The 115343-nt window shown below is 61.5% G+C and carries 96 protein-coding genes and 1 other annotated feature (1 of these 97 running past the window's edge); of the genes, 46 read left to right on the forward strand and 50 right to left on the reverse strand.

Translation table 11 applies throughout. The features are described 5' to 3' along the window. Positions 1-187: hypothetical protein (locus NE584_RS03325; protein WP_256181776.1), on the reverse strand; the 187-nt coding region annotated here is incomplete at its 3' end. A 164-nt stretch (positions 188-351) separates the two neighbouring features. Here NE584_RS03325 and NE584_RS03330 point away from each other — a divergent pair. From NE584_RS03330 to NE584_RS03345, 4 genes are all read left to right on the forward strand, one after another. Continuing rightward, positions 352-1311 (forward strand): MoxR family ATPase, encoded by a 960-nt coding sequence (locus NE584_RS03330; protein ID WP_256181777.1) that lies wholly within the window; start codon positions 352-354, stop codon positions 1309-1311. Then, positions 1301-2581 carry a DUF58 domain-containing protein gene (locus NE584_RS03335; RefSeq protein ID WP_256181778.1) on the forward strand — a complete coding sequence of 427 codons (1281 nt, stop codon included), beginning with the start codon at positions 1301-1303 and terminating at the stop codon, positions 2579-2581. Before NE584_RS03330 ends, NE584_RS03335 begins: the two co-directional genes overlap by 11 nt. A 1577-nt stretch (positions 2582-4158) precedes the next feature. Then, positions 4159-5760: an ABC-F family ATP-binding cassette domain-containing protein gene (locus NE584_RS03340; protein ID WP_256181860.1), complete on the forward strand. Its 1602-nt coding sequence runs from the start codon at positions 4159-4161 to the stop codon at positions 5758-5760. Between the two features lie 42 nt (positions 5761-5802). Next, positions 5803-7410 (forward strand): peptide chain release factor 3, encoded by a 1608-nt coding sequence (locus NE584_RS03345; protein WP_256181779.1) that lies wholly within the window; start codon positions 5803-5805, stop codon positions 7408-7410. A gap of 54 nt (positions 7411-7464) precedes the next feature. On the opposite strand, the gene NE584_RS19655 is transcribed toward NE584_RS03345, so the two are convergent. From NE584_RS19655 to NE584_RS03370, 5 genes are all read right to left on the reverse strand, one after another. Further along, complete coding sequence (locus NE584_RS19655; RefSeq protein WP_277102643.1) at positions 7465-9324, reverse strand: ABC transporter permease; 1860 nt, start codon at positions 9322-9324, stop codon at positions 7465-7467. After that, a complete protein-coding gene (locus NE584_RS03355; protein WP_256181780.1) occupies positions 9314-10081 on the reverse strand; it encodes an ABC transporter ATP-binding protein in 768 nt (255 codons plus the stop codon). Before NE584_RS03355 ends, NE584_RS19655 begins: the two co-directional genes overlap by 11 nt. A gap of 212 nt (positions 10082-10293) precedes the next feature. Next, complete coding sequence (asnB, locus tag NE584_RS03360; protein ID WP_256181781.1) at positions 10294-12141, reverse strand: asparagine synthase (glutamine-hydrolyzing); 1848 nt, start codon at positions 12139-12141, stop codon at positions 10294-10296. A 97-nt stretch (positions 12142-12238) separates the two neighbouring features. Continuing rightward, a complete protein-coding gene (locus tag NE584_RS03365; RefSeq protein ID WP_050622990.1) occupies positions 12239-12514 on the reverse strand; it encodes a hypothetical protein in 276 nt (91 codons plus the stop codon). A 327-nt stretch (positions 12515-12841) separates the two neighbouring features. Next, positions 12842-15175, reverse strand: coding sequence for a SpoIIE family protein phosphatase (locus NE584_RS03370; protein WP_108980061.1), 2334 nt, complete (start codon positions 15173-15175; stop codon positions 12842-12844). A 245-nt stretch (positions 15176-15420) separates the two neighbouring features. On the opposite strand from NE584_RS03370, the gene NE584_RS03375 reads away from it, so the two are divergent. Next, the gene (locus NE584_RS03375) at positions 15421-15867 is read left to right on the forward strand and encodes a GNAT family N-acetyltransferase (protein WP_050622992.1); all 447 of its coding nucleotides are present in this window, start codon (positions 15421-15423) and stop codon (positions 15865-15867) included. 133 nt (positions 15868-16000) lie between these two features. After that, positions 16001-16759, forward strand: a complete 759-nt coding sequence (locus NE584_RS03380; RefSeq protein ID WP_108980063.1) for a M23 family metallopeptidase — start codon at positions 16001-16003, stop codon at positions 16757-16759. Positions 16760-16868: 109 nt separating this feature from the next. Here NE584_RS03380 and NE584_RS03385 read toward each other — a convergent pair whose 3' ends face one another. From NE584_RS03385 to NE584_RS03400, 4 genes are all read right to left on the reverse strand, one after another. After that, entirely contained in the window at positions 16869-17933 is a 1065-nt protein-coding gene (locus NE584_RS03385; RefSeq protein WP_256181784.1) for an NAD(P)H-dependent oxidoreductase, read from the reverse strand. Positions 17934-17978: 45 nt separating this feature from the next. Continuing rightward, positions 17979-18383: a hypothetical protein gene (locus NE584_RS03390; RefSeq protein ID WP_256181785.1), complete on the reverse strand. Its 405-nt coding sequence runs from the start codon at positions 18381-18383 to the stop codon at positions 17979-17981. A gap of 83 nt (positions 18384-18466) precedes the next feature. Continuing rightward, a complete protein-coding gene (locus NE584_RS03395; RefSeq protein ID WP_256181786.1) occupies positions 18467-19705 on the reverse strand; it encodes a lactate dehydrogenase in 1239 nt (412 codons plus the stop codon). Positions 19706-19759: 54 nt separating this feature from the next. Continuing rightward, positions 19760-24559, reverse strand: a complete 4800-nt coding sequence (locus NE584_RS03400; protein ID WP_256181787.1) for a cytidyltransferase-related domain protein — start codon at positions 24557-24559, stop codon at positions 19760-19762. Positions 24560-24803: 244 nt separating this feature from the next. Between NE584_RS03400 and NE584_RS03405 the strand changes: the two genes are divergently transcribed. After that, positions 24804-25460 carry an NAD(P)H-dependent oxidoreductase gene (locus NE584_RS03405; RefSeq protein WP_256181788.1) on the forward strand — a complete coding sequence of 219 codons (657 nt, stop codon included), beginning with the start codon at positions 24804-24806 and terminating at the stop codon, positions 25458-25460. Between the two features lie 89 nt (positions 25461-25549). On the opposite strand, the gene NE584_RS03410 is transcribed toward NE584_RS03405, so the two are convergent. The 4 genes from NE584_RS03410 to NE584_RS03425 all read right to left on the reverse strand — a co-directional run bounded on the left by NE584_RS03410 (position 25550) and on the right by NE584_RS03425 (position 29869). Then, on the reverse strand, positions 25550-27238 hold the full coding sequence (locus tag NE584_RS03410) for a DAK2 domain-containing protein (RefSeq protein ID WP_256181789.1): 1689 nt from the start codon (positions 27236-27238) through the stop codon (positions 25550-25552). Between the two features lie 27 nt (positions 27239-27265). Further along, a complete protein-coding gene (locus NE584_RS03415) occupies positions 27266-27613 on the reverse strand; it encodes an Asp23/Gls24 family envelope stress response protein (protein ID WP_050623000.1) in 348 nt (115 codons plus the stop codon). A gap of 242 nt (positions 27614-27855) precedes the next feature. Further along, positions 27856-29052: a VWA domain-containing protein gene (locus tag NE584_RS03420; protein ID WP_050623001.1), complete on the reverse strand. Its 1197-nt coding sequence runs from the start codon at positions 29050-29052 to the stop codon at positions 27856-27858. A 4-nt stretch (positions 29053-29056) separates the two neighbouring features. Beyond that, on the reverse strand, positions 29057-29869 hold the full coding sequence (locus NE584_RS03425; protein ID WP_050623002.1) for a MoxR family ATPase: 813 nt from the start codon (positions 29867-29869) through the stop codon (positions 29057-29059). Positions 29870-30151: 282 nt separating this feature from the next. Between NE584_RS03425 and NE584_RS03430 the strand changes: the two genes are divergently transcribed. From NE584_RS03430 to NE584_RS03450, 5 genes are all read left to right on the forward strand, one after another. After that, a complete protein-coding gene (locus NE584_RS03430) occupies positions 30152-31165 on the forward strand; it encodes a C45 family peptidase (protein WP_256181790.1) in 1014 nt (337 codons plus the stop codon). Between the two features lie 147 nt (positions 31166-31312). Continuing rightward, positions 31313-31624: a DUF6442 family protein gene (locus NE584_RS03435; protein WP_050622476.1), complete on the forward strand. Its 312-nt coding sequence runs from the start codon at positions 31313-31315 to the stop codon at positions 31622-31624. Continuing rightward, positions 31621-31752 (forward strand): hypothetical protein, encoded by a 132-nt coding sequence (locus NE584_RS03440; RefSeq protein WP_256181791.1) that lies wholly within the window; start codon positions 31621-31623, stop codon positions 31750-31752. The genes NE584_RS03435 and NE584_RS03440 overlap by 4 nt, the downstream gene beginning before the upstream one ends. Before the next feature lie 21 nt (positions 31753-31773). Continuing rightward, on the forward strand, positions 31774-32088 hold the full coding sequence (locus tag NE584_RS03445; RefSeq protein ID WP_108980073.1) for a DUF6442 family protein: 315 nt from the start codon (positions 31774-31776) through the stop codon (positions 32086-32088). 4 nt (positions 32089-32092) lie between these two features. Beyond that, positions 32093-32299 (forward strand): helix-turn-helix transcriptional regulator, encoded by a 207-nt coding sequence (locus NE584_RS03450; protein ID WP_050622479.1) that lies wholly within the window; start codon positions 32093-32095, stop codon positions 32297-32299. Positions 32300-32492: 193 nt separating this feature from the next. On the opposite strand, the gene NE584_RS03455 is transcribed toward NE584_RS03450, so the two are convergent. After that, entirely contained in the window at positions 32493-33395 is a 903-nt protein-coding gene (locus tag NE584_RS03455) for an MBL fold metallo-hydrolase (RefSeq protein ID WP_108980074.1), read from the reverse strand. Positions 33396-33412: 17 nt separating this feature from the next. Continuing rightward, complete coding sequence (gene mnmG, locus NE584_RS03460) at positions 33413-35278, reverse strand: tRNA uridine-5-carboxymethylaminomethyl(34) synthesis enzyme MnmG (protein WP_050622481.1); 1866 nt, start codon at positions 35276-35278, stop codon at positions 33413-33415. Between the two features lie 313 nt (positions 35279-35591). On the opposite strand from mnmG, the gene proS reads away from it, so the two are divergent. Beyond that, complete coding sequence (gene proS / locus NE584_RS03465) at positions 35592-37034, forward strand: proline--tRNA ligase (protein WP_256181793.1); 1443 nt, start codon at positions 35592-35594, stop codon at positions 37032-37034. A gap of 307 nt (positions 37035-37341) precedes the next feature. On the opposite strand, the gene spoIID is transcribed toward proS, so the two are convergent. Together spoIID and NE584_RS03475 are read right to left on the reverse strand one after the other, a co-directional pair. Further along, positions 37342-38409: a stage II sporulation protein D gene (spoIID, locus tag NE584_RS03470; protein ID WP_256181795.1), complete on the reverse strand. Its 1068-nt coding sequence runs from the start codon at positions 38407-38409 to the stop codon at positions 37342-37344. Between the two features lie 129 nt (positions 38410-38538). Then, entirely contained in the window at positions 38539-39081 is a 543-nt protein-coding gene (locus tag NE584_RS03475; RefSeq protein WP_256181796.1) for a QueT transporter family protein, read from the reverse strand. Positions 39082-39433: 352 nt separating this feature from the next. Between NE584_RS03475 and NE584_RS03480 the strand changes: the two genes are divergently transcribed. The 4 genes from NE584_RS03480 (at position 39434) to NE584_RS03495 (ending at position 44279) form a co-directional block, all read left to right on the forward strand. Then, positions 39434-40477 (forward strand): acyltransferase, encoded by a 1044-nt coding sequence (locus NE584_RS03480; protein ID WP_256181797.1) that lies wholly within the window; start codon positions 39434-39436, stop codon positions 40475-40477. Next, positions 40464-41285: an amidohydrolase family protein gene (locus tag NE584_RS03485; RefSeq protein ID WP_256181798.1), complete on the forward strand. Its 822-nt coding sequence runs from the start codon at positions 40464-40466 to the stop codon at positions 41283-41285. Before NE584_RS03480 ends, NE584_RS03485 begins: the two co-directional genes overlap by 14 nt. A gap of 85 nt (positions 41286-41370) precedes the next feature. Further along, positions 41371-42693 (forward strand): MATE family efflux transporter, encoded by a 1323-nt coding sequence (locus NE584_RS03490; protein ID WP_256181861.1) that lies wholly within the window; start codon positions 41371-41373, stop codon positions 42691-42693. Positions 42694-42884: 191 nt separating this feature from the next. Continuing rightward, entirely contained in the window at positions 42885-44279 is a 1395-nt protein-coding gene (locus NE584_RS03495; RefSeq protein WP_050622487.1) for an MATE family efflux transporter, read from the forward strand. A gap of 92 nt (positions 44280-44371) precedes the next feature. On the opposite strand, the gene NE584_RS03500 is transcribed toward NE584_RS03495, so the two are convergent. Continuing rightward, positions 44372-46666, reverse strand: a complete 2295-nt coding sequence (locus NE584_RS03500) for a sensor histidine kinase KdpD (RefSeq protein ID WP_256181799.1) — start codon at positions 46664-46666, stop codon at positions 44372-44374. After that, positions 46638-47345: a response regulator transcription factor gene (locus tag NE584_RS03505; protein ID WP_108980081.1), complete on the reverse strand. Its 708-nt coding sequence runs from the start codon at positions 47343-47345 to the stop codon at positions 46638-46640. The genes NE584_RS03500 and NE584_RS03505 overlap by 29 nt, the downstream gene beginning before the upstream one ends. A gap of 384 nt (positions 47346-47729) precedes the next feature. On the opposite strand from NE584_RS03505, the gene NE584_RS03510 reads away from it, so the two are divergent. Together NE584_RS03510 and NE584_RS03515 are read left to right on the forward strand one after the other, a co-directional pair. Next, the gene (locus NE584_RS03510; protein WP_050622490.1) at positions 47730-48194 is read left to right on the forward strand and encodes an RNA polymerase sigma factor; all 465 of its coding nucleotides are present in this window, start codon (positions 47730-47732) and stop codon (positions 48192-48194) included. Between the two features lies 1 nt (position 48195). After that, positions 48196-49596, forward strand: a complete 1401-nt coding sequence (locus NE584_RS03515; protein ID WP_256181801.1) for a stalk domain-containing protein — start codon at positions 48196-48198, stop codon at positions 49594-49596. Between the two features lie 453 nt (positions 49597-50049). Here NE584_RS03515 and gdhA read toward each other — a convergent pair whose 3' ends face one another. The 6 genes from gdhA to NE584_RS03545 all read right to left on the reverse strand — a co-directional run bounded on the left by gdhA (position 50050) and on the right by NE584_RS03545 (position 57471). After that, positions 50050-51396, reverse strand: coding sequence for an NADP-specific glutamate dehydrogenase (gdhA, locus tag NE584_RS03520; RefSeq protein WP_050622492.1), 1347 nt, complete (start codon positions 51394-51396; stop codon positions 50050-50052). 523 nt (positions 51397-51919) lie between these two features. Then, positions 51920-53044 carry an ABC transporter ATP-binding protein gene (locus NE584_RS03525; protein WP_050622493.1) on the reverse strand — a complete coding sequence of 375 codons (1125 nt, stop codon included), beginning with the start codon at positions 53042-53044 and terminating at the stop codon, positions 51920-51922. 184 nt (positions 53045-53228) lie between these two features. Continuing rightward, positions 53229-54137 carry a dihydrodipicolinate synthase family protein gene (locus NE584_RS03530; RefSeq protein WP_108980084.1) on the reverse strand — a complete coding sequence of 303 codons (909 nt, stop codon included), beginning with the start codon at positions 54135-54137 and terminating at the stop codon, positions 53229-53231. Between the two features lie 48 nt (positions 54138-54185). Beyond that, positions 54186-55031: a carbohydrate ABC transporter permease gene (locus tag NE584_RS03535; RefSeq protein ID WP_256181804.1), complete on the reverse strand. Its 846-nt coding sequence runs from the start codon at positions 55029-55031 to the stop codon at positions 54186-54188. A 14-nt stretch (positions 55032-55045) separates the two neighbouring features. Next, positions 55046-55984, reverse strand: a complete 939-nt coding sequence (locus NE584_RS03540; RefSeq protein WP_050622496.1) for a carbohydrate ABC transporter permease — start codon at positions 55982-55984, stop codon at positions 55046-55048. A gap of 134 nt (positions 55985-56118) precedes the next feature. Beyond that, positions 56119-57471 (reverse strand): extracellular solute-binding protein, encoded by a 1353-nt coding sequence (locus tag NE584_RS03545; RefSeq protein ID WP_050622497.1) that lies wholly within the window; start codon positions 57469-57471, stop codon positions 56119-56121. Positions 57472-57705: 234 nt separating this feature from the next. Between NE584_RS03545 and NE584_RS03550 the strand changes: the two genes are divergently transcribed. Continuing rightward, complete coding sequence (locus NE584_RS03550; RefSeq protein ID WP_256181806.1) at positions 57706-58374, forward strand: GDSL-type esterase/lipase family protein; 669 nt, start codon at positions 57706-57708, stop codon at positions 58372-58374. A gap of 70 nt (positions 58375-58444) precedes the next feature. Here the strand turns inward: NE584_RS03550 and NE584_RS03555 are convergent, their stop codons facing one another. Then, entirely contained in the window at positions 58445-59086 is a 642-nt protein-coding gene (locus NE584_RS03555; protein WP_256181807.1) for a DUF624 domain-containing protein, read from the reverse strand. A 296-nt stretch (positions 59087-59382) separates the two neighbouring features. Between NE584_RS03555 and NE584_RS03560 the strand changes: the two genes are divergently transcribed. Continuing rightward, on the forward strand, positions 59383-61257 hold the full coding sequence (locus tag NE584_RS03560) for an LTA synthase family protein (RefSeq protein WP_256181808.1): 1875 nt from the start codon (positions 59383-59385) through the stop codon (positions 61255-61257). A gap of 338 nt (positions 61258-61595) precedes the next feature. Here the strand turns inward: NE584_RS03560 and gpr are convergent, their stop codons facing one another. Further along, on the reverse strand, positions 61596-62486 hold the full coding sequence (gene gpr / locus NE584_RS03565) for a GPR endopeptidase (protein WP_050622501.1): 891 nt from the start codon (positions 62484-62486) through the stop codon (positions 61596-61598). A 198-nt stretch (positions 62487-62684) separates the two neighbouring features. Between gpr and rpsT the strand changes: the two genes are divergently transcribed. Both rpsT and NE584_RS03575 read left to right on the forward strand, forming a co-directional pair. Then, positions 62685-62948 (forward strand): 30S ribosomal protein S20, encoded by a 264-nt coding sequence (rpsT, locus tag NE584_RS03570; RefSeq protein WP_050622502.1) that lies wholly within the window; start codon positions 62685-62687, stop codon positions 62946-62948. Between the two features lie 100 nt (positions 62949-63048). Beyond that, positions 63049-63921, forward strand: coding sequence for a YihY/virulence factor BrkB family protein (locus tag NE584_RS03575; RefSeq protein ID WP_050622503.1), 873 nt, complete (start codon positions 63049-63051; stop codon positions 63919-63921). A gap of 69 nt (positions 63922-63990) precedes the next feature. Here NE584_RS03575 and secG read toward each other — a convergent pair whose 3' ends face one another. The 9 genes from secG to recJ form a co-directional block, all read right to left on the reverse strand. Further along, complete coding sequence (gene secG / locus NE584_RS03580; protein WP_050622504.1) at positions 63991-64221, reverse strand: preprotein translocase subunit SecG; 231 nt, start codon at positions 64219-64221, stop codon at positions 63991-63993. Positions 64222-64364: 143 nt separating this feature from the next. Next, positions 64365-66239: a glycoside hydrolase family 13 protein gene (locus NE584_RS03585; protein WP_256181809.1), complete on the reverse strand. Its 1875-nt coding sequence runs from the start codon at positions 66237-66239 to the stop codon at positions 64365-64367. Between the two features lie 84 nt (positions 66240-66323). Next, positions 66324-67262 carry a uridine kinase gene (locus NE584_RS03590; RefSeq protein WP_050622506.1) on the reverse strand — a complete coding sequence of 313 codons (939 nt, stop codon included), beginning with the start codon at positions 67260-67262 and terminating at the stop codon, positions 66324-66326. 4 nt (positions 67263-67266) lie between these two features. Beyond that, entirely contained in the window at positions 67267-68778 is a 1512-nt protein-coding gene (gene hemZ, locus NE584_RS03595; protein WP_256181810.1) for a coproporphyrinogen dehydrogenase HemZ, read from the reverse strand. A 43-nt stretch (positions 68779-68821) separates the two neighbouring features. Beyond that, positions 68822-69436: an MBL fold metallo-hydrolase gene (locus NE584_RS03600; protein WP_050622508.1), complete on the reverse strand. Its 615-nt coding sequence runs from the start codon at positions 69434-69436 to the stop codon at positions 68822-68824. A gap of 65 nt (positions 69437-69501) precedes the next feature. Further along, positions 69502-69960 (reverse strand): D-aminoacyl-tRNA deacylase, encoded by a 459-nt coding sequence (dtd, locus tag NE584_RS03605; RefSeq protein WP_050622509.1) that lies wholly within the window; start codon positions 69958-69960, stop codon positions 69502-69504. A gap of 32 nt (positions 69961-69992) precedes the next feature. Next, positions 69993-70205 (reverse strand): hypothetical protein, encoded by a 213-nt coding sequence (locus NE584_RS03610; RefSeq protein ID WP_256181811.1) that lies wholly within the window; start codon positions 70203-70205, stop codon positions 69993-69995. A gap of 28 nt (positions 70206-70233) precedes the next feature. Continuing rightward, complete coding sequence (locus NE584_RS03615) at positions 70234-72468, reverse strand: bifunctional (p)ppGpp synthetase/guanosine-3',5'-bis(diphosphate) 3'-pyrophosphohydrolase (protein WP_050622567.1); 2235 nt, start codon at positions 72466-72468, stop codon at positions 70234-70236. Between the two features lie 72 nt (positions 72469-72540). Further along, the gene (recJ, locus tag NE584_RS03620; protein ID WP_256181813.1) at positions 72541-74619 is read right to left on the reverse strand and encodes a single-stranded-DNA-specific exonuclease RecJ; all 2079 of its coding nucleotides are present in this window, start codon (positions 74617-74619) and stop codon (positions 72541-72543) included. Between the two features lie 272 nt (positions 74620-74891). Here recJ and NE584_RS03625 point away from each other — a divergent pair, with 272 nt between their 5' ends. From NE584_RS03625 to ileS, 10 genes are all read left to right on the forward strand, one after another. Further along, positions 74892-75407, forward strand: coding sequence for a transcription repressor NadR (locus NE584_RS03625; protein ID WP_108980097.1), 516 nt, complete (start codon positions 74892-74894; stop codon positions 75405-75407). A gap of 21 nt (positions 75408-75428) precedes the next feature. Continuing rightward, positions 75429-76373 carry a tRNA (adenosine(37)-N6)-dimethylallyltransferase MiaA gene (gene miaA, locus NE584_RS03630; RefSeq protein WP_256181814.1) on the forward strand — a complete coding sequence of 315 codons (945 nt, stop codon included), beginning with the start codon at positions 75429-75431 and terminating at the stop codon, positions 76371-76373. Positions 76374-76425: 52 nt separating this feature from the next. Continuing rightward, positions 76426-76662, forward strand: coding sequence for an RNA chaperone Hfq (gene hfq / locus NE584_RS03635; protein WP_050622513.1), 237 nt, complete (start codon positions 76426-76428; stop codon positions 76660-76662). A gap of 51 nt (positions 76663-76713) precedes the next feature. Further along, complete coding sequence (locus NE584_RS03640) at positions 76714-77982, forward strand: HlyD family efflux transporter periplasmic adaptor subunit (RefSeq protein WP_108980099.1); 1269 nt, start codon at positions 76714-76716, stop codon at positions 77980-77982. A 51-nt stretch (positions 77983-78033) separates the two neighbouring features. Next, on the forward strand, positions 78034-78744 hold the full coding sequence (locus tag NE584_RS03645; RefSeq protein WP_050622515.1) for a YggS family pyridoxal phosphate-dependent enzyme: 711 nt from the start codon (positions 78034-78036) through the stop codon (positions 78742-78744). Between the two features lie 43 nt (positions 78745-78787). Further along, on the forward strand, positions 78788-79270 hold the full coding sequence (locus tag NE584_RS03650; RefSeq protein WP_050622516.1) for a cell division protein SepF: 483 nt from the start codon (positions 78788-78790) through the stop codon (positions 79268-79270). A 4-nt stretch (positions 79271-79274) separates the two neighbouring features. Next, positions 79275-80141: a hypothetical protein gene (locus NE584_RS03655; protein WP_256181816.1), complete on the forward strand. Its 867-nt coding sequence runs from the start codon at positions 79275-79277 to the stop codon at positions 80139-80141. A gap of 31 nt (positions 80142-80172) precedes the next feature. Further along, complete coding sequence (locus NE584_RS03660; protein WP_050622518.1) at positions 80173-80907, forward strand: DivIVA domain-containing protein; 735 nt, start codon at positions 80173-80175, stop codon at positions 80905-80907. A 147-nt stretch (positions 80908-81054) separates the two neighbouring features. Then, positions 81055-81286 (forward strand) — a binding site (T-box leader). A gap of 43 nt (positions 81287-81329) precedes the next feature. Continuing rightward, a complete protein-coding gene (locus NE584_RS19805) occupies positions 81330-81590 on the forward strand; it encodes a PF20097 family protein (RefSeq protein ID WP_368044975.1) in 261 nt (86 codons plus the stop codon). Between the two features lie 14 nt (positions 81591-81604). Then, the gene (ileS, locus tag NE584_RS03665; protein WP_050622520.1) at positions 81605-84412 is read left to right on the forward strand and encodes an isoleucine--tRNA ligase; all 2808 of its coding nucleotides are present in this window, start codon (positions 81605-81607) and stop codon (positions 84410-84412) included. A gap of 163 nt (positions 84413-84575) precedes the next feature. Here the strand turns inward: ileS and NE584_RS03670 are convergent, their stop codons facing one another. Together NE584_RS03670 and NE584_RS03675 are read right to left on the reverse strand one after the other, a co-directional pair. Next, positions 84576-86096, reverse strand: coding sequence for a M23 family metallopeptidase (locus tag NE584_RS03670; RefSeq protein ID WP_256181818.1), 1521 nt, complete (start codon positions 86094-86096; stop codon positions 84576-84578). A gap of 112 nt (positions 86097-86208) precedes the next feature. Further along, entirely contained in the window at positions 86209-86547 is a 339-nt protein-coding gene (locus NE584_RS03675; protein WP_256181820.1) for a hypothetical protein, read from the reverse strand. Positions 86548-86839: 292 nt separating this feature from the next. On the opposite strand from NE584_RS03675, the gene typA reads away from it, so the two are divergent. From typA to NE584_RS03720, 9 genes are all read left to right on the forward strand, one after another. Next, entirely contained in the window at positions 86840-88666 is a 1827-nt protein-coding gene (typA, locus tag NE584_RS03680; RefSeq protein ID WP_108980104.1) for a translational GTPase TypA, read from the forward strand. Between the two features lie 102 nt (positions 88667-88768). Then, positions 88769-90229, forward strand: a complete 1461-nt coding sequence (locus tag NE584_RS03685) for a hypothetical protein (RefSeq protein WP_050622524.1) — start codon at positions 88769-88771, stop codon at positions 90227-90229. Positions 90230-90285: 56 nt separating this feature from the next. Further along, the gene (locus NE584_RS03690) at positions 90286-91407 is read left to right on the forward strand and encodes a hypothetical protein (RefSeq protein WP_050622525.1); all 1122 of its coding nucleotides are present in this window, start codon (positions 90286-90288) and stop codon (positions 91405-91407) included. Between the two features lie 207 nt (positions 91408-91614). Further along, on the forward strand, positions 91615-92055 hold the full coding sequence (locus NE584_RS03695) for an Hsp20/alpha crystallin family protein (protein WP_050622526.1): 441 nt from the start codon (positions 91615-91617) through the stop codon (positions 92053-92055). 308 nt (positions 92056-92363) lie between these two features. Then, the gene (locus tag NE584_RS03700; RefSeq protein ID WP_050622527.1) at positions 92364-93572 is read left to right on the forward strand and encodes an MFS transporter; all 1209 of its coding nucleotides are present in this window, start codon (positions 92364-92366) and stop codon (positions 93570-93572) included. A gap of 136 nt (positions 93573-93708) precedes the next feature. Then, the gene (locus NE584_RS03705; protein WP_256181825.1) at positions 93709-95562 is read left to right on the forward strand and encodes a sigma 54-interacting transcriptional regulator; all 1854 of its coding nucleotides are present in this window, start codon (positions 93709-93711) and stop codon (positions 95560-95562) included. Positions 95563-95564: 2 nt separating this feature from the next. After that, positions 95565-96860 (forward strand): SLC13 family permease, encoded by a 1296-nt coding sequence (locus NE584_RS03710; protein ID WP_256181827.1) that lies wholly within the window; start codon positions 95565-95567, stop codon positions 96858-96860. A gap of 33 nt (positions 96861-96893) precedes the next feature. Continuing rightward, on the forward strand, positions 96894-98423 hold the full coding sequence (locus NE584_RS03715) for a serine hydrolase (protein ID WP_256181828.1): 1530 nt from the start codon (positions 96894-96896) through the stop codon (positions 98421-98423). Between the two features lie 13 nt (positions 98424-98436). Continuing rightward, entirely contained in the window at positions 98437-99291 is an 855-nt protein-coding gene (locus NE584_RS03720; RefSeq protein ID WP_050622531.1) for an alpha/beta fold hydrolase, read from the forward strand. A 650-nt stretch (positions 99292-99941) separates the two neighbouring features. Here NE584_RS03720 and fic read toward each other — a convergent pair. The 8 genes from fic to NE584_RS03760 form a co-directional block, all read right to left on the reverse strand. Beyond that, positions 99942-100547 (reverse strand): protein adenylyltransferase Fic, encoded by a 606-nt coding sequence (gene fic, locus NE584_RS03725; protein WP_256181830.1) that lies wholly within the window; start codon positions 100545-100547, stop codon positions 99942-99944. Between the two features lie 136 nt (positions 100548-100683). Continuing rightward, positions 100684-102099: a tyrosine-type recombinase/integrase gene (locus NE584_RS03730; RefSeq protein WP_256181831.1), complete on the reverse strand. Its 1416-nt coding sequence runs from the start codon at positions 102097-102099 to the stop codon at positions 100684-100686. A 14-nt stretch (positions 102100-102113) separates the two neighbouring features. After that, positions 102114-102710 carry a helix-turn-helix domain-containing protein gene (locus NE584_RS03735; RefSeq protein ID WP_256181832.1) on the reverse strand — a complete coding sequence of 199 codons (597 nt, stop codon included), beginning with the start codon at positions 102708-102710 and terminating at the stop codon, positions 102114-102116. A 40-nt stretch (positions 102711-102750) separates the two neighbouring features. After that, positions 102751-102954, reverse strand: a complete 204-nt coding sequence (locus tag NE584_RS03740; protein ID WP_170116241.1) for a helix-turn-helix domain-containing protein — start codon at positions 102952-102954, stop codon at positions 102751-102753. Between the two features lie 200 nt (positions 102955-103154). Next, positions 103155-103382, reverse strand: coding sequence for a helix-turn-helix domain-containing protein (locus tag NE584_RS03745; RefSeq protein WP_050622569.1), 228 nt, complete (start codon positions 103380-103382; stop codon positions 103155-103157). A 25-nt stretch (positions 103383-103407) separates the two neighbouring features. Then, the gene (locus NE584_RS19660; RefSeq protein WP_276756271.1) at positions 103408-104004 is read right to left on the reverse strand and encodes a type II toxin-antitoxin system PemK/MazF family toxin; all 597 of its coding nucleotides are present in this window, start codon (positions 104002-104004) and stop codon (positions 103408-103410) included. A gap of 591 nt (positions 104005-104595) precedes the next feature. Beyond that, positions 104596-105150 carry a hypothetical protein gene (locus NE584_RS03755; protein ID WP_256181833.1) on the reverse strand — a complete coding sequence of 185 codons (555 nt, stop codon included), beginning with the start codon at positions 105148-105150 and terminating at the stop codon, positions 104596-104598. Between the two features lie 446 nt (positions 105151-105596). After that, entirely contained in the window at positions 105597-106316 is a 720-nt protein-coding gene (locus NE584_RS03760) for an ImmA/IrrE family metallo-endopeptidase (RefSeq protein ID WP_170116202.1), read from the reverse strand. Between the two features lie 178 nt (positions 106317-106494). Here NE584_RS03760 and NE584_RS03765 point away from each other — a divergent pair, with 178 nt between their 5' ends. The 3 genes from NE584_RS03765 to NE584_RS03775 all read left to right on the forward strand — a co-directional run bounded on the left by NE584_RS03765 (position 106495) and on the right by NE584_RS03775 (position 109771). Next, positions 106495-106905 carry a helix-turn-helix domain-containing protein gene (locus tag NE584_RS03765; protein ID WP_256181834.1) on the forward strand — a complete coding sequence of 137 codons (411 nt, stop codon included), beginning with the start codon at positions 106495-106497 and terminating at the stop codon, positions 106903-106905. A gap of 70 nt (positions 106906-106975) precedes the next feature. Continuing rightward, positions 106976-107515 carry an ImmA/IrrE family metallo-endopeptidase gene (locus tag NE584_RS03770; protein ID WP_108980114.1) on the forward strand — a complete coding sequence of 180 codons (540 nt, stop codon included), beginning with the start codon at positions 106976-106978 and terminating at the stop codon, positions 107513-107515. Positions 107516-107728: 213 nt separating this feature from the next. Next, positions 107729-109771, forward strand: a complete 2043-nt coding sequence (locus NE584_RS03775) for an ATP-dependent DNA helicase (RefSeq protein WP_256181836.1) — start codon at positions 107729-107731, stop codon at positions 109769-109771. A 127-nt stretch (positions 109772-109898) separates the two neighbouring features. On the opposite strand, the gene NE584_RS03780 is transcribed toward NE584_RS03775, so the two are convergent. From NE584_RS03780 to NE584_RS03790, 3 genes are all read right to left on the reverse strand, one after another. Next, complete coding sequence (locus NE584_RS03780; RefSeq protein WP_050622431.1) at positions 109899-111896, reverse strand: FAD-dependent oxidoreductase; 1998 nt, start codon at positions 111894-111896, stop codon at positions 109899-109901. 89 nt (positions 111897-111985) lie between these two features. After that, positions 111986-112780 (reverse strand): MerR family transcriptional regulator, encoded by a 795-nt coding sequence (locus tag NE584_RS03785; protein WP_050622430.1) that lies wholly within the window; start codon positions 112778-112780, stop codon positions 111986-111988. 50 nt (positions 112781-112830) lie between these two features. After that, positions 112831-113844: a LysR family transcriptional regulator gene (locus NE584_RS03790; RefSeq protein ID WP_256181837.1), complete on the reverse strand. Its 1014-nt coding sequence runs from the start codon at positions 113842-113844 to the stop codon at positions 112831-112833. A 352-nt stretch (positions 113845-114196) separates the two neighbouring features. Here NE584_RS03790 and NE584_RS03795 point away from each other — a divergent pair, with 352 nt between their 5' ends. Then, positions 114197-115343, forward strand: the 5' portion of a protein-coding gene (locus tag NE584_RS03795; RefSeq protein WP_256181838.1) for an SLC13 family permease. 122 nt of this gene lie beyond the right edge of the window; only the first 1147 of its 1269 coding nucleotides appear in the window; its start codon is at positions 114197-114199; its stop codon lies beyond the right edge, outside the window.

Below are 115343 nucleotides of genomic sequence, written 5' to 3' on the forward strand. Positions count from 1 at the left end.
GATCCTGAAGGTGGAATCCACGCTGAAAAGCGGTTGGCTCACCGGCGGGCCGAAGAGCTCCTTCGGGAGCGCCCCGCTCTGCTGTCTGCCCCTCCGGGGAACTTCGCCAGCCGTCCCCGTCCGGCTTGCTGAGGATGGCTCCCGCCCCCTGACAGGGCAGATATTTCAGAAAGCGGCGCACCGCCATGCGGGCGCTCTTCCGGCTCCGGAAGGCCCGGGCACTGTCCGCCCAGCCCTTCGGGGCGGGGTCGGGCACTTCTTTACAAATTGGGGATAGAATTCCCAAAAAATCGTGGTAAAATGGAGCTTATCTGTAAAACCGGCGAGAGCCGGCACAAGGAGGAGCTCCCTATGGATATCGCTCAGCTGGCAGACCGCCTGACTGCGGAAACCGCCAAGATCATCTACGGCAAGGAGACGCAGATCCGCCTGATTGTCATGGCACTGCTCTCCCAGGGCCACGTGCTTCTGGAGGACCTGCCCGGCGTAGGCAAGACCACCCTGATCAAGACCCTGGCCGCCGTGTCCGGCTGCCGATCCAAGCGCATCCAGTTCGTCCCCGACCTGCTGCCCGCCGACATCCTGGGCATGAACATCTACGATCGGAACCGGGGGGAGTTCCGCCGCCTGCCCGGCCCCGTGTTCACCAATCTGCTGCTGGCCGACGAGATCAACCGGGCGGTCCCCCGCACTCAGTCCGCCCTGCTGGAGGCCATGGAAGAGCGGCAGGTCACCATCGACGGCGAGACCCTTCCCCTCCCCACCCCCTTTGTGGTGATGGCCACCCAGAACCCGGTGGAGTCGGAGAGCACCTTCCGCCTCCCCGCCGCCCAGATGGACCGCTTTCTCATCCGCCTCTCCATGGGCTACCCCGCCCCTGAGGAGGAGCGGCGGATGCTCTTCTCCCTGGGAGACAGCATCCCGCTGGACGGTCTGGAGACTGTCACCTCCCCGGAGGAGCTGGTGTCCGCCCAGGACTCCCTCTCCCAGATCCGGGTGTCCCCGGAGGTGGCCGACTACCTGGTGGCCCTGGTGGGAGCCACCCGCAGCCACCCCATGGTCCGGATGGGGGCCAGCCCCCGGGCCTCCCGGGCCCTGTTCCGGGCCGCCCGGGCCTGGGCCGCCATGGCGGGCCGCTCCTTCGTTACCCCGGACGACATCCAGGCCCTGATCCACCCCGTGCTGGCCCACCGGCTGCTGCTCACCAACGAGGCCCGGCTCTCCGGTGTCACCGCTGACGGGGTGCTGGACCAGATCGCCGCCCAGCTCCCCGTCCCCCCGGCGGCGGGAGATGAGTTCCATGGAGCGTAAGGCCCTGTTCGGCCGGGGCTCCAGCCTGCTGATCTCTTCCCCTGCCCTGGTGCTGTTCGGGGCCGGGGTCCTGCTGGCCCTGCGCCTGGGCAGCGGCGGGGTGGCGGGGGTATGCCTGTTCTTCCTCCTGCTGGGGCTGGCCGCCCGGTGGTGGGGGAGCAGAGCCATACGCGGCGTCTCCATCCAGGTGGAGTGCCCCCGCCCCCGGCTCTTTCCCGGGCAGCAGACCCAGCTCATCTACCATCTGGAGAACGGGAAGGCTCTGCCGCTGATCTGGCTGGAGCTGTCCCAAAACGCCCCGGAGGAGGGGTGCCTCACCCCCGACGATGCCTTTGAGTCCTATCTGCAGCCCGCCCCGGATCAGGAAGGGGGCGCCCCGGTCCCCGCCCTGCGCCAGTCCTTCTCCTTTGTGGGGAGCTGGCAGACCATCCAGGTTGAGAGCACCTGGACTGCCCAGCGGCGGGGACTGTACCGGGTCCACCGACTGGTGGCCCGCTCCGGGGACGGCTTCGGGCTGGTCCAGGGGGAACAGCCCCTCCCCGCCGGGCAGATCCCCGCCATCGCCGTCTATCCCCGGCCGGTGGAGGTGGACCTCTCCCTCTTTCTCCGCCCCCAGTGGGACTGCGCCGCCGGCTGTCAGGGGTGGATGGAGGACAACACCGTGCTCCGGGGCTGCCGGGAGTACCAGCCCGGAGACAGCTGGAAGCATATCAACTGGCGCATGGCCGCCCGGGAGCAGGGCACGCCGGTGAACCTGTACCAGACCATCCAGCCCAGAGGGCTGCGCTTTCTGCTGGATGGGGAGTCCTTCTGCGGTCTCTCCCAGGACTGGAGGGAGCTGGAGGGGGCCCTGGAGGTACTGGCCTCCGTCCTTTCCGGCCTGTCTGGCGCAGGGGTGGACTGCTCCCTCTCCCTCCCCCACTCCCGCCTCTTCGGTCCCATGACCGTCTCCTCCGGGGAGGGCGGCGGGGACGACCTGCTCTTCTATCTGGCGGGCTACCGCTGCCTGGCCCAGCGGGTCCCAGAGGAGAGTCGCTCCCCCCAGGGGCCGGCCTTTCTCCCCTCCCGCTTCGCCGCCGACGCGGCCCCCCAGTCCGGCACCGCCTATCTGATCACCTGCTCCGGCAGCCGCCTCCCCGCCGCCCTGATGGAGCGGCTGGACCCAGGGCAGCTGTGGGTGCTGTGCGCCCAGGACTGGGAGGTCCCCGCCCGGGCCGGGTTCCGGTCCCTCTCCTTGGACTCCCTGCGGAAAGGGGGGAGCCGCCCGTGAACCAGAGCCGTTCCCGCCTTGTCGATTTGGCCGGCCTGCTGTCCAATGTGACTGCCCTGCACACCCTGTTCTCCATCTTCGCCTTCCGTCAGACCGGCCGGTCTGATCCGGCCGGCCTGCTCATCTGGTGCGTCTGCCTCTCCCTGACCTGTGGGGGTCTGGCCCTGTTTCTCCGGCGCCCCCGGACCCAGCGCTCCGTCCTGCTTCTGGCGCTGGCCGCTCTGGCCCTCCAGGGGGCCGTCGTCTGGCTGTGGGGGGTGCGCTATCCCTCCCTGCTGTCCTGGCTGTGCCTGCTTGCCATGTGGGGCTTCTCCTACTTCCGCTGCTATGAGCTGCTGATCCGCCCCACGCCCGCGGAGCAGCTGATGGTCTCCTTCGAGACCGCCTCCCTGGTCCTGCTGGCCGCCGCCCTGTGCACCGCCGCCGGTGTCCTCCCCCTGGACACAGCCCTGGCCCCCGCCGCCGGCACTCTGCTGGCCCTGGCAGCCCTGGCCGGACAGAGAGCCTCCAACAGCCGCCCCGGCGGACAGGCCGCCGGCTCCCTCCGGGGGCGTCTGCTCCTTCTCCTGCTGCTGGCCGCCCTGGGCGGGGGCGCAGCCCTGTGCGTGCTGCTGTTCACCGGCACCGCCGCCCAGGCCCTCACCGCCCTCACCGGCTGGCTGCGTGAGCTGGCCTCTGGGGCGCTGGCCCTTCTGGACCGGTTCTTCCGCTGGCTCTTCTCCCTCTTCTCTGCCCCGGAGACCGGCTCCCTAAACCTGCCCGATCCCATCTCCGCCGCAGGCGGCCCGGCCGGCGAGGCCGTCCAGAGCAGCGATGCGGTCCTCTATGTGCTGGCCGGCCTGGTCCTGCTGGCCGGCGTCGGCGCGATCCTTTGGGCCCTCCGCCGAGGCGGAAGCCGCACCCGGTCCCACCCTCCGGTCCGCAGGGGCCGCGTCGTGGACCGCCGCAGCCCACGGGACACCCTGGCAATGCTGTGGTCCCGGCTGGCGGACCGCGTCCGCTTCCAGCTCACCTACCTGGCCCGGCGGAATACCCCCGCCGGCGTGCTGGTGTGGCTGGACCGCCGCCTGAAGCGCCGCCGCAGGGGCCGCCGGCCGGGGGAGACCTGCCGCGCCTTCCTGGACCGGGCGGCGGCGGAGCTGCCCGGCTGTGCCCAAGCTGGGGGAGCTGGCCCGCTGTCTGGACCAGCTCTACTTCGGCGGCGGAGCCCCCGCCTTCTCCCCAGCCCGAGCCTCAGAGCTCCGCCGAGCCCTGCGCCTGGCCTCCCGTCCGCCGGAGAGGCCCGCACGGCACTGACTCCCCCTCCGCGCCCCGAGATCTCCCAGTGGAGAGTCCTGGGGCGCTTTTTCTCCCTTTCCGCTGTCCTGTTGGTCAAAAAAACAGCTGTAAACGAAAAAATGCCCCCAATTTTCCGGAAAATACTCTATCCTTTTCCTCCTGTTTGTGATAAGATAGTAACCTCAGTGTGCAGAGGACCGCACGGCGTTTCGGGGCGGGCAGACCGCGGGCGTGCCGCCCTTTGTGCACTGAGCGGACGCAAACTGTTTTTACCATGGAGTGTAAGGAGCGAGACGACTATGATCACCGTCACCGATCTGGGGCTGCAGTACGGCGGACAGCCCCTGTTTTCTCACGTGGACCTGCAATTCACCCGGGGCAACTGCTACGGCATCATCGGCGCCAACGGGGCTGGCAAGTCCACCTTTTTGAAGATCCTGTCCGGGGACCTGGAATCCACCAGCGGCACCGTGTCCATCCTGCCCAACGTGCGCATGTCGGTACTGAAGCAGGACCAGAACGCCTATGATGCCTACAACGTCATGGACACCGTCATCATGGGCAACCAGCGCCTGTATGAGGTGGGCAGGGAGAAAGAGGCCATCTACGCCAAGGAGGAGATGACCGACGAGGACGGAATGCGGGCCTGTGAGCTGGAGGAGGAGTACGCCGAACTGGGCGGCTGGGAGGCGGAGAGTGACGCCAGCCGCATTCTCCAGGGGCTGGGCATCGGCACGGAGTATCACACCAGCGACATGGCCACCCTGGATGCCCGTTTGAAGGTGAAAGTGCTGCTGGCCCAGGCCCTGTTCGGCAATCCGGACATTCTGATGATGGACGAGCCCACCAACAACCTGGACATCGACGCCATCAACTGGCTGGAGGACTTCCTGCTGGACTTTGAGGGCACCGTCATCGTGGTCAGCCACGACCGCCATTTCCTCAATACCATCTGCACCCACATCGTGGATATCGACTACAACAAGATCAAGATGTACGTGGGCAACTACGACTTCTGGTATGGGTCCTCTCAGCTGGTGCAGCAGCTCATCAAGAATCAGAACAAGAAGAACGAGGAGAAGATCAAGGAGCTCCAGGACTTCATCTCCCGCTTCTCCGCCAACAAGTCCAAGAGCAAGCAGGCCACTGCCCGGCGCAAGCTGCTGGACAAGCTCACCGTGGAGGAGATGCCTGCCTCCTCCCGCCGCTACCCCTGGGTGGGCTTTTCCCCCGACCGGGAGGTGGGCAAGGACATCCTCTTTGTCACCGATGTATCCAAGACCATCGACGGGGTGAAGGTGCTGGACAAGGTCTCCTTCATTGTGGAGCACGGGGACAAGATCGCCTTTGTGGGCGACAATGAGAACGCTCACACCGCCCTGTTCAAGATCCTCGCCGGCGAGATGGAGCCCGACGAGGGCACTGTGAAGTGGGGGCAGACCGCCACCTTCTCCTACTTCCCCAAGGACAACACCGAATATTTCAAGGACTGCGACGACAATCTGGTACAGTGGCTGCGCCAGTTCTCCCCTGATCCCCAGGAGCAGTATCTCCGGGGCTTCCTGGGCCGGATGCTCTTCTCCGGCGACGAGGTGTATAAGCCCGTGAAGGTCCTCTCCGGCGGTGAGAAGGTGCGGTGCATGCTCTCCCGGATGATGCTGTCCGGGGCCAACGTGCTCATGCTGGACCAGCCCACCAACCACCTGGATCTGGAGTCCATCGCCGCCCTGAACAACGGCCTGGAGGCGGTCAAGTGCAATGTGCTGGTCTCCTCCCACGATCACCAGCTCATCCAGACGGTGTGCAACCGCGTCTTCGACTTCACTGAGGACGGCAGGCTCATCGACCGGAAGCTGACCTATGACGAGTATTTGGAGCGGCAGAAGGAGCAGCAGGGCTGAGCGCCGCCTGCCCCCCATCCCACTGACTCAGGAGTGAAGCTCATGTCTCAATATGAATCTGAAATCAAGCGCAGAAGGACCTTTGCCATCATCTCCCATCCCGATGCGGGCAAGACCACACTGACGGAGAAGTTCCTGCTCTACGGCGGGGCCATCGCCCAGGCCGGCCAGGTGAAGGGCAAGAAGAACACCCGGGCGGCCACCTCCGACTGGATGGAGATCGAGAAGCAGCGCGGCATCTCGGTGACCTCCTCGGTGATGCAGTTCCAGTATGAAGGCTTCTGCATCAACATCCTGGACACCCCGGGACACCAGGACTTTTCTGAGGACACCTACCGCACCCTGATGGCCGCCGACTCCGCCGTCATGGTCATCGACGCGGCCAAGGGCGTGGAGGCCCAGACCCGGAAGCTGTTCAGGGTGTGCGCCATGCGGGACATCCCCATCTTCACCTTCATCAATAAGATGGACCGGGAGGCCCGGGACCCCTTTGAGCTGTGCGAGGAGCTGGAAAAGGAGCTGGGCATCGACACCTACGCCATGAACTGGCCCATCGGCTGCGGCAAGGAGTTCCAGGGCGTCTACGACCGCCAGAACCGCCAGATCATCCATTTCACCTCCAACACCAACGCCAGGGCCGCCACTGCCACCCAGATCGAGCTGGACGACCCGGCTCTGGCCGGGCTCATCGGCCAGGCCAAAAAGGACCAGCTCACCGACGAGATCGAGCTGCTGGACGGGGCCTCCTGCGACTTCGACATGGACCGGGTGCGCCACGGGAGGCTGTCCCCGGTGTTCTTCGGCTCCGCCCTCACCAACTTCGGCGTGGAGCCCTTTCTGGAGGAATTTCTCCGTATGACCACGCCTCCCCTGCCCCGGAAGGCGGGAGAGGATATCATCGACTCCTTTGATGACGATTTCTCCGCCTTTGTCTTCAAGATCCAGGCCAACATGAACAAGGCCCACCGGGACCGCATCGCCTTTATGCGGGTGGTGTCCGGCCGTTTTGATGCGGATAAGGAGGTCTACCACCTCCAGGGCGGGAAGAAGATTCGTCTTTCCCGCCCCCAGCAGCTGATGGCGGCAGAACGGGAGATCATCGAGGAGGCCTACGCCGGGGACATCATCGGCGTGTTCGACCCGGGCATCTTCTCCATCGGGGACACCCTGTGCGCCCCAGGGAAGAAGTTCCAGTTCGACCCCATCCCCACCTTCGCCCCGGAGCACTTTGAGCGTATCCGCTCGGTGGACACCATGAAGCGCAAGCAGTTTCTCAAGGGGGTGGAGCAGATCGCCCAGGAGGGCGCCATTCAGATCTTCAAGACCCCCTACACCGGCATGGAGGAGGTCATCGTAGGCGTGGTGGGCACCCTTCAGTTCGACGTGCTGGAGTACCGCCTGCGCAGCGAGTACAACGTGGAGCTGTACAAGGAGGGCCTGCCCTTCGAGTACCTGCGCTGGATCGTGAAGGAGGACGAGGACGCCCCCCCGCTGAAGGAGGAGGACCTGCTGCTCCCCAACGACGCCAAGCTGGTGGAGGACTACAAGGGCAATCAGCTGCTGCTGTTCGCCTCCCAGTGGTCCATCCAGTGGGTCCAGGACCGGAACAAGGGCCTTCAGCTGGCAGAGTTCGGCGGCGCAAAATTTTAAAAACATCAAATCAGCGGCTCCGTGGAAGCTCTCTTCCGCGGAGCCGCTGTTCTTTCATTCAAGCTTGGTCCAGCTCTGCCGGGCCATCCGACGGCAGGCCAGGGCTGTGGCCAGGAAGTAGCCTCCGTAGACCAGGATCAGCACAGCGGCTGTGGCCAGACTGCTCCCCACCGAGTCCACCTCGCCCGCCGTGGCAATGATGTCGTTGGCCGCCTTCATCCCCACCATGGAGTGGATCAGGGCCAGCCCCAGGGGCATCAGGAAGGCCAGAGCCACCTGCTGGGAGGCCGAGCGGGCGATGAGGCCGTCGTCCGCCCCCAGCCGGCGGAGCATGGCGTACCGCTTCTGGTTGTCCGCCGCCTGGCTCAGCTGCTGGAGGGCCAGCACCGCGGCCGCCGCCAGCAGGAAGGTGAAGCCCAGATACAGCCCCAGAAACAGGGCCAGGATCTTGGAGCCCATGATGCTCTGATAGGCGTCCAGGCGGCTGGAGAAGTGGAGGGCGTAGTCCAGGTCCAGGGGGCGGATCAGCTGGAGCAACTCGGCCTCCGTCCGCTCCTCGTCCCCTCCGGCGTAGTCCACAAACCACACCTGCCGCCGCACCTCCAGCTGTCCAGCCAGCTCGTCTGGGACCACTGCGTAGCTCAGGGACAGCCCGCCGGTGACCGCCCGGCGCTCTGGGTCGTCAGGCACCATGGGCACCTCCTCATGACAGCTCCCCCGCCCGCCGTGGGCCAGCAGGGCGTTATAGTCGGAGAGCCGGATAGCCGCCGACACCTCCTCCACCCCGGTGACCGCTGGGTCATTGTAGTAAAACAGTACGTCCAGCTGCTCTCCCAGACGGTCCAGGTCAAAGCCGCCCTCCGCCAGCACGGCCGGGAAGTCCACAAGGCCCGCGCTGTCGGCGGACTGATTCTGCACCGTCAGATCAAAGGGAGCCTCTTCATCGGCCGCCGCCTCCAAGGTGGAGTTGAGTCCGATGGAGCTGGCGGTGATGCCGACGGCCAGCAGCAGCAGGATGCAGATGACCGTCATGGACAGGTAGGTGGAGTGGACCCTGCTCAGCCACTGGCGCAGGGTGAATAGGTTCAGCCCCCGGAAGTAGAGCCCGGGCCGGCTCTGGACCAGCTTCACCACAAAGCCGGACAGGGACTTAAAGATCAGCAGAGTGCCCAGGGTGCCCAGGAACAGCATGGCCGCACAGATGGGCAGGACCGCCACAGCGATGGCCATGCCAAAGGTCAGCAGGATGGCATAGGCGGCCGCCAGGCAGACCGCCCCCAGCACGAACTGGACCACCGCCAGCCCCAGGGGCCTCTCCCGCAGCTCCTCATTTTTCCGCTCCCCCTGCATTAGGTCGATAAGCCGGGCCCGGGACACCTGGATGCCGCTGAACACCATCACGAGCAGAAAGATCAGGCCGAAATAGCCCACTGTGCGCACCGCTGCCCGAGGGGAGAAGGCCAGGGCGAAGGCGTCTACCCGGATGGAGAACATGGACAGAGTGAGGGCAGACAGGCCCTGGGAGGCCGCTAGGCCCAACAGCAGCCCCGCCGCCAGAGAGATCAGGCCGATGACCAGCGTCTCCAGCACCAGCAGTCCTGACACCTGCCGCTGGCTCAGGCCCAGCAGCAGATAGGTCCCCAGCTCCCGCTTGCGTCGGCGGATGAGGAACGTGTTGGCATACAGGATCAAACAGGCCAGCACCACCGCCACAAAGACGGAGAAAATATCCAGAATGGTCTGGATCAGCTGGGCCATGGGGTTTTGGCTCTGAGCCAGATAGACCATTACCCCCTGCCCGTCGATGGAATTAAAGGTATAAAACAGACACACGCCAAAGGTGAGGGTGAGCAGATACACCCCGTAGTCCCGAAAGGAGCGGCGGACGTTCCGCAGGGCCAGCTTAGAGAACATCTTCCATCTCTCCTCCCAGTTGGGACACTACCCGGATGATTTGGGCGAAGAACGCCCGCCGGTCCATCCCGCCCCGGCTCAGTTCCAGGAAGATCTGCCCGTCCCGCAGGAAGATCACCCGGTGGCAGCAGCTGGCGGTGAAGGCGTCGTGGGTCACCATCAGAATGGTGGTCTGCCGGATCTGGTTCAGCTCCTCCAGCCGCTCCAGCAGCATCCGGGCGGATCTGGAGTCCAGCGCGCCGGTGGGCTCGTCGGCCAGCACCAGGGCGGGTCGGGTGACGATGGCCCGGGCCGCAGCGCAGCGCTGCTGCTGCCCGCCGGACATCTGGTAGGGGTATTTGTCCAGACAGTCCTGGATGCCCAGCAGCCGGGCGTTCTCCTCCACCTGTTCCCGGATCTCTCCCGCCGGCGTCCTGACGATGGACAGGGCCAGGGCGATATTCTCAAAGGCCGTCAGGGTGTCCAGCAGGTTGCAGTCCTGAAAGATAAAGCCCAGCCGTTCCCGGCGGAAGCGGGCCAGTTCCTTTCCCCTCAGGTCGGACAATTCCTTCCCATCTACCAAGATGGAGCCGGAGGTGGGCCGGTCGATGGTGGAGACACAGTTGAGCAGAGTGGTCTTGCCCGAGCCGGAGGCCCCCATGATGCCCACATATTCTCCGCCTCTCAGGGAAAAGCTGACCCCGTTCAGGGCCGTCGTAGCGGCCCCCCGCCTTCCATAGACCTTTTTTAGGTCTGTGACCTTCAAGATTTCTTCCATATTCATGCGCTCCTTGCCGCAGGCGGCTCCGCCGCCCCAAAATGGTTTATTGAAACTGTATGAATGATACCATACAGTTGCTTCAAATGCTCTAAAGGAGCTCTTAGGGTTTTCTTAAGAAATCATAAAGCCAGGGACAAAAAAGCGCGCCCCGGATGGGGCGCGCCAGAAAGCAGGAGGAACAAACAGGAGAAACGCACTGTCACCGCAGGTCAGACAGTCAAGTGGTATCGGGACATCCATTCGTTGATCTGAATGAGGTAGGCCAGCATCTGGGGCCCGGCCATCAGCTGCCCGAACCAGGGCTTTCCATAGTCCCCTGCGTCGGACAACAGCCCTGCGCGCAGGGCTTTCTCGTCCACCAGGCTGTGGATGGGGGCGTCCCGATCGTCCAGGATGGTGAGCAGCCTGGCCCGGACCAGCTGCTCATACAGGGGGTCGTGGGTCTTGGGGTAGGGGCTCTTGGGCCGGCGGAGCAGCTCCTCCGGGAGCAGGCCTTCGGCCGCGTCCCTCAGCACCTGCTTGCGCTGCCCGTTCATAGCCTTCATTGCCCAGGGGATGTTCCACACATACTCCACCAGATGGTGGTCACAGAAGGGGACCCGCACCTCCAGCCCGGCGGCCATACTCATGCGGTCCTTCCGGTCCAGCAGGGTGGACATGAACCAGTTCAGGGACAGCCAGCCGACCTCCCGGCGGCGGCGTTCCCACAGGGCCTCCCCCGGCAGGTCCGGCATCTCCGCCAGGGACTGCTGGTAGCGGGCCTGGACATAGTCCTCCACCTGGAGGCTCTCCCACAGCTCTGGCTTCACCACCGCCCTTCGGAACTCCAGGTCTGGACACCAGGGGAAGGTGTCCGCCTCCAGCAGCTCCGACCGCTCAAACCAGGGGTAGCCGCCAAACACCTCGTCAGCGCACTCCCCGGAGAGGGCCACCGTGTGCCGCTCCGCCACCTTCCGGCAGAAATACAGCAGGGAGGAGTCCACATCCGCCATCCCCGGCAGGTCCTTGGCCTCCACGGCCTCAGGGAGCAGCTGGAGCAGGGAGGGGATGTCGCACCGCAGCACCCGGTGTCGGGTACCCAGTGCCCGGACCGCCTTCTTTACCCAGGGAGCGTCGGCGTCCGGCTGGAAAGCGGACGCCTTGAAATGCTTCCGGTTGCCCACATAGTCAAAGGAGTAGGTCTCCAGGGGCTCCCGCCCCTGCTCCTGATAGGCCCGGGCGGCCACCGCGGTAATGATGGAGGAGTCCAGCCCGCCAGACAGGAAGGTACACAGGGGCACGTCGCTGACTAGCTGCCGCCGGATCGCTCCCTCCAGGAGATGGCGCACCTTCTCCACCGTCTCCTCGTAGCCGTCCTCGTGGGGGCGGCTCTCCAGTGCCCAGTACCGACGGATCTGGAGGCCCTCCGGGCCGGCCGTCAGCTGACAGCCCCCCTTCAGTTCCCGGACCCCCTCGAATACACCTGCCCCCGCTGTACGGGCGGGGCCGATGCCCAGCACCTCGCACAGCCCCTGCCGGCCCAGCCGTGGCTCTAGGCCCGGATATTGGAACAGTGCCTTCAGCTCGGATGCAAACACCAGTGCCCCGTCCTTCCAGGCATAGAAGAATGGCTTGACGCCGAACCGGTCCCTGCAGCACATCAGCCGCCTCCGCCCCCCATCCCAGAAAGCAAAGGCGAAGATGCCCTCCAGCCGTTGGGCCGCCCCATCCCCCCAGGCGATGCAGGCGTTGAGCAGCACCTCGGTGTCCGACTCCGTCTCAAAGGAGAAGCCCAGCTTCCGAAGCTCCCGGCGCAGCTCATCGGTGTTATAGAGCTCGCCGTTGTAGATCAACACATATTCCACGCCGTCCCGCACCCGGGCCATAGGCTGCTGCCCCCGCTCCGGGTCGATGACCGCCAGGCGTCGGTGGACCAGGACGCAGTCCGCTCCCTGCCAGAGTCCCTTTCCATCCGGTCCCCGGTGGGCAAGGGTCTCCCCCATCCGCTCTCCCGCTTCCCGCCAGACCGGGCCCGCGTTGTCCCGGGTAAAATCACAAAATCCGCAGATACCGCACATAAGTAAGCTCCTTTATCAGCCTTGGACCGGGAGCCCGGGCAGACGGGTCCGCCGCCGCCCGGTCCACATCCCATTGTATGCATGCGCCTCAGGTCTGTTACAGCAGAAACAGACCCAGCCCCCAGGCCAGCGAGGCCAGGACCGCCCCCGCAGCTCCCCAGGCCGGTCCGGGAAGCTGCCTGCCCCGGGCGTTCCATGCCCGGCTGCGGCGGAGATAGCCGTCCGCCGCCTGTCTGGCCTCCCGGATGACCTGGTCCGCGCTGACCCCCTCTCTGGCCAATGCCTCTTCTTTCACAATGAAAATGGCCTCCTCGAAGAGCTTGGGGTCCGGGGATTTCACCAGGATGACCTGGCGTGTGATGCCTTTGACCATGAGATACCTCCTCCGTTTCCGGGGCCCCTGCCGTGAGCCCCCTGTGTACACAGTTATTCTTGCCCAATTTTACCGGGTATATTCCGGCCCGGCCCGCCGTACACTGGATCTTGCCAAGAGATCTGAAGGAGGGGCGGAGATGGACGATGAATCCAAGGAGCAGCTGCTGTCCCTGGCGCTGGTATGTGCGGTCAATCTGGCCGTGATCCTTCTCATCCCGGTGCTCCAGGGGCGGCTTTGATCCCGTAGGAAAATGCCCCTGGCGGCCGCATCCATACGGCCGCCAGGGGCATTTGCTGCCAGGCAAAGGGTCCGCGCACTTGACCTCTACGTTCTCCGCGCGATCCGCACCACCAAGGCGGTGCGGTCATCGGTGGCTCCCTCCGGGCTGTCGGTGATCAGACTCCGGGCCAGCTCCTTGGGGCTCTCCCCATCGAATTTAGCCAGCCGCTCCCGGACCCAGGCGTCGTCCCCAGTTCCGGCGATGCCGTCGCTGACCATAAGGACGCAGTCCCCCGCCTCCAGCCGCAGCCGGGTATGGTCGGGCACCGCGTGCTCCGAAGGGGCCAGCCCAGCGGGCAGGGAGCTGCCTGCGATCCGCCGCACCGAGCTCCCTCTCCGCACATAGGTGGGGGCAGCTCCCAGCTTGTACACCGCCCCCTCCCCTGTGAACAGGTCCACCTGGAGCAGGTCCACTGTGGTGAACCCCCCCTCCTCCTCTCCCCGAAGGGCCAGGGCAGAATTCAGTGTGGCCAGGGCGTGGCCCGTCTCCACCCCCGCCATCAGGAACTGCTCCAGCAGGCGGACAGCCAGGGAGCTCTCCCGGCCCGCCCCGGGCCCGCTCCCCATGCCGTCGCACAGCAGCACATAGAGGGTGCCGTCCTCCCGCTTGAAGTAGGTCCCGGCGTCCCCGCTCACCGTCTCCCCGTCCTTCTTCCGGGCTGCCACGCCCGCCACCGCCATCAGCGGCTCCAGCTGGATCAGAGTCAGGCTCTCCTCCCCCGCCTCCGCTCGGGTAGGCACACCCAGCAGATCCGATAGGGCGGCCAACTCCTCCGGTGTGTCCAGAGTCTGGCATCCCTCCCCCTTCAGCTCCGCCCGCAGACGGCCGTACTCGTCCCGGTACACCGCCGTCTCCATCTCCAGTCCCAGCAGAGCCAGGTGCCGCCTCAGCTTCTGATTGCCTGCCGGGTCCGGGATCAGCTCCCGGCTCAGCTCTGCCGCCGCCGTCCCCAGAAGGGCGGACAGCTCCCCATATTGCCGGCACACCGCCGCCCGGCTCTCCCGGATGCGGCTGTTGTACTGCCGGCGGTAGAGCAGGGCGGTGAGCTCCTGGTTCACCGCCTCCACAAAGGCGGGGAAGTGGAGGCAGCGGTCGGCGAAGTAGCGGGGGTAGTCGCTGGCCACTCCCCGCCCCCGCTCCAGCATGGGGGCCGTGGCGTCGTTGAGGGCGTTGAAGGTGGTCACATAGTCCCGCTCCCAGCAGCTGGACCGGAGGGAGCAGGTCCGGCACACCCGACAGGCCGCCCGGTCAAAGACCGCCGCCACATCGTTGTCGTTCTCCGGCACCCGGAAGGAGCCCCGCAGGGACTCGTACAAGGTACGGAAGGCGGCGGCGGTGGCCTCCAGCTTTTTCTGCACATAGCCCTGGGCCCTGCCATCCGGGGGCGCCGTCTGGGCTGGGGCCAGCAGGCCTCCCAAGCGCTTCCACTGGCGCTCCGGCACCATGAAAAAAGCCACTGAACCCAAAAACACCTCATACAGGATGGCCAGGGTCAGCCCCCGGTCCCAGGTCCACAGGACGGCGGCCCCGTCCGCCGCCGCGAAGGCCGCCGCCGCCCACACCCGTTTCTTGCCCCGGAAGGCCCCTGCTGCCAGAGCGGCCAGCCCCCAGGCCATGGCGTAGAGTGGGACGCCCGAGCCCGCCAGATCCATGGACAAGCCGATGGTCACCCCAAGTACGGCTCCTGCCGCCAGTCCGCCCTGCCAGGCCCCCGCCAGCACCAGACAGGCTCCCAGCGTCCGGCCGAAGGAGACATCCTTCCATAGATACAGGTTGGAGAGGGAGATCAAGGTGGTACACACCAGGACCAGGGCCCCGGTCCGCCGGGCTGCGGAGCATACCCCCTCCCCGCTCCCCCGCCGTATAGGCAGCAGCAGCACCCGGTAGCACCAGGCCGCGGCCACCGTCAGGGCGATCTCACTAAGGAAGTAGATCACGTCCACTGTTCGCCAGCCCCCCTGGGACAGATAGATGAAGCCGGTGCAGCCGTTCATCAGGCCTGCCACCCCGGGCATGGTCCAGGGCCTCTGGAAGAGCTTCATGTCGTAAAAGGCAAAGCCCACCGCGAAGGTCAGGATGGCAGCGGACAGATAGCGCAGTGCATCAGAGAAGCCCAGCAGGGTCAGATAGCCGAATCCCGCCCCCAGCAGGGCCGCCCCGCCGCACAGTCCGGTGCCTGATGCCCCCACCATGGCCACGCCGAAGGGGGCGAAGCCGCCGAACACCTCCGCCCCTGCCAGCACCGCCGCCAGCATTAGATGGATGCCCACCTCTGCCGTCCGCAGCACCGCCGGGCCGCTCAGCCCTGTCCGCCCCAGCCGGGCCGTCTGCCCCCGCAGCCTCGTCAGCCGCATTTTCAGATCCTCTCTGGCCGCCATCTCGTCTCCTCCTATGTAGCTTCCGGCTTGTCCGGAACGTTGTGCCCCACATTATAATCCATTATTTGGAAAAACATGGTCGGAATCAGGAGACGATTTCCTCCGGCGGCCTTTTTCCCTCCGGTTGCTTTTTGCCAGGCAATATGATATTATAACAATAGACCTATTGGGTGAGCACCTACCATCAGTCAGGCTGTTTCAGTCTGGCTTTTTTTATGGAAACAGAGAAAAGGAGGTCAACAGAAATGATGTTAAAAGTATTGGGGATGGCGCATGAGCAGGCCGTCAAAGGACTGATCCGGGATGCCTTTTCGGCGGAACCCTGGTGTGACCGCTGGGAGGATGAGGATGTGTTTCATTCCTATATTCTGGACGTGATGGGCAATCAGAATTCTTTGGCCCTGGGACTTTTTTCGGAAGATGTCCTGATTGGGATCTCTCTGGGCCGTCTGCGGCACTGGTACAATGGCATTGAATACTGCATTGACGACCTGTGCATTGCCTCAGAACATCAGGGACAAGGGTTCGGGTCCCTGTGGATCCAGCTGATCCGAAATTATGCCTGTCAGCACGGCTTTCGGAACATCTCGCTCCAGACCAAAAGAAACGCGCCCGCTTACCACTTTTATCAAAAAACCGGCTTTGAAGAGCAGGAGGACCGGGTCTGCTTTTCTCTGGACTGCCTTCCATGATCTGAGGGCAGTCCCCCGCCGCGCTCATCGCGCGGTCGATTTTTGCTCAGAGGGCAGAAGTTCCATAAAATTTTTTCTCTGGAATGTATAACCATCCCCGGGCCTGTCCACAATAGGCTTCGGAGGTGGTTCCATGAAACGAACCGTATTTCAGAAACTGGGCGACTTCGTACTGGGAAAGGGCTTCTACATAGTCCTTTTCCTCTGTGTCGCCACCATTGGAATTTCGGGCTATTACCTTGTTCGCACCGTCAGCAGCACCCCCGGAGAGGCGGAACCGGTCACCGGCAGCCCCACCGTGGTCCTTCCCGACAGCAGCCAGAATGCGGCTCCCCCCCATACCACTCCCTCTGTCACCACACCCACCACGCCTACTGTGACCGAGCCAGAGGACAGCGGGAGCCAGGAGGCTTCCCTCCCCCAGACCGTGGAGGAGGAGCCGGCCGAGACGGTCCAGCCGGTGGAGGAGGACCCTGTTCCCGCTGTCTTCACCTGGCCGGTGAAGGGGGAGATCCTCTCCGGCTTCAGCCTGGAGGTGCTGGCCTATGATGAGACCATGGGCGACTGGCGCACCCACAGCGGCGTGGACATCGCCGCCAGCGTGGGCACCAACGTGCTGGCCATCAGCGCGGGCACGGTCCAGGGAGTCTACGATGACGACCTGATGGGCACCTGCGTGGTAGTGGACCACGGGGACGGCCTGACCAGCACCTACTGCAACCTCAGCGCCAAGCCAACTGTTTCGGAGGGCGACACCGTCAGCACCGGCACCGTGCTGGGCGTGGTGGGTGAGACCGCCATCGCCGAGAGCAGCCGCCCCTCCCATCTCCATCTGGAGATGGCCCAGGACGGCAAGGCGGTGGACCCTGTGAGCTACCTGCCCCAGCGCTGAAGGATCAAAAGAGCTCCACGCCCTTGATGGGTGTGGAGCCCTTTGCTGTCTGCGGAATAATCTTCTCCCCCGCCCCGCCATGCCTTTCACCGAGGGAGAAGGGCCCTCTTCAAGCCCGCCGGGCCAGGACTTCCAGCATATGGTCCGCGAACCGGTCCAACCGATCCCGGACCCCTGGCAGCCCCATGGCCTCCCCTGGGTCATTGGCTGTCTCCAGCAGGGCAAAGCGTCCTGGCAGATAGAAGGACTTGTTCATGTTCATGGCCGAGATCAGCTGCCGGGCCACCAAGTCGCTGCCCGAATAGCCAGAGACCACCAGGGCGAACAGGGCCTTGTCATAGAAGCGGGTCTGGCGGAACAAGGCGGTGAGGCGGTTGATGAAGGCAGTGAGATTAGCGGAGAGTGCGTCGTTGTAGTTGGGGCACAGCATGACCACCCCGTCGGCCCGGCGCACCGCGGGATAGACCTCCCGGGACATGACTCCGCCATAGAAGCACTCCCCCTTCTCCCCGAAGTGGATACACATGGTGTAGGGACAGCCGGAGCAGTCGTCCAGTGTCCCGTTGCGCAGGCCGATCTCCTGGACACTGCACACCTCCCCCAGCCGCTCCCGCACCCCTGCCCACAGGGCCATGGTGTTGGATGTGTGGTGGCTGGAGGCGTGGAGGACCAGCAGCTCAGGCCGCTCCTTTTGGGGGAAAGTGAAGGTGTCCAGACGCTGGACCAGCTCCTGTGCCGCCGCCAGATAGGCCCCCATCAGGTCGGTGCCCAGGTTTTTGGCCTGGACGCGGAAGTTGGCCAGGGAGCCCGTCCCCTCCACCAGCGGCCGCCCGATGAGGGCGCATCCCGCCATATCTGCGGCCAGGGCCAGCTCTCCGGCGGTGGATTTGGTGTACAGCTCTCCGGGGCCATCCACGATCAGCGCGGCGGTGCATCCCTCCAGCAGGTCCGGCTCCCGCCGCAGCCGGGAGAGCATGCGGTAATACTCCAAATTCTGTCCCGCCCCGTCCAGGGCCAGGGCAAACAGGACCCGGTCTCCCGGCCTCAGGTCCAGCTCCTCCGCGGTGCGGATGGTCCTCCCCTCCCGGTCCGCCAGGGCGTGGGAGAGGATACCGGACAGGCGGACGTCCGCCTCCGGCCGGCCCGGGTATGGATGGATCAAAATGATGGACATGAGATCACCTTCTTCAAAAGTTGATGTGCGGAGAGACCGGAAAGTTCAGTCTTTTCCCAGGGGTGGCCGCCGACCGTCCACAAAGGACAGGGACCCCAGGGCGGTGATCACCGCAGCGACAGAGAGGTGGAGCGCCACATTGGGGGGCGTAAAGTTGCAGGTATTGGACACCTCACCAAACTCCATCAAAAACCGGCAGGCCAGCCCCAAAAGCGTCATACCGAGGGCGAGGGCAGCTGATCTCCACACCTTGTTCCGGCTATACAGCACACCCAGGAGCTGTCCGATTTCAAAGTAACCGATACAGAGCATTAGCATAAAATACCAGCTGCCAAGCTGCCGCCCTGTGGTGAAATTATAGATGGGGAAGCCAGAACAGCCGAAAAGCACCAGAAATGTACAGAGACCGATAAGCCAGCGGATGCGGTGGGCCAAAATTTTTTCTCTCATGGGACACCCCCTTTGTCATGCAGGGCAAGTTATTCCATTCGGATGCAGGGGCACAACAAATCGCGTCCTTACCGGTTTTCCCTCTATAATACCGACTTTAAATGCTCCGCCGCCTCCCGGATATGGCCGAACAGGGGGTCCGGGATACGGGGCAGCAGCTCGGTCTCCACCCCGGCAGGGGTATAGCGGTTCTTGACCCCCATAAAGACCCCGTCCAGGAAGACGGAGCCGCAGTGCCACGCCCCCCGCAGGGTAAGCAGGATGGACAGGGCTCCGGAGGACAGCGCAGGGGCTACATAGGGCTTAAAGCCGATCTCCCGCATGACCAGATTGGCGGTGACCGTCCTGTGGGTCAGCTCCCGGGAGACCTCCTCGTCGTAGTGGTCGATGGAGTTGGCGATGAACAGTCCCGTGCCGTGGGGGCCGAAAGAGCGCCCCTCCGTCAGGAAGGAGGCCAGCCTGGGGTCCCGCTTTGCAAAGTAGGCCGCCCGGGCGTTCATCACCCCCAGGCCGAAGCCCTGGATCTGCTCTGGCCGCAGGCCCTTTCCATCCCATACGCCGTTCTCGTCCCGGTTGCTCTCCAGATAGGCGGTCTTGGCCAGGGGGTCCACCGGGTCGGACACCGCGCACCACAGCCCCTGGAAGTCGGCCGCCCGTGCCATACGGGCGTACTGCTTCACAATGGCGGCGTTGTTTTCGAACTGGGCCATGCGCACGTCCTTCACCTGGGAGCCCACCGGCGGGATGCCCCGGGAGGCCACAAAGACGAACACATCGCAGTCAAACAGCTTTTCCAGGGAAATGACCTCCACTTCCGGAAATGCCCCGTAGTCCCAGGGCAGGCTGATCTGCCCCATCTCGAACTCCCACCGGGCAGTGATCTGGTCGGAGAGGTCGCAGATGCCGATGGATGAGATCACATCCCCGCCCAGCAGCTTCAGCCCGGTGAGCAGAGTGGAACCCACGTCCCCGATGGCCAGGATATTGACCCGCTTTTTCTCCGTCCCGGCCCTCTGGGACAACACCTGCTCCCACCCCGCCCGGCCGGTATTGACGGCGGTGAGCATCCCCTCCTCCAGGGCGGCGGACAGGGGCGCGTCCAGGGGAAAGTCCGGCAGGCGGGAGGCGTCCAGCACCTCCAGGCCGTGGGGGGCCCTCAGCTGGCCCGGACAGTTCACCTTGAAGGAGCCCCGGCCCAGCACCGGGTCCCCCTCCACCAGATAGCAGATCGGAGTCCCCGGGGCGGGCTCCGCCTTGAGATAGGGGAGGTCCCTCCGCTCAGAGGCCAGGAGCTTTCCAGCCTTTTCATAATAATAGAACATAATATTACACCTCGCAATGGTTTCCCGCAGATCATTTCCAGCAGTCGGCGGAGGTCAGCCCCGGGGGTGGGTCCTCAGCAGCTGCTCCAGGTCGTTCTCCAGATAGACCGACGCGGCCAAGTTGGGGTCATAACCCAGGCAGGTGCCCTTGTCGGGACACAGGGGCAGGATGACCGCCTCAGCCAGCCGGCCCAGAGTCAGATTCCGGCCGTAGAGTGCCCGGTACTCCCGCTCCAGGGTGCCGATCACATCCCGGGCGGACTCCAGGCAGCAGCGGGAGAGTTGGAAGACGGCCTCCTCCCCGCACTCTTTGGCGAAGGGAGGGACGGCATAGGGCAGGATGTGGTTGATTCCCGGCAGCAGGCCGGGGACTGGGGGCCGGGAGCGGCGCACTGTGTTGCCCCCGATGAAGGGGTACAGGGTGGCCTCCACGAACCACTGCCGCAGAGAGGGCAGGAAGTACACGCTGTCTACCGGCCGCTTCTGCTGACTCATCAGGTCCCGGCCGTAGCCGGAGAGGATGCCCACCAGGACAAGCTGGATGTCCACCCCCTCCTGGCGCAGGACGGGGTCCAGGGCCTTGATGCGCACCCCGGGGTGCATCAGGTCGTCCACCAGGATGACGGGCCGGTCAAAGGATTTGATGGTGCGCACCTGGCAGGGGATGGAGGCGTAGTTGGGAAATGCCTCGATGGTGCTCTCGCTGAGGTCAGGGGAGTACACCCGGTCGGTGTGGATGGTCTTGGTGACCGTGTTGGGCACAGTCTTGCCCCGGAGCAGCTTACCGAAGGGGACGCACATATATTTCCCCAGCTTCCGGGGGGTGGTGGGCTCCTGGGGCACCTGGTTGAACTGGGTGATCATCCGCAGCAGCCGGTGGTGGATCACGTCGGCAGACAGGGTGAGGACCAGGTTGCCTGGATACAGGCCGGTGAGGGCGGTCTCGAGCCGCTGGTGTCCCCGCCGGATGGCGGCGAGCACCCTAGGGTTGCGGCTCAGGGGCTCCTGAATGGTGGTCTCCAAATTCTGGAGCAGCACCACCGGGGCCCGCAGATCGGCCTCCAGCGGCCCCCCATCCCGGCGGATGAAGCCCTGCCGCCGGAAGAGCTCCTCTGTCTCCGGGGGGCACAGCCCCTCGTGGGGGTGGAAGACAGCGTAGACGCACTCCGCCTCCAGGGCGTGGGAGAGCACCTCACTGACCAGCAGCTGGGCATAGTCCTTCTCCTGCTCCTCTTCGGCGGCCAGGCCGGTGATGAACAAAGTTTTACCTCCCGCCCGCAGGCGCACCTGGTCCGCCAGATCGGCGTTTTGAAACGCGGAGTAGAGGTCGGCTGTAGACAGATAGCGGAAGCTGAGCCAACCCAGCATGGGCTCCCCGCCCTCCCGACGGTGGCGCAGCACCAGCAGCTGGTCCCCGTCCCGGAGGATAGCGGTCCGCAGGCTCTCCCGCTCCCGGTGCCCAGCAGTGACATCGGCCACCAGCAGGGGGTCCGGCCGCTCCACCCACTGGAAGGACAGGTCCCGGGCGTTGAGCAGGGGCTTGTCCTGGGTGTCGCGGAGGTACAGGCCGTTCTGATAGATGAAGTCCTGGATCACCGGGTCGATGAAGGTGGAGATGTCCCGGTTCATGTCCACGTTCTCCCGGATACGGGTAGAGCTGATGTCCTCCAGGTGGGGGGGCAGCTGGAGCTGGATCACTTTTCCGGTGATGCCCAGCTCCTTTCCCTCCGGCAGGGGGGGCTGGCCCGCCCTGCGGAAGATGATGTGGTCCATGGAGTGGACCGACCAGTCCACAGGGGCGGCCTGATAGGCGCTGGCGTGGCCCACCACATCGCTGCCCACCACCAGATAGACCTCCTGGCCGGGGAAGAGCTCCCGCAGGCGGCGCAGGTCCCTGGGGTTGGACAGGTTCACCGGGATATCGTTGGGAAACAGGTGGATGTGGAAGTCCCCGGCGATGGACAGGTTGACGATCTGCCGGCGGATCATGTGGGGCTGGGGCTTTTTGGACCAGGAGAACTCGTCCACCGCCAGATACACCTCGAAGCCCATCTCCCGAATGGCGTGGGCGATGCCCTTGTGGGACAGGGTGAAGGGGTCAAAGGTGCCGGGGAAAAAGGCGATCTTCCGGGGCTGGGAGAAGGCGAAGGGCCCCTTGTCCAACCGCCGCAGGGCGATGAAGCGGTTGATGTGGGCCAGGGCGGAAGCCCGGTAGAAGAAGGTCAGCGGGTCCTGACGGGGGCCCGCCTGGATGAGGAAGAGGAGCTTGCGGTAGCACAGGGAGAACAGGCGGGACTTCTCCTCCATGGAGAGCACCGGGCTGTCGAAGAGCATGGTCCCGGTGACCAGAAGGGCCTCCTGCCGCACCTCCTCCCGGTAGTGGGCCAGCCCCTGGAGCAGCAGGCCCAGCAGCTCCTGGCGGCGGGCCTCATAGGCCCGCTCCGGCTCAGGGAAGCGCCCCCGGTAGGCGGGGTAGTGCTGGAGCAGCACCCCCACGGTATTCAGCGCCCCGGACACGGCGATGTTGGTGGGGGAGCCCAGCAGGTTCTTCAGCCACAGCACCTGCTCGTCCAGCTCGCTGGGGTGGAGGGACAGGGCAGCCCGGCCCAGATACTCCGGGATATACTTGGAGATCTGGTACTGGCCCATCTCCAGGCCCTTGCCCAGCTCCACCACCACCTCGTTGCGCTGCTCCCGGCGCAGCAGGGGGATCAGGCGGACCAGGGCCTCGCCGGCGGCGTGGCGGACGCCCACCCGCTCGGACACCTTCACCAGGTTGGAGAAGTGGGTGGCGATGTGGAGCATGTGCTCCCGCAGGCCGTGCTCCACCTGGTCCTGGAGCAGCTCGATGCCCACCACCTTGATGATCCAGTGTGTGGCGCTCTTCAGGTTGTCCAGGAAGATCTCGCTGGTCACGTCCTGCTCATACAGGGCCGCCTGATAGTCGGACACGTCCTCCCCCGCCCGCTGGAGGACCTTATACCGCAGGAAGAGCAGCGGCAGGCTCCCGCCGGCGGCAGACCGGGCGGCCGCCGCGATCTGAGCCATCTGGGGGTGATCCTGGGGCAGGGAGCGCTGGGCCTCCCGCAGGAACTGGAGGGCCGCCGCCTGGAGGCGCAGGTTGCCGGAGGCGGCGAACCAGGCCGCAAAGCGGATGAGGCCGCCCCGGGTCTCCTGGTCATATTGCTGGGCGGGCAGATAGCGGATGGCGTCCAGCAGGGTGAAGGCGGTATCCTCGTCCTTCTCCTCCGGCCGGTCATAGTAGCGCAGCAGCGCCCCGATGAAGCGTGGCATGGTCTCGCTCCGGCCGTATTCCAGCAGGGCGTCCACCACCAGCTTCAGGGTATAGCCGATCTGGCCCCGCTGCTGGGGGGTGGTCTTGTGGTCGGGGTAGATGAGCTTGTCCAGATACTCCTCCCACAGGGTGAAGGGCACCTCCTCCGCCGGGTCAGTGCGGGCGTCGGCAGGCACCTCCTTGCGGTAGACCAGGTGGAATTTGGCGATGATCTTTCCGATGAGGCTGGCTGCCTGGCGCCGGATATCCCCCTCCCGGTGGATCAGCAGCTCATAGAGGAAGGCCAGGGCCTGGGTCTTCTGCCGCACGGACAGATAGGTGCAGTACTCGTCGAACACATCCAGATAGGCCCGCAGCTGCTGCCAGCTCTTGGCCGAGCGGGCGGCCTCGATGATGTTGCCGAACTTCCGCTCGCTGCTCAGCTGGTGCATCAGCTTCAGGTTGTGCTCTACCGACAGCAGGATCAGGCTGTCCACCGTCTCGTCCGGGGGCATCAGGGCCGGGTCCTTGGGGGGCTTCCGCGCCCCCGGCTGCCCGGTCAGGTCTACGTCCACCCCCAGAGAGCGCATGTAGTCCTCGAAATCGTGGAGCTTGCCGTAGACGAACTCATACCGGCGGCGCTTTGCCTGGTCCACATTCTCCAGCTTCCTCAGGATGATGTGGAAGGACTCCTCCAGGGGATAGAGGATGGTGGTCTCCCGCCCCTGCTCATCCCGTCCCTGCTTGCTGCGGAAGTCGGCGTAGATCAGACACAGGGACTCCATGGAGAGGGTGTCCAGCTCCAGGTCCCAGGTGGAGTGGTTGGCAGCGATGTGGCTGACGGCGGGCATCCCCCGCCCCAGCAGCCACTGGTCGGTGTAGTAGTAGTGGAGGAGCGGGACACGCTCCCCGGGCCGGCAGCCGAACTTGCCCAGGTCGTGGGCGGCGGCGGCAGCGGACACCAGCGCCAGGTCTACGTTCTCCCCCGCCTCCCGGATGCCCCGGGCCACGGTCATGGCGATGTAATGCACCCCCGCGATGTGCCCCAGGGTGCGGAAGGGGGTGGTCTCCTCGCTCAGCCGCATCATCTCATAGACGTACTCCTCCCGGAAGGCGGCCAGGAAGCGGCGGTACTCCTCCCCGCACTCATATTCCCCCATTTCCTCTGAGGAGAGGAACTGGAAGTCCTTCAGGGGGTCGAAGGGCACCGCCCTCCGCTCCCGGTCCAGCATCACCTGGAGGACGGTGAGGAAAAACAGGGCCCCCGCCTCATACTCCTCCCGATCAGGGGCGAAGCCTTGACCGGGGTACATCCGCTCCCGGGCGTACTGGGTGCAGAAGGCCAGCCACCCCTCCTCCGGCCGGGGGGCGAGCCGGGGCAGTACACAGGAGCACAGCTCCAGCACATGGGCGCACTCCAGCCGCCCCCGGATGGGCAGCATCTGCTCCAGCCCCTCCGTCCATCCCGGCACCTTCAGCAGGGCCAGCGCCGCCTTCCGGCTGGGGGCAAAGGGCATCTTCCGCGCCAGCAGCGCGTCGGCGATCTCCCCGTTGATCTCTCGGATCAGCTTCTCATGCATAGGCTCCGCCTCTCTTCTCCTCCGAGGCCGGCCTGTCCGCGCTCAGGGCCGCCTCCGGGTTATTTTTTTATTGTATCACGCGGAGCACGCCCGGTAAAGAATCTTTCGCCTGGGAGACTCCCATTTTTTCCCGCTTTTGCCCGATCTCTCCCGTGTTTTCGATTCTCATTGCAAATCCTGGCCCGGCGCGGTACAATGGGAGCATATGGGAAAGGGCTCAAGATGCCCAAAGGAGGAGATACGTGTGAAAGTCCTGCTCATCAACGGTAGCCCCCACAAAGAGGGCTGCACCTACACCGCCCTGTCCGAGGTGGCGGCTCAGCTCCAGAAGCATGAGATCGAGACCGAGATCTTCTGGATCGGCAATCAGCTCATCCGGGGGTGTATCGACTGCAGATCCTGCTGGGGCAAGGGCCGCTGTGTTTTCGACGATGACAGCGTCAATCAGTGCATCCAGAAGATCATCCAGGCCGACGGCCTGGTGGTGGGCTCCCCAGTCTATTTCGGCGGCATCGCGGGGGGGCTGAAGTGCCTGCTGGACCGGGTGTTCTACGACGCCAAGCGGCTGTTCTTCTACAAACCTGCCGCCGCCGTGGTCACCTGCCGCCGTGGCGGGGCCGGCAACACCTTTGACCAGCTCAACAAGTACTTCACCATCTCCTCCATGCCGGTGGTGTCCTCCCAGTATTGGAACGGCGTCCATGGGGACCGGCCGGAGGAGGTCCGGGCGGATCTGGAGGGGATGCAGACCCTGCGCCTGGTGGGGGACAATATGGCCTGGCTGCTCCGCTCCATGACCGCCGCCCGCGAGGCCGGCGTGGTCCCCTATGAGCGGGAGGTCCGTGTGAAGACCAACTTCTACAAGCCGGAGGCCGACCCCAATGTCCAGGGGGAGGGCTGAGCTCCTCATCCCCTCTTCTTTTACATCCTGCATGGAATATCCAAAAAAACATCGGGAGCAGCCTTAGGCTGCTCCCGATGTTTTTGCACTTATTCGGCGGAGATCATGTAATAATACACAGGCTGTCCGCCGGGCAGCAGGTTGATCTCGGCGGAGGGACACGCCTCCGTGAAGATATCCGCGGCCTTTTGGGCCTGCTCCTCCGTCACATCCTCGCCATAGAAGATGGTGATGAAGCCGGCATCCTGGTGCTCCGGGGCCTGGGCCAGCCGGGTGAGCAGGGTGTCCAGGTCCTGATCCGTACCGAACAGCTGGTGCTCCTCCAGGGCCAGATAGTCCCCCTGTTTGATGGTGAAGCCGCCAAAGTCGGAGTCCCGGGCGGCATAGGTGACCTCCGCGGTGTGGACATTCTGAAGCGCCTCAGTCATGGCCTGGGTGTTGTCCTCCTCCTGGGCATCCAAGTCCACCGCCAGCATGGCGGAGATGCCCTGGGGCACCGTTTTGCTGGGCAGGACCACCACCCTCTTGTCCTCGCACAGCCGCACGCACTGCTCCGCGGCCATGATGATGTTCTTGTTATTGGGCAGCACATAGACGATCTCTGCAGGAGTCTTATCCACCTCCCGCAGGATGTCCTCGGTGGAGGGGTTCATGGTCTGTCCGCCGGAGATGACTCCGTCCACCCCCAGGTCACGGAACACAGCCTCCAGCCCCTGTCCGGCACAGACGGCTACAAAGCCATACTTCTTCTCCGGGGCGGCCTTCACCGGCGCCCCGCCGTCGGCGCCGGCCTCCAGTTCGGCCTCCACCGCCTCCAGGTCGTCGGTGCTCTGCACATGCTTGCCCGCCGCCAGGTCATCGGCCTGGGTGCGCATGTTCTCGATCTTGGCCAGCTCCAGGGTGCCGTACTTCTGGGACTCGGTAAGGGCGGCGCCGGGGGTGTTGGTATGGACGTGGACCTTGAAGGCCGTGTCGTCCTCTCCGATGACCAGGCTGTCCCCGATGCTGTTCAGATAGGTGCGGAAGGGCTCCAGATCCACCTCCTCAGTGTGTTTGCGCACGATGAATACGGTGTCAAAGGCGAAGGTGATGTCCTCGGCGGCCATGGCCACGAAGTCGGCCTTGTCCGCCGGGGCGGACTCCTCCTCCACCTGAGGCATGGGCTCTCCCCGCAGGCTGTCCAGCATCCCCTGGAGGATCACCAGGAAGCCCTTGCCCCCCGCGTCCACCACGCCGGCCTTCTTCAGCACCGGGTTCTGGTTGATGGTGTCGGCCAGGGCTTCCTGCCCCTCCCGAATGGCGGCCTCCAGCACGGACTCCGCCGCGTTCTCTTCCCGGGCGGCGGCGGCGGCCTGAGCGGCAGCCAGGCGGGACACGGTGAGGATGGTGCCCTCCGCGGGCTTCATCACCGCTTTATAGGCGGCGGCCACGCCGAAGTCCAGGGCGATGGCCAGATCCCGGCCGTCGATGGTCTCCCGGTCCTTGAGGGACTTTGCAATGCCGCGGAACAGCAGGGAGAGGATGACGCCGGAGTTTCCCCGGGCCCCCCGAAGCAGGGCGCTGGCCGCTGTCTGGGCCGCTTCTCCCACGGTGGCACACTGCTTTTTCTTCAGCTCCGCGGCGGCAGCGCTGATGGTCAGGCTCATATTGGTCCCGGTATCCCCGTCGGGGACTGGGAATACGTTCAGGTCGTTGATGTGCTGCTTCTGGGCACTGATGGCGGCGGCGGCATGGATGACCATCTGCTGAAAGGCCGCTGCGTCAATGGTCTGTGTCATATCGGCGATGTTCCTTTCTACAAATGGTTAAAACCGCATGGAGTCCACAAAGACGTCCACGGATCTCACTTCCACGCCGGTGGTCTTGCTCACCACATAGCGCACCTCACTCATGATGGAGCGGCAGACGGCGACCAGATTGACGCCGTTTTCCACGATGATGTGCAGCTCGATGGAGACGGTCCCGTCCTCGTTGTAATATACTTTGACTCCCTTGGCCATGGATTCCCGCTTGAGCAGATGGACCAGGCCGTCGGTCTTGGAGCGGACCGCCATGCCCTTCACGCCATAGCAGTTGGTGGCGGCGCTGCCGGTAATGGCAGTAAACACATCGCTGCTGATGCGGATCTCGCCCAGATCGTTTTCCAGTTTCATGGTTGCATCCTTCCTTTCACCAGGGCGGCCGGGGCCGCGGCGGACGGCGGGCCCTGAGGCGGGCTCTCCCGCGGCGCGCCCTCTGGATGGGCTTTCATACTGATACTGGTCATATTTTATTCTATTTCCCGTAAAAATACAAGTACAAGATGGGTCTCTTCCGCCCCGGGCACAGAGAAAAACGGAGGCCGGAGCACGGGGTCCCCGCGTCCGGCCTTGGCCCGCTCCAGGAAAACCGGTGCTCACCGCACCAGAAGCTTCTTCATAGCCTCCTCCAGCCCCTCCACTGTCAGGGGGAACATGGGGAACTCCCGGCCGATGGTATCATAGGTCCGGGTCCAGTACTCCCCCCAAGTGGGCCGGTCGCCGGGATTGAGCCACACGATATGGGGATATTTCCCCTTGAGCATCTGGAGCCACTCCAAGCCGCAGCGCTTGTGCTCCTCCCCATCCGGAGTTCGGTAGCGGAACTGGGTCACCAGCTCGTGGGGAGCCATCTGGGCGTCCCCCACCAGGATGACCTTGTACTCGCTGGACAGGTTGCTCAGCACCCAGTCGGTGGGCACCGTGTTGCTGGGACGGAGGGTGGGCTCGGTGTACAGGCGGGAGTAGACGCAGTTGTGGAAATAGTACACCTTCAGATCCTTGAAATGGCCCGACTTGCTCACCGCCTGGAACAGAGCGGAGCACAGGCGGCTGTAATACTCCATGGACCCGCCGGAGTCCATGAGCAGCAGCACCTTCACTGTGTTCTGCCGGGGCTTTTTATAGCGCACCTTCAGGGAGCCGGCGTTGTTGGCGGTATCCTTGATGGTGTTGTCCACATCGAACTCAGTGGCAGGCAGGTCCACCAGGCCGGAGAACTGCCGCAGATGGCGCAGGGCCACCTGGAACTGGCGGGTGTCCAGGGTGTTGTCCCCCCGGAAATCCCGGAAGCGACGCTCGCCCGCCACCCGGAAGGCCCGCTTGCCCTGGCCCTCGCCCCCCACCCGGATGCCGTTGGGGCTCATGCCCGAGTTGCCGAAGACGGACATGCCGTGGGTGCCTACCCAGTAGTTGCCGCAGTTGTGCTGCTCCCGCTGCTCGTTCATCCGCTCTCGGAACATCTCTTCGATCTCCGTGTTGGACAGCAGCTCATTGAGCTCGGCCTGCTGCTCGTCATACCGGCCCATCAGAGCATCGGGGCGGTCCAGCCAGTCCAGCAGCTCCTGGGACACCTCCTGCTCGAAGGGCACGTCCTTGAAGTACTCCAGGAAAGCCCGGTCAAAGCGGTCGAAGTCGGCCTCCGTCTTCACCAGCAGTGCCCGGCACAGGTAGTAAAAGCCAGTGAGGCTGGCCCCCTCCAGCCCCTTGTCCAGGGCTTCCATCAGAGCCATCCACTCGGTGAGGGAGATCTTCAGGCCGCTGCGGCGCAGCAGATAGAGAAAATCACCGAACATACCATCACCGCCAGCTCTTGCGCAGGGCGTCGATGTCCTCGTTCTTCTTCAGCAGCACGCCCAGATAGGGCACCTCGGCCACGACGCGGTCGGGGTCATAGCCCCCGTGGATCAGGGCCTGTATCCAGTCGATGATCTCGCTGGTGGAGGGCTTTTTCTTGATCTGGGGCAGGCTGCGGATGCGGTAGAATGCCTCCAGCACCTGGTCCAGCAGATGCTGGTCCAGATCTTGGAAGTGCACGTTGACGATCTCTGCCATCAGCTCCCGGTCTGGGAACTCGATGTAGTGGAATACGCAGCGGCGCAGGAAGGCGTCGGGCAGCTCCTTCTCCGCATTGGAGGTGATAATGACGATGGGGCGGTGCTTGGCGGTGACGGTGCGTCCCGTCTCCGGGATGTGGAACTCCATCCGGTCCAGCTCCCACAGCAGGTCGTTGGGGAACTCCAGATCGGCCTTGTCGATCTCGTCGATGAGCAGGATCACCTGGTCGTCGGCGGTGAATGCCTCCCCCAGCTTGCCCAGCTTGACATACTTCTCGATGTCGTCCACGCCCTCGCCGCCGAATTGGCTGTCATACAGCCGCTGGACCACGTCGTAGACATACAGACCGTCCTGGGCCTTGGTGGTGGACTTGATATTCCAGATGATCAGCTCTTTGCCCAGGGATTTGGCGATGGCCTCAGCCAGCACCGTCTTTCCCGTGCCCGGCTCCCCTTTGATCAGCAGGGGCTTCTGGAGCACCATAGCGATATTCACCGCCCGCATCAGTTCCTCGGAAGCGACATAGTCCTGGCTTCCCTGAAATGTCTCACTCATAGCAGTATCCTTTCCCGGCCCGGGGGCCATTTCATCATTTGACATAGATATTTGGAATTTTATCGTTTTTTCCCCGCAAATGCAAGCCCTTCCCGCCCAAAATCCAAAATTTCAAAGTCTTTTGCAGGAGCGGGGCCGGGCCAGCCCTCCAAAAACGGCCTGGAATAAAAAAATTTAAAAAATAAATCGGCCTTGCTCCAATATTTTAATTGTGCTACCGTTCTTTTGAGAGGCGGCGCCGCGCTCTTTACTCTGAGATCTGAACAGAAAAGGAGCGTTTTTATGCTTCACACACAACTGCACGGCACACACTGGCAGATCGGCTTCCAGCTGGGAGCCGGTCTGGCCCGGGACGGCCATTTTATCCTGGACGCTGTTCCCTTTCCCATCACCCCGGCGCGGCTGGAGTTTGCCCGGACCTGCCTGCCCCTCTGCCGCCGGTGGTTCCCCGCCGCCCTGGAGGAGCTGCGGGGGCTGGCCCAGGGGCAGGGGTGTGCCCCGGACGAACTGGCCGGGGTCCTCTTCTCCATGTACGCCATGCCGCCCGGCCCCTGCTGCTCCTGCTTTGCCCTGCGCAGGGGGAGAGGGGCCCTGTTCGGCCGGAACAGCGACTTTCTCACGGAGCTGGAAGAGCACAACGCCAACTGCCTATACCGTTTTTCCGACGGCGGCTATTCTTTTGTGGGCAACACCACCTCCTTCCTCCAGATGGAGGACGGCGTCAATCAGTTCGGACTGGCGGCGGGACTCACCTCGGTGCCCCCCAGCCCACCCCGCCCCGGGCTGAATGCTGGTCTGACCCTGCGGCTCCTGCTGGAATCCTGCCGGGATGTTCCCCAGGCCCTGGCGCTGCTCCGGCAGCTCCCCGTCTCCTCCTGCCACACGCTGGTGCTGGCCGACCGGGCTGGGCGTATCGCCCTGGCGGAGTGTGCCCCGAAGCGCACCCAGATCCATTGTCCCGGGGAGACGGACGCCTTCGTCTGCTCCGTCAATTCCTTCCACCTCTCCGCCATGGCCCCCTTCCGCCGGCAGACGGACGACGACTGGCGGGCGGAAGAGCGCTATCTGACCCTCACCCGCTCCCTGGCCGCCTGGGGCCCGGAGCTCGACCTCCAAGCTGGACAGGACCTGCTCTCCGGCAGGATGGGCTTCCTGTGCCAGTATGACCGCAGGGAGGGCCGGGACACCGTCTGGTCCGTGCTCTATGACACGGCCTCCGGCACCCTCCTGCGTGCGGAGGGCAACCCCGGCCGCCTCCCCTTTCAGCCAGACTCCAGGCTCTCGTTTCGTTCCTGACCTCATACGGGGAGCGGCCCTCTGCCGCTCCCCGTCATCTTATTACGCTTGTCATCTTGCAAAGTATTATTATTTTTTTGCAAGGTTTACTTGACAATTTTGGGGTGACGTGATATGCTTGCCTCACCAAACGAAAGGAGCGCTGCTATGATGGACAAGGAAGACATTCTGAAGCGGAGCCGCCGCGAGAAGGACGAGGGCCTGACCTATGCCCAGGACCGGGGCCGGCAGTACGGCGTGGTGGGATTTCTGGTGCTGTTTCTCGTCATCATGATCTACAACATGGTCCGGGGGCTGGACAACTCCCTGCCCCTGACCCTGTTTTGGGCCTATCTCTCCTGCGAGGCCGCAGGCCGCTACTTTGCCCGGAAGGAAAAGAGCGTGCTGGCCACCGCAGTGCTGGCCGGACTGGCCTCCCTCTTCTCCCTGGTCTCCTACATCCTGGAGACCCTGCCGTGAGCCCGGCCAGACCGCTGGGGCCGGCCAGGCTGGTACTGACGTTTGTGCTGCTGTCCGCCCTTTTCCTGCTGGCCCTGCTGGCGGGAATGCTGCGGCTGCTGGTACTGGCGCTGGTGCCCGCCCAATGAGAAAAGAAAGGAGCATGATCCATGAACAAGGAAGAGATCCTGGCGAAAAGCCGCAAAGAAAACGTCCTTCAGGACGAGATGGAGCGCACTGTCCGCATCGAGGGGGAGTCCTTCAGCCTGATCCTGGTCTTTCTGGTGGGGGTAGTGATCGTGATCTTCAACCGGCTCCACGGCCTGCCCGCCAACAGTGTGCTGGCCATGTTCTGGGCCTCCTGTGTGGGCAACCGCCTCTACCGTCTCACCAAGCGGAGGAACACCTCCGACGTGGTGACGCTGCTAATCTCTCTTGCTTTTTTGGCCTGGAATCTGGTAAGATACTTCACACAGGGATGGTGAGGACATGGATGAACAGCTGGTCTTGAAAAATCGCTTAAAGGTGGCCCGGGCGGAGCGCGGTCTGTCCCAGGGAGACCTGGCCAAGCTGGTGGGCGTGTCCCGCCAGACCATCAGCTCCATTGAGACCGGCCAGTTCAACCCCACCGCCAAGCTGGCCCTGGTGCTGTGCATCGCGCTGGACAAAAAATTTGAGGAGCTTTTCTATTTCTGAAATAAATTTTTCGAATTTTTGGTTTAATTTTTCTGTAATTTCTTGATATTAAACCTTGTTATTATCTACCCGCAAAAATTATATAATATTGAATATACGCCGACCAGCTGGCAGCAATATGCTCGTTAACGGTCCGCACAGAATTTACCGGGCCCCGGAGATCAAATATCTCCGGGGCCCGGTTATACTGTCCTCATATTTTCTTTGATGGCAGGTAGAAGGCCGTCCCCTGGCGGGTCTCCATGCCCAGCTCCCCCTGGTCCATCAGATACTCCACAAACAGGCGGATGTTCCGCTCGTAGTACAGCGCCCGGCGGGGCCGCCGGGTGAGCAGGGAAAACCGGGTGCATACCGCCCGGCAGATTTGGCTGAAGTCCATGGGCTCTGTGATCAGGTCCCGGATCTCTCCGGCCCGGCGGCGCACCAGCTCCTGGTTGGCGTCGATGAGGGGGCCGATCTCTCTTCCGGCGCACACCCCCTTGTGAGCCATGATAAAGAAGTCGCAGTCCTCCAGCTCCCGCAGCCGCTCCCGGCTCTCCATGGCCAGCTGGATGGACAGGCCGTAAGGCAGCTTGGCGTCCAGCAGCGCCTGGGACATCAGGGCGTCCCCGGTGTAGCACACGTTGTCCGGGGTGACGGCACAGATGTGGCCGGAGGAGTGCCCCGGTGTGTGCAGGATGCGGAACATGGCTCCCGCCAGCCGGATGGGCCCGTCCACCGGTGGGAGGATCAGGTCCGGGACGTGCACCATCTCGCTCATCTCCTGCTCCGCCGCATCGGGGGAGACCAGCAGCCGGTAGCACTTCAAATTCAGGATACTGCTGCACATCCCCGCCTCCGGGGCGGTGAGTGCCACGGGGAGGTGGTACTTCTCCTGAAAATACCGGTTATTGGCGCAGTGGTCCACATGGGCGTGGGAGCACAGGATGCCTGCCGGCTCCAGCCCCGCCTCCAGCAGGGTCTTCTCGATCTCATCCCGCTCCTTGGCCAGCCCGCTGTCCAGGAGAACACACCGCCGGTCGTCCAGCAGGTACAGGGGGATCAGCTCGTTGGCCTCCAGCACCCAGGTGCTGCCCTTCACTTGTGTCAGCTTCATCTTCTTCTCCTTTGTCCTCACTTGCCCAGATAGACCATCAGCACCGCCACATCAGCGGGGGAGACGCCGGACACCCGGCTGGCCTGCCCCAGGTTCCGGGGCCGGATCTGGGCCAGCTTCTGCCGGGCCTCCAGCCGCAGGCCGCCAATGGCCTCATAGTCCAGGTCCGGCGGGAGAGGCCGGTCCTCCAGCTTCTTCATCTCCGCCACCTGCCGCAGCTGCCGGTCGATATAACCCTGATACTTGATGGTGATCTCCACCTCCCGGACAATCTCCCTGGGAAGGGGGGGGCGCTCCGGGTCGAAGGGAGCCAGCTCCTCATAGGTGATCCTGGGCCGGCGCAGCAGGTCGGCCAGCCGGGCCCCGTCCCGCACCGGAGGCTCCCCTTTCTCCGCCAGCAGGGTGTCCAAGGCAGCGGAGGGAGGTGTCCCGGCCCGCTCCAGCCGGGCCGCTTCCCGGTCCACCGCCTCATACTTGACCTGCACCGCCTCCGCCTGCTCCCGGCTCACCAGCCCCAGCCCGCGGCCGATGGGAGTCAGGCGGCGGTCGGCGTTGTCCTGGCGGTGGAGCAGCCGGTACTCGGTGCGGGAGGTCATCATGCGGTAGGGCTCGTTGGTCCCCTTAGTCACCAGGTCGTCGATGAGCACCCCGATGTACCCCTGGTCCCGGCGGAGGATCAATGGCGGGCGGCCCAACAGCTTCAGGGCGGCGTTCACCCCCGCCACAAAGCCCTGCACCGCCGCCTCCTCATAGCCGGAGGAGCCGTTGAACTGTCCCGCTCCGTACAGTCCCGGCACCTGCTTGCTCTCCAGGGTGGCCTCCAGCTGGGTGGGGTCCACGCAGTCATATTCGATGGCATAGGCGCACCGGGTCATCTCCGCCCGCTCCAGCCCCGGAACGGTGTGCAGCATCTCCAGCTGCACCTCCTCAGGCAGAGAGGAGGAGAACCCCTGGATGTACAGCTCCTCCGTGTCCAGCCCCATGGGCTCCACGAAGAGCTGGTGGCGCTCCTTATCCGGGAAGCGGACCACCTTGGTCTCGATGGAGGGGCAGTACCGGGGCCCTACCCCCTCGATGGTGCCATCGTACAGGGGGGAGCGGTCCAGATTGGCCCGAATGATGTCGTGGGTGCGCTGGTTGGTGTAGGTCAGCCAGCAGACCGCCCGGTTCTCCGGCGGGCGCTCTGTCTGGAAGGAGAAGGCCAGCCCCTCCTCATCCCCAGGCTGCCGCTCCATGCGGGAGAAGTCCACACTGCGGGCATTGACTCGGGGGGGCGTGCCCGTCTTGAAGCGGCGGATGGTCAGGCCCAGCCCCGTCAGGCACGCTGTCAGGGGGACGGCGGCAGCCAGGCCGTCAGGACCGGAGTCCCGGACCACCTCCCCCACGATGGTGCGTCCCCCTAGATAGGTCCCGGTGGCCACCACAGCCGCCTTGACCCGGTAGACCGCCCCGGTGTAAGTGACCACGCCGGACACCGCCCCTCCGTCTGTAAGGATGTCCACCACCTCGGACTGCTTCACCCACAGGTTTTCCTGGCGCTCCAGGGTGTGCTTCATCACCTTCTGATATTCCCGCCGGTCCGCCTGGGCCCGCAGGGACCAGACTGCCGGCCCCTTGCCCCGGTTGAGCAGGCGGTACTGGATGCAGGCCCGGTCGGCCGCCCGGCCCATCTCGCCCCCCAGGGCGTCCAGCTCCCGGACCAGATGGCCCTTACCGGTGCCGCCGATGGCCGGGTTGCAGGGCATGTTGCCCACCGCATCCAGGTTGATGGTGAAGCACGCCGTCCGCAGCCCCATTCTGGCGCAGGCCAGGGCGGCCTCAATGCCAGCGTGGCCCGCGCCGATGACGGCCACATCAAATTCTCCTGCGTCGTATCGTGTCATCGCTCTTTCTCGTCTCCCCGGCAGGCGGCGTGGATGATCCTCTGCCGCCTGCTCTGTGCATTTCGGGTCATTGTAACACAAAATCGGCCCACGCGCAAGGAAAAGGCCCGGTCTCGCCCCGCCTCAGCCTACCAGGTCCGCTGCCGCGGCGTGGCTGAGGATATAGAATTCCCCTTGTCTGGGCCTCCCATACCGCTTGTTTTCCTTGACTTTTCCCGGTTCTGTTTATAAAATGGATGGGACACATTGATCTGATGCCCGGCCCTGCGGGGCCGCGCCAGTTTTTAGTTTGATGATAAAGGACGGATCTAGAATGGCCAATGACAAGAAGAAGCAGGTGGAGCAGATCACCGACATGGAGGTGGACTTCGCCCAGTGGTACACCGACGTGTGCAAGAAGGCGGAGCTGATCGACTACTCCTCCATCAAGGGCATGTTCATCTACCGCCCCTATGGCTATGCCATCTGGGAGAACATCCAGCGGGAGATGGACCGTCGGTTCAAGGAGACCGGCCACGAGAACGTGTATCTGCCCATGCTGATCCCCGAGTCCCTGCTCCAGAAGGAGAAGGACCATGTGGAGGGCTTTGCCCCTGAGTGCGCCTGGGTCACCTACGGCGGCAGCGAGAAGCTGGAGGAGCGCTACTGCATCCGTCCCACCTCTGAGACCCTGTTCTGTGAGCACTATAAAAACATTATCCACTCCCACCGGGACCTGCCCAAGCTGTACAACCAGTGGTGCTCTGTCCTGCGCTGGGAGAAGACCAGCCGCCCCTTCCTGCGCCACCGGGAGTTCCTGTGGCAGGAGGGCCACACCATGCACGCCACCGAGGAGGAGGCCCGGGAGGAGACCATGCGGATGCTGAACCTCTACGCCGACTTCATGGAGAATGTGCTGGCCATGCCCGTGGTCCGGGGCCGCAAGACAGATAAGGAGAAATTCAACGGCGCGGAGGAGACTTATACCGTGGAGTGCATGATGCATGATCGGAAGGCCCTCCAGGCGGGCACCAGCCACTACTTCGGTGACGGCTTCGCCCGGGCCTTTGACATCACCTTCACCGGCAGGGACAACCAGCTCCACTACCCCCACCAGACCAGCTGGGGCGTGTCCACCCGGATGATCGGCGGCATCATCATGACCCACGGGGACAACAACGGCCTGGTCCTGCCCCCCCGCATCGCCCCCATCCAGGCCATCGTCATCCCCGTGGCCCAGCACAAGGAGGGCGTGCTGGACGCCGCCGCCGCCCTGCTGGACCGCCTGAAAGCGGCGGGCATCCGGGCCCAGATGGATGACAGCGACCAGTCCATGGGCTGGAAGGCCGCCCAGTACGAGATGAAAGGCGTCCCCCTGCGTGTGGAGATCGGCCCCAAGGACATGGAGAAGGGCCAGTGCTGCATCTGCCGCCGGGACTCCGGCGAGAAGGTCTTCGTCCCCCTGGCAGAGCTGGAGGCTAAGGTTCAGGAGCTGCTGGACGCGGTCCACGACGGACTGTTCCAGCGGGCTAAACAGAATCTGGAGGACCACACCAAGGTGTGCCGCACCCTGGACGAAGTCAAGTCCTTCATGGAGGGCGAGGGCGGCTTCGCCAAGACCATGTGGTGCGGTGAGCTGGAGTGTGAGCTGAAGATGAAGGAGCAGGCCGGGGTCACCTCCCGGTGCATGCCCCTCAAGCAGGAGGCAGTGGGCGACACCTGCGTCTGTTGCGGCAAGCCCGCCAAGCACATGATCTACTGGGGCGTGGCATATTGACCTTTGATGGATGAAATATGGAAGGGCTCCGGCAGTCAGAAGCTGCCGGAGCCCTTTTTGTATCCCCGCCTCTTCCCAATGCCATTCGGAGGCCGGCCTGCATCTGCGGCTCTGCTGTTGCTCCAGGTGCTCATATAGGGAGACCCCCCCGCGGGATGGTCTTTGAATTCTGCTCTCTGGTCCACCCCTCATCAGGCCGTGTTCCCGCATCTGGTGCTCTTCCTATGTGCTGCGGCCGCTGCGGACGAGACGGCCCTCTGTCAGAAGCGGAGGGGCCTCCGGTGCGGCGGGGGCTGTTTCCCCGATCTTATTCCCCCGCCGCTCCGTACAGCTCCCCCACCTCTGTCCCGGTGTAGTACCAGGTGAGGATCTCCTCGAAATCGCTCCCCTCCCTAGCCATGGCATTGGCCCCGTACTGGCTCATGCCCACCCCGTGTCCGTAGCCGGTGACGTCAAAGGTGAAGGCTTCCCCGTCCCAGGACACGGAAAAGCTGGCGGAGCGGAGCCCGAACAGAGCCCGCACCTCGCTCCCGGTGAGGGTGACGCCTCCCAGATCCACGGAGGCCACTCCGCCGGCTGAATTTTCCACCGGCTGCGAGAACCACCCTGAGGGATCCCCGGACAGGTCCGCCCCCGGATACTGTGCCAGCGCCGCCGTCCTGACCTCTTCCGCCGTCAGGACCACCTGACTGTGGTAGTTGGGCACCTCCTCCCCCTCCGGGCTCTCCACTCCCACCAGATAGTCCACCGAATTCCCCCATGCCTCCACTGCCCCCACCGTCCGGCCTGCAGCGGAGGAAAAAAACACCGCCTGAATGGGCGCCCCGTTATAGAGCACCCCCAGTCCATCGGTCTCCTCCACGGCCCGCTGGATCTTTCCGCTGTACAGTTCCGCATTGGCCCCCCAGCGGGCCTCCGCCTCCGCCCGGTCCAGATACGCCTGGCAGCAGCCGCTGTCATCACAGATCTGGGCGTCCGGGTGCCGGGGGCTGGATGCCTCCTGAAGGGTGACCGTATAGGTACGGGCGGCGCAGGCCTGTGCCTTCAGGGCCTCCTCCTCAAAGGAAGCGGGCATCTCCGCTGCCACCACCCCCCACAGGTACTCCTCCATGGTCAGCTCCTCCACTGTCCCGTCCGATCGGCTCAGCCGCACTACCCGCCCCCGGTCCTGGCTGGCGGCCGAGACGCTGGACGGCGTCCGATGGAGGGGCAGTGTTCCCTGGGGCAGAAGCTCCTGGGAAAATTCCCCCTGCCGCACCAGCAGGGCGGGCATCAGGAACAGGACCAGAGCCAGGGCCACCCCCGCTCCGGCCGTCCGGCCCAGATCCTTCCGCATCCTCCGCCCCCTGGCGGCGTCTCGCCCCTGGAATCTCATGTCCCGCCCTCCCGCCTTTCCCCTGATTGCTCTCACACCCTCCAGATTATGCATGTCCCACCCCAAACATGCGCAAAAAGAGATCACCGGACGGCTCTCCCGACCGGTGATCTCTTTCTCGTTCTATCTTCAGGCCCGCTCCCGCCCCGCACGGGAAGACAGCCGCTCCAGCCGCTCGGCCGGGATCATCCCCCTGAAATAGGGCACCTGAGGCATTGCGGACAGCAGCAGGGAGCCCAGAGCATAGCAGGCGATCAGCTCACCCAGCCCCACCGTCACCGCGTTGAAGCCGAATGCCGTCCAAAACGCAGGAGTAATGCCGGTCTCCGCCCAGGCGATCTCCGCCCCCACGATCACTGCGTTGCACAGCACGGGGGGCAGGGGTGCCAGCCATCGGCTGGTCATCCGGCTGGTCCACAGGCAGGCCAGCAGGGTGGCCATGGACCCGAACACCACATCCAGCACGAAGGGAGAAAACAGGTTGGCGATGATGCACCCCACAAACAGCCCCGGCGTGGCGGCGGGGAACAGGAACGGGAGCACGGTGAGGGCCTCGGCGAACCGGATCTGGACCGCTCCGTACTGGGGCACGGGCAGAGTGATGGTGAGCGCTGCGTAGACAGCGGCCAGGACAGCGGCCAGGGTCAGGTCTCGGGTGGTAAATTTGCGCATAAAAAAACCTCCATTTTCTTTTTTAGAGAACGAGAGGCAGGGCCTCCCGAACGAACACGGCGCGTCTCACGACCGTGCTTGGACGAGATGTGGGAACTCGTCCCCGGCATCATACCACAGCCCGCTTCCCCTGTAAAGAAAAATTTTGCCCCCGGTCGTTCGCCTACTGTAGGAGTACAATACATGCTGGACAGATGAATAAAAAGGATGGAGGACAATGCCTCATCGGTTAAAGTTGAAGTTGTGGACAACAACTCAATGAGAGAGGGAGGAAGATCGGGACAGACTCGGCTTTTCTTTCCCGGGCGGCTGTGATATAATATTATGTTACAGGCCAGAGGAGGTGAGGCGCATGGAGCGCGGGAGCGGACACAACGACAAGCTGGACCTGTGGAAATGTGTCGCCATTTACAGCGTCATCTTTATCCATATCCTCCTTCCGGGACAGATCGGGGTGGCGGTGAACTGCCTGGCCCGGTTTGCGGTCCCGCTGTTTTTCCTCTCCGCCGGCTTCTTCAGCTGGCGCAGTCCGCCCCGTGTGCTGGCCCGCCGGACGGTCCGCACCGCCGGCCTGCTGCTCTTCGCCTGCCTCGCCCTGCTGGGTCTTGGGTGCGCCATGGCCAAACACGGCGGTGCCTCCATGGGTGCCTACCTTCTGGGGTGCTTTACCTGGGCCAACGCAGCATCGCTGGTACTGTGGCAGCTCTTTCCCCTGCCCTACTCCTGGCCGCTGTGGTTTCTGGCCGCGCTGCTGATGATCTACCTGATGTGGTGGGGCCTCACCGCGCTGCTCCGGGGCCGCCTGCCCCACCGCCTGCTGGCCGTCCTGGCCCTGGGCCTGCTGGCCGTCCACCTGGTGCTGGGGGAGGGCCGGAGTCTCCAGGGGCTGGCAGTGGACAGCGTACGCATCCGAAACGTGTGGCTGGACGGCCTGCCCTTCTTCCTCCTGGGCACCTGTATGGGATCGCAGCGGGAGCGGATCGAGGCCCTGCGGCCGGGCTGGCTCTGGCTGGGGGCGGCGGCGGGGTCCCTTCTGGCGCTGTGGGAGCGCAGCCGCACGGAATTCCTGGACCTCCATGTGGGGACGGTGCTGGCCGCGGTGTGCGTGATGGCGGCCTGTGTGGCCGGTCCGGCGGTGAAAAGCCCGGTGCTGAGGAGGACCGCCTGCCGCTGCGGGCGGGAGCTGACCTTTTATATCTTTGCCTTTCATGTGCCCATCTACGGGGTGATGAAGGAGTGGAGCGACACTGTGCCGGGCTTTGCCTGGGCCATGGAGCGGAGCTGGCTGCTCCCCTTCCTGGTGGCGGTGCTCTCCACACTGCTGGCCATTGGCCTGAATGGGGGCGCGGCCTGGCTGCGCCGCCGGATCAGAGGAGGGACTTATGAAGATCATTGACGCGCACCTGCACATCTTTCCGTCCGAGCCGGGGACCGATGCCATGGCCCGTGGGGTGGGGCACGAGAACTCGGTGGAGCATCTCCGGCAGGTCTATGGGGAGCTGGAGATCGTCCACGGGGTGGTGATGGGCAACCGCAGCCTGGAGACCGGCTTCCACAACTACCCCCGGGACCTGTTCCACTACTGCGTGGGGCTGGACAGCCTGGTGCTCCGCCGGGGGAGCCACATCCCGGAGGACCTGCCCGACCAGGTGGAGGAGCATCTGAAGCGGGAGAACTGCTGCGGCGTGAAGCTCTACCCCGGGTACAACCGGATCTGGCTGTCCGATCCGGTGTACGAGCCCGTCTACCGTCTGGCGGAGCGGTATGACAAGCCGGTAGCGGTCCATATGGGGCTCACCGCCCACCCCCGGGCCCACCTGAAGTACAGCCACCCCCTGGCGCTGGACGAGGCGGCGGCGGACTTCCCCAGGACCCGGTTCGTCATGTGCCACTTCGGCAACCCCTTCCTGGAGGCGGCCGCGGCGGTGCTGGAGAAGAACCCCAACGTGTGCGCTGACCTGTCCGGGCTGCTGGAGGGGCGTGCGGACCTGGACCGCTACTTTGTGGAGCGGGCCGGATACGTGGGGCTGCTGCGCACCTGGATGGACTATCTGGGCTGCTGGGACCGCTTCCTGTACGGCACCGACTGGCCCATCGTCAATCTGTCAGAATACCGGGACTACGTCACCCGCATCGTGCCGGAGGAGCGCCGCCCCGCCGTCTTCTTTGACAACGCCAACCGGGTCTATGGGCTGGGGCTTTGACTGAAAATCCAGAAAAGAAAGGCAAGTGACTCCTGTGGAGGAGAGAGAATCAAATGTGCTGGGGACGGCACCCATCGGCCGTCTGATGCTGAAGCTGGCCGTACCAGCGGTGGCCGCCCAGTTCATCAACATGCTGTACAACATCGTGGACCGCATCTACATCGGCCACATCCCCGAGGTGGGGGACCTGGCACTGACCGGGGTGGGGGTGACCTTTCCCATCATTACGCTGGTGTCCGCCTTTGCAGCCTTTGCCGGGCAGGGAGGCGCGCCGCTGGCCGCCATCCAGCTGGGGGCGGGAAAAAAGGACCAGGCGGAGCGGATCCTGGGCAACTCTCTGGCACTGCTGCTGATGACCGCCGCAGTGCTGACGGTGGGCTTCAGCGCCTTCAAGGAGCCCATCCTGCGGGCCTTCGGCGCCTCGGACGCCACCATTGGCTATGCCTCCAGCTACATCGGCATCTATCTGCTGGGCACGGTCTTCGTCCAGCTGGCCCTGGGCCTGAACACCTTCATCAGTGCCCAGGGGAAAGCGATGACCGCCATGCTCAGCGTGCTCATCGGCGCGGTGCTGAATATCGTACTGGACCCCATCTTTATTTTTGTTTTCCAGTGGGGGGTAAGGGGTGCGGCCCTGGCCACCATCCTGTCCCAGGCGGTGAGCGCCTGTTGGGTGCTTGCCTTCCTTTGCTGTCCCCACAGCATCCTGCGCATCCGCCGCGCCTATGTCCGGCCTGACCCCAGAGTGATGGGGAAGATCGCCGGCCTGGGAGTGGCACCCTTTATCATGCAGTCCACCGAGAGCCTGGTAACCGTGGTCCTGAACACCGGGATGCAGACCTACGGCGGGGACCTGTATGTAGGCTCCATCACCATCATCCAGTCCATCATGCAGATGATCGTCATGCCCACCCAGGGCATCACCCAGGGGGTCCAGCCCATTATGAGCTACAACTATGGGGCCAAGAACTACCGGCGGGTCCGGCAGACCTTCAAGCGGCTGCTGGCCGTCACCATGGCGGTCACCTGCTCCGCCTTTGTCATGGTGGCCCTGATCCCGGGGGTGCTGGCCCGTATCTTCACCCCTGAGCAGGAGCTGATCCAGCTGGTGTCCCGGGTCATGCCCCTCTTCTTCGGGGGCATCTGGGCCTTCGGCGCCCAGATGGCCTGCCAGAGCACCTTCATGGCCCTTGGTCAGGCCAGGACCAGCCTGTTCCTGGCCCTGCTGCGGAAGGTGATCCTGCTGGTGCCCCTGGCCCTCATCCTGCCCAGAGTCACCGGCAGCGTCATGGGGATCTATGCGGCCGAGCCTATCGCCGACATCCTGGCCAGTGCCACCACCCTGACTTTGTTCCTCTCTCAGCGGAAAAAGCTGCTGCCCACCGAGAAGGACGCCCCGAAGGGCTGAGGGGCGAGACGGGCCGCTGTGGCAGAAGGCCCCACGGTCCCGGTCATGACAATTTGACAGACCGGCCGGAGGGGAGCGGGGAAAAGATTGTGAAAAAAAGCTCTATCCCAAAGGGGGGCGGACCGCTATAATATTGCAGTCCAGGAGACGGGCGCAGGCGCCCCGCTCCGCATCAGAAGGAGGGACCCCCTATGACCCGCGATCTCACCACCGGCAGCCCCATGCGGCTGATCGCCGGCTTCACCCTGCCCACGCTGCTGGGCCTGTTGTTCCAGCAGCTCTACAATCTGGTGGATACCATGATCGTGGGCAAACTGCTGGGGTCTGCCGCGCTGGCGGCGGTGGGCTCCACCGGCTCCATCAGTTTTCTGGTCATCGGCTTCTGCATGGGCATCTGCAACGGTTTCGCCATCCCGGTAGCTCAGCGCATTGGGGCGGGAGAGCCCTCCAAAATGCGCCGATACGTAGCCAACGCCGCCTATCTGGGGGCGGGCATCGCCGTGGTGCTCACCGCAGCCACCGGCCTGCTGTGCCGTACGATCCTGACCGCCATGCAGACGCCGGAGGAGATCTTCGCGGATGCGTACAGTTATATCTTCGTGATCTTCATGGGTATCCCGGCCTCCATCCTCTACAACCTGCTGGCTGCCATCATGCGCTCTCTGGGGGACAGCAAGACGCCGGTCTATTTCCTGGCCCTGGCCTCCATCCTGAATATCGGCCTGGATTTCGCTTTCATTCTGCTCTTCCGTGCGGGAGTGGCGGGGGCGGCCATCGCCACCGTGCTCTCCCAGGCTCTGTCCGGCCTGGCCTGTCTGGCTTTCATGGTCAGGCGCTTCCCCATCCTGCGCATGCAGGGGGCGGAGAAGCGGTTTGACCTCCACTCCGCCAAGGTTCTGTGCTGGATGGGCATCCCCATGGGCCTCCAATACTCCATCACCGCCGTCGGCTCCATCATCCTCCAGTCCGCCGTCAACGGCCTGGGAACTGCCGCCATCGCCTCGGTGGCCGCCGGAGCCAAGCTGTTCCAGCTGATCTGCTGCCCCTATGACGCCATGGGCTCCTCTATGGCCACCTACTGCGGCCAGAACGTGGGGGCCTGCAAGCTGGACCGGCTGGGACAGGGGATGCGGGCCTGCGCCTGGCTGGGGCTGGGCTATGCCGTGCTGGCCGTGGGGGCCATGCTGCTCTTCGCTCCCCAGTGCGCCATGCTGTTCCTGAACCAGGATGAGGCCGATCTTGCCCGGCTTGTGTCCCTCACCAGCCAGTATATCACTACCCTCACCGCTTTCTTCTTCCCCCTGGCCCTGGTCAATATCGTGCGCTTCTCCATCCAGGGGATGGGCTTCAGTCAGCTGGCCATCCTGGCGGGGGTGCTCGAGATGGCCGCCCGGACGGTGATGGGCCAGGTCTTCGTCCCCCTGTTCGGCTTCACCGCCGCCTGCTTTGCCTCCCCGGTGGCCTGGATCAGCGCCGATCTGTTCCTGATCCCCGCCGCCATCCTCTGCATCCGCCATCTGCGGAAGCTGTATCCCGATCAGACCGAGGAGGCCGCCCTCCGCCCCGTCCGCGCGGAAGGACCGTAACCCCATTGACACAGAGGGCCCAGGCGCAAAAGCGCCTGGGCCTTTCCATTTGTCAAAAAAGTCCGCCCGTACGGCTGTTTCCGAAATGCGGATCACCTGGGATCGGACGGGGAGGCGTCCAAGGGGAAGGAGACCAGGGCGGTGAAGAGGTCGGCCTGGGTCTCTACCTGGAACTGACCGCCGCAGGCCTGGACAAAGCTGGAGGCAATGGACAGGCCCAGCCCGCTGCCGCCGTCGGTACGGCTCTCGTCCCCCCGGACGAAGCGCTGGGTGTAGTCCAGGCCGGGACGGAGTTCTGCGGCAGAGGTGTTGCGCAGGGCGGCCACCGCCTGTCCCTCCTCCACCGTGAGGGTCAGGTACACCCGGGAACCGGCCAGGGAGTATTTCAGGGCGTTGCCCAGCAGATTCTGGAACACCCGGTAGAGGCGGTCACTGTCCCCCTGGATGAGCACCGAGTGGTCGGGGAGCTGGGTGCGCAGCTGCAGCCCGCTCTCCTGGATGGGCTGGTCCATATCCGCCAGGGTCTGGCGGAGCAGGCGGGCCAGGTCCAGCCGTTTGAGGCTCACCGGCAGCTGGCCGGAGGCCGCCTTGCTCACCTCGAACACATCCTGCACCATCCCCTTCAGCCGCTGGGCCTTTTGGGAGAGGATAGTCACATACTCCCCGGCAGGGGGCTCCAGATGTTCCTGCTCCAGCAGCTCGGCATAACTGATGATAGAGGTGAGGGGGGTCTTCAGGTCATGGGACACATTGGTGACCAGCTCCACCTTCATCCGCTCGCTGCGGGTGCGCTCCTCCATGGCGGCCTGGAGCCCCTGTTGAATGTGGTTCAGGTCATCCGCCGCCTGGGACAGGTCGTGGTCCCGGGGCAGTTCCAGGGGGCGGGCCAGCTCCCCCGCCCGGACGGCGGCAATCTGACCGGTGAGCGCCCCCAGATCCCCCCACAGCCGGCGCTGGCGGAACAGGAATGCCGCTGTCACAGCAGCGAGCAGAAGGGGCGGCAGACAGAGGAGCCAGGCCGTCTCCAGCCGGACGGAGCCCCAGGACCAGCTGGAGCACCAGATCAGCAGACCGGCTGTGACGCAGTTCAGCAGCAGACAGGACAGGGAAACCATGCCGGCGGAGCGGCTGAGCCGCTTCTGGACAGGGAGCTCCAGCTCCCGGGCGGCCAGCATCCCCAGCACTCCGTGCCGCCATGCCTGCCTGTTGTACCGCAGGTCGTTGAATATCAGCAGGTACAGAGCCAGGAAGGCCAGAACAGCGGCGGCGGGACGGGTGCCCAGCGCCTGAAGGAAATCGAAGAGCACGTCCGGCCCTTCCCCCGTTCCATACACATGGGTTTCTGCCTGGGACTGAACCACATCCCCGCTGTAAGAATAGAGGGCGACGGCCCCCGTGTCCCACTGTGCGGAGCCGCTGCTGACGGTGGAAGAGGCCGCGGCATAGGCCGAAGTGGGCGTGGAGGCGATCCAGCCGCTCAACTCCCCCCAGGGGAGGAGGAGCAGCGCCAGAAGGGCCAGGAGCACCTTGACCTCGAACCAGATCCGGCCGGTCCCCCGGGCCAGGAAGCGGTCCGCCCTGGCCTTGTCCCGGCGCAGGACCAGAGCCAGGGCCAGCAGCAGCACACCGCCCCCCAGCATCCCCCACTCTGTCAGCAGCTCCCGGCGGTACTGCGCCAGGTTCTGGACCAGGTCATAGAGCTGGGAGGTGCGGATATCCGCGCCGGAGCCCAGATAATTCCCGTAGACCATAGGCTTTGGATCTGACGCCGCGGCCAGATAGACCTGGATGTTTCTGGCATCCGCATCCATGGGGAAGTTCTCATAGCCTGGGACGAACCACAGGTCGTCCTCGGTGTACCAGCCGTCCCCATATACATCCAGTTCCCGGCCGTCCTGGGTAATGGACACCATTCCGTCCTCACAGCGCAGCGCGAAGCGGTACCCCTCCGGCGGCTGGCCGGAGGAGAGGAAGCCGCTGTCCGAGGTGTTGGTGTACAGGACACTGCCCCGCCGCGCCACGGCGTAGAGCAGGTTCTTGTCCCCCTCCAGGCCATCCAGGAGCTCCTTCCCGTAGTCGCCTCCGGAGGTGTACTCCCAGGTCCCCGCGGTGAGACAGGCGTCCAGCCAGTTGCAGATGATAGTTCGGAAGGCGGCGGTGTCCTGCCAGTCCTCCTCCAGGCTGTCCCTGGCCCACCGGGCGCCCAGCTCCGTGGACCACCAGCCGTACTGGCCCAATCCGCCGGCCAGCAGGAGGCTGATCCCCAGCAGGAAAGCCGTCAGCCCCGCCGCCGCCCGCAGGCGGCCCCCCGCCGGGCACGCCGCCGGTGCCGGGGCCCTGTCTGTCTTGTTGCCTCTGTTAAGGATGTTTTTCCATTTTATAACCAATTCCCCACACCACCTTCAAATAGTCCGGCTCCCGAGGGTTGAGCTCGATCTTCTCCCTGATCCGGCGGATGTGCACCATCACTGTGTTCTCCGAGGCGTAGGCCTCCTCCCCCCAGACCCGGCGGTAGATCTCCTCCGCAGGAAAGACCCGGCCCAAGTTGCACATCAGCAGGTCCAGGATGCCCAGCTCCGTTGCGGTGAGCTTCACCTCGTCCCCGTCCGCCGTCAGGACCCGGCTGTCCGGGTCGTAGGACAGCCGGCCGTTGACAATGCGCCGGTCTCTGGCGGAGGCGTTCACATCCCCCAGCCGGGTGTACCGCCGCAGCTGGCTGCGCACCCGGGCCACCAGCTCCTGGGTGGAGAAGGGCTTGGTCACATAGTCATCCGCCCCCATGGACAGTCCCAGCACCTTGTCGCTCTCCTCGCTCTTGGCGGACAGGACAATGATGGGCAGGTTGCGCCGTTCCCGGATGCGGAGGACGGCGGAGAGGCCGTCCAGGCGGGGCATCATCACATCCATCAGGATCAGCCGCAGCTCCGGGTCCAGGGCGTGGTCCAGGGCCTCCATGCCGTCATAGGCACGCAGCACCCGGTAGCCCTCCTTTTCCAGGGCCAGGGCGATGGCCCCCACGATCTCCCGGTCGTCATCCACCACCAGGACGGTCTCCTTTGTGTCCATAGCGCAGCTCCTCTCTCGGTTTGCCTGGGAACAGGATAGCAGAGATTTCTTACAAAAAAGCTGGGGGAAGTCTTACAAGTTTCTTACAGATGGGGCTCGGCCGCCGGCCCTTCCATTTTTCCTGATATATATATACCATAAATGAGGAGATCACAAAAGAGGAAAGGTGCGGACCGCCCCCAAAGCCTTCCCCCCTCTGGGGAGAGGTGGCACGGTGAAGCCGTGACGGATGAGGGGTCTTTCTTCTCCCGTCCCGCTTCTATGAGGCAGACACCCACTGTGTGCCCCTGCGCAGGTCCGGTTCAGGGGCCGCGCAAAAATTTTTTGATCCCTGCAACATTTTGCCCCGCTGTGGGGTGTTTGAGGTGAAAGGAGGGGGATGACATGGACCGGACGAGCCAGGCGGAGGAGACGGTCCGCCGCTACTCTGACATGGTCTATCGCCTTGCCTTTGCCCGGACGGGGAACACCGCAGACGCTGAGGATGTGTACCAGGAGGTCTTTCTCCGCTACCTCCGCAGCGACCCCCAGTTCACCTCGGAGGAGCACCGGAAGGCCTGGCTGCTGCGGGTCACTATCAACTGCGCCAAAAAGCTTCATGCGGCGCCCTGGCGGCGGCGGACGGAGCCCCTCAGTGAGACGCTGGAGGCCCCCTCCCCGGAGGGAGAGGCGCTCTGGGAGGAGCTGCGCCGCCTGCCGGACAAGTACCGCACGGTGCTCCACCTCTACTACTACGAGGACATGACCACGGAGGAGATCGCCCGGCTGCTGGACCGGAGCCCGGCCACGGTGCGGTCCCAGCTGATGCGGGGCAGAGACAGGCTGCGGGTGCTGCTGGAGGAGGGATAGCATGGATCGAAGAGAATACAAGCAGATGATGGAGCAGATCCGTCCTGCGCCCGAGCTGATGGAGCGGGTGCTGGCGGAGGGGCAGACGGAAAGGAGCAGACCGATGAAGCACAGGATACGTGCTGCGGGGGTAGCGGCCCTGGCGGCAGCACTGCTGATGGGCACCGCCCTGGCAGTGAACAGCGGATTTTTGGAGCGGTATTTCAAGGGCGACCTGAGCGTGGTGGAGCCCTATATCCAGGGGGGCGAGAGCGTGTCGGACGGGAAATTCCGCCTGACCCTGGACAGCGCCGTGGTGGACCAGTACGGCCTGGTAGCCCAGGTGACCCTGGAGGCCCTCACCGACGAGGGGGCGGCCTGGCTGATGGAGGGGGCCCAGATGAGCCCATGGGAGCGCTATGATGCCCCTGAGTCCACCTTTGATCCCGGAGACGTATGGCTGGCCAGCGCCGACTACGCGGGGGAACAGCTGTCCTGGCGGTACTGCAACGCCTCCCCCAAACTGGAGGGTGCGCACAGCTACAGCTATTGGGAAGACATCAGCCTGCGCACCGACCGGAGCGTGACCACCCAGCTCCGGGTGGAATTCGACCCCAACGAGATGGAGGAGGGACTGGACACCCTGTGGATCGGGGTGGACTGCATGGGACCGAAGTATGCCATCCGTCTGCCGGAGGTGGGCTCCATGGGCGCCGTGACGGTGGAGCCGGAGCGCAAGATCCTCCTCAACCCGGAGTGGGACCGGAGCGCCACCGTCCACCTGCTGGAGTTCGGCCCCCTGAGCTACAAGCTGGTCTACTCTTATGGGGAGTGGGAGGAGTCCTGGGACACCTTCCTCCAGGGGGAGTTCTTCCTGAAGCTGAAGGACGGCACCATTTACACCCCCGGCGACCTGAAGGCCGGGTGGGGTACCCGTCCGGAGTATGACGATGCCCCGGAGGGCCAGCGCACCATCACCGAGACCACCATCGGCTTCTTTGACCGGGTGGTGGATCTGGACCAGGTGGAGTCGGTGATCCTGGGGGACCTGGAGTACCCGGTGGACAGCAGCGGGCCCGTCCCGGCGGAGCTGGACGAGAGCCTGCGGCCCTTCGTCCTCTACTACCCCGGCTGGAGCGCTGACGACCAGGTGCCGGCGGCGGAGCTATGCAGCCGGCTGGGAGCCGGCTGTCATTGGGACCGTGAGGCCGGGACGGTGACCATCACCTACCGGGGCCACACCGCGGTGCTCACCGTAGGGACTGAGGAGCTGGTGGTGGATGGAGCAGAGGAGATGACCTTCGGCCCCACTGTGGAGCGGGACGGCCAGGTGTACCTCAACTGGAAGGTCTGCGACTACCTGGAGATCCCCTGCCAGAGCATGACCTACGCCCTGCGGATCATGCCGCCTGGTCTGAAATAAAGGGGGACTGGCATCGGGCCCACACCCCGGCATATCAACGCGCCCCCGGGACAGAAACTGTCCCGGGGGCGCGTGAAACTGTCGAAAAGTGGAAAAGTCACTTTTTCGAGAAAGCAGCAGTGCTGCGCGCAGGGTCTGTCCGCCGCAGGCGGGCAAACCCTCAGCTTGTCGACAAAGCATTTTCGACGAGCTGAGAGCACTTTTCAGAACGTTTTAACGTTCTGAAAAGTGGTTTGATTGCATGTGAAAGACAACCCTGAGGGTTTTCTTTCACAGTATCTTTCCCCCCGAGTCCTTTGGCTGGCCGTTTTTTCGACAGTCTGCCTGCACCTGCAGCCTGAGTTGGTTTGCGTCTGCGGGCGCGAACTCTGCCAGGCTTTTTCCACAAGCTGATGCGTCCCCGGGACAGTTTCTGTCCCGGGGACGCTTCTGATAGGAGCTCAGACGAAGCGGTCAATACACGCCCTGCCACAGCATGGCGTCGGCCACCTTCAGGAAGCTGACGATATTGGCGCCGGCCTGGATGTCGCCCTCCTGGCCGTACTTAGCTGCGGTGTCGGCGCACTGGCGGTAGATGTTCTCCATGATCTCCTTCAGCTTGGCGTCCACCGCCTCAAAGGTCCAGTACAGGCGCTCGCTGTTCTGGCTCATCTCCAGGCCGGAGACAGCCACGCCGCCGGCGTTGGAAGCCTTGGAGGGGGAGTAGAGGAGGCCGGAGGCTTTGATGGCCTGGATGGCCTCGGGAGTACAGGGCATGTTGGAGCCCTCAAAGACGGCCTTACAGCCGTTGGACACCAGCAGTTTGGCGGAGTCGGTGTCGATCTCGTTCTGGGTGGCGCAGGGCATGGCGATGTCGCAGGGGACGGACCAGATGCCGGCACAGCCCTCCACGTATTTGGCAGTGGGGACATAGTTGGGATAGGTGCTGATGCGCTCCCGCTTCTGCTCCTTGATCTGCTGGATGATGCGGAAGTCGATGCCGTTCTCGTCCACCACATAGCCGTTGGAGTCGCTCATGGCCACCACGGTGGCTCCCATCTCGGTGCACTTCTGATTGGCGTAGGTGGCCACATTGCCCGAGCCGGAGATGATGACCTTCTTCCCCTGGAAGGACTGGCCGTGGTCGGCCAGATAGGCGGCGCCGAAGTAGCACAGGCCGAAGCCGGTGGCCTCGGTGCGGGTGAGGGAGCCGCCGGAGGCCAGACTCTTTCCGGTGATGGCGCCGGTCCACTGGTTCTTCAGCTTCTTGTACTGTCCGAAGAGGTAGCCGATCTCCCGGCAGCCCACACCGATGTCACCCGCAGGGACGTCGGTGTTCTCACCGATGTGGCGGTAGAGCTCATTCATAAAGGCCTGGCAGAACCGCATGACCTCGCCGTCGGACTTACCCTTTGGGTCGAAGTCGGACCCGCCCTTGCCGCCGCCCATGGGGAGGGTGGTCAGACAGTCCTTAAAAGTCTGCTCAAAGGCCAGGAATTTCATGACAGACTGGTTGACAGAGGGATGGAATCGCAGCCCCCCCTTATAGGGGCCCAGGGCGGAGCTGTGCTGCACCCGGAAACCGTGATTCAGGCGGGTCTTGCCCTGATCGTCCACCCAGGACACCGGGAAGCAGATCAGGCGCTCCGGCTCGGCCATGCGGCCCACGATGTTCTGCTGCTCATAGCGGGGGTCGGAATCGATCACAGGGGAAAGGGGCTCCAGAAATTCCTCCACAGCCTGGAGGTACTCGGGCTCGTGGGCGTAGCGGGCCCGCAGATCATCCATCACGGAATTAAGGTAAGCGTTCTGAAAGGACATTGTTGACCACTCCTAGAAATTTGTTTTCTCTGGCACCAGGTACTTTATTGAGTTAGCGAAGTGATGCTATTATAGTCCTTTAAAAATTGATACGCAAGATGGGAAAATAAATAATTCATATTTTAACGAAAATGACGGATTTTTACCGCCAAATCCATTAAAAACAAAGGATCGCAAAAATTATAATGCAAAAAAGACGGATAAGCTGCATCAAAATCCAGACTGGCCGCCGGGGCTGCCGGGGAGAGCACGCAGGCCGCCCTATGACTTTGTTAAAAATACCGAAAACTATGGGAAAATATGGTATATTCGGACAAAGGCCAGCCAAACATGTCCGCCCGGGCGCAAAGCCTCCCTGCTCCGGCTCGTCAGCGCCGGAACAGGGAGGCTGGAACGGGCACGGTCCCGTCCGGAGGTGGGCGGGTGCTGGGGCCCTCTGCAAAAAGGCGCGGTCCCCGTCCGCATGATCGGACGGGGACCGCGCCGGGTGCTTATCCGTGTCTTCCTACTTCTGTTCCTCGATTCAGACGAGCAGGCTCTTCTCAGATTCGGGGTCGAAGAGATGGATGAGGCTGGGGGAGAAGGTGAAGCGGAGCTTGGTGCCATAGGGCACGCCGCCCCGGTACTCCGCCGGCAGTTCTACGGTGGGGGTGCGGATGACCACCTCCTGGCCGCCCTCCACGGTGGCGTGGAGGTACAGCTCGCTGCCCATCAGCTCGGACACCTCGATGGATGCCTCGATGGCGGAGGCGGAGGGGTCCTTCTGCACCGCGATGTGCTCCGGACGCACACCCAGGATCACGTCGGCGCTCTGCTGTCCCTTCCCGGCCAGCTTGGCGCTCATCTCCCCGTCCAGCGGGAAGCTGGCCCCGGCATACTCCACCGAGTAGTCGCCGCCCTTCTTCTCCAGGCGGGCGTTGAAGAAGTTCATCTGGGGCGTACCGATGAAGCCGGCCACGAAGATGTTGATGGGCTTCTCAAAGACCTCCTGGGGGGTGCCGATCTGCTGCACAAAGCCGTCCTTCATGATCACGATCCGGTCGCCCAGGGTCATGGCCTCTGTCTGGTCGTGGGTCACGTACACGAAGGTGGTGTTGATCCGCTGCCGCAGCTTGATGATCTCCGCACGCATCTGGTTGCGCAGCTTGGCGTCCAGGTTGGACAGGGGCTCATCCATCAGCAGCACCTTGGGCTCCCGGACAATGGCTCGCCCGATGGCCACACGCTGCCGCTGGCCGCCGGACAGCGCCTTGGGCTTCCGGTCCAGATACTGGGTGATGCCCAGGATCTCCGCCGCCTGGTCCACCCGCTGCTGGATCTCCTCCTTGGGCACTTTCTTCAGCTTCAGGGGGAATTCCATGTTCTCCCGCACCGTCATGTGGGGATACAGTGCGTAGCTCTGGAACACCATCGCGATGTCCCGGTCTTTGGGCTCCACGTCGTTGACCAGCTTGCCGTCGATGTACAGCTCTCCCTTGCTGATCTCCTCCAGGCCCGCCACCATCCGCAGGGTGGTGGACTTGCCGCAGCCGGAGGGGCCCACCAGCACGATGAACTCCTTGTCCGCGATCTCCAGGTTGAAGTCGCTCACCGCGGTGACCGAGTTGTCATAGATCTTGTAGATGTTCTTCAGACTGACAGTTGACATGGCTTCTGGCCGTGAGACCTCTGCCTCCGCAGCAGGCCCCTCCCCCGGACGGACTGTCCCTCCCGGGGCTTACGACAGGTCTCCACACTGCCGCACCGCCGGCCGGCGGTCTTTTCTTCCTCCTTTTTTATGGGTCCGAGGACTATGAAGAATGGAGTAGTTCCACGGCCCTGGTCTCGTTAGATCAGCAGTACTTCCCGATGGCAGCCGAGATCATCCCTGCCGCTTCCCGCACGATGGATGCGTCTCCGTCGGCCAGAGGGGGCATGGGCAGGCGGACGCTGCCTGCGTCGGGGCCGCCCTGGAGACGGATGATGGCCTTCTGGACCGCGTACAGGTTGCCCTTGGCGGTACACATCTTGTAAATGATGCGGCAGGCCTCGTTCTGGATCTGGCGGGCGGTCTCCATCTCACCCTTGCCGTACAGCTCATAGATCTTCAGATACAGCTCGGGCATGACGGCATAGGTGCCGCCGATGCCGCCGATGGCGCCCGCCGCCAGGCCGGACAGGAACTGCTCATCGGGGCCGTTGAATACGATGCAGCCCTCATCCTTCCACATCTGAATGTCCTGGACGGGCATAGAGGAGTTCTTCACGCCGATGACCCGGGGATTCTTCAGCATCTCCTTGAGCAGGGAGCCGTTCAGGGCCACACCGGCCAGCTGGGGGATGTTGTAGATGACGAAATCCGTGTTGGGGGCGGCGGCGGAGATGTCGTTCCAGTACTTGGCGATGGCGTAGTCAGGCAGGTGGAAGTAAATGGGGGGGATGGCGGCGATGGCGTCCACTCCCAGGCTCTCCGCGTGGGCGGCCAGGGCCTGGCTGTCAGAGGTGTTGTTGCAGGCCACGTGGGCGATGATGGTGACCTTGCCTCTGGCCTCGGCCATCACATTCTCCAGGACCAGCTTGCGCTCCTCCACGCTCTGGTAGATGCACTCGCCGGAGGAGCCGCCCACATACAGGCCCTTCACGCCCTTGCCGATCAGATAGCGGGTGAGCTCCCGCACCTTGGTGGCGCTGACGGCGCCCAAATCGTCATAGCATGCGTAGAATGCCGGGATGACGCCCTGATATTTGCTGAAATCGCGCATAAATCGATCACTCCAATATAATTTGCAAAGATTTAAAGTTTTTTAGGATCAGCCCTTGACCGCACCCATGGCGATACCCTGGGTGAAGTACTTCTGGAAGGCCACGAATACGATGATGATGGGGATGGAGGCCAGCGCCGCGCCCGCCATGATCAGGCCGAAGTCAGTGGACATCTCGCCCTGAAGGTTGGCGATGGCCAGCGGCAGGGTCCAGCTCTCCCTGCTGGTGAGCATGACCAGCTGGAGGAAGTAGTCGTTCCAGGTGTTGACGAAGGTGAAGATTGCCAGCGCGCCGATACCGGGCTTGATCATAGGGAAGACCACGGTAATGAAGGTGCGCAGCTCACCCGCGCCGTCCACCCGGGCCGCCTCCAGGATCTCTGTCGGGATGGTCTCGGAGAACTGCTTCATCAGGAATACGCCGAAGGGCCAGCCCACCGTGGGCAGGATGACGGCCCAAAGGGTATCGTTCAGATGGAAGAAGTTGGTCATCTCCTGGGCCAGAGGGATGACGATGACCTGCTTGGGCAGGGCCATGGCGCAGATGATGATGGTGAACAGGACGCCCCGGCCGATGAAGCGCTTCTTGCCCAGGGCGTAGCCCGCCAGGGAGGCGGTGAGACAGGTCAGGATCATAGCCGCCGCCGAAATGAAGATGATGTTGAACAGCCACAGGAAGGCGGGGTTGTCAAACAGCCGGGCGTAGTTTTCCACCGTGGGTTCGATGGGGAACCAGATGGGCGTCCGGGCCGTGATCTCCAGCTTGTTCTTGAAGGAGCCGGTGACGATCCAGTACAGAGGGAACAGGAAGAAGATCACCATGACCACCAGGATGGCCACGGAGAAAACCTTATACCCCTTGGAGGTGCCGCTCAGATCAGTGGTTTTTTTCATGTTCTCGCCCCTCCTTAATTGTCAGTCTTCGCCACTTTGAACTGGATGGCGGAGAAAATGGCGATGATGAGGGCCAGAACCACGCCGATGGCACAGGCATAGCCCAGGTCGTTGAGCCGGTACGCGGTGTCGTAGACCTGGTACATGATGGTCATGGTGGAGTTCAGCGGGCCGCCCTTGGTCAGCAGCTGGATCAGCGCGAAGCACTGGAAGGTGTTGATGGTGGTGATGACCAGCACATACAGGGTAGTGGGCATGATGGAGGGCCATTTGATCTTCCAGAACACCTGAAACTTGGTGGCGCCGTCCACCTCGGCTGCCTCGATAATGGAGTTGTCCACATTGCCCAGAGCCGCCACATACAGCACGATGGGCTGACCGATGGAGGTGGTGAACAGGATCAGGATGATAAACCAGATGGCGGTTTTTGGATTGCCCAGCCAGTCAAAGCTGGAGGTGCCGGCCACCTGATTGAGGATGCCGTTGTAGGGGTCCAGGATCCACTTCCACACCACGGTGATGGCCACCGAGCCGGTGACTACCGGCAGGTAGAACACACATCGGAAGAAGGAGCGGGGAATGGAATGCATCTTGTAGATGGCGGAGCTCACCCACAGGGAGAATGCAGTGACGCTGGGCACCGCCACCACCACCATGAGCACCGTGTTCAGAAAGCCGCGGTGGAAGATGGGGTCCTGGAACAGCTTGATGTAGTTGGACAGGCCGGCGAAGCCCTTGACGCCGCCCAGTCCGTAGTCGGTAAAGCTGTAATACACACAGATGAACATGGGGACGACCACGAAGGTCACAAAGAAGATCAGGCTGGGCAGCAGGAACAGGTAGGCCGAGGTGGTCTCCCGCCGCACCAGCGCGCGGCTCATACCGGAGGTAGCGCTTTTCTTGACTTTTTTAGGCTTCTGTCCGGCAGCCGGAGCAGGAGTGTTCTGAGCCATAAGATTTCCCCCTCTTTGACAAGAATTTGCCTGCCCTCCCCCGGGGAGGACGGAAGATACACAGTGCCCGCCCCCTCTCATTCAGGGAGCGGGCACAGGATCGCATGGAACAGGATACGTGCTTCCGCAGGAGGTCAGCCGATGTTGGCGTTCGCCTGAGACACGAAGTTGTCGGCAGCGGTCTGAACGTCAGCGCCGGTGGTCAGGATCTCAGCGAGCATGGGCCACCACAGGGCGCGCTGCTCGGTCCAGCCGCCGGTCAGGTTGTAGTAGCGGCCCAGATAGTTGCTCATCAGGGCGAAGGGAGCGCGCAGGTCGGCATCCTCAGCGTCGGCGTAGACATCGCCCCAGTCGGAGTGCACGGGGAAGAAGCTGGAGGTCTTCACAGCCTCCACACCGGCGGTGGCATCGTTGCAGACAAAGTCGATGAACTTCTTGGCGGCGTCGATCTTAGCCTGGTCCTTGTTGTCGAAGATACCGAAGCCGTAGGGGCCGGCCATCTCCAGCTCGGGGGTGCCATCGTCAGAGGGGAACGCCATGGCGAAGGGGGTGAACTGGGTCTGGTCCGCGTACTGGCTGTAGTTGGAGAAGTTCCAGCAGAAGCTGACCGCACAGGTCTGGTTGGCGAAAGCCTGAAGCTCATCGGCAGCGGCGTAGCTGGCGTTGGCGGACAGAGAGCCGGCGTTCACCATGTTCTGCAGCAGGGTCAGAGCCTTCACATTGTTGGCGCTGTTGGCATTGTAGGAGGTGCCGTCCTCGGTGACATAGTAGTCGGAGTACAGGTTGTTCACCAGGGCGCGGGTACCCTGGTCACCGCCCTGGGCGCCGCAGTAGACGATACCGGGGGTGGCCACGGTGACGGTGCCGTTGTCGATGGCAGTCTTGATGGCAGCCATGGCGGCCTCGAAGCCCTCGGTGGTCCAGGTGCGGGTCTCCTCGTCAATGTACTGCAGGGCGCCGGCGGCCTCAAAGACCTCGTAGTTGATGGCCATGCAGTGGGCGGCCGCGCTCAGGGGGTACATGTAGTAGGTCCCGTCCAGCTGGCAGACACTGGAAATATTCTCGCCAATATCCGCGGAGGCATCGCCCCACACGTCGCCCAGGTCCACCATCAGGCCCTCACGGGCGTAGTTGCCCACGATGCGCTCGGGGCCCTCAAAGATGATGTCGGGGCCGCTGCCGGAGGTGATGGCGGAGGTGAGCTTCTGGTCGCCGTCCTGATAGTTGATGGGGGTGACGGTGACCTTGATGTCGGGGTTGGCCTCGTTGAAGGCGGCGATCAGGGAATCCCAGTTGGAGGCCTCGGTGAAGCCGCCGATGTTGAAGGACCACAGGCTGATCTCAGTGGCGCTGCTGGAGGTGGTGCCCGACGAAGAGGCACCGCCGCTGGACTGACTGGGGGTGGAGCTGTTGCCGTTGCCGCAGGCAGCCAGGCCCAGCGTCATGGCGGAAGCCAAGACAAGAGCTGCTACTTTTTTAAATTTCATTTCATTGTCCTCCTTGTGAATCATTTTTCACAAATAATTGCCGATTGGGTTAAGAAAATTTTATAGGAAATCACTGAGCTTGTCAAGACGGAATGAAAAAATTTTCACAAATTGCAAAAAAAGAAAATTTTTAACGTGGAGTTAGACCCAAATCGAAACAAAACCTTGACAATTTCAGGAAAACTGATAGGTTATAGGTACAAAAAAATAAACAAAACGGGGGACTGAAATATCATGAAGCGCCATGTTATCTGTCTGGGCGACTCCAATACTCACGGCTACTGTGGAGCTCAGGAGGGGGAAACCCTCTGCGGAGGCCGGTTCAGCGAGGCGGAACGCTGGCCCTGTCTGCTCCAGCGCGCCCTGGGAGAGGAATATCTGGTGATCGAGGAGGGACTGTGCGGGCGGACCACGGTATTCCCCGATCCTCTGGAGCCGGGGCTGGACGCCATTTCCTATCTGCGTCCCTGCCTGCTGAGCCATGCCCCGGTCTCCCTGCTGATCCTGATGCTGGGTACCAACGACACCAAGGAGCGCTTCGGCCTCTCGGCGGAGGAGATCGCCCGTGGGATGGAGCGGCTGGCCCGGCAGGCCATGTCAGAGGACTGCTGGGGACCCGGGGGACCCGACCTGCTGGTCGTGGCGCCTCCCGCCATTCGTCCGGAGGTGGAGCACTCCCCCGTGGCCGCTGCCATGGGCCGGGGATGCGCGGAGAAGTCCCGTCAGCTGGCGGAGCACTACCGCCGGCTGGCAGCCAGGCTGGGCGCGCGTTTCCTGGACGGGGAGGGCTGTGAGCTGAATCGAGTGGACCACATGCACCTGACCCAGGCGGGCCATGCCCAGCTGGCGGCCAGGGTGGGAGCGGTCCTCTCCGATCCGGCCACGGGGGCGCTCGGGCAGTGAAAAAAGCGGGCGGGGACACCGGGAATGGTGTCCCCGCCCGTTTGCCGTCGAATGAGAGGTGCGGAGAGGGTCACAGCTCCTCCCCTTCAGGCTCCTTCTCTGGGAGATACCGGCGGATAACGCGCTCCGCGGGCATGGAGGCGAGCAGTGCGTTGAGAGCGGGGGTGAAGACGGCCAGCGGGAAGAAGCCGGCCGTGGTCCACACCGTGACGAACAGGAGCAGGATCAGGAGCAGGGTCTGGGGCAGGTGGCGCAGGGTCACCTGAAAGGAAGTGACCAGCAGGTGTCCCAGCCCCATCTGGAAGCGGGACAGCAGAGGGAAGGCCCAGCAGGACACGCCGGCGGGGACGATGAGGGCCGCGCAGTAGCAGCCGTACATGGCCAGGGCGCCGCCGCCCACGAAATTGGCCGCCAGGACCATGATCTGGTACCCCTGGAGGAGCAGGGCGCCCGCGGCCAGGACCAGCAGGCCGGCGGGGATGCCCACCCGGAGATTGGCCCGGAAGGAGCGGAAGAAGGTGAGGTAGGTGCTGTCCCCCTGGCGGACCACACAGTGGGTCACCGTGTGGTACAGGGCGGCACAAGCCGGGCCGAAGGTGACCAGAGGGAGGGAGAGCACCACCCATAAAAGGCTGAGCCCCACCACGTCCACCATGCGGGAGAGTGTGCGGAAAAAGCCGTTTTCCGGATCAAAAATACCTCTGAGCCCCATAAGCGACACCCTTTCCCCGGGACATAGTCCCGTATCTGTGATAGGTTGGGAAACATTATACCACTGGAACGGCAGCAGAGGCAAGACGGGAGTTTGCGGGGCGGGTCTGGGCCCCCCACGGGATGCTTGGAGCCGCCGCCCCTTCCCGTCTCTTGGGCCCCGCATTCCACGCAGGGGGCGGCTGCCCGGGCATCGGGCTGGATCGCCTGGGAAATCCGCTGTTTCTTTTTCCGGTCCGCTGTGATATACTGCTCCATTATGGGGCCGCGTCCCCCATCCCGCATGAGGTGATCTGAATGACTCAGCTGCGCGCTGTTCTGCTGGCTCCCCCAGGGACCCAGCCCAAACTGCTCCGCTGGCACCACGTCTGGCTGGCATTTGCCCTGACAGGGCTGGGCTTCTGTGTCGGCGTCCTGACGCTGATGCTCGCCGCCACCGCCTATCTCAAACTGGACAGCACGGACCTGTTCCTGTCCTATTTCCTGTTGGAGCCCATGCTCCTGCTCCTCAATGTCCTGCCGCCCATCCTGCTCATCTGGTTCTTCTATTTTCTTACCCGCCGGGCCTGGGCAGCTTTTCTGGGCAGCTTCCTCCCCTGTGTGGGACTGGCCCTGGTGAATTACTTCAAGATCCGCCTGCGAGGGGACCCTCTGCTGGCCGCCGACCTGCGCCTGGTCACTGAGGCGGGGGGGATCGTGGGACACTATCAGTTGGACCTGACCTGGCTGGTGTGGCTGTGTGCGGCCTGCCTGATCCTGGGTCTCCTGTTCTCCGTTTTCCTTCTGCCCCGCGGGATAGGCCGGGGCCCCCTTCGCTGGTTCTGCCTGTGCTCCTCCGCCGCCCTGCTGGCGGTGTCCTATGCGGCCCTCTACTGCGACCAGAGCCTGTATGACCGCACCGCCAACGACACCCATATCACCCCCTGGTCGGATGTGGAGGTCTTTGTCTCCCGGGGCTGCCTCTACCCCTTTCTGTACAGCGTGCAGGACATGTTCCCCACCCCGCCGGAGGACTACGACCCGGAGGAGGCCGCCTCCCTGCTCGCCCGGTATCCAGACCACGACATCCCGGCGGACCGCCGGGTCAACGTGGTCGGGGTGATGCTGGAGGCCTTCTGTGACCTGACCGACTTCCCCGCCCTGGCGGAGCAGCCCGCCGTCCAGGCGGTCTATGCCCCGCTCCACGACCTGGAGGAGCAGTCCGTCTCCGGCGACCTGCTGACCAATATCTTCGCGGGCGGCACGGTGGACAGCGAGTGGGGCTTTCTCACCGGCTACACTCAGCACGAGGACTTCCGCAAGCCCACTGACTCCTATGTCTGGTATTTCCGGGAGCAGGGCTATCACACCCTTTTTCACCACCCCGGCTACAGCTGGTTCTACAACCGCCAGAATGTCAACGAGTACCTGGGCTTTGAGGAGAGCTGGTTCACCGAGAACTACTACGGGGCGCTGGTGGACCCGGTGGATGCCGTGATGCGCTCCGACGAGACGCTGGTGGACGGTATTCTGGACGGACTGCGGGAACCGGGCCCCTGGTTCTCCTTCTCCGTCAGCTATCAGAACCACGGTCCCTATGAGACCGCCTCCGCCCAGGAGGTCTTCCTGTCCCCTGGCGACACCGGCTGGTCGGCGGAGACCTGCAACATGCTCAACAACTATATGTCCAATGTCTCCAGCACCCTGGCCGCCATGGAGCGGCTGACCCGGGAGCTGAACGCCCGGCCCGAGCCCTTTGTGCTGGTCCTTTTTGGGGACCACAAGCCCTGGATGGGCAACGGCAATACGGGGTACACCGAGATTGGGGCCGGCTTCGACCTGTCTCAGCTCTCCGGCTTCCGGGAGTACTACTCCACCCCCTACCTTATCTGGGCCAACTCCGCCGCCCGTGAGGCGCTGGGCAACAGCTTCACCGGGGAGGGCGGCGACTTCTCTCCCTGCTTTCTGATGAACAAGGTATTTGAGCTGTGCGGCTGGGAGGGCCCCGGCTTCATGGAGCTGTCCCGCCAGCTGGAGGCCATCTCCCCCTTGATCCATACTCGGGGGCTCTTCCTGAGCGGCGGCATCCTCACAGATGCTCTCGTCCCGGAGGAGGCCCGATTCTACCAGCAGTTCCTCCAGGCCCAGTACTACCGGGAGACTGTGGTCATCCCCGGGGAAATTTCTTCTTAAAAAGCCCCCAGCCAGGACCGGCTCTGTTCCGGTCCTGGCTGGGGGTGTTTTGGTCCTATGTGGGGAAGGTCCACGGCAGGGGCGTTTCGGGAAGAAACCATTAGAAATAAGGAGTACAGGCCCGCCTCCGTCTCAGGATGCCACAAGAGGGATTCCGCCCCGCAGGGTGGAATCCCTCTGACAAATCATGACTGAGACGGGAAAAGAAAGACCCCTCATCCGTCGCGGCATACGCCGCGCCACCTTCCCCCCGGTGGGGGGAAGGCCTGAAGGGCGGCTCTGGGAGCCGCCCCTCTGTCGGGACCTCCCTTTCTTCCCATTTGGCAACGGCTCTCCCCTCAGCTCAACAGCAGATCCAGGTCTTCCAGGGTGAGGCTCGGCTGTAAAGCCAGGTCAATGCCGTACCCGATCACCTTGGACAGGTCTGCCACCTGGCTGTCGATATCCTTGGGCGTGACCATCAAGTCCCTCCCCTCCCCCAGGGGAGGCAGCTCCTCCGTACCCAGCAGATCGGCGGCCAGGGTGGCCCCGTCCACCACGGTGGGCACCCCCACCGCAATCACCGGCACCCCCAGGGAAGCCCGGTCCAGCGCCGCCCGGTGGTTGCCCACCCCAGAGCCCGGGGCGATGCCGGTATCCGCCAGCTGCACCGTGCGGCACACCCGTTTTAGGGACCGGGAGGCCAGCGCGTCCACCGCGATCACGCAGGCGGGCCGCAGCCGCTCCGACACCGCCCGGACCAGTTCCCCGCTCTCCATACCGGTGGTCCCCAGCACGCCGGCAGACAGGGATGCCACTGGTCTCAGGTCCCCGAAGTGCTCCGGCACCTGCCGTACCAGGTGCCGGGTCACCAGGGTGTACTCGTGGACCTTGGGGCCCACAGCGTCCGGGGTGATGGCTCGGTTGCCCAGCCCCACCACCAGCACTGGGGCCTCTGGATGAAGGAAGCCCAGCAGCTCCCCCAGCTCTGCCGCTACCGCCCGGGCCGCCCGGCCGAAAGCATCCTCTTCCCGTCTGGCCAGCCCGTCCAGGGTCAGGGTCACATAAGTCCCCACAGGCTTCCCCAGGGCCTCCTCCCCCCGCCTGTCCAGGATGCTGACCCGGGTCACGGGGATGCCCTCCCTCATCTCCTCCCGGGCCTCCACCCCCTCCAGCTGGGTACGCTCCTCCGCCGACTCCTGCCACAGCTCCCTGGCCTCCAGAGCCAGGTCCGTCCTTCTGTTCCGCATGTCCCGCTCCTCCCTCCGCAAGATATAGTGGAATAGCTGCCGCTTCTGCCCTATTTTTTGCGGCGCCAGGGATTCTATCCAAAAAAGCGGGAAAAATTTAAAAAAACAGTTGATTTTTTGAAGATCCAATGGTACAATACATATCTGCACAGAGTTTCTGTGCACCATTTTACGATTCGATCGGAGGAGGTGTTTGGTTTGCCGAATATTAAGTCTGCCAAAAAGCGTGTTCTGGTCAATCAGGCCAAGGCCATGCAGAACAAGGCCGCTAAGTCCGCGCTGAAGACCGACATCAAGAAGTTTGAAGCCGCGGTGGCGGAAGGCAACCGCAGCGAGGCCGATGTCGCTTACAAGGTGGCTGTCAAGGCGGTCGACAAGGCTGCTGCCAAGGGTCTGCTGCACAAGAACAATGCCGCGAACAAGAAGAGCAGCCTGACTCTGAAGCTGAACAAGCTGGCCTGAGTCCTGTCCTGTGTTTGCACCATAAAAGCCGTCTGCTTTGCAGGCGGCTTTTCTCAATTTTCCCTTATTCGACACCGTTGGACACGAGAGGAGGTGCCTCTTGAAGCGTCTGCTGTCCTTTCCGCCTATCTCCTTCACACTGGAGGCGTTCAGCACCTACGGCCGCTGCGGCGTGGCGCAGGCGGCCGCCGCCCTGTCCTATTTTCTGATCCTGACCCTGTTCCCCCTGCTTATGTGCGTGAACTACTTCATCGGGCTGTTCCACCTGAGTCTGGAGCAGCTCCTGTCGGGACTGGACCAGGTCCTGCCCGACCAGGCCCTGGCTGTCATGCAGGACTATCTGGCCTATGCCTCCCTGAACCAGTCCCCCGCCATCGTGGCCGCCGCCCTGGTGGCCATCGCCCTGTCCGCCTCCGCAGGGCTCCGCGCCCTGCTGCTGGCCATGGATAAGCTGTATGGCCTGGAACACCCCGGCGGGCTGCGCCGGATCGCCCTCAGCGTGATCCTCTCCCTGCTGTTCCTGCTCACCATTTACCTGTCTGTGGTGGTCATCTTCACCGGTGACTGGTTCTTCCATCTGCTGGAGACCCATCTGCCCCATCCCCTGCTGCGCCTGATCCCCCTCTCCGCCCTGTCCAGTCTCTGGCTCTGGATCCGCTATCTGCTGCTGTTCTGCTTCGTCCTGCTGCTGGTGCTGGCCATCTACCGCCTGGGCACTCCTCGGCGCTTCCGCAGCAGCCGGAAGCTGCTGCTCAGTTCCCTCTTCACCGCCGTCTCACTGGTGGCAGGCTCTCTTCTGTTCTCTTGGTTCATTGGCCTGTCCTCCCGCTACTCCATGCTGTACGGCTCTCTGGCCTCCCTCATCATCCTTCTGGTGTGGCTCTACTTCTGCGGCAACGTGCTCCTGCTGGGCGCCCTGCTCAGCCGGGTGTTGGAAGTACGCCGGGCACGGCATCACAGCACCGGCTCATAGATCCGACCAGTCTATCTTATAAAAAAGCCCCGCCTGTTTTGTTTTCAAAACAGGCGGGGCTTTTTACAGTCAGGGGATCAGGCTCAGGGACAGGGTGAGCAGCATAAAGGCGATGGCCACCCACTTGGTCCACTTGGCCAGCTTGGCGTCCACAGTCTTGGCCTTGTTCTTGGACAGGAAGGTATCCGCGCCGCCGGCGATGGCACCGGACAGGCCCGCGCTCTTGCCGGACTGCAGCAGGACCACGGCGATCAGAAACAGTCCGCACAGCACCTGGATCACGGTAACAGCAGTTTTCATGGCATTTCTCGTTCCTTTCAAAGCCCAGAGCGGGCAAATCGTTTGTTCAGCGGGTCTATGCCCGGACGTAGAGAAAAGTATAGCATGTTTTTCAGGGAAATGCAAGGGGGCGTTTGAACTTTTTCGTCCCACTGGCGGCACTTCTACATCTGGGCCGGCTCCGCCTCCCCCACGCGCCAGATCCCGCCGCTGCGGGGGGGCAGCATCAGCACCGGGCCCTCCCCGGTCAAGGCCCACTCCCCAGCGCCCAGCAGGCGCTCCGGCTCCTCCGTCCAGGGCAGAGCCAGGGCCGCCGGCTCGTCCCCGGCGTTCAGCGCGGTGAGCAGGCGCTCCCCCTCCGTGCTCCGGAGGAAAGCCAGCAGATGGCCCGTCCCGGCCAGATACCGGATATCCCCCCGCCGCAGGGCGGGGCATTCCCTCCGCAGCTTGCCCAGGGCGGCGAACCAGTCCACCAGCTCCCGATCCTCCCGGCCCCAGGGGTAGGGTCTCCGATTGAAGGGGTCCTCAAAGCCCTCCAGTCCCGCCTCATCGCCGTAATAGACTGTGGGGGAACCGGGAAAGGCGTAAAGGAGTACCGCCCCCACTTTCAGCAGCTCCTTTCCCCGCTGGTACTGCTCCATACTCATACGGAAGCAGGCCCGCCAGTCCTTGCTCTGGTCCCTGCACTCGCTGCCCACCCCAAGCAGAGTGATGATGCGGGGGGTGTCGTGGGTGCCCAGAGAGTTCATGGCAGAGTAAAAGGCAAAAGAGGGGTAGTTCTCCCGCAGGGCCTCCATGGCGGAAACGAACTTGGCCCCGTCCCCGCCCCGCAGAAAGTTGAGGGCGGCATTTCGGAAGGGGTAGTTCATCAGCCCGTCGCAGTGGCGGCCCAGGATGTGCTTTCTCCGGACCCCATAGGCAATCTTGGTGGTACCGTCCTCCCACACCTCGCCGATGAGCAGGGTCCCGGGCTTCTCCGCCCGGGCGGCGGTGTGGATCCCGGCCACAAAGTCATCGGGCAGCTCATCAGCCACATCCAGGCGCCAGCCGTCCGCCCCCGCCCGCAGCCAGCGGCGGACCACCGAGTTCTCATCCCCAAAAATGAACTCCCGGTAGCCGGGGCAGCTCTCCTCCACGGCAGGCAGGGTATAGATCCCCCACCAGCTCTCGTACTGGTCAGGCCAGTGCCGGAACTGGAACCAGGGCCGGTAGGGGGAGCTCTCGCTCTGCACCGCCCCTGGCTCCGGGTAATAGCCGTCCCCGTTAAAGTAGCGGCTGACAAAGCCGGTGTGGTTGAACACCCCGTCCAGCATCACCCGCATCCCCCGGCGGTGGGCCTGCCGGCACAGCTCGGAGAAGTCCTCGTTGGTCCCCAGCATTGGGTCCACCCGGCTGTAATCAGCGGTGCCGTAGCGGTGGTTCTCCGCCGCTTCGAAGATGGGGTTGAAGTACAGCGTCTCTACCCCCAGGGACTGGAGGTAGTCCAGCTCCTCTATCACGCCCCTCAGGTCGCCCCCGAAGAAGTCCCGGTTGCGGATCTCCCCGTTGGCGTCGGGTCGGTACTCCGGCTCCTCCTGCCAGCTCTGGTGGACAGTGCGCCCCCCTACCAGCCCCGCGGGGTCAGGCACCCGGGTGCGGCGGAAGCGGTCGGGGAAGATCTGGTAGCTCACCCCCTCCCCGAACCAGCGGGGCACGATCTCGCTCCCGTCGTAGACGGTAAGCTGGTACTCCTCCTTTATGTTCCAGCGCCGACCGGTGATGGTCTCCAGCTGAAAGGTGTACCACACCAGTCCCACATAGTCCCCAGTGTCCAGGACGCCGGAGAAGGCATCCCGCCCCAGATCGGTGTCTGTCCAGGGCAGCTCCACCGTGATGATCTGATTGTCCCGCTGCTCCAGCCGGGCGGTGAGCTTCCCCCGGGAGTAGCCCTCCGACCGCAGGGGGCGGAGGGTGAACGTCACCTGGGTCCCGGAAGGGACCGCTCCATAGGGGGATTTGAACCGCACGCTCCTTGAGTCATAGACAAGAGGATCAGACATCAAACATCACTCCACATTTTTCTGGCACGGCGTGCCCCGGGCCACACAGCCCGCGGGCTGCCGCCCCAGCTCTCTCTTCTTCGTTCAATGGTACTTATAGCTGCCGCCGCCGATAAACTCCCTCAGCAGAGAGTCCACCGGCACCAGCTCCGGGTCGATGGGCTCGAACCACTGGAACGCCTCGATCAGCTCCAGCAGCTCGCCACGCCGTGCGTTCTCCTCCGGCACCGCCTGGAGCAGAGGCAGGGCAAAATTCTTCATCACCGACACCTCATAGGGCAGGGAGGAGTCGAAGATGATGTCCGCCCGGTTTTTATAGGGGGAGATATACAGCTTCTCCCCCCGGCGCACGTTGGCCCACATCTCCAGTGTGTCAGCCACACCTGTGCCGCGGAAGCTGTAATCCCGCACCGCCCGCCGGGTCAGCCGCATCCAGGTCCCCTTGAATCGGAGGGCCGCCCCGTCGTTCACATTGGAACGGGCGGAGATATACAGCTTGGCGGCCTCCGGGTGAGGACCTGCGATGTCGTCGTTCAGGGCATGGATGCCCTCAAAGATGGCGATCTCATTCTTCCCCAGCTTCAGTGGGGTGCCCCGGGCGTCGTTGCGCATCTGGCGGGCAAACTCAAATTTGGGGATGATGATCTCCTCCCCCCGGCTCAGGGCGGCGAAGTGCTGGTCCAGCAGCTCCATATCCAGGCACTGGGGAGATTCGTAGTCGATGTCTCCCTCGGGGGTGCGGGGCGCGGTCTTGCGGTTCAGGCTCTTGAAGTAGTTGTCCATAGCCACCGCGTGGGTATTGACGCCCCGGCGCTGGAGCTCCTCCGCGATCTTCATGGCGGTGGTGGTCTTGCCCGAGCCCGAGGGCCCGGAGAGCAGCACCACGGGGCTCTTGTCCAGATTGCTCAGGATGCGGTCTGCGGCCAGGGACACCCGCTGGGCATACGCCTGGTCGCACTCCTCCAGAAACTCGGTGACATCGGTCTTGATCCTTCGGTTGATCTCCTGAAGTTGATAGGCCATTGGTTCAAACCTCCCGGTAGAAGCGCAGGATCTCGTCCTTCTGCTCCAGAACTTTGGCGGACATCGCCAAATAGTCATGGGGATACTTGGGGTTGGTGAGGCGGACGATCCGCCCCGAACTCCGGTCCACCAGCTTGGTGACCCCGCCAGCCCCTAGGGACAGGACGCTCTGCAGTTCCTCCATCATGATGATATTATAGTGGTTTTCCGTTCCCGGTAAACACCAGCTCACATTTTCCAGCCCGCCTGACATGTACTTCTGCCGGTAGAGGTAATAGGGCCGGTAGCCTGCCCCCTCCAGGGCCTCCAGGCTGAGGTCCACCATTCGGGCCGTCTCCTCACCGGAAGGAAGCGCGCCCCCCTCCTCCATCAGCCTGGACCCCTTTTTCATGGCCAGGGTGTGGACGGTGATGTTTTCAGGCCTCAGGGCCAGCACCTCCTCCAGAGAGTCCCGGAAGCCCTCCACGCTGTCCTGGGGCAGGCCGGCGATCAAGTCCATGTTGATGCAGGCGAAGTCCACCTCCCGGGCGGTGCAGAACGCCTCCCGGATGTCCCGGGCGGTGTGGCGGCGGCCGATGGCCTGGAGCACCTGGTCCGACATGGTCTGGGGATTGATGGAGATGCGCTCAATCCCGTGTTCCCGCAGCACCTCCAGCTTTTCCCGGGTAATGGTGTCCGGCCGCCCCGCCTCCACCGTCATCTCCCGGCAGCCCGCCAGGGGAAGATGGGCCTCCGCCGCCGCCAGCAGGCGGTCCAGCTGGGATGCGGAGAGGGTGGTGGGAGTCCCGCCCCCCACATACAGGGTGCGGACCCGCAGCCCGGCCTGTTCCAGCACCTGTCCCGTGCGGCGGACCTCCTCCAGCAGCGCCTCCACGTAGGGGTCCACCAGCTTCAGGGCCCGACCCACGTCGGCGGAGACAAAGGAGCAGTAGGCGCACCGGGTGGGACAGAAGGGGATGCCGATATACAGGGACACCTGTCCCTCTTCCAGCTTCCGGTCCTCCGCCAGACTGGCCCGGGCGCACTCCACCGCCAGCCGGGCCCGGCGGGGGGAGACGTGGTACTCCCGCTCCAGCTCCCGGCAGGCCTGGGCCTCCGTGGCCCCCGCCAGCATGGCCCGGGTGGGCAGCTTCACCGGCCTGACGCCGGTGAGGGCGCCCCAGGGTGGCTCGCCCCCCAGCAGGGCGGTGCCCGCCTGGTAAAATGCCATCTTCAGGGCGTGCTGGAGGGTGTGGTACACCTGCTCCGGCGGACGGTCCAGCTCCCCGCTCCCCACACGGACCGCAGCCTGCCCCATCCCCTGGGGCCGGTACACCTGGGCGCGGACGGTGGTCCACACGGGGCTGCGGCGCAGGGTGAAGCGGGCGGCGTTGGTCTCCCCCTTCAGTGTACGGCCCTCCCGGGGGGGATATTCCGGCCGCTCCTCCGGGAAGAGGGTGAGCATCATCTGCTCCACCGCGTATTTATAGCGCTCCGGCTGGTAGTCATAGTTGTCCAAATCCAGATACAGCTTCATAGTCCACCTTCCTCACGGGAAAAATCTTCGGGCAGGCGCCCCCTCAGCTCCGCATGGCCTCCATCAGGAAGGGGTTGCTCCTCCGCTCCCGCTCCAGGGTGGAGGTGGCCTCGTGGCCGGGACAGACGTGGAAGTCCCCCTTCAGCTCCCCCAGCCGCTTCAGGGACTGCATGATCTGCTCATAGCTGCCCCCCCGCAGGTCGGTGCGGCCGCAGGAGCCGGCGAACAGGGTGTCCCCGGTGAAAAGCACGTCCTCCACCTTCAGGGTGACGGAGCCGGGGGAATGGCCGGGGGTGTGGAGCACCTGGATCTCGTGGTCCCCCAGGCGGATCACATCCCCCTCGTCGTAGAGCTTCAGATCGTCCACCTCGCCGGCCAGGGGGAACAAGGTACTGCCCGCCCCGTTGGCGTCAGCCTGGTGGATATAGATATCCGCCTGGGGATACACCCGGTGGAGGGCTGGCACCGCCGTGGTGTGGTCATAGTGGCCGTGGGTAAGGAGGAGATACCGGACCTCCACCCCCTCCTTCTCCAGCGCCTCCTGGATCAGCTCCGGCTCGTCGCCGGGATCGATGACGGCGGCCAGGTTCGTCTGGTCGTCCTCCAGAATATAGCAGTTGGTGCCGATGGGCCCCACCCGCAGCAGCTTTACTTTCATCGTTAGAACACCTCTTTTGGGTCAAAGTCCGGCGGGGACAGCCAAAGCGCGGACCGCGCCGCGCTTTACGCCCTTCCCGCTCCGTTTTTGTCCGTATCAAACAGAATGGTCACTGGTCCGTCGTTCACCGACGCCACCTGCATGTCCGCGCCGAAGGTCCCGTGCTCCACCTGGAAGCCCCGCCGGCGGCATTGCTCCATGAATCGCTCGTACAGGGGGACCGCCAGGTCGGGTCTGGCCGCCCCGGTGAATCCAGGTCTTCGGCTGGAGGTATCGGCATACAGGGTGAACTGGGACACCACCAGCAGGGCACCTCCCACCTGCTCCAGGCTCAGGTTCATCCTGCCGTTCTCATCCTCAAAGACCCGCAGGTTGCAGATCTTCTCCGCCAGCTTGTCACACACGGCCTCCGTATCTCCAGGGCCCACCCCCAGCAGGACCAGAAAGCCCTGCTCAATGGCTCCCTCCACCGTCCCGCCGATGGAGACGGAGGCGGAGGAGACCCGGGTCACCACTGCTCTCATCGCATTTCACCTCGATCGTTTTTTGATGATCGTCACACTGCCATGACGATCAGGGAGACCAGCCCGCCCAGGATGACCGCCAGGGCCAGCGCCGCTCCAAAAGCATACCAGCCGCTCCCCCGTCTCTTCCCGTCTCCCACCTCCTGAACGGCCCTGGAGATGGCGGCCGCCAAGCAGAACACGAATACAAAGGCCCAGATCGGCCAGGTCCAAGCGAACAGTATCCCTAAGATCTCCCATACCATGACATCCTGCCCCCTTTGTCCATCTATATTATTTTCCGCTGGCCCGGACCACCTGGTAGACACCCTGGATGTTATTCAGCTTGTTGATGACGGAAGAGAGCTCCTCCCGGTCCTTGACCTCCAGCACCACACTGACGCTGGCGTAGCCGTCGGGCATAGAGCGGGCGGACAGGGCGGACACCTTCACCTTGGCGGTGGACAGGGCCATGGCCACATCCAGGGTCAGGCCGTCCCGGTCCTTGGCGGACAGCTCCAAACTGGTCTGGTAGCTGGGCAGGCTGCCCTCCACCCAGGAGACCTTGACCCAGCGGGCGGCCTCCTCCGGCTTGCGCTTGCCGGGGTCGGCGTTGGGACAGTCCTGCCGGTGGACGGACACCCCGTAGCCCCGGGTGATGAAGCCCACCACCGGGTCGCCGGGCACGGGGGTGCAGCACTTAGCGAACTTCACCAGACAGTTGCCCAGCCCCTCCACGATGATGCCAGAGTCCGAGTGCTTGTTGGACCCCTTCAGCACCGGGACCTCCTGGCTGCTGGCGGGGACGATGACGCTCTCCGCCGTGGTCTTGGAGGCGGCCGCCGCCTTCTCCGCCTGGAGGCGGCCCAGGCGCAGCATCTCGTCCCGGATGCGGGCCACCGCTTTCACCGCGGTGGTGCCGCCGTAACCGATGGAGGCGTACAGCTCGTCCAAGGTGCCGAAGCGCACCTTGCGCAGGATGCTGGGCAGCACCTCCGGGGCGGTGATAGCCTCCAGCTTCAGGCCCACGTGCTTCAGCTCCGACTCAAAAGCTGCCCGGCCGGTGGCGATGTTCTCCTCCCGCTTCTCTTTTTTGAACCACTGACGGATCTTGTTGCGGGCCTCGTTGCTCTTGGCGATCTTCAGCCAGTCCCGGCTGGGCCCCTTGGCCGTCTTGGAGGTAAGCACCTCCACGATGTCGCCGTTGGAGAGCTGGTGGTCATAGGGGACCATCCGGCCATTGACCTTGGCCCCCACCATCCGGTTGCCCACCGCGGAGTGGACCGAGTAGGCGAAGTCGATGGGGGTGGCGCCGGCGGGCAGGCTCTTTACGTCCCCGTTGGGAGTGAAGACGAACACCTCGTCGGCAAACATATCCACCTTCAGGGTGCGGACGAACTCGTCCGGGTCGGTGTCCTGCTGGCTCTCCAGCAGCTTGCGCACCCACTCGAAGTCGTGCTCCGTGCCCAGCTGCTTGTTGGCCAGCCCCTGCTTATACTTCCAGTGGGCGGCCACGCCGTATTCCGCCGTCTGGTGCATGGCCCAGGTGCGGATCTGCACCTCGAAGGGGACCCCCTCCCGGCCAATGACGGTGGTGTGCAGGGACTGGTACATGTTGGGCTTGGGGGTGCCGATATAGTCCTTGAATCGGCCCAGCACCGGCTTGAACATGTCGTGGATGCAGCCCAGCACATTGTAGCACTCCGGGATGTCGTCCACGATGACCCGGAAAGCATACAGGTCAAAAATCTCATCCAGTGTCTTGTTCTGGGCGAACATCTTGCGGTAGATGGAATAGGTGTGCTTCACCCGGCCGTAGACCTTGCAGCGGATGCCCTCTTCCCACATCCGCTGGGTGATGCGCTGCTGGACGGCGGCCAGGAACTCCTCATGGGCAGAGGACCTGGCCGCCAGCTCGTCCTCGATCTCCTTATAGCCTACCGGGTCCAGGTAGCGCAGGGACAGGTCCTCCAGCTCCCACTTCAGCTTCTGCATGCCCAGGCGGTGGGCGATGGGCGCGTAGATCTCCATGGTCTCCAGAGACTTCTCCCGCTGCTTGGCGGGGGACTGGTATTCCATGGTGCGCATGTTGTGCAGCCGGTCACAGATCTTGATGAGGATCACCCGGATGTCCTGGGCCATGGCCATGAACATCTTCCGCAGGTTCTCCATCTGCTCCTCTTCCTTGGAGGTGTACTGCACCCGGGACAGCTTGGTCACCCCTTCCACCAGGGCGGCCACCGTCTCGCCGAACTGCTTGGCCACTTCTTCGTGGGTGGCGTTGGTGTCCTCAATGGTATCATGGAGCAGGGCCGCGATCACCGAGTCCGCGTCCAGCCCCAGGTCGGCCACGATCTCCGCCACCGCCAGGGGATGGGTGATATAGGGGGTGCCGTCCTTGCGCAGCTGCCCCTTGTGCTCCGCGTCCGCATAGGTAAACGCCCGGTACAGGCGCTGGGTGTCCAGTCCCGGGGTATAGGCGCTCACCTTGTCTTCCAGCGCCTGATATCGTTCCAGAATAGGGTCCATTCGGATCACCTCGCAAAAGTTTAGAGTAAAGCGGGGGCCGCCTAAAGCGCGCAGCGCCTTCTCTCCTCGGCGCTACGCCTCCGCACTGCCGCCGCGGATGGCCTGCCGCAGACGGCCCAGGATGGGGGAGGCCTCCAGGTCCACCTTCCTCTCCACCTGCCGCAGGGAGACCGCCACCCCCTGCGGGCCGGTCTCCAGGTCGATCAGCCCCCGTTCCGCCAGCACCTCCAGGCACAGCAGGACCCGCTCGGCTGCCTCCCTCTGTCCGGTGGCCCGGGAGGCCCCCCGGGCAATGCGGGAGGCGGTGTCCTCCACCCGGCCCAGCCCGGCGCACCGGCGCTGAAGATAGCGCCACAGCCCCACAAACTCCGCCCGGGAAGGCATCAGCAGCCGGGCCTCTGCCGGGGTCAGGCCCTCCCCCCGGCGGTATTTCTCATAGACAGCCCGCTCCGCCTGAGCCCGGGTGGGGGCCGGATGCAGGTCCGCCACCTGGAGCTGCACCGAGCGGGTGCCTCGAAACTCATTGATCTGGGGATAAAAGGCCACATCCACCCGGCCGCCGGGGGCCAGCCCCAGCTCGGCCCCGTCGGCGGAAAAGAAAATGGCGTCCAGCGGGGTCCCCTTGGACTCCAGCCGCAGCTTCAGGTGGCGGCCCCGCCCCACCTGGGACATGGACTGGATCAGGGCCCCCCGCAGCACCAGGACGGGCCGGGGGTTGCCAGTACCGCAGGGCTCCAGCCGGTCCAGATCGGCCACCGCCTCCACAGTGAGCTCCCGGGCCTCCACCTCTGCGTCGGCCTCCAGGGCGGCTGGGGATGCCCCGGCCCCCAGGGCCCGCTCCAAACCCTCCCGCAGGCGGCGGGAGAGAAGCGGGATGTTCTCCTCCCGCACGGTGAAGCCGGCGGCTAGGGCGTGGCCGCCGAAGCCCTCCAGCAGGTCACTGCACTCTGCCAGCCGCTCAAACAGGTTCACGCCGCCCCAGGAGCGGCAAGAGCCCTTCCCCATCCCGTGGTCCAGGCAGATCATAAACGCAGGGCAGCCGTACCGCTCCGTCAGGCGGGAGGCCACGATGCCCACCACGCCCTGGTGCCACTCCGGGTCGGCCAGCAGCACCGCCCCCTTCTGGGGGGCCCGGTCCAGCCGATCCACACACTGCCGGAAGATCTCGCCCTCAATGGTCTGCCGCTCCCGGTTCAGGGCGCACAGCTCCTGGGCCAGCTGCTCCCCCCGCTCCCGGTCCCTGGTGAGGAGGAGCTCCACCGCCATCTGGGCCCGCCCCATCCGGCCGGAGGCGTTGATCCGGGGCGCCAGGGTGTAGCCGATCGAGGTGGCGGTGATGGCCTTGTCCTCCAGCCCCGCCTCCCGGATCAGCAGGGCCAGGCCCAGCCGGCGGGGGTGGGAGAGCTCCTCCAGCCCCAGCCGGACGATGGTCCGGTTCTCCCCGGTCATAGGCATCACGTCGGCCACCGTCCCCACGGCGGCCAGGTCACAGTACTCCGCCAGCACGTCTCCGTCCCCTTCTGGTCCGTTGATGGCCATGGCCAGCTTCAGGGCCACCCCCACGCCGGCCAGGCCCTTGCAGGCGCTGGGGCAGTCGCTGCGCCGGGGGTCCACCACCGCCTGGGCGGCGGGCAGGCCGCTCTTGCACTCGTGGTGGTCCGTGATGACCACATCGATCCCCAGGGACCGGGCCCAGGCGGTCTCCTCCAGGGCAGTAATGCCGCAGTCCACCGTGACGATCAGGGAGGCGCCCTGCTCCTTCAGGGCCGTCACCGCCTCCCGGTTCAGGCCGTAGCCCTCCTCCAGCCGGTCTGGGATATAGGGGATGACTGCCCCGCCCTTCCGTCGGAGGAAATCGGTCAGCAGGCAGGTGGCGGTGATGCCATCCACATCGTAGTCCCCGTAGACTGCGATGGTCTCTCCCCGCTCCAGAGCCAGCCTGACCCGGCCGGCCGCCTGTGCCATATCCTTCAGAGCCAGCGGGTCCTCCAGGGCCGTCTCCCCACCCTCCAGCAGGGCCCGGGCCTCCTGCGGCGCACGTACGCCCCGGGCGGACAGCACCGCCGCCAGCAGAGGTGAGATCCCCGCCTCCTCCAGGGCAGCCAGGGCAGCCGGATCAGGAGGGGCCACCGTCCATTTTTCATACTTCACAGGCCACCCGCTCCTTTCCCGCCCTTCGGCTATAGTTGCTCAGAATAGTATTATAACACATCTATTTAAGATCCTTCAAGAGAAATTCCGACCCAGCCCCCTTTGTCTGTGCCGCGGGAGCGGAACGAAGGGGCGCATGCAGCCATCAAACGCGCCAAAAGCGGTCCCCGGAAAGATTTGGTGCCCGGCGTGCCGCAGACGGCAGTTGCTTCCCGCTCCGATCTGTGCTATGATTAAATATCACCCAGATTTTCAAGAGAGGAGGGTCCCCCATGGACGCAGTCCAGCGCCGGGCCGCGCTGTCCGACTATCTCTCCCAGGCGGCCGGGCCGGTCTCCGCCTCCGTCCTGGCGGCCCGTTTTTCTGTCAGCCGGCAGATCATTGTGGGGGACATCGCCCTGCTGAGGGCCGGCGGGCTGGACATCGCCGCCACCCCCCGGGGCTATCTGCTCCCCCGCCCCACCCCCGGTCTGACCCGCCAGCTGGCCTGTGTCCACCGGCCGGAGGACATGGGCCGGGAGCTGGAGCTCATGGTGGATAACGGCTGCACCGTGCTGGACGTGATCGTGGAGCACCCGGTCTACGGCCAGCTCACCGGCCAGCTCCACCTATCCTCCCGGTATGACGTGGGGCAGTTCCTCCAAAAGGTGTCCCGAAGCGGGGCACGGCCCCTGTCCGCCCTCACCGGCGGTGTCCACCTGCACACCATCCTCTGCCCAGATGAGGCCGCCTGGCACCGGGTCCGCGCCGCGCTGGACCAGGCAGGCTTTCTCTATACCGGCCCCTGAGCCCGCTGAAAGGAGTCTCCCATGCCCCCAAAGATCCTGGTCATTTCCGGCCCCACCGCCTCGGGCAAGACCCGCCTGGCCGTAGAGCTGGCCCTGCGCCACGGCGGCGAGGTGGTCTCCGCCGACTCCATGCAGGTCTACCGCCGGATGGACATCGGCACTGCCAAGCCCACCCCGGAGGAGATGCGGGGCATCCCCCACCACATGCTGGACGTAGCCGACCCGGAGGAGGACTTCTCCGTGGCCCGGTACGTGGAGCTGGCCGCCCCCTGCGTGGACGACATCCTGGCACGGGGCAAGCTCCCCATCGTGGCCGGCGGGACGGGTCTCTACCTGGACTCCCTCCTCTCCGGCCGCACCTTCGCCCCCTTCTCCCCCGACGGCGGTCTCCGCGCCCGGCTGGAGGCCCGCTTTGACGCCCTGGGGGGGGAGGCCATGCTGGGGGAGCTGGCCGCCGCCGACCCGGAGGCCGCCGCCCGCCTCCACCCCAACGACCGCAAGCGCATCGTCCGGGCCCTGGAGGTCTTTCAGCAGACCGGAAAGACCATCTCCCAGCATAACCGGGAGACCCGGGCCCTCCCGCTCCGGTACGATGCCCTCACCCTCTCCCTGGCCTTTCAGCGCCGGGAGGACATGTGGGCGCGCATCGACCGGCGGGTGGACGAGATGATGGCCGCAGGCCTGGCGGAGGAGGTCCGGGCCCTCCTGGACTCCGGTGTCCCGGCGCGGTGCACCGCCATGCAGGCCATCGGCTACAAGGAAATGGCCGCCGCGCAGCGCGGCGGCGGAGATGTCTGCGCCGCCGCGGAGGAGATCAAGCTCCGCTCCCGGCAGTACGCCAAGCGCCAGCTCACCTGGTTCCGCCGTACCGAAGGGGCCAAATGGCTCTTCTGGGGACCGGAGCCTGATTTTGAAGCGGCCTGCCGGACTTCGACAAAATATTTGGAAGAATTTGGTTTAGTATAGAGGCACTCGGGCCGAGCTCTGCTCCGCCTTAAAGAAAAAAGGAGTGCTCACCATGCAGAAAACCAACAATCTTCAGGAGATCTTCCTCACCCAGGTCCGCCGGGACCGCCGCCCCGTCACCATCTTTCTGATGAACGGGTTTCAGATGCGGGGCTATGTCACCGGCTTTGACGCCTTCACCGTGGTCCTCACCAGCGATGGCAAGCAGCAGGTGATCTACAAGCACGCCATCTCCACTATCGTCCCGGAGCGGCCCGTCCCCCTCTGCCAGCCCGGCGAGCTGGAGTAACTCCCGCCCCATCCCCACACCCATCCGCAAAAGAGAAAGAGAGCCGGTCACATGAAACAGGGCAACAGTCTGGTCACGCTGGTCATCGTCCTTCTGGCGGTGATGCTGGCCGCCTATCTGGGCGTCTACGCCTGGGACAGCTTTACCGATCCCTTCACCACTACCCTCACCTACTCCTATACTGCCAATGACAGCCTAGAGGCAGACGGCTGGGTGGTGCGGGAGGAACAGCTCCTCCCCGCCCAATCGGGCATCCTGGACATTACCCGGGCAGAAGGGGAGGAAGTGGGCCGGGGCCAGACTGTGGCTCTGGTCCACCAGAACAGCCAGGCGCTGGACGTCCAGGCTCAGATGGAGGAGCTGGCCATGGAGATCGAGCTGCTGGATTACGCCATGAACCAGACCGACGACGTCGTCTCCGCCGCCCGGCTGGACGAATCCATCCTCCAGTCCCTGGCCTCCCTGCGGTTCGCCTCCGCCTCTGGCTCCTACCGTCAGCTGGACGACGACGTGATGGAGCTGAAAAGCCAGGTGCTCAAGCGCAGCTACACCTATGGTGAGGGGCTTGACTCCTCCCAGCTCTCCGCCCTGCGGCAGTCGCTGATAGAGGAGTACCGCGCCCTGCGCACCCAGTCCAGCAGCGTCACCAGCCGCATCACCGCTCCTGCCGCGGGGGTGTTCTCCTCTTTGGCCGACGGCTATGAGAGCCTGCTCACCCCTCAGTCCATCCTGACCATGACCCCCGCCGACCTGGATGCCCTGGCCGGGCAGCAGGTCACGGCCCCCTCCGGCACCGCCGGCAAGCTCATCACCTCCGACCGCTGGTACTTCGCGGCCGCGGTCTCGGAGGAGGAGGCCCTGCGCCTGTCCAAGGAGAGCTCCGTCACCGCCCGCTTTTCCGGTTCCTTCAGCCAGGACGTCCCCATGACGCTGGAGCAGGTGGGGGAGGCGGTGGACGGCCGTGCGGTGGTGGTCCTCTCCTCCAACCGCTATTTGTCCCAGATCACTCTGCTCCGCGGCCAGACAGTGGAGCTCATCTTCGGCAGCAGCTCCGGCCTGCGCATCCCCAAGGCCGCTCTGCGCATGGTCACCCAGGAGTCCACCGATCCGGAGACCGGCGAGACCGTCCAGACCAACCTGGTGGGGGTCTATACCCTGGTGGGCGGCCGGGCAGAATTCAAGCCGGTGGAGATCCTCACCGAGGAGTCCGACTTCTATGTGGTCTCCCCCGCCACCGAGGGGCGGGCCGTCCTGCGGGCGGGGGACGAGGTCATCGTCCGGGCCACCGGGCTCTATGACGGGAAATTGCTGAATTTCTGAGGGCCGCCCATCCGGCAGCCCGTCACCTGTAGAGAAAGAGAGAGATTGCATATGTCCATCCAACAGCAGGTCCAGGCAGTCCGGGCCCGCATGGCGGCCGCGGCAGAGTCGTCCGGCCGCCGCCCGGAGGATATCGCCCTGTGCGCCGCCACCAAGGTGCAGAGCGACGACACCATCCGCGCCGCCATCGCCGCCGGCATCACCCTGTGCGGAGAGAACCGGGTCCAAGAACTCACCGCCCACCTGGCCGCCGGCGCCTATGAGGGCGCCCGGGTCCATTTTATCGGCCACCTCCAGACCAACAAGGTCAAGCAGGTGGTGGGACGGGTGGACCTGATCCAGTCGGTGGGGTCGGAGCATCTGCTCCGGGCTGTGGAGGCCCAGGCGGACAAGCTGGGCCTGGTTCAGGACATCCTGCTGGAGGTAAATATCGGCATGGAGGAGAGCAAGGGCGGGGTGGACCCAGCCCAGCTCCGTCCCTTGGCTGAGCTGGCTCAGTCCCTGCCCCATGTGCGCCTGCGGGGTTTGATGGCCATCCCGCCTATCAGCCCCCTCCCCGGTGCCAATCGGCCTTTTTTTGCAAAAATGTATCAGCTTTTTGTTGACATAAGACGCGAAATGTCCGATAATCAATGTGATATCGATTGCCTGTCCATGGGAATGAGCGGCGACTTTGAGGACGCCATCGCCGAGGGGGCCACGCTGGTCCGGGTCGGCACCGCGCTGTTCGGCCCCCGGCCGCCCATGCACACCGCCCGTTGAACCGGCGGCAGAGCTTACACCAAGGAAAAGAGAGGATACCGCTATGGGATTTATGGATGAACTCAAGCGCTTGGCCCACCCCTACGAGGATGAGGACGAGGACGATTTCGAGGAGTTTGAGCCGGCGCCTCGTGCTGCCGTCCCTGAGCGCCGGGACCGCTCCGAGCGGATGGACCGCACGGGCTCTTTGTACAGCGCCCCGGTCGAGCCGGAGCGCCGCAGCAACAAGGTCGTCAATATTCACACCACTACTCAGCTCCAGGTGGTGCTGGTAAAGCCAGAGCGCTTTGAGAACGCCAGCGAGATCGCCGACCATCTGCGGGAGAAGCGCACCGTGGTGCTCAACCTGGAGTCCACCAACAAGGAGATCGCCCGCCGCCTGCTGGATTTTCTTTCCGGCGTGGCCTATGCCAACGAGGGCAAGATCAAGAAGGTGGCCATCTCCACCTATATCATCACCCCCTACAATGTGGACATCCTGGGGGATCTGATCGACGAGCTGGAGAACAACGGGCTGTACTTCTGAGCAGATGGGACGCGTCGCCGTTCGGCCGCCGGGCCGGCTCCTCCCCCTCCTTTTGCTCCTGGCCCTGCTGTCCGGCTGCGCCGGCGGAGGGGCCGCCTCCGCCTCCGAAGACGAGGAGCCGCAGGCCCCGCTCCTCATGGAGCATGGCTGCCTCTCCATGGATCTGGACGGAGACGGCGCAGAGGAGGCCGTCCGCCTGTATGCCCTTCAGGCCGCGGACGACCTGCCCCCTGAGGCGCTGCCGCCGGAGGGCTCGGATTCCCGGAATCTGCTGTTCCGCTGGTATGTAGAGGCCCAGATTGGGGATGACTTGGTCACCTGTGACCTGAATGGCCGGTATTATTACTATTCTCCCCAGCAGGATCAGCCCCTGTTCTTCTCCATTCAGGACCGGCAGGGCGCGTCCCTGGTGGTGGCCGGTCTGATCCCACAGTCCAATGGGGCCGGGGCCGGCATGCTGGAAGTGCATGTCCTCTCCTATGACAAGGGAGCTTTTCAGGTCCTGGAGCTCCCCCTCTGGTCTATCCAGAGCGTTCAGGCCGGCATGACCGCCCAGATCACCGTACCCGAGACCGGCACCGTGGAGACGCTGGACCTGCTCCAATGGCTGGAGCGGGGAGAGGGACCGCTCTATGAGGCGGACGGGACTCTCGCCTGGCCCTGCGCCCCCGCCTCCTGGGAGGAGGGGGATATCTATGCCCTGCTCCCAGCCGAAGAGGGTATCTGGACGGCCCAGCGGCTGTACGGACAGGCCCTGTCGGACTTGATGGGCTATCTGGTGACCCACCTCACCTGGGACGACGGCACTCCCGTGGTCCTGGAACAGTATTTTGACTGGCGCGCCCAGAACGACGACGAGGTCCTGCGCTGAAAAAAGCGTTTTGATTTAGGAGGTAATGAATATGCTCACTCCTCAGGAGGTCTCCGAGCGCGCCTTTCCCAAGGCTTCCTTCGGCGGCTACAACATGGCTCAGGTGGATGAATTTCTGGATCTGCTCACAGCGGACTATACCTCACTGTACAATGAGAACGCCGTTTTGAAGAGCAAGATGAAGGTCCTGGTGGAGAAGGTGGAGGAGTACCGCGCCACCGAGGACGCCATGCGCAAGGCGCTGATGACCGCCCAGCGGATGGCCGACGAGCTGGTGAAGGAGGCGGAGGCCAAAAAGGCCCAGATCCTCTCCGACGCCGAAGGGGAGGCCAAGGAGCGGGTGGCCAATATCCGCAAGCAGGCCGGCGACGAGGAGTTCCGTCTGTCCGCCGCCCAATCCGCCACCGCTGCCTATGTGGCCAAGGTGCGGGCCCTCCACGAGCAGGAGCTGCGCTACCTGGACGGCCTTTCCCAGCTGTGCCCCGACGCCCCGGTCTCCCAGGCCGACCCGGTAGAGGAGGCCGTGGAGGAGATCGATGACAATGTCCAGCGCCTGGTGGCCCAGGCCATGGCAGACGCCACCGCCGAGAATCTAAAGGCCCAGGCCGCCCAGGAGGCTGCGGAGGGCCCAGAGGACCTGTCGGACACTGCAGAGTTCCCCCCCGCCCCCCAGGCGGAGGAGGAGCCTGAGGAGGAGCCGGTCCACGGCACCCGCCGCATCGACTTCGGCAACCTCCAGTTCGGCCGGGACTATGAGATCAAATAAGATCGCAGAGATACACTGGAAGCGCCCCCTCCGCCGTGCGGAGGGGGCGCTCTGCGCACCTATGACTGGAGCGTGCTAGACATGAAAATCCTCAACAAAATTCTTGACATTCCTCAATAAAGTGGATAAAATATAAGGGTATATCGTTATCATGCGCAGAAAAGGAAGAGTACCCGCCTCCGAGACGCACAGAGAGCCGCCGTTTGGTGCAAGGCGGACGGGAGGGGCTGGGGAAGATCACCTTGGAGCAGGGGGGCTGAACCTGAGTAAGCCCCTCCGGACGCCCCCGTTACCGGGCAGCATTTGAGTGGCTGGGACGGGATGCCCTTCCGGCAAGAAGAGTGGTACCGCAGAGGTCTTGTTCGCCTTTGTCTCTTTGAGAGACAAGGGCGTTTTTGTTTTTCCAGAGAGGAGTGGCTTTGATGAAGTGCCCTAAGTGCGGCCTTCTTATGGAAGAAGGGACCATGCACACGCAAAAATATCCCTTCTGGACCCAGCAGGAATTGCGGTTTTTTCACAGCCCCACGGATATGGTGGAACTGGGCCCCCCAGGTGATGACACCACCAGTATGTTCACGCGGGACCCGTTTCCGGAATTTCCCCACGCTATGCTCTGCCGGGCGTGTGGCCTGGTCACATTTCTATGTAATTTGATCGAAAAGTCTAAAAAAGACCCAGAATAGGAGGAAGCAAACCCATGGACTACAACAAGACCATCAATCTCCCCAAGACTGACTTCCCCATGCGGGCCGGTCTGCCCAACCGGGAGCCCGGGATGCTCCAGCGCTGGAACGACATGGACCTGTACCACGAGCTGCTGAAGAAGAATGAGGGCAAACCCCGCTTCGCCCTCCATGACGGCCCTCCCTTCTCCAACGGCAATCTGCACATGGGCCACGCCCTGAACAAGTCCATCAAAGACTTCATCACCCGCATGTACGCCATGCGGGGCCGCTATACCCCCTACATCCCCGGCTGGGATAACCACGGCATGCCCATCGAGTCCGCCATCATCAAGGAGCAGAAGCTCAACCGCAAGAAGATGAGCGTGGCAGAGTTCCGCACCGCCTGCCACAACTACGCCCAGAAATACATCGACATCCAGATGGAGGGCTTCAAGCGCATGGGTGTGCTGGGGGACTGGGAGCACCCCTATAAGACTATGGACCCCGGCTTTGAGGCGGAGGAGGTCAAGGTCTTCGGCTCCATGTACCGCAAGGGCTACATCTACAAGGGGCTTAAGCCCGTGTACTGGTGCCCCCACGACGAGACCGCCCTGGCCGAGGCGGAGATCGAGTACCAGGACGACCCCTGCACCACTGTCTATGTGAAGTTCCGGGTAAAGGACGATCTGGGCCGTCTGAGCCAATATGGCGACCTGTCCAACATGTACTTCGTCATCTGGACCACTACCATTTGGACCCTGCCCGGCAACCTGGCGATCGCCGTTCACCCCCGGGAGAGCTATGTGCTGGTCAAGGCGGACAATGGAGAGCTCTACATCGTGGCCGAGGCCCTGTGCGCCAAGGTGATGCAGGCGGGCGGCTTTGACCACTATGAGATCGTTAAGCAGTTCCGCGGCCAGGACTTCGAGTATATGAAGGCCCAGCACCCCTTCCTGGATAAGGAATCCCTGCTGTGCTGCGCCGAGTATGTCACCATGGATTCCGGCACCGGCTGCGTCCACACCGCCCCCGGCTTCGGCGCCGATGACTACGAGACCTGCAAGCGCTACAAGGTGGAGCTGGTGGTCCCTGTGGATGACCAGGGCCGCCACACTGACTACGCGGGCAAGTACGCCGGCCTGAAGACGGAGGAGTCCAACCCGGTCATCCTTACCGACCTGAAGGAGAGCGGAGCCCTCTTCGCCAGTGAGGAGATCGTTCACTCCTATCCCCACTGCTGGCGCTGCAAAAAACCCATCATCTTCCGGGCCACCCCCCAGTGGTTCTGTTCCGTGGACTCCTTCAAGGACGAGGCGGTGGCCGCCTGCGACGATGTTCGGTGGCTCCCTGCCTGGGGCAAGGACCGGATGATCTCCATGATCCGGGAGCGGGCCGACTGGTGCATCAGCCGCCAGCGCCGCTGGGGCCTGCCCATCCCGGTGTTCTACTGTGCCGACTGCGGCAAGCCCATCGTCACCGACGAGACCATTGAGGCTGTGAGCAGGCTCTTCGGTGAGAAGGGCTCCAACGCCTGGTATGAGATGGAGGCCAAGGATATCCTGCCAGAGGACTTCGCCTGCCCCCACTGCGGCTCAAGGACGGGCTTCACCAAGGAGGAGGACACCCTGGACGGCTGGTTCGACTCCGGCTCCACCCACTTCGCCTCCATGCAGAAGGACCAGAATTTCTGGCCCGCCGACATGTATATGGAGGGTCTGGACCAGTACCGCGGCTGGTTCCAGTCCTCCCTGCTCACCGCCGTGGGCGCGCTGGGCAAGGGGGCTCCCTTCCAGGAGTGCGTCACCCACGGCTGGACCGTGGACGGCGAGGGCAAGGCTATGCACAAGTCCCTGGGCAACGGCGTAGACCCCGCGGAGATCTTTAAGAAGTATGGTGCCGACCTGCTCCGGCTGTGGGCGGGTTCTGCCGACTACCATGTGGACGTGCGCTGTTCGGACAACATCTTTAAGCAGCTCAGCCAGAACTATCTGAAGTTCCGCAATACCGCCCGGTACTGCCTGGGCAACCTGGACGGCTTTGACCCCGATCACCTGGTGTCCCCGGAGGAGATGCTGGAGCTGGACCGCTGGGCGGTGACCAAGCTCAACGAGCTGATCCGAAAGTGCTTTGCCGCCTACGACAACTACGAGTTCCATGTGGTCTCCCACGCCATCAACGACTTCTGTGTGGTGGAGCTCAGCTCCTTCTATCTGGACATCATCAAGGACCGTCTGTACTGTGAGGGAGTGGACAGCCTGGAGCGCCGCTCCGCTCAGACCGCTCTGTGGATGATCCTGGACACCATTACTAAGCTGTTCGCCCCCATCCTGGCCTTCACCTGCGACGAGATCTGGCAGGCCATGCCTCACCGGGAGGGTGACGACCCCCGCAATGTGGTCCTCAATGAGATGAACCAGCCCTTCCAGGACTACGACATGGGCGCGTTGGTCTCCTGGACTGCTCTGATCCAGCTGCGGGACGGGGTAAACGCCGCCCTGGAGGCCGCACGGAACGAGAAGAAGATCGGCAAGAGCCTGGAGGCCCACATCACTCTGGTGCGGGCCCAGGACCAGGCGGACAACCTGACCGCCCTTCAGGAGAAGTTCCAGGACCAGTGGGCCGACCTGTTCATCGTCTCCGACGTGGAGGTGTCGGACGACCCGGCTCTGTACGCCCAGGGGAGCGACACCCCCATCGCCGGTGTGCGGGTACTGGTGAGCGAGGCCAATGGAGACAAGTGCGAGCGCTGCTGGAAGCACCACCCCCTGGTGGGCGCCAATGCGGCCCATCCCACCCTGTGCCCCCGGTGTGCCAAGGTGGTCCAGGCCATCCATCTGTGATCGGGTCCTCCTTTCCTTCTGACTAACGATCAGAAGTCCCGCCGCTCAGGCTCCTGAGCGGCGGGACTTTTCTTATTCCCCCGTTATTCCGCATGTACAAAGGGGCATGAAAAGGCTCCGGCACAGCCTTTCCTGTGCCGGAGCCCAAATGGTTTCTGGTCGTTCAGCTGAGATAGGACAGGGGATTCACCGAGGTGCCGTTCACCCGCACCTCAAAGTGGCAGTGGGTGCCGGTGGACCGGCCGGTGCTGCCCGCCTTGGCGATCTGCTGTCCCTTGTACACCTTCTGTCCTGCGGACACCAACAGGGAAGAGTTATGGCCGTAATAGGTCTGGGTGCCGTTGTCGTGGGTGATGATGACCAGATAGCCATAGCTCCCCTTGTAGCCGGCGAAGGTGACGGTGCCGCCGTCTGCCGCCTTGATGGCCGCACCGTAGGAGGCGGAGATATCGATGCCGGAGTGGTAGCTGTAACTGCCGAAAATATTCCGCCCGCCAAAGTAGGAGGTGATCCGCCCCCGGATGGGCCAGGAGTAGCTTCCAGTGGAGGCTGTCTTAGGCTTCTCCTTGGTCCCCACCGCCTTGACTGTTGTGGTGGGCTCGCGCAGGGTGGTGGAGGACAGGATCTCCCGCTGGGTCTCGCTCCCGTTCACATAGGTCACCTGGGCGTGGACCTGGGCCTCGCCCTCTGTACCCTGGGTCAGGATCTTCGAGTCCCCCACATACATGCTGGAGTCCTTCACCTCCTCCACCGGGCATGCGATGGGCTCGGTATAGGTCACGTCGTCCACCGTGGTCACCGACAGCAGAGGGATCTGCTCCTTCACATTGAGCACGTCCCCGATCATCAGTCGGTTGATATCGATGCCCGGATTCAGCGCCTTCAGGTCGCTGACAGACATGTCGTTGGCATAGGCGATGGCGTTGAAGGTGTCTCCCTTCACCACCGTGTAGGTGGTGTCGCCAGTGGTGTTGGCCATCAGGGCGGTCTGGAGCTCCTCGGCGGTCATCTGCCCCTCCTCCGAGTAGACATCCTCCACCTGGATGTCGTCTACAAATTCAGCGGAGATGGTGTTCTCATTCACATACTGGCCCTTCAGCTGGTCCAGCACGGACTCCAGGGCTCCCATCTCCTCCACGGAGCCCACCGCCACGCCGTTGACGCTGACCTGATAGCGGCGCAGGCCATCGGCTACCTGGCTGAGCTGCTCCAGGAAGTAGTTCTCCACCTGGTCGGGCTGGGTCAGCTCAGACCGCAGGGAAAGGGTGAAATCATAACCGATCTGCCCCTCCACCTGGTAGTCGTGTCCCAGGATCTCCGTGCCTCGGCGCTCCACCTGAGCCACCGCGTCGGCTACCACAGCCTGGTCGCTCACCACACCCAGAGTATCCCCGTCCACCGTGACAGTATAGGCCGGGGCGTATAGGGTGGAGACAGTCAGCGCCAGTCCCAGCGCTCCGGACACCGCCAGAAAGGTGACCGGACCGGTGGCGCGGTTCCCCCCCGCCAGGTCATGGACCGTGTGGATCACACGGCGGCCATGGAACCGGGCCCACTGATAAAAATGCTTCCAATCTGTGACCACCCGGCGCGCCAGCAGCCCCAGCTGCTCCTGAGCTGACAGCTCCCGGCCGTCACTCTGCCGGGGCCGGCGGCCGGCGGGCTTGTGCAAAACCTCGTCCATGAATCATGACCTCTTCCAGATCAAATTTCCCGCTGCCCCAAAAGTGACAGAACGGAAAAGAAAATGTTACAATTTGGTTACAAACGTACTATACACGCAATCCCGCTTTACGTCAACCCCTTTTTCTCCTCTCCAAATGTAAATTTTTTATTTCTTTTTCTCGTCTTTTTCCGGTTTTTTCACGATATCTTGTGGCCCCCGTCCCGTCCTCCCCACTCTGTCCGTGGGCTCCCCTGTGCCCCCCGTTTTCCCGCCTCAAATTTTTGGCGAAATCACAATATCCTCTCCTATTTTTCCGCTTCTCCGTGTCAAATCGGGGATCCAAATAGATCCTCTCCTGTTTTTCCGCAAAAAATGTTGCGTTTCTCGAAAGGGCGCTGTATAATATTACGTCAACACGAACACCTCCCCTTTTGGGAGCGCTTCCCGCTGATCTGCGGCGATCCGCCATTTGAGCCTCCTCTCCGGCGTCTCATATGGTTTTGTGTCTTTAAATGAGAAGCGGCCGCAAAGCGCGAAAAACAGAGACGTGCCGCCATGATCGCCCACGCCGGCCACGGTATGGCCGCCCCGCGGGCCTGATGCCCCGCAGGGACCCCAGATATTTAAATGCTTGGCGGAAATAAATTCCGCCTGCGTCAAGCTTTTTCTTCCGGACAAAAGCTTGTACGCGCCATTCGGCGCGCCCCATCGGCGATGGGGCCCCGAGTGGTCTTGCCATATTGCTGGTAGGAGGAAAAATGATGAAGAACGAAAAACTGAGAAATATTGCCATAATTGCCCACGTTGACCATGGCAAGACCACTCTGGTGGATGAGATGCTCAAGCAGTCCGGCGTGTACCGGGAAAATCAGGCCGTGGTGGAGCGCGTTATGGACTCCAACGACCTGGAGCGCGAGCGGGGCATCACCATCCTGGCCAAGAACACCGCCATCCAGTATCAGGATGTGAAGATCAACGTCGTGGATACTCCGGGCCACGCCGACTTCGGCGGCGAGGTGGAGCGCATCCTGAAGATGGTCAACGGCGTCATCCTGCTGGTGGACGCCGCGGAGGGCCCCATGCCTCAGACCCGCTTCGTGCTGTCCAAGGCCCTGGAGCTGGGCCACCGGGTCATCGTGGTAGTAAATAAGATCGACCGCCCCGACCAGCGGGTGTACGAGGTCATCGACGAGGTGCTGGAGCTGCTGCTGGACCTGGATGCCACCCCGGAGCAGCTGGACTCCCCCATGCTGTTCTGCTCTGGCCGTCAGGGCACGGCCTCTGTCCAGCCCGATGTGGCGGGCAGCGACCTGAAGCCCCTGTTCGACACCATTCTGGAGTATATCCCCGCCCCCGAGGCGGACGTGGACGCCCCTTTCCAGATGCTGGTCTCCTCCATCGACTACAACGAGTTCGTGGGCCGCATCGCCATCGGCCGCATCGAGCGGGGCGCCATCAAGCAGAACCAGGAGATCGCGGTGTGCAACTACCACGACCCCGACGCCGCCCCCAAGAAGGCCAAGGCCACCGCGCTGTATGAGTTCGACGGCCTGGGCAAGGTCCCCGTCACCGAATCCACCGCCGGCAACATCATCGCCATGAGCGGCATCGGCGACGTGACCATCGGGGACACCATCTGCGCCCCCGACGCGGTGGAGCCCATCGAGTTCGTGAAGATCTCCGCCCCCACCATTGAAATGACCTTCTCCGTCAACGACTCCCCCTTTGCCGGACGGGAGGGCAAATTCGTCACCTCCCGCCAGCTGCGGGAGCGGCTGATCCGGGAGACCATGAAGGACGTCTCCCTCCGGGTGACCGAGACCGACAGCACTGATGCCTTCAACGTGGCCGGCCGGGGTGAGATGTCCCTGTCCATCCTCATCGAGACCATGCGCCGAGAGGGCTATGAGCTCCAGGTCTCTCCCCCCCGTGTTCTGTATCAGGAGATCGATGGTGTGAAGTGCGAGCCCATCGAGCGCCTGGTAGTGGATGTGCCCTCTGACTGTGTGGGTGCGGTGATGGAGAAGATCGGCTCCCGCAAGGGCGACCTGGTGGAGATGACCCCCGTGGGCGACCGGATGAAGGTGGAGTTCCTGGTCCCCGCCCGGGGCCTGTTCGGCTACCGCAACGAGTTCCTTACCGACACCAAGGGCGAGGGCATCATGGCTTCCGTCTTTGACAGCTACGCCCCCATGAAGGGGGAGATCCAGCGCCGGAACACCGGCTCCCTGGTGGCTTTCGAGACCGGCGAGGCAGTGACCTACGGCCTGTTCAACGCCCAGGAGCGGGGCGTGCTGTTCATCGGCGCCGGCACCCCGGTGTACGCCGGCATGGTCGTGGGTGAGACCCCCAAGGCAGAGGACATCTCCGTCAACGTGTGCAAGAAAAAGCAGCTGACCAATATGCGGGCCTCCGGCTCTGACGATGCCCTGCGCCTCATCCCGCCCCGCCAGATGTCTCTGGAGCAGTGCCTGGAGTTCCTGGCTGACGACGAGCTGCTGGAGTGCACCCCGGAGAACCTCCGGCTGCGCAAGCGCATCCTGGACCACGGCGACCGGATGAAGGCCCTGAAGGGCGGCCAGAAGTGATCCCCCTTCCATGCCAGAACACCCAAAGCGAACAAACGGCCCCTCCCCCGGCCTGACCGGCGGCTGGGGCCGCTTTTTCATCCCCCGAAAGGAGGCCTCTCCATGACCACCCGCCGGCGGCGCTGGGACGTGCTGCTCTCCGCTGCCCTGTTCCTGCTCCTCGCCCTCCTCTTCGTCCCTGAGTGCGACGACTGCTACTTCATCTACTGGGACTTCGCCTCCTGGAAGGACTTCCTGCTGGTCCGCCCCATCCCCCAGGAGGGCGTGGTGCTGGGCGTCCCATCCAACGGCCGGTATCTGGGCAACCTGCTGGGGCTGATCCTGGGCAAGCTGGCGTTTTCCCCCCTCTGGCCCCTCCGGGTGCTGATCCTGGGGGGCGGGATGCTGGGACTCACCCTGCTCCTCTCCCGCTTCTTCCAGGGCGGGCCGGCAGGCGGCCGGGAATCCTTTGCCCTGGCCCTCTTCCTGGTGGTATGGGCCCCCTGGGGCATCTGGCAGCAGGTGTACAGCTGGTCTGCGGCCTGGGCCAACTATCTGGCCCCCACCCTGCTCCTGCTCCCCCTGCTTCTCCTGCTCCGCCAGGGGCGGCCGGACCGCTGGCCCCTCGTCCTGCTCCTCTCCCTGTCCATCGGTCTGTTCACCGAGCACAATACCGCCTATCTGGTCCTCCTCTCCTCCGCTATGGCTCTGGCCGGACTGGTCCCCGCCCTCCGGGGCCTCCTGCCCGCCCCGTCTCTCCGGGCCGCCCTGCTGGCAGGCAGCTGGGCCGGGCTGGCCCTGAGCATGACCAACTCCGTCTTCGCTCAGGTGGACAGCGGCCTGCGGGGGGTGGGGCTGGATCTGGCCCGGGACAACCTGCCTGTCATCTTTACCGAGGTCCTCCTCCGCCCCATTCCCCTCTGCCTGACCATCAGCCTCCTGCTGCTGTGGCTGGTACGGCGGCAGGGCTGCCCCCGCTGGAGGCTGTGGGCCTGCCTCCTCCTCCCCCTCCACCTCTACATCGGCTATGACCGCCTTCTGGTCGTTCTGAAGCGGCGGGACCTGTACCGGGAGGAATGTCTTTGGCTGGGCCTGGCTCTGGCCCTGCTCTGGCTGATCCTGGCGGCCGAGTGGCGGGGCGGCGCGGACAGGCGGGAGCTCTGGTTCTGGGTGGCCTCCCTGCTGGTGGTCACCGGCCCCATGCTGGTGGTCTCCCCGGTGAACGCCCGGATGTTCTTCTCCAGCTACCTGTTTCTGTGCCTGGCCGCGTCAGTGCTCTTCCGACGTGCCCGGGCAGAGGGCCTGCGGCCCCTCACCCGCCTGAATCGGGCGGCTGCCGCCGCTGGGGTCCTGCTGGTGGCAGTGTATGCCTGCAACGCTGCCGTCTGGGTCCATCGGCTGGACACCGCCCGCGCCCAGGCTGACGGAGGCGCCAGCCAGATCACCCTGCCCCTGGTCCCCTTTCCCCAGTTCACCGCCAATGAGATGGCAGGCAAGGGAGACATCGTCTATCTGGTCTACCACCAGCAGCCTTGGGACATCTCATTTACCTTTGTGCCCTATGAGGACTGGGCGGAGGGGTGAGCTTTTCTCTCCTATTTGTATTTTTTCGACATGTCACAACAGAAAGGACTGATCGTTTGAAGCGGCACACCGTCCCCTGGCGGAAGCTGGCTGTCCTTATCCCTGCCGCCCTTCTGGGGGCCGCAGGGGGCTACTTCTTCATGTGGGCTCTGGACCCCTATGGAATGACTGTCCTGCTGCCCTCCCTGGCCTGCCTGATCCTCTCCTTCTGGCTCCAGGCCATCCTGCACGAGGGCGGTCACCTAGTCTGCGGCCTGCTCTCCGGCTACCGCTTCCTCTCCTTCCGGGTGGGCTCTTTCACCCTGCTCCGCCAGAATGGCCGCCTGGTCCTGCGCCGCTTCTACCTCCCCGGCACTGGCGGCCAGTGCCTGCTGGAGCCCCCAGACGGGGACGAGGTCCCCTTCCGGCTTTATAATCTTGGGGGCGGCTTGGCCAATCTGCTTTCCGCCCTGGCGGCGGCCCTGACCGCCTTTCTCCTCCCCTTTCCCTGGCCGGTCTTCCTGCTGATCTTTGCAGCTGCCGGCCTGTTTCTGGGGGCCGTCAACCTCATCCCTCTCTCCATGGACGGGGTGGCCAACGACGGCTTCAACCTGCACCTGCTCTCCCGCAGCCCCCAGGCCCGCCGGACCTTCGCCCTCCAGCTGCGGTGCCACGCCCTCCTCCAGCGGGGCATCCCCCTCCGGGACCAGCCCGCCCGCTGGTTCCAGCTCCCCCAGGACCTGGAGCCCCAGGACCCCTTTACCGCCGCCGCCCTATCCTTCCTCCCCAGCCGGCTCATGGACCAGGGGGACCTGTCCGGGGCGGAAGCCGCTTTCCGAACCCTGCTGGACGTCCCCTCTGGCCTGCTGGACATCCAGCGGTGGGACCTGACGGTGGATCTGCTCTCCTGCTCCCTGCTCCTGGGCCGCTCCCAGGAGGAGCTGGCCCCCCTCCGCACCCCTGCCCTTCTCCATTACTGCAAGGCTACCCGGAAGTTCACCCCCTCCACCAGCCGCATGGAGTTCCTCTGGGCTCTGCTGGCCCAGCGGGACCCGGAGGCCGCCCTGCTGTCCTGGCGTCAGTTCCAGCGCTGTGCGCCCCGCTGGCCCTATCCCGCCACCCTGGACACGGACCGCCGCCTGATGGAGCTTGGCCTCCAGCGCGCCCAGGGGCAGGGGTTTCCCCTACCTCCCCTCTGACCACCCCAACTTTTTCGGAATATTTCTTCCATTTTCGTTCTGTTTATGTCTTTTTTTGCAATATCTTGTGAACACTTTATGAATTTTAGCACTCTCTACTTGACAGTGCTAATTTCAGTGCTATACTAAGGGCGTACCAAGAAAGAGGGGGACCTGAGAGGTCCCCCGGCAGGCACGAAATAAGGATCGCGAATGGAGGAATGACTTATGTTGCCTAGCATTTTTGGTGAGAACCTGTTGGATGAATTCTTTGATGAGCCTTGGGAGAAGAGCCTGTTCGGCGCCCGGAATCCCCTATACGGCAAGCACGCCAAGAATCTGATGAAGACCGACGTGAAGGAGACCGGGGACCACTACGAGGTGGATATCGACCTGCCCGGCTTCCAGAAGGATGAGATCAGCGTGGAGCTGCAAAACGGCTATCTGACCATTCAGGCTGCCAAGGGCTTGGACCGGGACCAGAAGGACCAGGAGGGCCGCTACATCCGCCAGGAGCGGTACAGCGGCACTTGCAGCCGCAGCTTCTATGTGGGCGATGTGCAGCCCGAGGAGATCAATGCCAAATATGACAGCGGCATCCTGATGCTGACCCTGCCCAAGAAGGACCAGCAGACCCTGCCCACTCAAAACCGCATTGCCATTGAATAAGTTCTCTCCGAAATGCCCCCGCTGTGTACACAGCGGGGGCATTTTTTTGCTCTGGTACCAAGCTTCTCTTTTCTGTACGGGGCAGCGGGCAGTTCAAGCCAAATATTCCTGCCTTTCAAATTTGCTGATGGTCCTCTTTTTTGTATCGCGAGACAGATATGAAACACTTTTGAGACAGCATCATTTCTAAAAAACCCCCTTTTTTCTGCCGTTTTCCCGTAATTTTTAATAAAATTAAGTTGGCACAGAACTTGCTTGTATTAATCTGTGGAATTCCAAAACAAACTATAAAATGGGAGGAAATTTGAATGAGTAATGCTGTTCCGCAGAAGAAGACCTTCTTCCAGATCGCCAACAAGAACTTTATTATGCTCTTTGTGGCGTACACGGTCATCTGCATCACCCACTCTATGACCAACTCTGTCACCAGCGCAGGCTGGCGGCTGGCCGGCATGGACCTGACCACTATCGGCCTCATTGCCAGCGCCATGAGCTGGGCCGCCTTCATCATCCGCCCCTTCTCTGCCCCTATTACCGACCGCGGCAACAAAAAGCTGATCTACATCGCTGCAGTGGGGGCCCTGACCCTGGCTGTGTTCATGTATTCGCTGAGCATGGACAACTCCGCCTTTGCAGTGCCGGCCAAAATTATCCACGGCGTATCCTGGACTTTTATCTCCACTATTACCGCCGTCATCGTCAGTGAGTATGTTCCCCGGGAGGATCTGGGGACCGCCATGGGATTTTTCATGATTTCCCAGATGATCGCTTCTGCGGTCTCCCAGCCTGTGGCCTTTGCCCTGGCCGAGTACATGGGCTATGCCTCCATGCTGCTGGTCTTTACCGCCATCTCCGCCTTCGGTCTGGTGCTGGTGTGCTTCACCGCCCCCACCAAGGTCCCAGCGCGCCTGCCCGGCCAGTCCATGTTCGGCGGCCTGAAGCTGAACAACCTGTTTGCCAAGGAAGCCATCTCCCCCATGATCATCAATGTGGCCTTTCAGGGCACCCGGACCGGTATCACCGTCTTTATGGCTGCCTTTGCCCTGGAGGAGCTGGGGATCGCCAATATCGGCGTGTTTGCCACCGCCGCCTCTCTCATGGGCTGGGTCGCCCGCCCCGCCCTCGGCATTCTCCTCGACAAGAAGGGACCCATTGCCACCCTGATCCCCGCAGGCCTGTTCTTCTCTGCAGGCCTCCTGTGTCTCGCCTTTGCCCAGGATCTGACCTGGTTCATTATCTCCGGTATCCTGATCGGAATCGGCCAGAATGGCATTTCTCCCGTACTGATGACCATCTCTATGCGCACCGTTCCTGCGGAGCGGAAGGCCGCTGCAAATTCCACCAACTACCTGGGCATGGACATCGGTTCTGCACTGGCCTCCACGGTGGGCGGCGTGCTGTGCGCTGTGTTCGGTTACCGTGTGGGCTTTGCCGCCTTTGTCGTCCCTGTGGTCCTGGCCGTTGCCCTGGCTGTGGTAATTTTGTCCAGATTGGAAAAGCAGGAAAGGACTGCCTGACTGTTTCGCTCCCCCGCATTTCGGTCAGGGCTGTGGTATAATCGTTATATTTCACCCACGGGCCCGGGGGCGGCTCAGCTGCGTGTGTCCTCCCCCTCCCGGAGCAACGCCGAAACGAATAAAGGAGCGATGGGATATGCACTCAGACATTACGTTCATTGCCTCGGACCTGCTGGCTGCCGAAAAGGTCCAGAATATTTTGCGGGAATCCCCTGCCAACTGCCAGGTGGTCCTCTCCAATACCCAGGATCTTGAGGAGGTATCCCGCAGCCAAGTAGCCCAGGGCGCCAAAGTTCTGATCGCCTTCGGCATGTTTGCAAAAATCGTGCGCCAGAGCGTGGATGTCCCCGTAATTATGGTGGATCTGCAGGCGGAGGACGTTATGGACGCTCTGCTGGAGGCATCTAAGCTGGGAAAGCGCATCGCTATCTTTGGCTTCCGCCGAGTTCTGAAGGATGTGTTTTATGTCCGGGACCTGCTCTCCATTGATCTGGTATGGCTTCCTACTGTGTCCCCGGAAAAGATCCCCCATGAGCTGGAGAAGGTCCAGGACATCGATGTACTGGTGGGGGGCTACTATCAGGCCAGGATCGCCAAGCAGTACGGGATCCCGACTGTACTCATCAAGACCCGGGATTCCGAGATCCGAAAGGCCATCTCTCTGGCCCAGTCCTATCTGGAAAAGCGGCAGGATGAATCCGAGACCGGGACCCCCATGATGGAGTCCTCCATCTATGCCGCCATTACGGTGGACTGCCTGGGTGAGATCCTGATGATGAATCGGCTGGCCAGCGAATATCTGAAGCTGGACCAGCTCAATGCAGTCGCCTTTTCTGTGGATGACGTCTGTCCCCAGTTCAGCCGCATCGCTGACGTAATCTCTACTCGCCGTCCCTATCTTAATCAAATCGCCAAGCTGGAAGACCGAATCTTTCTCTACCATGCGGAGCCCATCCTGCGGAAGCGGGACGGCACGCTGGAGGGTGTGTCGGTCATCTTTCAGGACGTAAATACGGTCATGAGCTCCGAGGTCAGTATCCGCCGTACGCTCACCACCAAGGAAAATCAGGCTGTCTATTCCTTTGACCACATTCTGGGGAACAGCCCCTGTATGACGCAGGCGCTCAGGCTGGCCCTGCGCTACTCCAAGGTGGACGAGACTGTGCTCATCCAGGGTGAGACGGGTGTAGGCAAGGAAATGTTTGCTCAGGGAATTCATCGGGCCAGCCGCCGGCGGGACATGCCATTTGTGGCTGTCAACTGCGCCTCCCTCCCAGAAAGCATTCTGGAAAGTGAGTTGTTCGGCTATGTAAAGGGAGCCTTTACCGGAGCCAGCCGGGACGGCAAGCGGGGCCTGTTCGAGTGTGCTCATACCGGAACTATTTTTCTGGATGAGATCGGTGAGATCTCTCCCTCCATGCAGGGCAAGCTGCTGCGTGTCCTGCAGGAGCACAGCATCCGCCGCATTGGTGCTGAGACTCCCATTCCCATTGACATCCGCATTATTGCTGCCACCAACCGTGATTTGGTCTCTATGGTCCGGGAGGGCACCTTCCGGGCAGATCTGTACTTCCGCATCAATGTGCTGGGACTGTGTATCCCGTCTCTGCGCCAGCGCCAGGGGGACATTATCCTGCTGGCCGACGCCTTTCTCTCCGAGACCTCGGAGCGGGCGGGACGCTATCTCCGCTTCAGCAGCCAAGCCAAAGCCGCCATGCTCCGTTATGACTGGCCCGGAAACATCCGGGAACTCCAGAACATGGTGCGCCGGGTCAGCGTCATCAGCGACTCCGATGAGATCGGTCCGGAGCTGGTGGAGACCTATATTCAGGAAAACAGGGGGCTTTCCGCCGCCGGTGGGAGCCTCCGCAGCCGCTATACGCTGGAGGAAGCCCTGGCCCTCAGCGGCGGCAACAAGCTCCGGGCCGCCGAACTGCTGGGCATCAGCCGCGCCACCTTGTATCGGATGCTGGAGCGAAAGGGGATGTAAGCTTGCTCAATACGATCCTGTTTTTTGTTTTTATCGTGCTTGCCCTAATCCTGGGGACCAGGCTGAACATCAACATTGGCCTGATCTCGCTCAGCTTTGCCTTTCTGCTAGGCACCACAGCAGGCGGTCTGACCCCCGGCGGCGTGGTCGCCCTCTTTCCAGTGCCCCTGTTTTTTAACTTTATGGTGGCCACATTTCTCTTCGGCTTTGCCCAGGAAAACGGGACACTGAAAAAAGTGGCGGAGCATCTGCTCTACTCCTGCCGGGGGGCAGGCTGGCTTCTGGGTCTGTTGTTTTTCGGCGTGTCCGCCATTGTGGCCGGTCTGGGTGCTGGTGGGGCCGCTCCCTTCTTCATGTCTGCCATCTGCTTCAGTTTGGCTCTCCAGGCGGGCATCGATCCGCTCCTGGTATCCGTGGCGCTCTGGACCTCCTCCATGGTGGGTGGCAGCATGCCCTGGACCTCCGGGTATGCTACCAATGTGGGACAGCTGGAGATCTACTTCGATCTCTCCACTTCCTCGGGATATGTGGTGGACTTCTTTACCTTCCGCGGAATATTTTACACCATTCTGTATGTGGCAATGTTTGTTCTCCTGAGGGGCTGGCGGGTCAGATCCTCGGCGGTCTCTCTCACCAGACCGGCCCCGTTTGATACTGGGCAGCGGCAGACTCTCTTTATCATCCTCGGCATCATCGCTATGATCGTGGTGCCTGCCGCAGCCCAGCTGCTGTTCCCCAATCCTGTGACCCAGTGGATCAGCACCTACTGCAGCTTTCAGTTTCTTGCGGTCATCGGCATCACGCTGAACGTGCTTCTGAAAACTGCGGATTATCACCGCGTGGTTCAGACGCGTATCCCCTGGGACACCCTGCTGATGCTCTCCCTGACCGGCATGTACATGGCCCTGGCCAACTCCATGGGGGTCGTCAGCTATCTGTCCGATCTGCTCCAGAACACCATCCCCGCCCATTGGATCCTGCCTGGGGTAGTGCTGGTCATGTGTGTGCTCAGCTTTTTCGTCTCAGGCGGCGTGGTGGTTCCCATGATGCTTCCTCTGCTTTCCGCCCTGTCCTCTGCCTCCGGTATGCCAGTGGGGACCATTTACTGCGGGATGCAGATGGGCCTGACCGCCAGCAGCATCAGCCCCTTTTCCCAGGGGGGCGCCGCCGTGCTCACCGGCTGCAGTGATGAGTCCCTCCGCCGCAGGCTGATCCGGCAGCAGACCATCCTCGCCCCCATTTTTTCCGCAGTTCTTGTTTTTGTCGCAATTCTAGGCGGCTTTCGTCTGGTCGGTTAACGACGGACAGCCGCAGAAAGGAGGGGGACCACCTTGCACTATGTCCCCTATTTGGAAGGCCGCTTCCATACCGCCTCCCCTGATTCCCAGGGCGTTCCCAGCGGTGCGATCCTGCAGTTTCTGACCGAGCTGGACCGCCTGGATGTCGATCTCCACAGTCTGTACATCTTCCGCAACGGCTTTCAACTGCTGGGGGCCAACCGCCGTCCCTATCAGGGCGACACCCCCCGGCGCATCTATTCCGCTGCCAAGGCCCTCACCGGCCTAGCTGTTCTGTTCGCCATTCAGGAAGGACTAGTCTCACTGAAGACACGCCTGACTCAGCTTTTTCCGGAAGATCTGCCCGAAACAGTCACCCCCAGGATGGAATCCATCACCGTCTACCATCTCCTGACCATGACCACCGGCCATGATCGGGACACCTTCCGACCGGTGCTCAACAGCACCAACAGCGTCCGCGCCTTTCTGGAGGAGCCTCTGGACTTTGAACCCGGCACCCATTTTCTCTACAACAACGGTGTCCCCCACATCTTGGGCCTGATCGTGAAGAAAGTCTCCGGCATCAACTATCTGGACTTCCTGCTCCCCCGCTTTCTGGAGCCCCTGGGCATCTACTGCACTGTGGAACAGACCCAGCGCGGGGAGCTGGAGGGCTCCCGCACCATGTGTACTGCGGAAGGTTTCGCCAAGCTCTCCCTGTTCTATCTTCAGGAGGGCAATTGGAATGGACAACAGCTGCTGGACGCCCGACTGGTGCGGGCAGCTGTCTCCTTCCAGGTCCCTACCCGGCGCTGCTCCTCTATCTCCTTCATGCACAGCGACCAGCTGGCAGGCTACGGCTTCCAGCTCTGGCGCAACGCCCGGGAGGGAGCCCGCCTGGACGGCGGCCGCAGTCAGTTCGGTTTTCTGTTCCCGGACAAGGAAATGGCCATCGTCTGCAACGCCATTGAGGAGGACAGCGGTCTGATCCCTGCCGTCCTCTGGGATACCCTCTATTCAGCCATACAGCCCCAAGCCGTCCCCGACCATGGAGAATCCGCCCGTCTCAAGTCCTATCTGTCCCATTGGTCCTGCGCTCCGCGCACAGCGGCACAGCCCAGCTTTCTGGACGACTACTACGGCTGCGTCTATGTGCTGGAGGAGAACCCCTGGCATCTGCGCACCCTCTCTCTGTCCCTGCGGGAGGGACAGCCCCATATTTCCCTGGAAACGGATCAGGAATCCTGTACTCTTCAGGTCGGTCTCCATGGGGATTGGATCGCCAATGATGCCTTTCTTTCCATGCCCAGGGAAAACGAACGGCTGAACATGATGTTTCACACGGGTCCGGTCCGGCACTGGGTCAGCGGCGGCTGGGCCTCTGATTTCTGCTTCATCTTTCAGGTCCGCTCCACAGATTGGATGGACTACAATACATTTTACTGCCGTTTCAACGGCCAGCGTCTCAGCCTTGTTGTAGAATCCAACATGGAGCGAATGAGCCACTGCCGCCGCCGCATTCCCATGCGGCCCTGGCCCTATCCAGATCATCAAATCGAGGGAAAACGTCAATCTGCAAACTGAGGAGGAACCTTTTATGCCCATTCTGAATCTGAACCATGTTTCACTCTACTATGAAGAATTCGGTCGGGGAGACCGCTATCTCATCCAGGCGCAGCAGTTTGTCAACAGCCATATCTACTATACCAAGGATCTGGCGGACCGCTGCGGCTTTCATGCCTTCATCATCCGAATTCGGGGCTATGCCCCCTCCTCCATGGTCACAGAGGACCTGGGAGACGACTGGTATGACGTATGGGCTCAGGACGTAGTGGATTTTGCCGATGCCATGGGGATAGAAAAATTTTTTTACACCGGCCACTCCCACGGTGCCGGCATTGGCTGGCATCTGTGCATGAACCACCCGGACCGCCTGCGGGGCTTTTTTGCCAGCGGGAGTGGTCCCCATCTCAAGGACGGCAAGCCAACCGGCTCTGCCCGCATGGACACCATCAACGCAGCGAAAAGCCGGGAGACCTGGGTCCCCTATGCGGAAAAGCAGGCCTCTTACTGTGCCAAGGCGTTTGTTCCTCTGGAGTCTGACCCCGTCATCGGCGGAGAGGCCAAAAAAGCGGTAGAGCAGACTGTGGAGTTTTGGACCAACATGCCCGCCCAGTCCGCTGTTCTCAATCCCCGGAAACCCTTTGCAAAAGTTCAGACAGAGGAGGAGCTTGCCCAGGTGCTGGGCCGCATCACTGTCCCCACCATTATGATGGGCGGGACCGAGGACAACATCAGCAGCCCCGAACTGATGCTCCGCACTCTCAGGGCCCTGAAAGGCTCCAAGCTGGTACTCCACCAGGGGGTGGACCATGTTGACCTTCCCATTAAGTGCAGGGAGGACTATGTGGGGGATATTATGGCTTTCTGTCAGGAGCGGGGTCTTCTGTAATCCAGCGCTCTCTCCTGCTGGCAGGGGCGGCGTACTGCCCCCGGACACTGATACGATAAAGAGAGATGCGGCTACCGGCTTTGAAAAGGGGACGCGTCAATATTAATAAACGGTCACATGAATGTTGGTGTGAGGGACTGGACGGATGCCGTCTTTTGGGGCAAGGGCACAAAAAGACCGCGCAGGCGATACGGCACTTGCCCCGCCGTGCAAGGGCGGTTAAACCGATATTTCTGTCATAAAGGAAAAATAGCCGCCCGCAGGGCGGCACCAAACCAGCGCCCAACGAAGTGAGTCCGGTTTGGAAGCGAGAAACAGCAGAATGAGTGCGCTCTGACTTTAAAAAAGTCGGAGCAAGCGATATGGCGCTTGCTCCGACGTGGCACGCCCGAGAGGAGTCGAACCTCCGACCTACCGCTTAGGAGAAGGCTCCGGACGCTGTTCATCAGAAATCATCATCGACTGAAAACCATTGATATTACTGGATTTTTTCAGGTTTCACTCCTCAATAAATCCCATCACATTTTGCTAATTTCGGTTGTTTTTTAGGGTCCAAATTAGCAAGCAATTAGCAAGCGGGCGAAAAATCGCTTGACGGTTCAGCGTTCAATACCTCTCATCTTTGCAACACCAAAGGCAACCAGTTCAATTCAAATGTCGCCGGTCTTGTAGGTGTTGTAGCCCTCATAGCGGTAACTGGCATCCACGCCTTTCATATAAACCTCACGATCATTGATTTGATCGGTTAGAGCGGCCTTTAGGAGCAGCTTGATCTCGGTGTCCTTGATTGGGCTGCGCTCCATCGCCAACAGGTAGTCGTCTTTGTCTACCTTGCTCCAGTCCACGACCTGACGCAGTTCTTTCTTCAAGATAGCGTCCAGCCATAAGCGGGTGCTACGTCCGTTTCCTTCACGAAAAGGATGGGCCACGTTCATTTCAACATACTTTGCGATGATCTCATCAAACGTGGATTGCGGCATCCTGCTGATGTTTTCCAGGGCCGAGGTAAGATAGAGGACAGGGACAAAACGGAAACCGCCCTTGGCGATGTTCACTGTGCGAACCTGTCCCGCAACGTCGTATATTTTATCAAACAGATATTTATGGATTTGGGAAAGTCCCCGGAACGTACCGACTTCAAATGTGTCCAGCAGACCCTGCTGAAACATCTCCAGTGCTTTTGTCTTGCTGATCCGTTCCTCCGCCTTTGCCAGTTCAGTGGAGTCGGTGATACCCAGCTTATTCTCCAATGCCATAAGCGACACCCCCTCGTATTAGCAACAGATTTTATGTCCATATTATACCACAAATTAGCTTTCCGGGCAATCAAAGAGCGCCGAACACAACTATGTAAAAGCGGACAGGAATGGTACTCATTCCTGTCCGTCTCTATTATGCGCTTCTTCCTGCAAGGGCTGTCAAAAGCGCCGCCATATCCGGGGATTCTGTAAGGAGTTTGAGAAGCAACTGCTGTTTGGCTGCTGCGTCAAGGTTTTGAAGCGGGTCTGGTGCCGGGGGCTGCTGTTCCACGGGAGACTCAGTCACCGCTGCGGTTTCCGCTGTGCTGCCACCCCCATAAAACTCTTTCTGGAATCTTGCGGCGTTTACACGGCGGTCATCGTCTAAGATATGGGCATACCGTTCCATGACCATTGTGGCCTGTGCGTGCCCGGTGTCACCCTGAACAGCTTTAATGTCGCCACCGCTGAGTTTAAGTTTGTAGGTCGTGCTGGTGTGCCTGAGACTATGAAATACCACTTTGGGGAGATTATTTTCCGTGATGAGTTTGTCAAAGGCCCGGTTGATGTAATTTGCTTCGGTAGGGGTCCCCTGGGTACTGGCGAATACAAGGTCATAATCTCTATATTCATCCCCCAGCAATTCTTTCAGTTCATCAATCGTTTTTCTGCGCTCTACCAGCATTTCCGCTACCGCCCTGGGCAGAAATACCTTCCGCACACTTGTCTTGGTTTTCGGCTCTTTCAGGGCCAGTACAGTGGAATTGCACCCTCGCATCGTGGGAAACTTAAACATGATACCTTTTTCCCCGATCTGTGCCAGTGATTCCCTAGAGATCCGCTGAAGTTCTTTGTCGATATAGATATAGGCGCAGTCATGGTCTATGCTGTCCTGGCTAATATCCACACAGCTCCATGTCAGGCCCAGCAGTTCCCCCATTCGCAAGGAACAGGCAAAGGCCAAATTGATCGCCAGGGCGAGGAATGGGTCATCGCAGAGGGATAACGCTTTCATCAGTGTTTGAGCGTCCCAAATATTCCGCTCATGCTTCTCGGCTTTGGGAACGGTGGCATTCTGAACAGGATTCCTTGCCATCAGCTCCCACTTTACCGCCTGATTGAACGCATTCCGCAGGAGTTTGTGTATCTCCCGTATCGTATTTGGGGAGATAAGTTCCCCCTCGGGCTGCCCGTACCGGGGAACTGCTTTCACGGTTTGGAGGTCTTTATAGAATTTAGTTATCATTCTGGGGCTGATGTCATCCAGCTTCACATCTCCGATGATGGGCTTGATGTAGTTGCTGATCAGCGCCGTATGTCCATCAAAGGTAGAGGGGGCCCATGTGTTGACACCATAGAGGGATACATATTCGTCCAGAAAATCGGATAGGGTGTCGGCACTGGGCGGGATGAACACTCCGGTGTCTAGCTGATGCTCAATTTCCGCTTTTCGCTTCTTGGCTTCCGCATGGGAGCCGCAGGTTTCCCATTTTTGGCGCTTGGCGCCATTGCTGTCCGTATAGGTATAAACAACGGAATATTTGGTTTTACGTTTGATAATTGACGCCACGGTTGTTCCTCCTTTCAGCTGGCAACTATGGTATGGCGATTTTGGGACTTATACCACGCTTCAAAGCTGTCCTTATAAATGCGGATCTTGTCATTCACTTTCACTGTGACAAACAAATCTCGCTTGTTCACCATGTTATAAACGCTGTTTCGGTGTATGCCCAGCAGTTTTGCCACGTCGCTCACCGAAAGGGTTGCGTCCAACAGCTCTTGCGGTGCCGCGTCCTCTCGTTTCTTATAATGGGACTGTCCTTGATACCACGTCTCAAAGTTTTCCTTTAGAATGCGAGTTTGCCCATCGACCTTGAACGTCTCAAAGGGTGCATGGTTCTTTATCAGCTCATAGATGGAGCCAGGGTTCAGCCCGAGGATGCCAGCCGTCTCCGGGACGGTCAGAGACGCAGGGAGTAGTTGTCCTGGTTCCGGCCCGTTGACCTTTTTGTAGCGGAATTGACTGCCGTACCATTCCTCAAAGCTGTCCAGCATGATCCGCATTTTGCCGCCGACAAGAATAACCTTGAAGCGTCCCTGTTTTACGAGCCAATATGCCTCGACCTTTTTCATACCGAGCAGCCTCTGCATTTCGGGGACAGAGATGCTGGTTTTTCCCATAACAGATATTCCTCCTATGTAGATTTTGTAATAGCTGAAGTCAAATATCGCGTGGAGTGGGAGATACACCATCCAGCCACTCATCAAAACTAACCTTCGAGATGCGAATCTGATTTCCAATCTTATGACTTCGAAAGAAGTCCTTTTTAATTAGGATGTATGCGGACGAACGGCTAATATCCAACATAGCCATAATGTCACCCACGGAGTAGGCTCGTTTTTCTTTGATATGTACTGGAACCATTTCTGCGTTTCGAGCATTGTGTTCCAGTATACGCTGTTCCATAATTTTATCGTTCATATTCCGTTAAATACCTCCCTATGCCGACTTGATGAGCCTGCCAATGCAGCCAAGGCACTTGCCTTGACTGCATTGTACCGGGGAGACATTTTTATCTCAAATGTGCGATTGTTCAGACCAACTTAAAATCGTACTGTTGACAATCAACCTTTGTCCAACCACTCGTCAAAACTTGCTTTAGAGATTCGGAGTTGTTTTCCAATCTTAAAGCTCCGAAAGAGGTTCTTTTTGATTAGAATGTACGCAGATGAGCGGCTAATATCCAACATAGCCATAATATCGTCCACGGAGTAGGCCCTTTTTTCGCTGTCAAAAGCAGGCGCTTTTTCTGTGTTGCGGGCGTTGAGTTCTGCCATGCGCTGCTCCATCAATTCATCAGTCATACCTCGTGCCTCCTTAATACCTGTCATCGCCCAGGTGTTTTTTCTTGTGAATGATACGGTAATCGTAGCCGTCCCGGACGTGGCAGTACATACAAGGTTCTTTAGCTTGTGCGTGGTTAATCCGCCTCACAATATGTTCGGGTGAACAGATGAACTGTCTAAGGCAGGTGCCACAAAGAGTCAGCACCATTTCGCCGTGCATCTCATCATGTGACTCATCGGCATACGGCTTCTGTTCCTTCCCAGCAAGATCATGCAGGCCGACGCTGATGCCAAGGGCCTCGTCAACATAGTCCATCACATCATCGTCGAAGCAGCCTACATAGCTGCCCAGCCTGCTCTTATCAATCGTTCTGATCTGCTCCAGCATAACCATAGAGTTTTGGGGCAGGCCAAAGTATGGAGGGACACCGATATGGGTCGGCTGATGGAGTTTCTTCACCCTGGTCGTGATGGGGGCAATGATGATGGTCGGGCTGTGGCGATTCCCTATGTTGTTCTGGATTACAAGGACGGGGCGGTTGCCACCCTGTTCAGAGCCAATCACCGGATCTAAATCAGCATAGTACATCTGGCCGCGCAGCACTTCATCTGGCAGTTCTCTATTCATAAGGACACCTCACCTTTATGTGATTTGCCCTTGCAGCCAAATACCCAACTACTTCCCAGGTAGCGTGCAAAACACATCTGACCGCCAATCCATTCAGAGTCTCTTATTATCATAGCTGGCGATTGGCCGTCTCCGTGTTGGCGGTCAGATATGTAATGCACACTATTTGTCCTCGACACCCCGTGTGCAGGCTGAAGCCTGGGAAGTCGTCAAGCGGTGGCCTGCTCACCACCTCACGGGAGTTTCACCCCAACTGTCGTTCTGACAGAGCCGCCCCCATTGTTTGAGACTGTGGCTGGGCGGGAGTACCATTGTCATTCCGACTGTCATTGCCATGCCGGGGGCAACCCGGCACTTACAAAGGGAGTTCTCGCTCATCCCGGAAAAACTGGATGTTTTCGCAGACCTTATTTTCAACGGGTCATGATTTCCAGCAGTCCGGGCCTCGTGGCGTACCCTGTTGTGGTAGCTCATGCTTTCACACATCGGAACTGATGTACTTGACGAATGGGTATTCGGTTATCAAGGAGCATTGAGGGGCCTGCGGCCCTCTCACCCCCCTACTACAACTTTCAACGCCTCAAACCGAACTTATTTTTTTAAAAAATCTAAGACAAATTTTTCAAAGGCCGCTTTCCTCTTTTGAACAGCCCGATCACTAAGTTTGTACCTCTCGCACAGACCGTTTGTGCAGGAGCGTTTCGCACCAGACAAATAGAGTTCCAGCAAGTCCTCTGCCCAGGGCTTCCATTTACGCAGGGCTGTCTTCAGTTCTTCAATCAGAAGGTGGTCAGCAGCAAGCCCTTCGAGATCAAAGGCCGAGGGGACGCTTTCGTGTAGCGATTCAAGTCCGGCTTCTGGCACACCGGCGTCCAAGGATAAAACTGAGTAGATCGAACCAGCTTTCCGCTTCCGCTGTGCAACTGTGTTTTTGCTGTTCCACTCCCGGTATTCGACTGCGGTCATTTCGATATACATACAATCCAGTTCATCCCCATCCGCAAAACAGTCTTTTATAAAGTACCGACGCCGCTCGGCGGGCAATCCCCGGTTTTCTTTCAAAATAGCATCCCATTCCGCCGGTGTTGCCACGACAAGCTGACGGACACCATTCACCTGTTTATAAACTAAATATGTAGTTTTCATTTGTGATCTCCTTGAATTTTTGAAAGTCAAAAATTCAAGGAGATCACGGATAGCGGCAGAGCGCCGCCTGCCAAGCAAACAGATCCATTCCCTACTCCATTTCTGGAGCGGCAACCAAAAAATGGCCGGGCATTAGGAAATAGAGGGGTACGTCCCCTCACATTCCTAATGTCCGGCCATTTGGTGACTATCTACCTTACGGTACGATGACCCGTTGCTCGGTACACTTAGACCTTATTCTGTTGTCACTTCCCGCTTCGTGTTTAATATACGAAACTACCCTGCCTTCCGGTATAATATCTTCCGGCGCAGGGCCAGATCGACCTCCACGACCCTATGACAGCGGGGGCACTTGATCTCAATTTTTCCTGTAGTAGGTGATATCTTGTCCATCACGCGCCAATTACATTTAGGGCACCTCACGGCAACATTGATAGGTTGGGCCATCAGTTATCATCCTCCATTTCAATATCGGCCAGCGCATAGGGGTTGTGCAAATAACCCTTTCTCAGCAGGCCGAGCCTTTTCAGCCTAATAGCCATAGCCTGTTTCGAAACACCAAGAAGTTCCGCTATTTTACAAAACTTTCTGTATTCCTTTGGCCGGTATATCTTGTTCAATATATCAATACCGTACTCTAAGTTAAATTTGCGGAGCGCCCCAAGTACGATCTCAGAGGGGAGCAGGAGAGCAGACGCTAAATTATCAGCTTGCCACTCATCCCAATCGCGGATTGGAAATTGCGGACTACGCCCCTGATAATAGACAACACGATTTTGAAGCAATCTATTAGTCGAATATAAGCTGGCTAAAATCTGGTGGGCTGTTTCGTGCGCCAAAGTAAAGTGATATCTTCCGCACAGAGCTGGATTCTTCTTTAAGTCAGTTTCTATTAGGAGAGTTCTTCCATCAAGGTAGTAGAAGCAGGGCTGTCCACTATCATCGTAGAGTTCAACGCCAACCTCCTTAAATGCGGTCATTCCGAGGGTCAGCCCGTCTTTTGATAGATGGAAATAGTCAATGTGGAGGCCGCAAAGCTCACATGCGAGGATTTCAGGGTCAACACGATCAACTTGCCGGTCTACAAACTGAGGTAAATGCTTGTAGTCATTGAAAACCTGGGTTGCTATTTTTTCAATGTCACTTCGGGATAAATAACTCATCATTTGTACCCTTATTTTCATAAAAACGAATTTCGACAAAAAGAAATAATAATCTTGACACGATGTGCAACTCGTTGTAATATATGCGCAGGTCAAGTTCACATTCCATATTATAGGCAATTTGGCTGCATATGTCAATATAGAATGTGTAATTAGTTGCATATTAGTTGGAGGTAGTATAATGAAGTTTGCTGAAAAAGTACGAGCCGCAAGACTCAATATAGGCTATACACAGAAGCAGCTTGCGGAAATAACTCATGTTGCGCTCCGTACTATCGTCAGCTATGAAAAAGGGGAAAGTTACCCCCGAAAAAGAGAAACCTACGCAGCCCTTGCAAATGCCCTCAATGTTGAAACAAACTACCTCTTGACAGAAGATGAAGAATTTGTGGTCAATGCCGCTGAACGATATGGCGCTCACGGAGCATCACAGGCCCAAGCTGTGATTGATGGATTTTCCGGCCTGTGTGCTGGCGGCACTTTGTCCGAAGAAGATAAAGATGCTGTGATGAAAGCGTTACAGGACATTTATTGGGAGTCAAAAGCAAGGAACGTGCAAAAATATACACCAAAAAAATTTAAAAAATCCTGATTATGGGACAGTGACCCATATATGATTTGTGATGCAAGGAAACCTTTGTGCTTTTGGGGGTGGAACGTCTATGCTGCAAAAGGCAGAAACGATCTATCATAAAGCGAATGAACTTGTAAGGCGCTGTGGAACGCGGGATACCCTGCGAATCGCCGGTAAGATCGGCATTTATATACACCAAATTGATACTTTTAAGGAGTTGCTGGGAATGTATAGTTACCAGCATAAGGAGAGACATATTCTGCTGAACTCCAACATGGATTACATTACAGTTCAAATGGTCTGTGGACATGAGATCGGTCATGATATTTTTCATAGGGAGAAAGCCAAGAGCAGAATGGGGCTCCAGGAATTCACCCTGTTTGATATGCGGAGCGAGATGGAGTATGAGGCCAATGCCTTTGCAGCCCACTTGCGTATCGACAGTGAGGAATTGCTTGAGCTTGCAGGTCACGGGTATGATGTGGTTCAGCTTTCCTCAATAATGGGAACAAATGTTAATTTGGTGCTCATCAAGTTAAATGAACTCAACCGTATGGGGCTTCGACTTGACCTGCCATATGTTCCCCGTTCTGATTTTCTAAAAAATGTAAAAAATGTAACAGTATAAAATAGAAATCGTCCTCTACAAAGTAGGGGTCGATTTCTATAACTCATTACAATCTAATTGGAAACTCCAGCTTGATTAGGTCTTAGTTGTTTATTGACATTTCCTCATTCTGCACTATTATTAAGAAAAGCAATAATACAAGACGGTCGTGTGTCACGAGAACAATATGCATCATCTAAAAAAGTTGGACATGGAACAGGAGACGGATACCAATTGAGCTATATATCGGCATTTGATCCATCAGCAGACAAAAAGAGGAATTTAGCCTCTAAGATATATGATATCAGCGAAAGCGTCACAAAATTCTTCTGGGATGACACTCCCCGGCTTGGCATTCAGCAGCGAGAGGGACAGCAGGACATGGCCTTCGACGTGCTGGACGCGATTAAAAGCGGCAGTCATGTTGTGATTGAGGCTGGCGTTGGGATAGGAAAAAGTTTTGCCTATCTGGTGCCCATTTTGCTTTACAATGCCAAAACCTTTTCTCCAGTCGTGATCGCAACGTCAACCATTGCCTTGCAGGAGCAGCTTCTGAGCGATGTGGAGCGGCTGAAGAAATGGCTGCGCATTGAACCAGACCTCATTTTGGCGAAGGGGAAGAACCACTATCTTTGTCTCCGACGCGCGAGTGAGTATTTCCAGTCTGTTGACGGTAGTGCTCAGGCCCAAATCATAAGTGACATCCGAGCCGGCCATCAGGACCGGCGTTCCTTTACACAGCATATTCCTGACGCAGTCTGGGATAAGATCAATATCACCCGCTTCAGCAAATCAGAGTGCGCTACCTGTAAGTATGCCGACGATTGCCAATATTACAATATGCGTATTGCCCTACGCTATACCCGCGGAGTCATCGTCTGCAACCAGGATCTCCTGTCCGCACACCTGCTCCTCCGGAATCAGGGGCAAGATGGGCTGTTAAACAATGAAGTCAAGCTGGTCGTTATAGATGAGGCACATCACCTGGAGGAAAAGGTGCGGAGCGCCACTACCACTCAATGTTGGCAGAGGCAGATCATTAAAACCATCTATGCGGCTGAGAAAGCGATTTGGCCCACAGAGCGACAATATGTTGCCGGAAAAATTTCCAGCACAGTGCACGATATAAAAGCTCTGTACCGACATCTGAGCGATCAAATGCAGCAGCAGATCGACGGTGCGGACCGCACTGTACGCGATTCCGAACGTCTCTTCTTGCGGGAGCACGTACATACTGCCGCATTGGTCCAAAAAGCATCTCAGTCATTGGTGGAGCTCTCTGACAGCATCCAGATCTATGCCGACATGAGACGCCGAAACCGGAACAGGGTGTCCGTCGATGACCTGGAGATCCTTGCGGAGTCATTTTACGTCCTTGCTACCTCTTGGGAGGAACAGCTCGTGTGGCTGGAGCGCAGAGGCCCATATACGCAGCTGACATGGTGCCCAAAGGATACCAGCACCATCATCAACAACCTGTTTTTCAGCGCCTCGATACAGACGATCCTGACCTCAGCTACCCTGACTAACACGCAGGATGGCGAGCTAGAAGAGCAATACTCCTATTTTGTTCGGAGTACCGGCTTTCCATTAGGAGATGCCGGAATGCTTGCGGAGCCAAAGCCCTCCCCCTATCTTTACGATGAGCATGCCCTCATTTACTACTGCAATGACCTGCCCCATCCCACCAAAGAGCGCGAGGAGTTCATCCAACAGGGGGTGGAGCGCCTGATCCAGCTTCTGGAGATCTCTCATGGCATGGCGCTGGTGCTTTTTACTGCAAAGACTGATATGGAGGATGTCTATGCAGCGCTTCAAGGCCGTGACCTTCCTTATAAGATTCTGATTCAACAAAGTGGTGCCTCCCAAGAAAAAGTTCTGAGAGAGTTCAGAGAGGACGCAAATTCCGTACTCCTGGGCACCGGCGCTTACTGGGAGGGGATCAGCATCGAAGGTAAAAGCCTCTCCCATGTGATAATCTTCCGCTTACCCTTTCCGGTGCCCGATCCGGTCATTGACTATAAGGCGTCGATTGCGACTGATCCCCTGATGGAGGTCAGCGTGCCGGAGATGATCATCCACCTCAAGCAGGGTATCGGCCGCCTGATCCGAAATGAAACGGATACTGGCATCATCTCCATCATCGACCGGCGTCTCCGAGATGACCCACCGGAACGGTACCACGATATCGTCTGGGATGCCCTGCCGATCCACAACAGGACTGTGGACCTTCAGGTCGTCCGGGAGTTCTATGATGGAGTTTGTAAAGTAATATAGAACACCAGATGTTGCACTATAATAATTAAACTCCACTAAGGCAAACTTCTTTCAGCATAGATAGACATTAGATAAAAGGCCCCCTGTGTAGAAAGGTAGACTACACAGGGGGTTATTTTTTATTATTTCAAATGTGATTTGCTACTTCAAACGCGTCCCAGATGGCATACATGATGTTGGACACTTTCTTGGAATCGCCCAGACAGTACAACTCAGGGATATCAAACTCCAGAGATTGATACAAATCATTATTTTCCTTATAGCCGACGGCAAGAACTACGCTGTCGCAAGACAGATTAATCGTATCGCCTCTACTCTGAAGTATTAGCTTTCCATTTTGATAAGAGGAAACCTTTGCGTTTACGATGGTCTCAATCCCATGGAAGGGAATGAGACGCTCCAACATTTCGCTGTTGGCGTGGCAGAGTGGGCCGTTGAGCGCAAGCAACTTATCCAGCGCCTCTACGATTTTCACGGTTTTGCCGTTCTGCGCGAGCCAGAGAGCTGTCTCGCAGCCAACTAGCCCGCCACCGACCACGACCACAGTCTGGCCTGGGTCCTTTTTTCCTGTCAGCACATCTGCGGCGGAATATACCCTGGAATCATCTCCCAAAGAGAACATTTTGGGCTGGGAGCCGGTGGCACAGATTACTGCATCGTAATGTCCTTTGATAACCATTTCAGTTGTTACAAGGGCATTACAATGAACCGGAACCTCTAACAATTCTAACTGACGAGTAAACCAGTCGGCCAATGCAATATCGTCTTTCTTAAAGCCTGGCGCACCACCGGGAATCAGATTTCCGCCCAGGTAGGACTTCGCCTCAAAAACTTCCGGCTTATGTCCGCGAATAGCCAGCACCCTAGCAGCTTCGCAACCAGCCACGCCGCCGCCAATCACCATGACTTTTTTGGGCTTCAGGATTGGCGTATAGGCCGTATAGCGCTCGCGGCAGGCTTGGGGATTAACGGCACAATTCAGGGCGGAATACTCCTGAATGCGTCCCATACAGCCCTCCTGGCAGGAGATACAGGGACGAATCTCATCCATGCGACCGCTGCGCAGTTTGTTGCAGTAGTCGGGATCTGCCAGAAGGGGCCGCCCTAAGCTGACCATGTCGCAGGTACCGTTTATAATCGCCTGGGAGGCCATATCCGGGTCATCCATGCGGCCGGCGCAGATGATGGGAACGGAGACGGTCTCTTTCATCAACTTGCAGTAGGGGCGGTACAAGCCCTTTTCCTGATACATGGGGGGATGGCTCCACCACCATGCATCATAGCTGCCCACATCGGTATCAAGGGCGTCATAACCGTAGGAGACCAACAATTTGGCGGCCTCTACACCCTCCTCCAGGTCACGGCCCTTTTCTACAAACTCCTCACCGGGCAAGGCTCCGACCCGTAGCTCCTTGATAAAGCTCTTAGGGCTGTAGCGCAGCGTGACCGGGAAATCCTGACCGCAGCGGGACTTGATCTCCTCCACGATCTCCCGGGCAAACCGCAGACGGTTTTCTAGGCTGCCACCGTATTCATCTGTCCGCTGATTGAACAGGGCGATGGCGAACTGGTCAATCAAGTAACCCTCGTGGACAGCGTGGATCTGCACGCCGTCAAAGCCGGCACGTTTGGCGTTATAGGCGCCGTCTCCGAAGCGCTTCACAATGGAGTGAATCTCATCAACGGTCAGTGCGCGGCAGGTCTTGTCCAGCCAACGGTGCTGGATGGGGGAGGGGGCGACAGGCGGGAACTCCCCCAGGTTAGTAGGGATAGTGACCCGGCCGAAGCCGCCGGACATCTGAAGAAAGATCTTGGATCCGTAGGCGTGGATGCGCTCCGTCATCTCCCGGGCGGTGCGAATGAAATGGACGGGGTTGTGTGTGGAACAGGGACAGTTGGGCATTCCGTGTTCCTCGACCTCATTGTCTACAAAGGTGACACCGGTAATGATCAGTCCAGTCCCACCTTTCGCGCGCTCTGTATAGTAGTCAATCCCTCGCTGGTTAAAGCCACCTTCCGCGTCTGCCAGACCCAGGGGGCCCATGGGCGCCATAGCAAAGCGGTTTTTAATCAGGCAGGAGCCGATTTGAATCGGCTGGAATAACACCTTATGTTGCTCGTTCATAGTGGATGTCTCCCCTTTTTCTTTTGGTGGCCCCATTATAAACGATAAAGCAGCTTTTGCTGCAAGACAGGATTCTATACAAAATTACGCTATTGAATCGGCACCCACAGATCCACATATACCTTCATGGTATCTGGAGCGGTCTCGACCAGAATAATGTTGGCAACCATGGGCCCAGCGATATGAAACCCCCTGCTTTCCGCGTAGAGCAATGGTACGCTAAACACTTCGTTCGGGTCGGCAGGAAAGTCCTGCTTGGCAATCCTGATCGTGTGGAGGGAGGGAAGGCCCCCAATCCTCTGTACGGTATCGTTGCACGGCAGCTGGCGCTGGTTGGCCTTCTCTGCCCGGATCAGATACCCGAGTTGGGAGGTACGGGAGGGGTATTGGCTGATTGCCGACAGGTGAACGAGGGGCATGGCATCGACCCAGGGCCTGATAATCCCGCGTTGGTGCCGGTTGGCTGACAGCCAACCGGTCTCCGAATCGCTGAGGAAAAGCCATTCTGGCGACCGTTCGAATTCATATCGATTCAATAGCCGGTCAATTGATTCAATGTCATCCAAGTATTCATCAATGGAACATACCAAGTCGGCATAATACTGTGCCTTTCGCTGCGCCTCCTGGGATGCCGCTTTGATGCGGGAATAGATCAGATGCCGGTCATTTTCAGCGCCGCTGAACTGTCTGCTGATCTCCTTCAGCGGGATTTTCATATTTTTGTATTTATTGTAGGAGAGCAGGCGAAAAATGTCCTGCAGGTCATAGAGGCGGTACCCCGCCGGATCCTTATGGGGGTGAATGATATCTTTTGACTCCAAAAAGCGGATCGCACTTGTTGTAATTCCCAAGATATCCGAGAGGTCCCCAATGGAATATAACATAGAGTTGGCCCCCTAAAGCTGCTTTAGCCTGCCGCGGCACAAAAATACCCTTAAATACAGCCGGCACAAATTTTCAGTTCTTGTTCGATATGGGTTTGGATATGCTGAAATTCCTCTTGTATGATAGCGGGAAAATCAGAAACGGCCTGGTCGAGCTTTGTGACATCGCGGCTGTAGCAGAGATACAGATTGCGATAGTAGGGGATCCCGTTGATGGAGGCGTTGAAAAGGTACAAATCGTCCAATGTGTGATTCTGGATGGACACATAATAGTACAGCAAGAGCTCGGACAACAGAATGACCCCCATATTTTTTCGGCACATGCTCAGCATCATGTTGAGGGGGACATGGTTGTAGATTATGCAGTTCTCTCGCTTCAGGCCGCCCGCATTGTGCAAAAAATATGCATGTGTGCTGGGAATACGGCTGTCCTCTTGCAGCAAAAACGTCAGATCTCCAAAGTCGGATGGAGAGACACCTTCGAGGGACTTGTTCAGCAACCCTGTGTTATCTTGGAAGTATTCGTGGTATTTCTGCTTTGACACCGCAAAGAGGTTGCGGTCACGGAAGAGGAGACGCTGAATGATATCCTCGCTTTCCACAGGGATCTGTTCCCCAACGTAAAAATGGATGGAGTGATTCAGTAATTCGCTCTGGATATGAGTATCGCCCAGCTCGTCTGTCCGGCTGTCATCGCAGAAGATCTGAGTTCCGGGATACTGCTCCGCGTAGAGCTTCAGAATCGTGGGGAGAAATACAGTCGCCTTTGTCAAGTTGCACTTCATCTGGATGGCAGTGGGGTTTTGGAGTTTCATCTGCGCTAGTTTCCTGTTGATGTCTTTTTCAATGCTGAAGATTTGCTCCGCTTTTGTTGCAATCAGCTGACCCGCCTCCGTCAGTTGGAGGTCAGGCCTGCGTGTAAAAAGCTTGACTGAGTAGTGCTCTTCTAGTTTTCCGATGTGTTTTGAGATGGACTGCGGCGACACAAACAACCTCTCTGCGGTTTTGCTGAAATTCAGATCCCTTGCGGCTTCAATGAAGTAGTACAGGTTTTGAAATGTCACGAACACACCTCCCCCTACAAAGTGACTTCAGTCTACTCAGAATCCGTTGAGATGTCAATGGGAATAATCGGTTTCTGAGTAAAGATACTTTCTTTTCAGAAGACAGTTTCAACCTTTTGGTTGCGGATGTAGAGTAAAGAGGTGTTTTACATTTTAAACAAAGATTGCTACAATCCCCTTGAAAAGTCGGATGACTTCTACAACAACGTTTTTGGTCTACAGAAGGGGGGAACAAACCAGGACCAAAGAGAATATCTGCAAGCCCTGGAATCTGAGATTATGGGCGGAAGGCCCGAAAACAACGTAGAAAAGAGAAGGTGCATCCATGTTAACCGTTATTCTTTACTTCGCAATGATTATCGGATCCGTGTTGATTGCCAAAAAGCTCGGCAATCATGTGGGCTTTTTCTGTCTGGCAGTGGCCTTTGTGGTCGGCCGGCTGGTCTATGGCCTGTCAAATAACGATTTGATTGGCTACTGGCCCACTTCCATGATGTGGATTATGATTTTTGCCACTGCGTACATCGGATTTCTCAACAAGTCAGGTGCCATGCGTGGCATTGCAGTCCGGGTCATGCGGCTGTCTGGCGGGCGGACTTGGCTGGTCCCGTTTTTACTGTACTTAATGGCCTATGTACTGAATGCACTAAACTGCGGTAAGTATGGTGGCCCCGTTATTACCTCATCTATCGCGTTCTCTGTCGCAGCCAACATGGGGATCAACCCGGTTCTGTGCGTGGTGGCCATCTATACAGGACTCCAGGCCGGCTGCAGATGGCCCTGGGTGGGCGACTCTGCAGCCGAGATTGGCCAGGCAGAGGAGTTTGTCGGTCTGGGAACCGGTGTCGATGCCGTGTACCGTATCAACGCTTTCATGTTTATTGAGGGTCTTGTCCTCTTTGCAATCCTCTATCTGATCACCAAACCTTGGCGAGCATCCAAGAAGGGCGATGTGCTGCTGGAGCGGCCGGAGCCTTTTACGAACGAGCAGAAGAAGTCTCTATGGTTCCTGCTGGCCACTATCGTTTTGATGATGGTGCCGCCAATCATTCAGAACTTCCTGCCCAATCCGATCACTCTCTGGATCACGACCTATATAGATGTACGCATGATTTTCACTGTGGGTATTGTGATCTGCTCCCTCTTCAAGCTGGCCGACCCCATTGAGGTAATCAAAAACGATGTTCCATGGAGCCTGATTCTTACCATCTGCGGTGCCTGTACGCTATGTGGGCTTGCCTCTGCTATGGGCGTTCAGGAGACCTTGATTGACGGTCTGTCCAAGATCCCCAGCTGGCTGGTCTGTCCCAGCATCATGCTAATTGGTGGCCTACTGACCATTTTTGTGGACGGTACCGCATTCAAGTTTGCGTTGTTCCCCCTGGTCGACAGTCTGGCCGCTCTAGCAAATGTTACACCGCTGGCCATGTTTACTTGTATTGTTGTGTCCGTCTCTATGAGCGCAATCAGCCCGCTGTCTACCGGCGGAGCCCTGCATC

Origin of the sequence: Clostridium sp. DFI.5.61 (assembly GCF_024462915.1) — a bacterium.
Lineage (GTDB): Bacteria > Bacillota > Clostridia > Oscillospirales > Oscillospiraceae > Lawsonibacter > Lawsonibacter asaccharolyticus.

Coding starts and splice junctions, on each gene's coding strand:
- NE584_RS03530 (WP_108980084.1), bottom strand. CDS start 54,137: ATGCGCGATTTCAGCAAATATCAGGGCGTCATCCCGGCATTCTACGCA.
- NE584_RS03425 (WP_050623002.1), bottom strand. CDS start 29,869: ATGAGTGAGACATTTCAGGGAAGCCAGGACTATGTCGCTTCCGAGGAA.
- NE584_RS03395 (WP_256181786.1), bottom strand. CDS start 19,705: ATGTTCTATTATTATGAAAAGGCTGGAAAGCTCCTGGCCTCTGAGCGG.
- NE584_RS03385 (WP_256181784.1), bottom strand. CDS start 17,933: ATGTCCATCATTTTGATCCATCCATACCCGGGCCGGCCGGAGGCGGAC.
- asnB (WP_256181781.1), bottom strand. CDS start 12,141: ATGTGCGGTATCTGCGGATTTTGTGATTTTACCCGGGACAACGCGGGC.
- NE584_RS03475 (WP_256181796.1), bottom strand. CDS start 39,081: ATGCGCAAATTTACCACCCGAGACCTGACCCTGGCCGCTGTCCTGGCC.
- NE584_RS03560 (WP_256181808.1), top strand. CDS start 59,383: ATGACTCAGCTGCGCGCTGTTCTGCTGGCTCCCCCAGGGACCCAGCCC.
- typA (WP_108980104.1), top strand. CDS start 86,840: ATGAAGAACGAAAAACTGAGAAATATTGCCATAATTGCCCACGTTGAC.
- NE584_RS03765 (WP_256181834.1), top strand. CDS start 106,495: ATGAAGTTTGCTGAAAAAGTACGAGCCGCAAGACTCAATATAGGCTAT.
- NE584_RS03755 (WP_256181833.1), bottom strand. CDS start 105,150: ATGAAAACTACATATTTAGTTTATAAACAGGTGAATGGTGTCCGTCAG.
- NE584_RS03655 (WP_256181816.1), top strand. CDS start 79,275: ATGGGACGCGTCGCCGTTCGGCCGCCGGGCCGGCTCCTCCCCCTCCTT.
- NE584_RS03760 (WP_170116202.1), bottom strand. CDS start 106,316: ATGATGAGTTATTTATCCCGAAGTGACATTGAAAAAATAGCAACCCAG.
- NE584_RS03650 (WP_050622516.1), top strand. CDS start 78,788: ATGGGATTTATGGATGAACTCAAGCGCTTGGCCCACCCCTACGAGGAT.
- NE584_RS03770 (WP_108980114.1), top strand. CDS start 106,976: ATGCTGCAAAAGGCAGAAACGATCTATCATAAAGCGAATGAACTTGTA.
- NE584_RS03375 (WP_050622992.1), top strand. CDS start 15,421: ATGATGTTAAAAGTATTGGGGATGGCGCATGAGCAGGCCGTCAAAGGA.
- NE584_RS03675 (WP_256181820.1), bottom strand. CDS start 86,547: ATGGCGGATCGCCGCAGATCAGCGGGAAGCGCTCCCAAAAGGGGAGGT.
- NE584_RS03685 (WP_050622524.1), top strand. CDS start 88,769: ATGACCACCCGCCGGCGGCGCTGGGACGTGCTGCTCTCCGCTGCCCTG.
- NE584_RS03420 (WP_050623001.1), bottom strand. CDS start 29,052: ATGTTCGGTGATTTTCTCTATCTGCTGCGCCGCAGCGGCCTGAAGATC.
- NE584_RS03585 (WP_256181809.1), bottom strand. CDS start 66,239: ATGTCTGATCCTCTTGTCTATGACTCAAGGAGCGTGCGGTTCAAATCC.
- NE584_RS03505 (WP_108980081.1), bottom strand. CDS start 47,345: ATGGACACAAAGGAGACCGTCCTGGTGGTGGATGACGACCGGGAGATC.
- NE584_RS03365 (WP_050622990.1), bottom strand. CDS start 12,514: ATGGTCAAAGGCATCACACGCCAGGTCATCCTGGTGAAATCCCCGGAC.
- NE584_RS03550 (WP_256181806.1), top strand. CDS start 57,706: ATGAAGCGCCATGTTATCTGTCTGGGCGACTCCAATACTCACGGCTAC.
- NE584_RS03740 (WP_170116241.1), bottom strand. CDS start 102,954: ATGGTTCCAGTACATATCAAAGAAAAACGAGCCTACTCCGTGGGTGAC.
- NE584_RS03400 (WP_256181787.1), bottom strand. CDS start 24,559: ATGCATGAGAAGCTGATCCGAGAGATCAACGGGGAGATCGCCGACGCG.
- NE584_RS03370 (WP_108980061.1), bottom strand. CDS start 15,175: ATGGCGGCCAGAGAGGATCTGAAAATGCGGCTGACGAGGCTGCGGGGG.
- hfq (WP_050622513.1), top strand. CDS start 76,426: ATGCAGAAAACCAACAATCTTCAGGAGATCTTCCTCACCCAGGTCCGC.
- dtd (WP_050622509.1), bottom strand. CDS start 69,960: ATGAGAGCAGTGGTGACCCGGGTCTCCTCCGCCTCCGTCTCCATCGGC.
- NE584_RS03600 (WP_050622508.1), bottom strand. CDS start 69,436: ATGAAAGTAAAGCTGCTGCGGGTGGGGCCCATCGGCACCAACTGCTAT.
- miaA (WP_256181814.1), top strand. CDS start 75,429: ATGCCCCCAAAGATCCTGGTCATTTCCGGCCCCACCGCCTCGGGCAAG.
- gdhA (WP_050622492.1), bottom strand. CDS start 51,396: ATGTCCTTTCAGAACGCTTACCTTAATTCCGTGATGGATGATCTGCGG.
- NE584_RS03625 (WP_108980097.1), top strand. CDS start 74,892: ATGGACGCAGTCCAGCGCCGGGCCGCGCTGTCCGACTATCTCTCCCAG.
- fic (WP_256181830.1), bottom strand. CDS start 100,547: ATGGCATTGGAGAATAAGCTGGGTATCACCGACTCCACTGAACTGGCA.
- proS (WP_256181793.1), top strand. CDS start 35,592: ATGGCCAATGACAAGAAGAAGCAGGTGGAGCAGATCACCGACATGGAG.
- secG (WP_050622504.1), bottom strand. CDS start 64,221: ATGAAAACTGCTGTTACCGTGATCCAGGTGCTGTGCGGACTGTTTCTG.
- NE584_RS03430 (WP_256181790.1), top strand. CDS start 30,152: ATGCTTCACACACAACTGCACGGCACACACTGGCAGATCGGCTTCCAG.
- NE584_RS03445 (WP_108980073.1), top strand. CDS start 31,774: ATGAACAAGGAAGAGATCCTGGCGAAAAGCCGCAAAGAAAACGTCCTT.
- NE584_RS03495 (WP_050622487.1), top strand. CDS start 42,885: ATGACCCGCGATCTCACCACCGGCAGCCCCATGCGGCTGATCGCCGGC.
- NE584_RS03480 (WP_256181797.1), top strand. CDS start 39,434: ATGGAGCGCGGGAGCGGACACAACGACAAGCTGGACCTGTGGAAATGT.
- NE584_RS03700 (WP_050622527.1), top strand. CDS start 92,364: ATGAGTAATGCTGTTCCGCAGAAGAAGACCTTCTTCCAGATCGCCAAC.
- NE584_RS19655 (WP_277102643.1), bottom strand. CDS start 9,324: ATGTTCTCTAAGCTGGCCCTGCGGAACGTCCGCCGCTCCTTTCGGGAC.
- NE584_RS03780 (WP_050622431.1), bottom strand. CDS start 111,896: ATGAACGAGCAACATAAGGTGTTATTCCAGCCGATTCAAATCGGCTCC.
- NE584_RS03540 (WP_050622496.1), bottom strand. CDS start 55,984: ATGGCTCAGAACACTCCTGCTCCGGCTGCCGGACAGAAGCCTAAAAAA.
- NE584_RS03510 (WP_050622490.1), top strand. CDS start 47,730: ATGGACCGGACGAGCCAGGCGGAGGAGACGGTCCGCCGCTACTCTGAC.
- NE584_RS03555 (WP_256181807.1), bottom strand. CDS start 59,086: ATGGGGCTCAGAGGTATTTTTGATCCGGAAAACGGCTTTTTCCGCACA.
- NE584_RS03515 (WP_256181801.1), top strand. CDS start 48,196: ATGGATCGAAGAGAATACAAGCAGATGATGGAGCAGATCCGTCCTGCG.
- ileS (WP_050622520.1), top strand. CDS start 81,605: ATGGACTACAACAAGACCATCAATCTCCCCAAGACTGACTTCCCCATG.
- NE584_RS03410 (WP_256181789.1), bottom strand. CDS start 27,238: ATGACACAGACCATTGACGCAGCGGCCTTTCAGCAGATGGTCATCCAT.
- NE584_RS03785 (WP_050622430.1), bottom strand. CDS start 112,780: ATGTTATATTCCATTGGGGACCTCTCGGATATCTTGGGAATTACAACA.
- NE584_RS03415 (WP_050623000.1), bottom strand. CDS start 27,613: ATGAAACTGGAAAACGATCTGGGCGAGATCCGCATCAGCAGCGATGTG.
- NE584_RS03490 (WP_256181861.1), top strand. CDS start 41,371: ATGCTGAAGCTGGCCGTACCAGCGGTGGCCGCCCAGTTCATCAACATG.
- NE584_RS03670 (WP_256181818.1), bottom strand. CDS start 86,096: ATGGACGAGGTTTTGCACAAGCCCGCCGGCCGCCGGCCCCGGCAGAGT.
- NE584_RS03535 (WP_256181804.1), bottom strand. CDS start 55,031: ATGAAAAAAACCACTGATCTGAGCGGCACCTCCAAGGGGTATAAGGTT.
- mnmG (WP_050622481.1), bottom strand. CDS start 35,278: ATGACACGATACGACGCAGGAGAATTTGATGTGGCCGTCATCGGCGCG.
- NE584_RS03615 (WP_050622567.1), bottom strand. CDS start 72,468: ATGGACCCTATTCTGGAACGATATCAGGCGCTGGAAGACAAGGTGAGC.
- spoIID (WP_256181795.1), bottom strand. CDS start 38,409: ATGAGATTCCAGGGGCGAGACGCCGCCAGGGGGCGGAGGATGCGGAAG.
- NE584_RS03705 (WP_256181825.1), top strand. CDS start 93,709: ATGCACTCAGACATTACGTTCATTGCCTCGGACCTGCTGGCTGCCGAA.
- NE584_RS03335 (WP_256181778.1), top strand. CDS start 1,301: ATGGAGCGTAAGGCCCTGTTCGGCCGGGGCTCCAGCCTGCTGATCTCT.
- NE584_RS03485 (WP_256181798.1), top strand. CDS start 40,464: ATGAAGATCATTGACGCGCACCTGCACATCTTTCCGTCCGAGCCGGGG.
- NE584_RS03735 (WP_256181832.1), bottom strand. CDS start 102,710: ATGGGAAAAACCAGCATCTCTGTCCCCGAAATGCAGAGGCTGCTCGGT.
- NE584_RS03525 (WP_050622493.1), bottom strand. CDS start 53,044: ATGTCAACTGTCAGTCTGAAGAACATCTACAAGATCTATGACAACTCG.
- gpr (WP_050622501.1), bottom strand. CDS start 62,486: ATGCGGAACAGAAGGACGGACCTGGCTCTGGAGGCCAGGGAGCTGTGG.
- NE584_RS03545 (WP_050622497.1), bottom strand. CDS start 57,471: ATGAAATTTAAAAAAGTAGCAGCTCTTGTCTTGGCTTCCGCCATGACG.
- NE584_RS03390 (WP_256181785.1), bottom strand. CDS start 18,383: ATGAGAGAAAAAATTTTGGCCCACCGCATCCGCTGGCTTATCGGTCTC.
- NE584_RS03330 (WP_256181777.1), top strand. CDS start 352: ATGGATATCGCTCAGCTGGCAGACCGCCTGACTGCGGAAACCGCCAAG.
- hemZ (WP_256181810.1), bottom strand. CDS start 68,778: ATGAAGCTGTATCTGGATTTGGACAACTATGACTACCAGCCGGAGCGC.
- NE584_RS03640 (WP_108980099.1), top strand. CDS start 76,714: ATGAAACAGGGCAACAGTCTGGTCACGCTGGTCATCGTCCTTCTGGCG.
- NE584_RS03590 (WP_050622506.1), bottom strand. CDS start 67,262: ATGGCCTATCAACTTCAGGAGATCAACCGAAGGATCAAGACCGATGTC.
- NE584_RS19805 (WP_368044975.1), top strand. CDS start 81,330: ATGAAGTGCCCTAAGTGCGGCCTTCTTATGGAAGAAGGGACCATGCAC.
- NE584_RS03450 (WP_050622479.1), top strand. CDS start 32,093: ATGGATGAACAGCTGGTCTTGAAAAATCGCTTAAAGGTGGCCCGGGCG.
- NE584_RS03455 (WP_108980074.1), bottom strand. CDS start 33,395: ATGAAGCTGACACAAGTGAAGGGCAGCACCTGGGTGCTGGAGGCCAAC.
- NE584_RS19660 (WP_276756271.1), bottom strand. CDS start 104,004: ATGAATAGAGAACTGCCAGATGAAGTGCTGCGCGGCCAGATGTACTAT.
- NE584_RS03720 (WP_050622531.1), top strand. CDS start 98,437: ATGCCCATTCTGAATCTGAACCATGTTTCACTCTACTATGAAGAATTC.
- NE584_RS03355 (WP_256181780.1), bottom strand. CDS start 10,081: ATGGAAGAAATCTTGAAGGTCACAGACCTAAAAAAGGTCTATGGAAGG.
- NE584_RS03345 (WP_256181779.1), top strand. CDS start 5,803: ATGTCTCAATATGAATCTGAAATCAAGCGCAGAAGGACCTTTGCCATC.
- NE584_RS03380 (WP_108980063.1), top strand. CDS start 16,001: ATGAAACGAACCGTATTTCAGAAACTGGGCGACTTCGTACTGGGAAAG.
- NE584_RS03435 (WP_050622476.1), top strand. CDS start 31,313: ATGATGGACAAGGAAGACATTCTGAAGCGGAGCCGCCGCGAGAAGGAC.
- NE584_RS03645 (WP_050622515.1), top strand. CDS start 78,034: ATGTCCATCCAACAGCAGGTCCAGGCAGTCCGGGCCCGCATGGCGGCC.
- NE584_RS03340 (WP_256181860.1), top strand. CDS start 4,159: ATGATCACCGTCACCGATCTGGGGCTGCAGTACGGCGGACAGCCCCTG.
- NE584_RS03695 (WP_050622526.1), top strand. CDS start 91,615: ATGTTGCCTAGCATTTTTGGTGAGAACCTGTTGGATGAATTCTTTGAT.
- NE584_RS03610 (WP_256181811.1), bottom strand. CDS start 70,205: ATGGTATGGGAGATCTTAGGGATACTGTTCGCTTGGACCTGGCCGATC.
- NE584_RS03660 (WP_050622518.1), top strand. CDS start 80,173: ATGCTCACTCCTCAGGAGGTCTCCGAGCGCGCCTTTCCCAAGGCTTCC.